This window comes from Mucilaginibacter hurinus (genome assembly GCF_003324525.1).
Lineage (GTDB): Bacteria > Bacteroidota > Bacteroidia > Sphingobacteriales > Sphingobacteriaceae > Mucilaginibacter > Mucilaginibacter hurinus.
The window spans coordinates 403700-485398 of the sequence record NZ_QGDC01000003.1; the positions used below are offsets into that span (position 1 = coordinate 403700).

51 protein-coding genes and 3 tRNA genes (1 of these 54 running past the window's edge) are annotated in these 81699 nt (G+C 42.0%); 28 read left to right on the forward strand and 26 right to left on the reverse strand.

Annotation, left to right across the window (positions count from 1 at the left end):
- Nucleotides 1-5786: the 3' portion of an MBG domain-containing protein gene (locus DJ568_RS07445; RefSeq protein WP_114004626.1), read on the forward strand. The gene continues 88 nt to the left of window position 1, outside the view; the window shows 5786 of its 5874 coding nt (coding positions 89-5874); its start codon lies off the left edge, out of view; the stop codon is at nt 5784-5786.
- Between the two features lie 364 nt (nt 5787-6150).
- Here the strand turns inward: DJ568_RS07445 and DJ568_RS07450 are convergent, their stop codons facing one another.
- From DJ568_RS07450 to DJ568_RS07460, 3 genes are read right to left on the reverse strand one after another with little or no spacing between them, the layout of a single operon-like run.
- Nucleotides 6151-7065, reverse strand: a complete 915-nt coding sequence (locus tag DJ568_RS07450; protein ID WP_114004627.1) for a hypothetical protein — start codon at nt 7063-7065, stop codon at nt 6151-6153.
- 52 nt (nt 7066-7117) lie between these two features.
- Nucleotides 7118-15733, reverse strand: a complete 8616-nt coding sequence (locus DJ568_RS07455) for a LamG-like jellyroll fold domain-containing protein (RefSeq protein ID WP_114004628.1) — start codon at nt 15731-15733, stop codon at nt 7118-7120.
- Between the two features lie 48 nt (nt 15734-15781).
- Nucleotides 15782-16678: a tail fiber protein gene (locus tag DJ568_RS07460; RefSeq protein WP_114004629.1), complete on the reverse strand. Its 897-nt coding sequence runs from the start codon at nt 16676-16678 to the stop codon at nt 15782-15784.
- A 560-nt stretch (nt 16679-17238) separates the two neighbouring features.
- Between DJ568_RS07460 and DJ568_RS17105 the strand changes: the two genes are divergently transcribed.
- A complete protein-coding gene (locus DJ568_RS17105; protein WP_147238724.1) occupies nt 17239-17940 on the forward strand; it encodes a helix-turn-helix domain-containing protein in 702 nt (233 codons plus the stop codon).
- Between the two features lie 197 nt (nt 17941-18137).
- On the opposite strand, the gene DJ568_RS07470 is transcribed toward DJ568_RS17105, so the two are convergent.
- Both DJ568_RS07470 and metG read right to left on the reverse strand, forming a co-directional pair.
- Nucleotides 18138-18209: transfer RNA gene (locus DJ568_RS07470), tRNA-Arg, on the reverse strand.
- A gap of 106 nt (nt 18210-18315) precedes the next feature.
- The gene (gene metG, locus DJ568_RS07475) at nt 18316-20385 is read right to left on the reverse strand and encodes a methionine--tRNA ligase (protein ID WP_114004631.1); all 2070 of its coding nucleotides are present in this window, start codon (nt 20383-20385) and stop codon (nt 18316-18318) included.
- A 42-nt stretch (nt 20386-20427) separates the two neighbouring features.
- Here metG and DJ568_RS07480 point away from each other — a divergent pair, with 42 nt between their 5' ends.
- Complete coding sequence (locus DJ568_RS07480) at nt 20428-21333, forward strand: S66 peptidase family protein (protein WP_114004632.1); 906 nt, start codon at nt 20428-20430, stop codon at nt 21331-21333.
- Nucleotides 21334-21371: 38 nt separating this feature from the next.
- Nucleotides 21372-21779, forward strand: a complete 408-nt coding sequence (locus tag DJ568_RS07485; RefSeq protein ID WP_114004633.1) for a DoxX family protein — start codon at nt 21372-21374, stop codon at nt 21777-21779.
- A 71-nt stretch (nt 21780-21850) separates the two neighbouring features.
- On the opposite strand, the gene DJ568_RS07490 is transcribed toward DJ568_RS07485, so the two are convergent.
- Together DJ568_RS07490 and DJ568_RS07495 are read right to left on the reverse strand one after the other, a co-directional pair.
- The gene (locus DJ568_RS07490; RefSeq protein ID WP_114004634.1) at nt 21851-23350 is read right to left on the reverse strand and encodes a SusD/RagB family nutrient-binding outer membrane lipoprotein; all 1500 of its coding nucleotides are present in this window, start codon (nt 23348-23350) and stop codon (nt 21851-21853) included.
- Nucleotides 23351-23367: 17 nt separating this feature from the next.
- On the reverse strand, nt 23368-26289 hold the full coding sequence (locus DJ568_RS07495; protein WP_114004635.1) for a TonB-dependent receptor domain-containing protein: 2922 nt from the start codon (nt 26287-26289) through the stop codon (nt 23368-23370).
- A 181-nt stretch (nt 26290-26470) separates the two neighbouring features.
- On the opposite strand from DJ568_RS07495, the gene DJ568_RS07500 reads away from it, so the two are divergent.
- The 3 genes from DJ568_RS07500 (at nt 26471) to DJ568_RS07515 (ending at nt 31334) form a co-directional block, all read left to right on the forward strand.
- Nucleotides 26471-26803: a PadR family transcriptional regulator gene (locus tag DJ568_RS07500; RefSeq protein WP_114004636.1), complete on the forward strand. Its 333-nt coding sequence runs from the start codon at nt 26471-26473 to the stop codon at nt 26801-26803.
- A 22-nt stretch (nt 26804-26825) separates the two neighbouring features.
- Nucleotides 26826-28490 (forward strand): PspC domain-containing protein, encoded by a 1665-nt coding sequence (locus DJ568_RS07505; RefSeq protein ID WP_114004637.1) that lies wholly within the window; start codon nt 26826-26828, stop codon nt 28488-28490.
- Between the two features lie 336 nt (nt 28491-28826).
- Nucleotides 28827-31334, forward strand: a complete 2508-nt coding sequence (locus tag DJ568_RS07515; protein ID WP_114004639.1) for an outer membrane beta-barrel family protein — start codon at nt 28827-28829, stop codon at nt 31332-31334.
- Nucleotides 31335-31369: 35 nt separating this feature from the next.
- On the opposite strand, the gene DJ568_RS07520 is transcribed toward DJ568_RS07515, so the two are convergent.
- Nucleotides 31370-33865 (reverse strand): M14 family metallopeptidase, encoded by a 2496-nt coding sequence (locus DJ568_RS07520; protein WP_114004640.1) that lies wholly within the window; start codon nt 33863-33865, stop codon nt 31370-31372.
- 110 nt (nt 33866-33975) lie between these two features.
- Here DJ568_RS07520 and DJ568_RS07525 point away from each other — a divergent pair, with 110 nt between their 5' ends.
- The 4 genes from DJ568_RS07525 (at nt 33976) to DJ568_RS07540 (ending at nt 39814) form a co-directional block, all read left to right on the forward strand.
- Nucleotides 33976-34779, forward strand: a complete 804-nt coding sequence (locus DJ568_RS07525; RefSeq protein ID WP_114004641.1) for a GNAT family N-acetyltransferase — start codon at nt 33976-33978, stop codon at nt 34777-34779.
- A 55-nt stretch (nt 34780-34834) separates the two neighbouring features.
- Nucleotides 34835-36988, forward strand: coding sequence for a DNA helicase RecQ (gene recQ / locus DJ568_RS07530; protein ID WP_114004642.1), 2154 nt, complete (start codon nt 34835-34837; stop codon nt 36986-36988).
- Between the two features lie 136 nt (nt 36989-37124).
- Entirely contained in the window at nt 37125-38549 is a 1425-nt protein-coding gene (locus DJ568_RS07535; RefSeq protein WP_114004643.1) for a glycogen synthase, read from the forward strand.
- Nucleotides 38549-39814 carry a glucose-1-phosphate adenylyltransferase gene (locus DJ568_RS07540; protein ID WP_114004644.1) on the forward strand — a complete coding sequence of 422 codons (1266 nt, stop codon included), beginning with the start codon at nt 38549-38551 and terminating at the stop codon, nt 39812-39814. The genes DJ568_RS07535 and DJ568_RS07540 overlap by 1 nt, the downstream gene beginning before the upstream one ends.
- A gap of 70 nt (nt 39815-39884) precedes the next feature.
- Here DJ568_RS07540 and DJ568_RS07545 read toward each other — a convergent pair whose 3' ends face one another.
- Genes DJ568_RS07545 through fumC form a run of 3 tightly spaced genes read right to left on the reverse strand, consistent with a single transcriptional unit; the run spans nt 39885 to nt 42314 of the window.
- Nucleotides 39885-40328, reverse strand: coding sequence for a low molecular weight protein-tyrosine-phosphatase (locus DJ568_RS07545; protein WP_114004645.1), 444 nt, complete (start codon nt 40326-40328; stop codon nt 39885-39887).
- A gap of 16 nt (nt 40329-40344) precedes the next feature.
- Entirely contained in the window at nt 40345-40869 is a 525-nt protein-coding gene (locus DJ568_RS07550) for a fumarate hydratase (protein ID WP_114004646.1), read from the reverse strand.
- Between the two features lie 47 nt (nt 40870-40916).
- Nucleotides 40917-42314, reverse strand: a complete 1398-nt coding sequence (gene fumC / locus DJ568_RS07555) for a class II fumarate hydratase (RefSeq protein ID WP_114004647.1) — start codon at nt 42312-42314, stop codon at nt 40917-40919.
- Between the two features lie 205 nt (nt 42315-42519).
- On the opposite strand from fumC, the gene DJ568_RS07560 reads away from it, so the two are divergent.
- Nucleotides 42520-43728: a serine hydrolase domain-containing protein gene (locus DJ568_RS07560; protein WP_114004694.1), complete on the forward strand. Its 1209-nt coding sequence runs from the start codon at nt 42520-42522 to the stop codon at nt 43726-43728.
- 95 nt (nt 43729-43823) lie between these two features.
- Entirely contained in the window at nt 43824-44129 is a 306-nt protein-coding gene (locus tag DJ568_RS07565) for a YbaB/EbfC family nucleoid-associated protein (RefSeq protein ID WP_114004648.1), read from the forward strand.
- 412 nt (nt 44130-44541) lie between these two features.
- On the opposite strand, the gene DJ568_RS07570 is transcribed toward DJ568_RS07565, so the two are convergent.
- The 5 genes from DJ568_RS07570 to DJ568_RS07590 form a co-directional block, all read right to left on the reverse strand.
- A complete protein-coding gene (locus DJ568_RS07570; protein ID WP_114004649.1) occupies nt 44542-45903 on the reverse strand; it encodes a UDP-N-acetylmuramoyl-tripeptide--D-alanyl-D-alanine ligase in 1362 nt (453 codons plus the stop codon).
- A 155-nt stretch (nt 45904-46058) separates the two neighbouring features.
- A complete protein-coding gene (gene polA / locus DJ568_RS07575) occupies nt 46059-48869 on the reverse strand; it encodes a DNA polymerase I (protein WP_114004650.1) in 2811 nt (936 codons plus the stop codon).
- Nucleotides 48870-49004: 135 nt separating this feature from the next.
- A complete protein-coding gene (locus DJ568_RS07580) occupies nt 49005-49571 on the reverse strand; it encodes a DNA-3-methyladenine glycosylase I (protein ID WP_114004651.1) in 567 nt (188 codons plus the stop codon).
- On the reverse strand, nt 49568-50698 hold the full coding sequence (locus DJ568_RS07585) for a glycosyltransferase family 2 protein (protein WP_114004652.1): 1131 nt from the start codon (nt 50696-50698) through the stop codon (nt 49568-49570). The genes DJ568_RS07580 and DJ568_RS07585 overlap by 4 nt, the downstream gene beginning before the upstream one ends.
- Nucleotides 50682-51662, reverse strand: coding sequence for a lysylphosphatidylglycerol synthase domain-containing protein (locus DJ568_RS07590; protein WP_114004653.1), 981 nt, complete (start codon nt 51660-51662; stop codon nt 50682-50684). Before DJ568_RS07590 ends, DJ568_RS07585 begins: the two co-directional genes overlap by 17 nt.
- Nucleotides 51663-51856: 194 nt before the next feature.
- Here DJ568_RS07590 and DJ568_RS07595 point away from each other — a divergent pair, with 194 nt between their 5' ends.
- Nucleotides 51857-52429 carry a DUF1579 family protein gene (locus DJ568_RS07595; protein WP_114004654.1) on the forward strand — a complete coding sequence of 191 codons (573 nt, stop codon included), beginning with the start codon at nt 51857-51859 and terminating at the stop codon, nt 52427-52429.
- A gap of 3 nt (nt 52430-52432) precedes the next feature.
- On the opposite strand, the gene DJ568_RS07600 is transcribed toward DJ568_RS07595, so the two are convergent.
- Nucleotides 52433-53296: an AraC family transcriptional regulator gene (locus DJ568_RS07600; RefSeq protein ID WP_114004655.1), complete on the reverse strand. Its 864-nt coding sequence runs from the start codon at nt 53294-53296 to the stop codon at nt 52433-52435.
- Nucleotides 53297-53580: 284 nt separating this feature from the next.
- Between DJ568_RS07600 and DJ568_RS07605 the strand changes: the two genes are divergently transcribed.
- The gene (locus DJ568_RS07605; protein WP_114004656.1) at nt 53581-53778 is read left to right on the forward strand and encodes a hypothetical protein; all 198 of its coding nucleotides are present in this window, start codon (nt 53581-53583) and stop codon (nt 53776-53778) included.
- Nucleotides 53779-53851: 73 nt separating this feature from the next.
- Here the strand turns inward: DJ568_RS07605 and DJ568_RS07610 are convergent, their stop codons facing one another.
- Nucleotides 53852-56476 carry a TonB-dependent receptor gene (locus tag DJ568_RS07610; protein WP_114004695.1) on the reverse strand — a complete coding sequence of 875 codons (2625 nt, stop codon included), beginning with the start codon at nt 56474-56476 and terminating at the stop codon, nt 53852-53854.
- Between the two features lie 412 nt (nt 56477-56888).
- Between DJ568_RS07610 and lepB the strand changes: the two genes are divergently transcribed.
- The 3 genes from lepB (at nt 56889) to DJ568_RS07625 (ending at nt 60597) form a co-directional block, all read left to right on the forward strand.
- On the forward strand, nt 56889-57995 hold the full coding sequence (gene lepB / locus DJ568_RS07615; protein WP_114004696.1) for a signal peptidase I: 1107 nt from the start codon (nt 56889-56891) through the stop codon (nt 57993-57995).
- Between the two features lie 70 nt (nt 57996-58065).
- A complete protein-coding gene (locus DJ568_RS07620; RefSeq protein ID WP_114004657.1) occupies nt 58066-59352 on the forward strand; it encodes a ligand-binding sensor domain-containing protein in 1287 nt (428 codons plus the stop codon).
- Between the two features lie 39 nt (nt 59353-59391).
- Nucleotides 59392-60597 carry an IPT/TIG domain-containing protein gene (locus tag DJ568_RS07625; protein WP_114004658.1) on the forward strand — a complete coding sequence of 402 codons (1206 nt, stop codon included), beginning with the start codon at nt 59392-59394 and terminating at the stop codon, nt 60595-60597.
- Here the strand turns inward: DJ568_RS07625 and DJ568_RS07630 are convergent, their stop codons facing one another.
- The 3 genes from DJ568_RS07630 to DJ568_RS07640 all read right to left on the reverse strand — a co-directional run bounded on the left by DJ568_RS07630 (nt 60598) and on the right by DJ568_RS07640 (nt 62520).
- Nucleotides 60598-61365, reverse strand: coding sequence for an exodeoxyribonuclease III (locus DJ568_RS07630; protein ID WP_114004659.1), 768 nt, complete (start codon nt 61363-61365; stop codon nt 60598-60600). It abuts the gene before it with no gap.
- A 71-nt stretch (nt 61366-61436) separates the two neighbouring features.
- Nucleotides 61437-62150 carry a peptidylprolyl isomerase gene (locus tag DJ568_RS07635; RefSeq protein ID WP_114004660.1) on the reverse strand — a complete coding sequence of 238 codons (714 nt, stop codon included), beginning with the start codon at nt 62148-62150 and terminating at the stop codon, nt 61437-61439.
- A gap of 16 nt (nt 62151-62166) precedes the next feature.
- Nucleotides 62167-62520 carry a hypothetical protein gene (locus DJ568_RS07640; protein WP_114004661.1) on the reverse strand — a complete coding sequence of 118 codons (354 nt, stop codon included), beginning with the start codon at nt 62518-62520 and terminating at the stop codon, nt 62167-62169.
- An 88-nt stretch (nt 62521-62608) separates the two neighbouring features.
- On the opposite strand from DJ568_RS07640, the gene DJ568_RS07645 reads away from it, so the two are divergent.
- Together DJ568_RS07645 and DJ568_RS07650 are read left to right on the forward strand one after the other, a co-directional pair.
- A complete protein-coding gene (locus tag DJ568_RS07645) occupies nt 62609-62935 on the forward strand; it encodes a hypothetical protein (RefSeq protein ID WP_147238725.1) in 327 nt (108 codons plus the stop codon).
- 47 nt (nt 62936-62982) lie between these two features.
- Entirely contained in the window at nt 62983-65295 is a 2313-nt protein-coding gene (locus DJ568_RS07650) for a TonB-dependent receptor (protein WP_114004663.1), read from the forward strand.
- A 38-nt stretch (nt 65296-65333) separates the two neighbouring features.
- On the opposite strand, the gene DJ568_RS07655 is transcribed toward DJ568_RS07650, so the two are convergent.
- Nucleotides 65334-65861 (reverse strand): O-acetyl-ADP-ribose deacetylase, encoded by a 528-nt coding sequence (locus tag DJ568_RS07655; protein ID WP_114004664.1) that lies wholly within the window; start codon nt 65859-65861, stop codon nt 65334-65336.
- Nucleotides 65862-65965: 104 nt separating this feature from the next.
- A complete protein-coding gene (dapF, locus tag DJ568_RS07660) occupies nt 65966-66751 on the reverse strand; it encodes a diaminopimelate epimerase (RefSeq protein WP_233496650.1) in 786 nt (261 codons plus the stop codon).
- Nucleotides 66752-66937: 186 nt separating this feature from the next.
- Between dapF and DJ568_RS07665 the strand changes: the two genes are divergently transcribed.
- On the forward strand, nt 66938-68488 hold the full coding sequence (locus DJ568_RS07665) for a trypsin-like peptidase domain-containing protein (RefSeq protein ID WP_114004666.1): 1551 nt from the start codon (nt 66938-66940) through the stop codon (nt 68486-68488).
- A gap of 164 nt (nt 68489-68652) precedes the next feature.
- Here the strand turns inward: DJ568_RS07665 and DJ568_RS07670 are convergent, their stop codons facing one another.
- Together DJ568_RS07670 and DJ568_RS07675 are read right to left on the reverse strand one after the other, a co-directional pair.
- A complete protein-coding gene (locus DJ568_RS07670; RefSeq protein ID WP_114004667.1) occupies nt 68653-68985 on the reverse strand; it encodes a hypothetical protein in 333 nt (110 codons plus the stop codon).
- A gap of 331 nt (nt 68986-69316) precedes the next feature.
- On the reverse strand, nt 69317-69841 hold the full coding sequence (locus DJ568_RS07675) for a DinB family protein (protein ID WP_114004668.1): 525 nt from the start codon (nt 69839-69841) through the stop codon (nt 69317-69319).
- Between the two features lie 584 nt (nt 69842-70425).
- On the opposite strand from DJ568_RS07675, the gene DJ568_RS07680 reads away from it, so the two are divergent.
- The 5 genes from DJ568_RS07680 to DJ568_RS07700 all read left to right on the forward strand — a co-directional run bounded on the left by DJ568_RS07680 (nt 70426) and on the right by DJ568_RS07700 (nt 78934).
- Nucleotides 70426-70499 (forward strand) — tRNA-Ala (locus DJ568_RS07680).
- Between the two features lie 228 nt (nt 70500-70727).
- Nucleotides 70728-71210, forward strand: a complete 483-nt coding sequence (locus tag DJ568_RS07685; protein ID WP_147238726.1) for a hypothetical protein — start codon at nt 70728-70730, stop codon at nt 71208-71210.
- Nucleotides 71195-72259, forward strand: a complete 1065-nt coding sequence (locus DJ568_RS07690; protein WP_114004670.1) for a hypothetical protein — start codon at nt 71195-71197, stop codon at nt 72257-72259. The genes DJ568_RS07685 and DJ568_RS07690 overlap by 16 nt, the downstream gene beginning before the upstream one ends.
- A 573-nt stretch (nt 72260-72832) precedes the next feature.
- Entirely contained in the window at nt 72833-77233 is a 4401-nt protein-coding gene (locus DJ568_RS07695; RefSeq protein ID WP_147238727.1) for a glycoside hydrolase family 44 protein, read from the forward strand.
- 225 nt (nt 77234-77458) lie between these two features.
- A complete protein-coding gene (locus DJ568_RS07700; protein ID WP_114004672.1) occupies nt 77459-78934 on the forward strand; it encodes a PAS domain-containing protein in 1476 nt (491 codons plus the stop codon).
- A 100-nt stretch (nt 78935-79034) separates the two neighbouring features.
- Here the strand turns inward: DJ568_RS07700 and DJ568_RS07705 are convergent.
- Nucleotides 79035-79108 (reverse strand) — tRNA-Pro (locus tag DJ568_RS07705).
- A gap of 450 nt (nt 79109-79558) precedes the next feature.
- Between DJ568_RS07705 and DJ568_RS07710 the strand changes: the two genes are divergently transcribed.
- Both DJ568_RS07710 and DJ568_RS07715 read left to right on the forward strand, forming a co-directional pair.
- Nucleotides 79559-80908 (forward strand): site-specific DNA-methyltransferase, encoded by a 1350-nt coding sequence (locus DJ568_RS07710; RefSeq protein WP_114004673.1) that lies wholly within the window; start codon nt 79559-79561, stop codon nt 80906-80908.
- 32 nt (nt 80909-80940) lie between these two features.
- Nucleotides 80941-81540, forward strand: coding sequence for a site-specific DNA-methyltransferase (locus DJ568_RS07715; protein WP_317047535.1), 600 nt, complete (start codon nt 80941-80943; stop codon nt 81538-81540).
- The last annotated feature ends 159 nt before the right edge of the window (nt 81541-81699 follow it).

The window sequence follows — 81699 nt, forward strand, 5'->3', positions numbered from 1 at the left end:
AGTTGCCCGTAGTAAAATTATCACCGGCTACGGTGAGTTATACCCTAAATGCCGATATCTCTTCGGCTTCCATCGCGGTTGACCCTTCGTTAACGGTAGTAAATAATAACATAAGCCTTGTGTCGTCAGCGATTATAAAGATCAGCAAAAATTTTACACCGGGTAAAGATATACTAGCTTACGCAGGTAACGTTGCCGCGATAAAAGGAACCTATGACACGACAACGGGCGAACTTATACTTTCTTCGTCTACCGCCGTGTTAGCCGAATGGCAGGCAGCGCTCCGGGCCGTTACCTATCAATATACTGACAATCTTAACGCACCTCAATTTAACACTCGCGACATCAGTTTTACAATAAAAACGGGCAGCCTTACCAGCTTAACAGCAGTTAAAAACCTTGCTATCAATTATATCCGCTCGGTTAACACAGATTTAAAAAGTTTAACAACCAACCAAGGGTCGCTAACACCGTCGTTTTCACCTACAGTTACCAGTTACAGCCTAAATACAAATGATCTGGCAGCCACAATTAGCATTACGGCAGTTACTACACACCCCGGCGCAGCATTGCTTGTTAATGGATTATCTGAAACAAGCGGTAAAGCAAGTAAAGATATTAGGTTAAAGCCCGGATCAAACTCCGTGCAAATAATGGTAAGGGCACAAAACCCTTCGCATGCTAAAATTTATACCATTACAATTATTACACCGGTGTTAACGTTCCCGCCAATCCCCGCCCAAATTTACGGAAATGGTGATTTTGATGGCGGTGCAACCGTAAAGGGTAACGGTACCGGCATAACTTACTCATCAAATAACATCGGCGTAGCAGCTATTGTAAACGGTAAAATTCGCGTAACCGGGGCGGGCAGCGCCCTTATCACCGCAAAAAGCGGTATTTATATAGCAAGCCAAACCTTAACTGTTCGCGCTGCTGCCTTAACCATAGCAGCTAATGCACAAACAAAATACTATGCCACAGCTACAATACCCATTACCCTATCATATACGGGTTTTGTTAATAGCGAAACAAATAAAGTTCTTACAAATCAGCCGGTAATTACCTGCGCGGTTAATGATAACAGCAATGTGGGCAACTACCTTATAACAGTAAACGGGGCGGTATCCAATAATTACGTTATCAGTTATAAAACAGCCATTTACAGCGTTACAGCTCCCCCGGTAACATTTGTAGCTATCCCAACAAAAAAATATGGCGATGCTGACTTTGAGCTTAAGGTGACCACGCCGGTAAAAACAGTTTTTGATATTCCATTCACTTTTAGCAGCAGCAATAATGTTGTATCCATAATAGGGCGTACAGCACGTATAATTAACGCAGGTACTACAATTATAACGGCAAATAATCCAAATGTAAAAACCAGTCAAAGTATTACCGTAGAGCCCGTGGCGCTTACAATTACCGCTAACAACCTGCAAAGCCCATATGGTACTAAGCCTTTAACACCTACGCTAAGCTACAAGGGATTTGTAAATGGCGATACAGAGAACGTATTAAGTTACAAACCGTCGGCATCAGTTAAAATAAATTATACTTCAAGTCCGGGAACCTACCCCATAACGTTAACCGCAGCAAGTTCCACAAAATATAAGATTACTTATGTACCCGGCGTTTATACCATCATCAAAGCCTTACTAACAGTAAAAGCCGATAACCACGTTAAGATAGTAAATAACGAAATGCCTTACTTAACGGCAACCATTACGGGCTTTGTAAATGGCCAATCCGTTAGTGTGCTTACCAAAGGCCCTTCGCTGGTTACTAAGGCAATTCAGACCTCTGCGATAGGAACCTATCCAATTACCGTAAGTGGTGCAGAGGCGGCTAATTACAGCTTTGTTTACCAGGGAGGCGCATTAACTGTAATAGCACGTCCAATGCAACCCTCCAACCCGGCCCCACCGGTTATAAATTATACCGGTCCGTCAAGCTTTATCAATAATAAACCAGCGGCGGGGGCTAAACTTATTAATAAAGGGGGGCCGATACCCCCTGCTCTATACAGCCAGGTTACTTCAGTTTACGGTACTCCCGGGAAGTCGGGGTATGTAAACGGCACTAAAAAAGATGTCGTTTTTAATTTGCCCAACCAGGTAATCAGCGATGCTAAAGGCAACCTATATGTAGCCGACCAAAATAGTTTTATACGTAAAATAACGCCTAACGGAGAGGTAGCGGCATTTGCTGCAACAAAGGGTTTAGTGATGACAGCTGATGAAGCCGGTAACATTTTTGTAGCGCATAATAGCCATATTGAAAAAATTACTCCTGAGGGGGTAATAACGAAATTAGCCGGCGACCCTGTTTATACGGGATATGTTAACGCTGCTAACAGTGCAGCCCGTTTTAAAGGTATACGAGGTATAGCTGTTGATAAAGCCGGGAATGTGTTTGTAAGTGATTTAGGCAACTTTGTAATACGTAAAATTACTCCCGCCGGAGCTGTAACTACATTTGCCGGGAAAGGGGTGAATGGTAAAGTTGACGGCACTTCAGCTACCGCTCAATTTGATAAACCTTCTTTCTTACTGTTTAACAAGACAGGCGACTTGCTGGTAATAGACAATGCAATAAGGAAGATAACACCTTTAGGGGTGGTTAGCACTAGCAAAATCACTGATGACCGGGGCCTTGAGGCTTCTATAAATTATAGTTCAATAGGGTTAGACGCGATAGGGAACATTTATGCGGCATCGAACGAATCAGTCATCTACAAAATTGACGCCCTATCTCATAAAGTTAAAGTAATTGCCGGCAAAAGCCGTGACCTAAAATTCCTTGACGGAACAGGAACTAACGCCCGTATGGGATACGTAGAATCAATAACCGTAGATGCCAAAAACATACTTTACTTTACTGACAGAACTTACCATGTAATACGAAGTGTTGACCTTAATGGATATGAAGCGTACCCTGCTTTACCTTCAGGTATGTATATTAACACCGCTAGTGGCGCCATAACGGGTACGCCTGTTACACCAACTGCATTTACTAATTACAAGTTTACTGCTTATAACAATGGTGGCAGCAGTGAAACTAACACTAGTCTTTATGTATCACCAATTGCCGTACCTTCAATTACTGTTACCAATTATACCAAACCACAATCTTACATTGCTGGCAACGCCATTACTCCTTTAAAAATAGTAAATAACGGCGGCAGTGTGCCTATAAATATGTTTGCAGAGGTAAGTAATTTGGCAACTTTGAACCCCCGTCCTACCGCAAGCATCTTGAACTGGGGTATTGCTTCTGACAAAACCGGCAATGTCTATCTTGCAGACATGGAGCGCCATGTTATACAAAAAATTACACCTTCAGGCAAAATTAGTGTGCTCGCGGGCAGTGGCAAACCCGGTAATGCTAATGGTACCGGCAAATCAGCCAGTTTTAACAAGCCATCGGGCATAGCTGTTGATGAAGCAGGTAATGTTTATGTAGCTGATAACGGCAATTACCTTATCCGGAAGATATCTCCGGCAGGTGTGGTGAGCACTTTAGCGGGTAGCGGCAAAGGCGGGTTTACAGATGGCACAGGCAATGCAGCCAGTATTATTGGAGGACCTGCTTTAACGTTGGGCAGTGCAGGCAACCTTTACTTACTTGAATTTACAGGTAATATACGTAGAATAACAAACACTGGCATAGTTAGCACTGTATACACATCCAACGGAAATTATTTGTATAATTCTATAGCTGCAGATCTTTCAGATAATATATATTTTACAAGAACAAGCACTATAATAACACCGCAATCAGAAATACTAAAAATCAGTTGTATAGACGGTAAAATAGCAACTTTGCCTTTAACCCGGCCATATTTAAGCGGTCTGGCTACCGATTATCGTGGCAATTTATATGCAACAGACTATGCCAAAGTTTATTGCATCTCTACTGATGGAACAGAACGTATTTTAGCAGGCGTTGATATACCCGGCGATAAAAATGGTGTGGGAATGCAAGCTCAATTTTCCTTCCCTTTTAATACAGCCTTCAGTCCGTCGGGTAATTTATTTGTTTTAGATGATGGTAATAAAAATATACGTAAAATAAATTTGCAGGGCTTTGATATTGCTCAACTGCCTTTAGGAATAAACTTTAACAAAACCGCTATTACTATCGATGGCAATCCGGAATCGATTATCAAGCCTATGGATTATTCAATCACAGCGCATAATATAGGGGGTAGCAGTACTGCGAAACTAAATTTGTCGGTAACCGCAGCAGCGCCCCCCAAAATAAGTTACTTAACAGTATCGGTACTAACCGTGAATAAAGCTGTAAACATAAAACCGACCAATAGTGGGGGCGTTGTTCCGCAAGTTAATTATGGCGAAGTAACTACATATGCAGGTATAGGCAAAGCCATTTGGAGTGACGGCCCCACTTTAATGGCCGGTATACCATTTCCCAACATGCTGAATTTTGATGCTGAGGGTAATTTATTAATTTCGAATAACGTTGATGTGCCATGGGGCAGCCAACCAACAAATGGCAGCCGTGTACGTAAAATTTCGCCAACCGGAGCTGTATCAAGTTATATACCAAAGTTCTATTCTTCAAGCGGTATAGCTGCAGACCGCGCAGGTAACTTGTTTGTAGGGGACGGCGCAAATAATATCATTTATAAAGTTGAAGCATCCGGACAACAGAGTACTTTTGCCAAGGATTTTAAAGGTTTTAATAACGTTGTTATTCCACAAAGGTTGGCTGCCACATCGCCCTTAATATTCACCGTAGATAATGCCAACAACCTTTACATGACTGATAATTTTTACAATACTATCAGTAAAATAACTCCTGCGGGTATAACTACGTTCATTTCTGGAATCGCACCAGGGTTTGCAAACGGTAATACGGCTAACGCTAAATTTAACAGGCCGTTGGGTATCGTTTCAGATGCAAGCGGCAACCTTTATATAGCTGATTCTGAAAACCACATGGTACGCAAAATATCTAAAAATGGTAACGTTACAACTTTAGCAGGCAGTATCAAAGCAGGCAAAGCCGATGGTAAAGGGGAAGCCGCAGGTTTTGGTAAACCTTACGGGCTGGCCATTGCTAAAGACGGTTCGCTTTATGTAGCTGATAACACCAACAATAACATTCGCAAAATTACCCCCGATGGCCTCGTGACTACACTGGCCGGGAGTGGCGCTGCCGGCTCAGCTAACGGTGTAGGCGCGGCGGCCAGTTTTAATAAACCAAAGGGCATAGCTGTGGATGCTTCGGGCCAGGTGTATGTTGCGGATGCATCAAATAATGTCGTCCGAAAAATCAACACCATGGGCTACACTATTACTCCGGCTTTGCCACAGGGATTAAAATTTGATAGCAAAACCGGTATTATTAGTGGAACGCCCACTAAAACAGTTAATGCAGCTTCCTACACAATTACCGCATACAACAGCGGCGGCAGCAGCTCTGTTACTATCCAGTTAAGCGTAGTTGCTGCCGCACGAAGCTTAAACAATGTAAATATGCCAGATACTACCAAAAAGGGCACTGATGTATTACAGCGAATCAGTTTTTATCCAAACCCTGTCGACGATATTTTGAACTTAAATTTAGGTAACATAACCGCAAAAACCCTTGAATTAAACATTTACGGCATGCAAAGTGCTAAACTGGTTTTCAGTAAAAAAATATCAAACCCTGAAAGTATTGTCAATATTAATATCGGCTTCTTACCAGCCGGAAACTATGTGATGCGAGCAAAACTGGATGATGATGAGGCGAGTTATAAAGTAGTCAAAAAATAAGGCCTGCTATTCTATAAGAACATGCTTGGCCTTTCACTAATCATAATCCTGTTCAAACAGCCATATGCACTTTCGAAAAACGTCTTTTCGCACGTAAAAAGCGTCGACCAGAATAAATTGGCCGTCGTTATAATAATTTAGGTATAATTCCTTGTAAATCAGTTTTAATTAAAGCTGCTGCCCTTTAAGTCAGAGGTATCATCAAGCCTTTTACAGTAAGATTATTCCACTAACTCAAAATCACCCTGAACAACATCTCTGCATGTACGGCCTTTCTTACATCCTGAGTAGGAAAACAGACTTAGTAGAATTACTAAAATGACCGCAATTTTTAAACTTTGAATGCTTATTATTTTTTTCATACTTATTTGACTTTTAAATGGATGTTTATGCGCTTCCATTCATTTCCGACTGTAGCGACATACGAGCCCGAATCTAAATTTAAAAATAGTGCCTCTCCATTGGAGATTTGTTTAGTAGCAACCGTCTTGCCATTACTGGTAATCCGTACTGAAGCGCCTTCTTGTTGAGAAACAATTTTTATGGCTCCGCCGGCATAACATACCGCATCCTTTTTATAGAATAGGGTTGGTGTGGCTGCTTGAGTTACACTTATTTTATAGGTGTGTAATGTCGATTCATCTTCAGACAATACATCGTAAGTAATTGATGAAGAAAAATCCTCGGTTACTTCACCGGATTTTTGAATGATCCTGTTCTTAAACAGGGTAGCTCCTTTACTTAAAGTAAATACCGGTTTTAGGCCAGTGATCGGATGCCCCGCTGCTATATTAACTTTTACCGCTCCGTTATCAATTACCGAAGACGAATTGTTTATACCAAAAAAATTGAAAGAAAGTATATCAGCCTGGTAATTAAGAGTTGGTTGTGCGATACTATAAGATTGAAACAGGTTGCCTTTATGCGCATTTACCACAAAAACAATTTGTTTGTCTACTGTGGTAATTTTACCGGTTGAACTGTCGTACAACTTAAAAGTAAGTGATTCTCCCTGTTGATTGGCAAATGCCGTAATAAATGCATAATAATTCTTTTCACTCGCAACATAGGTAACACCGCTTACTCCTCTGCAAATGTTACCAACAAACGCAGCCACCTTATCATTTGGCCTAATTAACTGTTTTCCATTTACATTAAGTTTTGCTATAAAAGTCATGGTGTACTGATACTCATGTTCTTTCACTGCCCAATCTGGGGCTTGAGCAAATATCGTCTGGGAAAAAATAAACAGTGCAAGGAAAAGTGTCGCTTTTTTCATAAAATACTGCCTTATACTTAGTACGCTTAAACTAGTATGCTACGCACTCAATTTAATTTTTTATTATTTTTCGGCTTATGACTTTTTCGGCCACATACACCTTGAGAATGTAAACTCCGGCCGACAAATCAGGGTGTACTTTTATAATATTGGCCCCAAGATTTATTTTAGCGGTATCTTCGAATATTTTTTGACCAAACAAGTTAAAAATCAAAATTTTTGCTTCTAATGCTTCTTTGCTATCAATAGCTATTTCGAAACCCTGTTGAAAAGGATTCGGGAAAACATCTATTTTCTCTGTTGATAAATTGATAACTACCGGATCAGAAATACTTCCCAGCAGCGCATCGGATGAAAAATTAATTGATTTGGATGTAGCTTGGGCATTTACCCCTGAGCCAATATAGGCAGTAAGCTTCTCTGATTTATCACCATAAATAGTTATAAACGCGAGCTCTGTACCCTGTACACTTTGAGTTTGGGCATTGCCCCTCAATTCTCCGGCGTCATTATAAAACGACAAATCTTTATACCCTTCAGGTAATTTTACTACAGCGCACATGGTATTAGCAAACTTTGCATAGCCCGCAGAAAGCGGCGCAATTTCATCGTTTGTTCTGGTATCAGCTTGTAACGCGTTTTGCTTTAATCCATTGGCAGAACCTGCTTTGGTATTCAAGCGGTTTAAATACTCTGGATAGGTGAATCGTTGAGCAACACTGTTATTTAACATATAACCTTCACCCGCGCGTAAATATGATAAGGAGCCTTTCCATCCAACTGATGTACTATAAATTGCAAATAACGATTGTGACTTGATAAGGTCGCCATCACTTGCTTTCAGGTTTGCTAATGCATCGGCAACAGGTATGTTTTTGGATACCACGAAAGGGAGCCAGTTCCAGCCCGCGGTTAAATCAAAAAACCAGGTATTTAAATCCACAGGAACACCTTTGATATTTAATTTTTGTGCTGTTGCAAGCTTGAACTTATACATTTTATTGTTTGAGATACCGCCATTACCTGAAACGGTTCCGGCCCAACCGCTTTCACCTGGATTTACCGCATTACGCTCGTATGCATCAAACAATGCCGGAGCGTTTGACATTACCAGGTCCGAAGTGTTTAAAGCAAGGCTGTGCGTAAGGGCATTTAAATCGCTAAATCTGGGATCAGTTATATTAAATGAGGTCCATGTCCAGCCTTGGTTAAATACGATTTGCTGACCGGTTACTTCTGTGTTATTAAAGATGGCAGGATTGGTATAAGTACCTATAATTTGATCTGACACATAAGGAATAGTGAATTTATCGTTCAAAACAGCTTCTTTCAATTTACCGTCAGAAGCATCCCAGATATAAAACGCGATATCTTCACCCCTAATCTCATTACTATACACAGTCAGGTATACAAAGTACTCTTTAAAACTTGCATCGTAAATCACATTTGTCACCCCCCGTACCTCACCATTTACCGTTGCTACCACCTTGTCATAAAGATCACTTGTAAAAACGTTGCCCGTTTTTACTTTCCCGATGATATTCATGGATTGGCTAAACTTGCTCGGATCGAGTTCTAATACTGGTTCCTTTTCCAACACCCTCAGGTTTAGCTGAATTTTTTCAGCATAATCATAACCCGTAGCTATAGATAACACCGTGTTATAATCTCCTATGGCCAAATCACTGTCCACTTTAGCAGTTACAGTCATTTTTGTATTTGGGGCAATGCTTCCTGAATTTACTGATAGTGTTATCCAATCAGGCACCTCAATAGTAAATGGTTGCGGCGTTCCTCCGCGGTTAATAATCGTAATGTCAAAGGAGAGAGCCTCATTGGTTCTTTTCATCAGATTTACAATATCACTGTGTCCTTCCACAAACCATTTAATCGGATTCCTATTAACGAGGGCGCTCCATGTTACCGGCGATTGTTGCCTGTTGTCGGCCATGTCATTGAGATTAGAAACTGTAATGTAAGCTACTTTTCCTTCTACAGTTGACCAGTCAGTAATTTGAGGCTCCAATACTATTTCATCTCCATTTATTACAGCGTTCACAACAATTGATTCTGTTGGGCGGAGCGGTTTGATGGCCGGCGTTTCACCAGAAAAAGCAAGCGGCTTATTATTTAATAAAGCGTAACTACTTGCTTTTTCAACAGTGTTTAGCGGATAATAATATACAGGCCCGTTAGCATTTGATATTTCCGGTTTATTGAATGAGGAATATAGTATAAGGCCAGTGCTCTTAAAATCTACCTCATTATATTGATCTGCCTTTATTTGTTCAGCGTTACGGCTAGTTTCCCAAAGGCATAATTCGTCTATCAAGCCAATATAATTCTGATCTTTATTAGAAGAACTGATTTGGCCACGGGCGCCAACAAAGATTTTGCTTGAATAAAATCCTCCTAATTCAGCGCTTGGATAAGATGCTAACTGATTGCCGTCAATATACATTCGTATGGTTCCATTTCGGGTTAAACTCATTGCAATATGATGCCAGCTATTGTTATTTACCTTTACACTGCCAAACGAGTATGTTTTACCTTCTGTACTTAGCTCAATATTACCGGCCGTATTAAGGTTTATTGCCCATTTATTTCTGTAACCATTGCTTTCAATAGGGTCAGTCAGGTCTCCTTTGCCATTTGATAACAGCGTTGCAGTGCCGGACTGCCCTGTCTTCATCCAAAACGAAAGCGTAGCATCCATTTCTTTTGAAATAACTACTGTTGCAGCTTCAGAAAAAGTTAAATAATTAGTCCCGTCAAAAGCATAGCCGGTACCTTTCGGGTTAATATCCCAGTTAGTATTTTCAATAACAAGATGCCGGTAGCGGGCCAAATCACTCGCAATTGTGCCGCTACCTTCATTAATTGGCCAGTATCCTAATAGGTCCGTTTCATTACCATTTAAAAGAATGTTCATATTAGCTACGGCAGCCTCCCGTGATACATTTCTTTTCCAAAATCGTAAATCGTGTATGTTGCCTTTAAAGGTATTGCCGCCTAGTATAACAGGGCTGTCATTAGAGAAACTCAATTTTGTACTGAGCGTAAGCGTTTGTTTTTCTATGTCATTTTCTATGATTGTCAGCTTGTTGGCAGCAGCGTCATATGCAAGCGCATAGTGGTTGAATGTATTATCTTTTGTTATTGTTGCGCGTATACTTTCGCCGCCAATAGTGTACTTTAAATCATTATCTATCAATTCTATTTTAATTCCATTACTTTGGTTTAAAAGGGTAGAGGTTCCCGCCGGACTTGAGTTTTTTAACCAAAATTCGATACTGAAGTCTCCGGTAGTAATGGCAGGTTTATGTATAGTGGCGGTATTGGATGACCCATTAAAAGCTAATGACACCTCATGCTTTACGGGGCTTTGATTTTTTTGAACTAAAAATTCAAATTTGGTTACCGTGCCATTGGTTTTAACCGGCTCATTAAATCGTAAAGTCAAATCATCACCAATGTTTAATATCCCATTTTTCGGCGTGGGTGTACCAAACAGCACCGGCGAAGTAAGATCCACTTCCCCTTCTATGATTTGCGATTCGAAGGCGGTTTGATTATTGCAACTTGTACGGGCTCGCAATTCATAATGCCCGTTGGCTAATCCCAGGCCGGCAATATCCCAGGCATAGTTTAGTTCAGTGCCTTCTATAAGTTCAATGTTATTATCGCCTCCGCTTTTGGCAATGTCATAATCCTGCTGGGTTTTAAAGTAAGTTCGTAATCCAATCCAGTTTGGTGTGCCTTTTAAACGATATTCCAGATTAATTTTTTGAAAACTGGCAAAGTTGGTATTAAAATCACCCAGTTTTATGTTTAAAGGCTTTGTATCCGCATTTGTGTAAGCCGTATTCCTGTTCAACAGCCAGTTATTTGACGGAGCCATTATGGTTACAGGAGAACAAGCCGGCACAAAGGTTGCCGATACCAGAACACTGTCTGTTACATTTCCATCGCAAAGAGATTCCAGGGATACTTTTATGTTTTTATATTCAAACTGATCTTGTTTTACTTTTTTAAGTGTCATGGTATATGGCACTGTCTTACCTGCCGGGATGTTTACGATAGTTCCGTTTGGTTCAATATTGATCGCTGCGTTATCGGGATTTGTAGCCTGATCCACCACAAGCTTAAAAGACGCATCTTTATTAGTTGTGCTGGTGTTTCGTAGATGGAGTACAAACTCAGCATTTCTGCCATCAAATATTCCTGAAACATCCGCTGTCTCTACTGTCAATTCGGGCTTTTCTAAAGCTACAGTCGCTATTGTTAACGGCACACGCTCAGATTCGGGTAAATCTACTATAGCAGCCGAAGGATTGGTGACATTAGTATGGTCCGGGTTATAAAAATAAGATAAGTTGGCACCCTCGTAAGGACAAGACGTTTGTCCACCTTTGGTGATAAAAATTGGGCCGTTACCGTCAAAAGCGTTAATAACGTCTACGCTGAAAACGTTATTTGGATCACCATCTTTTAGCGTATAGCTAATGTTTGTAGTTTCCTCGTTATCGTCTCCACTTGAGTTTTCCGAACCGGAGCCATTGCTGGCACTAGTCTCCACGCCAAACCCGGTTTCGTTAAAAGTTGCCCCGACCGATGCAACAACAGCCTCATCTAATTGCAGTGCGTACGAAAGCGAGTTGGAGCTGATACGCCCGGTTTCAAACCCTTTTGTGATTTCACCGATACCCGAATCAAAAGAAATATTCTCATAAAAAGTAGTATTTAATAAATCTTTAAGCTTTTTAGCTGATTCTGACAAAGTGTTGGTAACAGGGTCTTTTAAGCTTTCTATAATTGCGTTAAGGGATGCTTTAAGTTTGTCTTTGTCTTTCAGTGCCTGGTATTTGGACAATTCATTGTTTAAAATTATTCTTCTCCAAAGGTTAACAGACGATTGATAGGCGCTCTTTGTAAGCACGCCGTTTGTGTTTTCAACAATAGCTCCGGATTCAATTTGCCTGATAAGGTCTAAATACTGAGGAATGATTTCATTTAATATATGACGCTGGGTATACATGAATACCGTCTTTTCCGGCGATTCATTAATGTACAGCGCCTTGTTTACCTTAGGGTATAGTTTTGCATCCGTTATTTGAGCTCCTTTTACATAAGTAACATCAATAGGCACCGAATTTGGCACGGTTGAGGTTACCAATTCATCATAAGTTCCGTAAAATTGGTTAGCAGACGTTCCTATATATAAGTCGGCATCACCGCCGGTCCAGTCCGGGTCATCACTCGTAGAAATGGTTTGATTAAAGCTATAGGTGCTAGTCAAACTTTTTCCGTTGGTTGAAGATTGCTCAACACTAATCCCGGTAGATACATCATTGGTAGTTTCTGTTTCCATTACCGGACCTGCCAGGCCTCCGCCTACAGTCATTTTAAAGCCAAGGGAAACAGTGGTGTTTAAATTGCTGCCATTGCTTGAACTGGACGAGCTTTCTTTGGAGAAACTAAAACTGGATCCTTTTTCGATAGTTGCAGAACTGCCTGATCCGGGAGGGTCCCTTAATATAATATCGGGGATAGCCGGTCCGGCGGTAATAAAGGTTTGTGAGCCATCGGCTACACCCCCCAGTAATATGCCCTCTTTTTTATAATTAGTTAATGGGTAATCTACTCCATTAGATCTAAACCTTAAATCAATGGTCCTTTTAAAGCCTGTGGCTATATCAGTATTGGGCGTGCCTCCTTTAAAAGTGTAGATGAGTATACTTGGATCTTTAGGCGAAACCACTATTTTCTCGCTGTTCTCCAGAGCAAGATTATTGGTTGCAACCAGGGTACCCCCTTCAACCGGAACCGTGTTTATGATAGGATTGGTGACGCTTTTATCATAGTTATAATAAATTTCCTGACCCTGAACCTCAATCCTGTATTCTGCAAATTGACTGTAAACCGGGGTGTTTTGTTTTGGCGATATCGTATAGGTCACCCCACCTGAAGATATTGTTCCGTCAGAAGTTTGACTTAAAACTTTTTGCGTGGGTTTTGCTATATGGGTGAATTTCAAAACTTCCTGATATGGCTGTCCGGTGATGGTGTCCTTACCTTGAATAAATTGCGGATATTGCAGCCCTTTTATAGCTGTGAAGTTGATTGTTCTGTCGGCGTCTAAAAGAGGTGTGTTGTCCGGGTTTTTACCGCTTTTAAATGTCAGGTCATTTTGAGACAGTATATAATTTAAAGGCAATAGTGAAACACGAAATTCCCCTGTTTCTTCATTGGTAACAAAGCTTGTTTTGTACTCTGGTGTAACACTTGTTGCGCCAGCCGGCAGATGCCCCAGTGTTAACTGTGCTTGTCCAATATTATTTTCAGAAGTATAAATAGTTGTTCGGCTTACTCCGTCCGTGTCTTCATACGCATAAGTTTTTCTACCATCATAGCCAAATCCAATCTTTTTATCGGCTTGCACCGTTCCACCCACTACACGTCCTGCCACAATAACTTTTGTGTTGTCAATAAAAGTAATCGGCTCATCGCGGTCTTCGAAAAAATCCTGATATGTATTGATATAAGTTGTTGTACCATTAGCAACAGTGCTGTCTTTAGCCGGGTAGCGCCCATTGTAAGCAAAAGTGTGGCCATTTTTGGTTAAAGTGATAGCATGTTTACCTATCGGTACCTGTATGGTAAACCGCCCGTTAATGTCTGTTTGTATCGGTACATTGTTGTCATCAATGGCCTGTACATTATCAATGCTTACATAAGCCTCCGGAACCGGTATTTGGGCATATCTAACCAATTTTGTGATCTTCCCGTTGCCGTCTTTTTCTGCCCAATATTCTCCTTTTTGATATTTAATATTGTTTTTTAAATAGGCGTTATAGGCCTCGTCCTCCTTAATATCTCCGGTTATGGGAACGTCCGAAGTAGGCGGAAAAACACCTCTGCTGTCATAAACGGCAATTCCTTTAAAAACAAAGGATGACTTATCAATAAAATCCACCTTATTTACCACAGTAGATCCTACACCTAAAAAAGCCAGTTGCTGTTTCGGGCTAAATTCATGTTTCCCAAGCGATGGCACTATAGTAAATGAGTCGCCGTTACCGCTATACGGAACCGCTGATATTACATAATTGCCAAACTCATCTGTTACACCCAACACACCCAGCTGGCTGCTGCTTGGTATATTGTTGCCGGTATTATCAAATGTTGGTGTTTGAGCGGCTGCCAATGATGGATTGCTTAACTTCGCATTATTCCCGTGAAAAACAAAACCGGTGCGTGCCAGGTCATAAGCGTAATCGCCAATTTTTTCGTTGGCGCTGATATAAGTGTTCAGGAAGGCCTCATTCCCGCTCAAATACCGGCGATAATCGCGTTTAATTTGCGCAGGGCTCAGTGCCGTTTCCCACACTCTAAATTCATCTAAATAGGCCGTTTTGCTTCCGCCCATTTTAAAGTGGGTCCAGGTTTGCGGAAGGCCACTAGCTGACGAATTTAATTTAACAGGGTTATTTGTACTGGTAAAGGTCACGTTTGGTGCTTTGCCGTCAGAGCCATTTTGGGCCAGAATAGTATTTATTGCTGTTACATAAGCCGCTGAAATTAACCGGCCATTGATATAAATATCCGGAACTTTATTATCCCTGATTAAAGCGCTGAAGTGCGTAAATGAAGTGTTTATTTCGGTAATGGGTATTAAAACATCAATTCCCTTATTGTCAATTTCGCCACTCGGAATATAATCACTCAAAGTTATTGCATGGTTTCCTACGGCTAGTGTAAGTATATTTTTTGAGCCTGATGAAGACATTTTAACCTTGAAGTTCAACGTTTCATTAGCATCACTTTCTAACTTATATAATACTATTTCATCATTATTAAAAGCGCTCTCAGGTTTTACCCAGGCTTGTAAGGTAATTGAATCTTTCAGGCTGTTATTTAATCTGTCCACAGAAACAAAACCACCGGCTGGTACTTTCAATGAACTTCCAAACCGTAGTGTGCTCCCCGTTGGATTAGCAACTACTAACACATCTTTTACCGGGTTACCGCCTGTGAAGGTTATATTACCTGTAATTACTCCTGTTGGGTTTCTGTAGCCTATACCGGTAATGTAAGTGGAGTATGGGATTTCTATACCGTCGGCCTCCACGCCTTTAGCTGCTACCTTATAGCGATATAATTTGCCTCCTTCAATATCAACGTCTGAAAAAGTTCCGGCATCCCCCGGTAGCGTTTTCAATGCTTTTCCCCAGTTCGGATTTTTACTGTCAACATCCTCTGTTCGATATACCGAGATGCTTACTACTTTATCCCTGTTCTGTTTTATATCCCAGTTAATCTCAACCCTGTCGCTAAAATATCCCTTAGATACTGAGAAAGCATCATCAGAGAATGTATTATATCGGTAGCGTATCCCCCACGGGAAACCCAGATCTTGTTTATAGTATTGCTTGGGGTTATTGCTGTACGGCGCATCAATTACCCCCATGTAAGGTAACCCTACCTGCAAACCTACTTTTTGAATAGTAAAGGTTTTATTTACACCATTTACTTTTTGCGTTAGGGTTAGATTGAGGTTGTCTTTTTGTGAGGCGGCTGTGCCAATTACGGTAGTCACCCCTTTTTCCTGAGCCATCAACGTATTACCGCCTAATAAAAGCAGGAGCACAGAAATATGTTTCTTCATGAGGAATCTATGTAATGGTGGTTAAGGATAAAAAATCAACTGTTCCGGTTATATCTTTATGATATAATTCACCCCATAGTTTATGGGGCGGGTTTCTGATCCTCCTGTTTCAGCGGTATTCCCGGAAACGTTATGGTTATGATTACCAGCTTCGGAAGTCTGAAAGTCGCCCAAAACGGTCCTGTCAGTTGTTGCGGCAGAATTTTCGGTTCTTTTGCCATCGTTCTTATCATAAGCGCGATCGTCCGGGTTTGACCTTCTTGTAATTGCATGCGTGTGGGCGCCGGCGGAGTTGGTATTGATGTTAATCTTATGCAAATGCGAGGCAAGATCATCTTGTTGTACCGCTTTTAACGCCGGTCCAACTTTTCCTGCCGCTGCTGACCCGGTTCCGCGTAAAAACATGCCTTGTAAGTTAGGCGTAGTGGTACCACCCAGTAAGGCTTTCAGCGCGGCGTTATTGGCATTATCTTCAAAAGTACTTCCGTTACAAAGCAACCAGCCTTTGGGCGCTACGGTTCCTACAAACGGCATAATGGATCCTGTTGGCACTCCGTTTTGTGCAAAAATAGCATACGGAACAGCTTGAAGTTTTTCATTGGAGAAAACTACGCTGCCTTGAGTAACCTTCAAATAAGCAGATTGAGTGCTGATAAGATTATATTGTGATTGGTCTATATCCAACACGTATGAAAATACGCCGAAGTTATCAGTCTTAACATTTGCGGTCTTAGTCAGTATAACGTTTTCACTATTGCCGGAACCTAAATAATATATAGTAAATACCAAGCCCAATTGATCTACATTAGCTATAGCCGCGTTACTCTCGTCGCGGGCAATACCCTGAATAGACATTCCTGACGAAGTTACATTAGTTTGAGCCTTGACATTTAGGATCGAAAAAAGCCATAGAAGGAATAACGAAAAAAGGTAGAATTTTTTCATGATGCGCGTTTAAGTTTATTTGTACAAAGAGGTGCAAAAAATTGTTAAGCCGGACGCAGCCATGCGGCAATTTTATATATTCGTTACATATTTTAGATATTTGACACATGTTTTTGAACGTACTATCGTTACTTGTTGGCTTTTTATGCCTGTTTATAGTCGTTCTTATGCTTCTGAATACCCAGCCCGATCGAAGTAAAAATTACAGGACAAATGGCTATCTGGTTGTGATTTTATTGGTAGTCGGCGTACAACGTTTTTTGTACGCAATTGAAGCCTTGAATTTAACCGCTATCACCTACAGCCCTTTAAAAATAAACCCATTGCTTGCTCTTTACATTGTGCCGGTTTACTACTTGTTTTTTCGCAGGCTTATTTATGACACAGGTAACCTGAAAAAGGAAGTACTGCATTTTGTTTTTCCTACAGTGTTTATTCTGATTAACCTGGTGATAACAAATTTTACACTCAATAGGATCACATATCTAGTATGGTCGGTGCTGTATTTTATATTAATACTAAGGATGGTAAAGGATTTTATTTATAAAAAAAAGCCAACCATGTTTGATAAAATAAGCTATCGGGCTAAAAAGAACTGGGTGTTATTAATGGTTATTTTAACATTTTTATTGGTTGTATATTCTAATTGCTTTGCTTTTTTTGACTTATCGGTGCAAATGAATTTAAACGCCTTTTATAGGTATTCATCGCTGTGTTGGTTTGTTATTCTTTTTTTTATGTTTAAAAACCCTGTAATAATATTTGGCGAAAGCTATCTATTGCAAAGCATTAATTTGACCAAGCCGCAAACTTTTCAAGTATGGAGCAATAAGCCCTTAAAAGCCATTGAAGATAATGATACCACAGTGTATAAAACTGTTTATGACAAGATTGATTTTATTATTTTAGAAATCAAAGCCCTGCAAAAATCAATTGCGTTAATTTCTGCAATTACTTTAAATACTGAAACTTTAGCAAAAGAGTTAAAAATGCCCAAACGGCATTTAGATGTTATATTTAAATACCACTGTCATTATTCCATCAACGATTTTAGCAACCTGGTTAAAATTGATCATGCCTTATTATTAATAAATGAAGGCTATCTTAAAAAGTACACTGTGGATTCTTTGGGGAAGACGTGTTTATTTAATTCCAGATTTACCTTTTCAACAAATTTTAAAAAGTTTGTCGGAGTATCTGTAAGCGACTTTGTAAGCAGCGCTAATATTCCTGAAAAAGACTATCAGCATTTGCTGTCGTAAAGGATGGGTTTGCAGTCCGATAAACGGGTGCGAATGAATAACGTTAAGCAGGTTAACAAGGCGGATATCATAAAGATTGAATTAGCTAAATCTATACCAAGAGGGAAAGTTTAAATTTAAAAATGACAAAGCGATACCCATTGATTTACCCATATACGAAAAAACGCCCTTCTCGTACACGAAAAGGGCGTTAAATGTGGTCCCGACGAGAATCGAACTCATATCTAGAGTTTAGGAAACTCCTATTCTATCCGTTGAACTACAGGACCAGTATTATGATATGATTACAGCATTTACTTCACGCTATCATCAAATTATAATCTGTGCAAAGGTGCAAATTATCGGGTTAATTAAAAAATCATTTGAACATTGCTATCACCTGATTACTGAACCATTTGGCATTGTTTGTGAAGGAGAGACGAAGCTAAGTTTACCGTTTGCATCCTCCGCCATCAGTATCATGCCCTGTGATGGTATCCCTTTTATTTCCCGTGGCTCAAGATTTACTAAAATGCTCACTTGTTGACCGATAATTTTTTCCGGTTCGTAATACTCAGCAATACCTGACACTACCGTTCGCTGATCAATACCCGTATCTATTGTTAATTTTAGTAATTTTTTTGTTTTAGCAACTTTCTCGGCTGTTAAAATAGTGCCTGTACGTATGTCCAAACCTGAAAATTGTTCAAAGGTAATGTTTTCTTTAGCCGGTGTTACCGTTACTTGATTGGACGCTATAGCCAAATCTTTTTGAGCCTGCAACTTTTCCAACTGGCGGGCTATTGTTTCATCTTCTATCTTTTCGAAGAGTAACTGTGGCTGATTCAATTGGTGCCCTTTCACAAAACTTATTTCCTCATCATAAGCTATAGCAGTTGGCCAGTTAAGCATAGCAAGTATTTTTTTGGCGGTATGCGGTAAAAATGTTTGCAGGCAGGTGGCCAAATGCCCTATCAGCACCAGGCTATTGTGTAAAGCATTTTTAGCCGACAGGGGATCGCTTTTTATTGTTTTCCAAGGCTCCTGCTCGGTCAGGTAACGGTTACCTAAGCGGGCCATATCCATTACGGCCTGCAATGCCTGGCGAAATTTGAAGGCGTCAAGGCTTTTCTCCAATTCGTTATAATAGCCACCCAGCTCCGCGCTCAACTTTTCATCTGTGAGTGTCAGCGTCGGCGTGTCACTTTCAATTTTACCGGCATAATACTTATGCATCAGTATCATCACCCGGTTAACATAGTTACCTAAAATAGCCACCAATTCGTTATTTACACGGGCCTGGTAATCTTTCCAGGTAAACTCACTGTCGCTTGTTTCGGGCAATATTGATGTCAGCACGTAACGCAGTTCATCCTGTTTGCCCGGAAACTCTTGCAGGTATTCATGAAGCCATACAGCGTGGTTGCGTGAGGTTGACAATTTATCGCCCTCCAGGTTTAAAAACTCGTTAGCAGGTACATTAAACGGCAATACATACTCGCCATGGGCATGCAACACACTCGGAAAGGTGATACAATGGAAAACGATATTATCTTTACCAATAAAATGTATCAGGCAGCTGTCGTCAGCCGTATCTGGTTGCTTTTTCCAATAAACCTGCCAGTCTTTTCCTTTATCAATCGCCCATTGCTTGGTAGCAGATATGTACCCTATAGGCGCATCCAGCCACACATATAATTTTTTGCCTTGGGCTTCTTCAAGCGGTACATCAATTCCCCAGTCAAGATCCCGCGTCATCGATCGTGGCTGCAGACCTGTTTTGAGCCATGATTTACATTGCCCGAAAACATTTACTTTCCACTCGCCTTCCTTGGTATCTATCCATTGCTCAAGCCATGGCTGATATTTATCCAACGGCAGGTACCAGTGCTTTGTAGGCTTCAATACCGGCGTTTTACCGCTTAGTGTTGATACCGGGTTAATCAGATCTGTGGGGTTTAAAGAAGTACCGCATTTTTCGCATTGGTCGCCATAAGCGTTTTCATTATGGCAATTGGGGCATGTCCCTGTGATATAACGATCAGCCAAAAACTGGTGATATTCTACGTCAAAATACTGCTCAGAAAATTTTTCTTCAAACTCACCTTTTTCATACAGGTTTAAAAAAAACTCTTTAGATAAATCGTGGTGGATAGCTGAAGAGGTACGGTGATAAATATCAAACCCTATCCCGAATTCTTCAAAACTGGCTTTTATTTGTTGATGGTATTTATCTATTATAGACTGGGGGGTAGTGCCTTCTTTTTTTGCTTTTATAGTAATAGCAGCGCCATGTTCATCGGATCCGCATATGTATACAACGTCTTTCTTTTTAAGGCGCAGGTATCTTACAAAAATATCGGCCGGCAGGTAAGCTCCTGCAAGATGACCAATATGCAGAGGCCCGTTAGCATAGGGCAATGCCGACGTAATTGTATATCGTTTAAATTTATTAAGTTGTGACATTAATGTACAGCGTTATTAATAATTTGGCAAAGATAATTCAATATGACCATAAACCCTCCATATCTAAAAAAAGGGGATAGAGTTGCTATCACCTGCCCGGCAAAAAAGTTACCTAAACCTATGACGGATGCAGTTAATTTACTTCAATCATGGGGACTGGAAGTTATATTAGGTGATACGATTGAAGCATCATATCATCAATTTTCAGGCGATGATGCACTACGCGCGCAAGATATGCAACGTTTTGTTGATGACGACACCATAAAGGCCATCTTTGCGGCCCGGGGGGGGTATGGCACTATTCGGATTATAGATCATATAGATTTCACTAAGCTGGATTTAAACCCTAAGTGGATCATCGGCTTTAGTGATATAACATTGTTGCATGCTCATCTGTACAGCAATTACCGTTTGCAAACTATACACGGGCAAATGCCTATAAATATTCCCGACGCGTCGGCTAAATCCATTCGTACACTTCAAAGTGCCTTATTCGGTAATCAATTAAGTTACCAAGTTGAACCACATACGCTTAACCGTTCCGGCAAAGGAACAGGTACGCTGATAGGCGGTAATTTAAGCTTGCTGGTAGCTATTTCAGGTTCCGTATCTGACATGGATTATGACGGCGCAGTACTGTTTATTGAAGATGTAGGCGAATATTTATATTCGGTTGATCGACTGGTACGCACCTTAGACCGTGCGGGTAAATTGAAGAACCTTGCAGGACTGATTGTAGGTGGATTCACTGAAATAAAAGACAATGACATCCCATTTGGACAAACAGTACCTGAAATAATTATGGAGGTTGTTAAAAGCTACAATTTTCCGGTTTGTTTTAACTTTCCGGCCGGGCATATATCTGATAACCAAAGTATGATTTTAGGTAAAAAAATAACGCTCGCAGTTGATGACAAAACCGCTACGGCAAACTATCTATCTGATTAGCTGTTTGTTTTAAATTCCGTTCACTTAAATACTATATCATGGCACTATTAAGTAATTTGGGCAGGCACAAAGATTTCGGGCTGCTCGTAGTACGCATTGGCTTAGGCATAATGTTTATTATTCACGGCTATCCAAAACTCATGGGTGGGCCCGATGGCTGGGAAGGGTTAGGATCATCAACAAAATACATCGGCTTCACTTTCTTACCAATGGTGTTTGGATTATTAGCAGCGTTGGCCGAAACGTTGGGTGGCTTTTTAATACTCGTAGGTCTTGCCTTTAGGCCGGCATGCCTTATTTTAACAATTAATCTTATTGTTGCTGCCGCTTCGCACCTTGGCCGCGGCGAAGGACTTATGGGTGCAGCACACCCTATTGAACTGGCTGTTGTATTTTTAGGGCTTGCTTTTGTAGGACCCGGTAAGTATAGCGTTGATAAGAAGTAAAACGTAAAACTTATGATGTAAAAAAAGCGGTTATGAATCATAACCGCTTTTTTTACATCATACACTGATATTTAGTCGTGTATAGTATCCCACCAAACAGGTGTGAATAATGATACCGTACCCGGGTAATTTAAGTTTGATACGGCCTCCGAATTGGGATAGGTCATGCGTAATGGCATTCTACCTGCACCTTGCGTAGAAGCAGCCGACTGAACAAGGAAGTTAGGATAACCGGTCCTGCGCCACTCTGTCCAGGCCTCAAAACCTTGGAAACCATTCATAGCATACCACTTTTGTGTAATTATAGCCTCCATCTGTTCGTCCAAAGACGCCCCTTCAGGATATGCTACAACAGGTTGCAAAATATAGGCATCCGCTTGTCCTGTAGTTAAACCTAAAGCGGTAAAACTAGCAGCTATGCCTTCGGCATACAAAGACGGTGCACTTCCATTTCCCCAGCCCCGTGCCGCGGCTTCGGCTTGTAAAAATTTACTTTCAGCCTTGGATATAAGTTTAACGGGAGCTGTAGCAGACGCTTGGTTGTTTGCCCTGCCGCCAACCAACGGGGAAGGCGGAGAAACTTGTTTGCCCGTGTGTAAAGTATTATTGTAAGTGCCTTGAGCTATAGAGCGTATTCTGTTACCTTCTGAAGCCGTATCAGTAAGAAATATATCATACAGTTTCTCTACACGCAGATCATTGTTATCATACATAGTATCAACAGAAGTTGAACTTGCTACAATGTTTTGTACCTTATTCAAAGTAGGGCTGGCCATTTCATTATAAAGCGGATTTTCATTACCACCGGTTGTGGTATAGGTAATAGTAGCGTCAGCATTTAAAAAAGTAGGCGAGGTAGCGTATAAAGCTTCTATGCCGGCTTGCGCCTTAGCAGCATCTACATTCGCTATCCTTAAATAAGCTCTAAGCTTAAGTGTGTTAGCAAAAGCAACCCAGCTATCCATGTTACCTTTAAATATCATGTCCTGGTTACCTACAGCAACTGATGTACCAGATTGCACTAAGCCTAAACCTAAATCAATGTATTTAAATATACTATCATACACTGACTGCTGTGAATCAAATTTAGGTGAGGTGTATAAAGTTGGCTGTAAAGCTTCTTTAAGTGGCACATCACCGAAAGCATCAGTAGTTAACTGGTAGGCATAAGCCTTCATTATATAGGCAATCCCTTTAGTATGATCTATATCCGTTTGAGGGCTTTTGATGATCAAATCAGCGTTTATTAAAGCATTACGGTATAAGATAAGCCAAGGCCTATCAAATGCGGTAGCAGCCGGATTATATTGATCTATAGACCTGTATTGTGATGAGGTTGGGTTTTGAGTCCAATACTGAGCCCAAAAGCTACCATATATTTGAAATGCATTTCCTACAATCTGGCTTACTGCTGCCTGAGTTGTGGGTAAAAGCAAATTCGGATCAGCAGAATCAGGATTGTTTGGATTCTGGTTGATATCTAAAAACTTCTTACACCCCGTCAACCCCGCGGCGGCGATAATAATTACAAGCAACAGTTGCTTTGGGTTGAATATATATTTTTTACTCATGATGATTTTATTATTTATTAAAAGTTAACTTTTACATTAAACCCGTAATTACGTATAGATGGCATAGCTGTAAAGTCGAAACCTTGCTCATTTGTCGCACCAGCTGAGTTGATCTCCGGATCCACATATTTGTTTTCTTTAGCAGTCCAGATGAATAAGTTATTACCAAATACACCTACAGTTAACGCATTAAATGGAAGACCTTTAAATTGTGACTTTTTGAACTGGTAAGACAATGATGCTGTACGTACTTTTACGTAAGATCCGTCTACGATGTTCACACCAGGATTTAGGTCAGGAAAGTAGTCTTGTTTAAGATAATTCACTGCATTTGCGCCAGAGTTAACCACACTGTTGCCATCATCATCCAGGTAAACAGAGTTAGGGAAAGGCTGACCGAACCTAGGGCCGCCTGTTTCAGCTGAAGTTCCAACAAAGGCCATAATATCTTTAGTCCGTGAGTAAAACTTATTACCTTGCTTTATATCGAACATAACGTCAAAAGTAAAGCCTTTGTAATTTACTGTAGTACCTAAAGCGGCAATATATTTAGGTTGATAACTGCCTAAATATTGCGCCTCTGAAGTAGCAACAGGTAAACCGCTTCCGGAATCAACGATTGTTCTACCTTGATCATCAGTAGCATTTGTTACTGCGTAAAACTCGCCTAGCGGTTTGCCTACAGCGGCCACAATTGACATACCATTGAAGCCACCTATTACAAATTGGTCAACACCAGGCATTAATTCAACAACCTTACTTATGTTACGAGTAAAGTTACCGTAGAGGTCCCAATTAAAATCTTTGGTTTTTACTACAGTTCCTCTTAAAGCTAGTTGCAAGCCTTTGTTATCTACCCTACCTGCGTTAACAACGCTAAAGCTGTAACCGGTTGAGTTAGGTGTAGGTATAGGCAATATTTGATTTTTCGAGATGTTTTTATAAAAAGTCAGATCCAGGTTTAACCTGTTATTAAAGAAAGCCATTTCTGTACCGATCTCATATGAGGTCGTTTGCTCCGGTTTCAAGTTCGGGTTGCCAAGTGTAGTACTTGCCATTAGTGCTGCTACGCTGCCGAATGGAAAAGTAGTACTGCCAAAGTTTGCAAGAACAGTTCCACGAGAAAAGGTAGTTAATAATTGATATGGATCAGTATCCTGACCTACCTGTGCAATGCTACCGCGAATTTTACCATAGCTAAACCAATCATTAGGCTTTAACACCTCACTAAATACAAATGAGGTACTAACACTTGGATAAAAAAAGGAGTTATTGTTTATTGGCAAAGTAGATGACCAGTCATTACGTGCGGTGGCCTCTAAAAACAACATATTCTTGTAAGACAAGTTTAAGTCGGCATATAAAGCAAATAGCCTTCTCCTTGAAATAAAGTCTTGAACAATATTTATAGGACCATTACTATTTTGAAGGTTATACCAACCCGGTACAACTAAACCCGTACTAGCGTTAGTAGCTGTGCGGTTTGTATTTGTTGAACGCTGGCGAATGTTGTTACCCAACATTAATGACCCCTGGAAATCCTCGTTAAATTTGTGAGTTCCGGTAACCATTAAATCATGCACTAACTCAGTTACACCTAATTGATCAATTTGGTATGAGCCATTGCTTGTTTGTGCCAATGCATAATTTCCGGCATCGTCTGCCGGAGTATAATTGTATTTAGGTACAATCAACCTTCTGCGGTCAGAGTAAGTATCAATACCGATACGTTCAGTAATATTTAACCAACTTGCCGGCTTGTAAGTCAAATTAACGTTACCAGTTATACGCTCAACGTTGTTATTATTACTGAAATTTTTAAGTACAAAATATGGGTTTAAAGAGTACGATCCGTAATAACCATATTTGTTGGGCACGTCACCTTGAGTAAAACCATAACCATTATATTTGTTGTTCAGTTTGAAAAAGTTTCTGACATTATCAGGCTGAGCTGAGTAAGGCTTCATTTGCCTTACACCACCTATTGATTGACCCCATTCCTGCATTTCGCCGGTAAATGGCGCACCCCAGCTCCAGTTTTCTACCGGGTCATTATAATATTCAGTTATATTTCCGTCGTCATCAGTCGCGGTGTAATAACCCTGACCATATTCGTTTTGCAAATCAGGCAATTTAAGAATTGAAGAAAAAATATTTGAGGTACTGAATGATACCTGGGCTTTTCCTTTTTGACCCGATTTGGTAGTTATCTGCAATGCACCATTAGATGCCCTTGACCCATAAAGCGCAGCAGCAGCAGGGCCAATTAACGCTGTAACGTTTTCGATGTCATCAGGATCGATGTCATTACCGCGGTTACCAAAATCGATACTGGTTAAGCTTGAAGCTCCGCCGACAACGCTTGAGTTATCGATAGGAATACCATCAACAACAATCAGGGCATTGTTATTACCGTTGATTGAAGATCCGCCGCGGAATACAACACGTGTTGATGCGCCAGGAGCATTTGAAGTAGTGGTAATGTTGGCACCAGGTATACGGCCAACTAATGAGTTAAGTGCGCTCGGGTTACCGCCTTTTACCAAATCTTCACCTTGCACGGTAGTAGCAGCGTAACCCAGAGATCTTTTCTCCCTGCGGATTTGGTTGGCAGTTACTACAACTTCGGCAAGGTCACGCATGTCAGACGAAAGTGTGGCATTAACAACACCATTAGCACCAATTGGTGACGTTACCGTTCCATAGCCAATAAAAGAAAATTGTAATGAAGTTGCATTCTGAGGAACATTGATGGAAAACTTTCCGTCTCCATTGGTTTGAGAACCTATTGTAGTACCCGGCACGGTTACACTCACGCCCGGGATAGGTAATCCATCCTCTTTAGCAGTTACAGTTCCGGTGATAGTCCGGTTTTGTGCAAATGTTTGCGTAACGCATAACATTAAAATGCACAAACTTACTAGTAGAAGTTTTTTCATTTCGTTAATAATAAGATCAGTTAATAGTTAATTAAACATAAAAGTAGTGTTACATTATTGAAAAGTCAAGTTTTAAGAGAAAAAACTTGACTTTTTTTAAAAAACACACAATAAAATAAAATTATAAAAATCTTAGTACTATGTATTGCATAATACATTTTAAAACATATATCTTTGTAATATGATTGTAGAAAACACTCAAATCCAGATGCGGAAAGGCATACTCGAATACTGTATACTTTCCATTATATCAAAGGGCGAAACCTATGCTTCGGATATCATTGCCGACCTGAAGAAAGCCCAGATGCTTGTAGTAGAGGGCACTTTATACCCTCTGCTTACCCGATTAAAAAACAACGGGCTGCTTACCTATAACTGGGTCGAGTCCACTTCGGGGCCGCCGCGTAAATATTACGTACTATCTGATGAAGGCAGGCAGGTACTCGCACAGTTGGATAAAACCTGGCGGGAACTTGAATTTGCAGTACACACCGCTATCGCCGACCGGAAATAACTGACCCCTAATAATTAACATCATGAACAAAACAATTATCATCAATATTAACGGCACCGTATTCCACATTGAAGAGGATGCCTACGAAATACTTAAAGATTATATGACAGCCGTAAAACGTCATTTTATGCATTCGGCTGATAGCCTGGAAATAACTACCGACATTGAGAACCGCATTGCCGAAATGTTTAGTGAAATACTCGTGCGCGATGGTAAACAGGCACTTGTTGTACAAGACGTCGCCGCAGTTACCGAGCAAATGGGCAATGTTGAAGATTTTGAAACACACGAAGAAGGAGGCAGTGCTGCTACAGGCGCTTACCCGTATAATAATTATACCAGCCGCAAGCTGTTTCGTGATCCTGATGATCATCTTGTAGGCGGGGTTTGTGCCGGCATAGCCAATTATTTTGATTTCCAGCCTACATGGGTGCGGCTGGGATTTGTACTGACGTTTTTGTTCCTGGGCACAGGGCTGTTTCTTTACATAATATTATGGCTGGTAATACCTAAGGCAACTACCCGCGCCGACCGAATGGCTATGAAAGGTGAGAAGCTAAACTTGCAGGGATTTAAAAGAAGTTTTGAAGAAGAAATAAATACGGTACAAAACAACCTTAAAAACCTGAGCAATGAAGGTCGGCCTTTTATCTATAAAAGCCGCGATTTTATCAGCGATTTTTTTCACCACTTAGGTGTGTTTTTAACCGGAGCAGGTAAAATATTACTTAAGATGGCTGGCGTTATCATTTTATTAATATCATGCTCGTTTCTTATATTTCTAATAGTTATGGTAGTGGGTTTTGTGGTGTATGATAATACCGGTATTTACAACCTCTTCCCTTTTACCATCGTAAATTACCAAACCAATACCATTTTCCTTATATGCGGTTTCCTGATGCTGGCTATCCCCGTTTTAAGTATAGCCTTGTTAACTATATCAGCACTTTTTAAAAATCAACCATTCACCAGGTCCACAGGTTTTACATTTTTAGCTATCTGGGTATTTGCATTATGTACCGTTATATATTATACCGCTAAGGTGTCTGCTGATTTTAGAGTTTCAGCCAGCTTCCGTAAAAGTATAACTATCACGCCATCGCCCGCCGATACTTATTACCTTAAACTTAATGATGTTAAGTATCTGAGCAGCCAGGATAGTGCGCGACTCAAGGTAAAGGACCGCTTTAATGGTATGATTATTTTAGATAGCGGGGAGGAAAATGACTTTGAAGCGCCGGAGAGATCAATAATAATTGATATTGAAAAGAGCGATGTTTCATCTCCGGTTTTAATTCAATCATTCAGCGCACGCGGCGCAACGTATGAAAGTGCTTTGACTTCAGCACGTAATACTACATATCAGTTTATCCAACAAGATTCGGTTTTAAAGTTCTCACGTATACTTGAACGCCCGCTAGGTAAATTGTGGCGTAACCAGGAGTTGCGCCTGACACTAAAGGTGCCCCTAAACACCAAGTTAATTATTGATGATGAACTTGATCCATACCTAAACGGGATAAGCATATTTGATTGCAAAAACGAAAGTGAGCAGCAAGAAAAGAGCCATGCAACCTTTATAATGACCAGCGAAGGTTTGCAGTGCAAAGTCGACACACTGCTCGTAATGCCAAAAACTGTTACGGATACTGTACTTAATGATTCTTTAAACAGCAATAAACCATGAAAATGATACTAAAATATTTAAGCCTGCTGCTAACGAGCGGGCTTATCATACCTTTTTATTACTATTATACACCTTGCAAATATGTGGCTGCTTATAAACAGGGATCTAAAACTATTTACAAGCATACAAAACAGCAATACAAAAACAATCTAATAATATTAGATGACATGGTTATAATTTTATTTCCAGCGTTAAAAAAAATGAAATAACCTGTAACCTTCCTCTATCCTTTCGCATCTTAATGCAAAGTACTTGTAGCAAAGATTGATATTTATCAAGCCCACCACCAAACTTCAAGTAGTTTTTAACACTAAGTTTTACTGTTAAAAAGACATTATGCTTTTAAAGGATACTTATTGCCCGATTTTCCGAATGGGCAACCATAAATATTTACGCATAGTTATATTTACCATAGTACTTACTATGCTATTTATATGCGCTGCTAGTCAATTGCACGCACAACAGACAACAGCTAAGGGAACAATAACAGGTTCTGCCATCGAGGAAAATGGTAAACCTGCTGAATATGCTACTATAAGTTTGTTAAAGGCCGCAGATTCTGCCGTAGTAAAAGGTGCTATTACCAACGAAGCAGGGAAATACCTTTTTGAACGGGTGCCGGAAGGTGGTTATATCATAGCTGTTGTCGCCATGGGTTTTAATAAAGCAGCCAGTGCGCCGTTTACTATAGCTAACGGTACAACAATTACTATCCCCACTCTACGCTTGGTGCCAGAAAGCAGGGCATTAAACACAGTTAATATTACAGCAGCAAAACCGCTTATAGAACGTAAGCCAGACCGCATGGTGATGAACGTGGCCAATACGGTGCTGGCCGCTGGCAACAACGCGCTCGAAATTTTAGAAAAGGCACCCGAGGTAACCATTGACCGCGACGACCAAATAAGCTTGCAAGGCAAAACCGGTGTTACGGTTATGATAAATGACAAATTAACATATCTTTCTGAAACGCAACTGGCAGCCTTATTACGCGCAACAGACGGCACTACTATACAGTCCATAGAAGTGATAACAAATCCATCATCAAAATATGATGCGGCTGGAAACTCCGGGATAATCAATATAAAGCTTAAAAAGAATAGCCAAAGCGGCACTAACGGTAGTATAACTGCAGGAGCAGGATATGGGTGGAACTTTAGGGACAACTCAAGTATTAACCTGAATCATAAGCAAGGTGACTGGAATATCTTCGGTTCGTTTAGTCACGGCGATATTAAACGAGAACAGGAAATGGAATTAAAACGCGTTGTCACCACCAGCAAAGACCAAACCTTTTTTGACCAGGATGTTTTGTTCGGAACTAAAGTACATTATAACAATTACCGGTTTGGCGTTGACTATAACACATCAAAAAAAAACGTGATAGGCTTTATTATCAATGGTAACCATACTAATGGTTATGATGATAATGACAACATTACATATATAGGCTCGTCTTTTGAGAAAGCAGACACAATACAAAAAACGCCTTCAAAGCTTAATCAAACCTATCGTAATATAGCCCTTAACCTTAATGATAAATTCCAGATTGATACCCTCGGTCAGGAGATAAGTATCGACTTGGACTACTCTAAGTTCAGGAACAATTCGCGTGCAGTTTATGATACCCGTTTCTTTTTAGCTGACGGCACAGAGTATAAAACCCCCCTTAAAGTTTTCAATGAAACGCCATCGGTGATAACCATCAACACACAAAAAGCTGATTATGTAAAACCTTTTAACAAAACCTTAAAGTTTGAAGCAGGGATTAAGTTCAGCGCGGTAAAAACTGACAATGATTTACAGGCGAAGATTGATGAAACCGGAGGCGGTTTGATTGTGGATACCACCCGAACCAACCGCTTTATATATGATGAGAAAATCAAAGCCGCGTATGTAAACCTGAGTAAAGAGTTTAAAACCACATCTGTACAGTTAGGCCTCAGGGCTGAGCATACCTCTTCGGTGGGCAACCTTGTAACAAAAAACAATATAGTAAAACGTGATTACCTGAATTTATTTCCAACATTATTCATCAATCACAAGCTGGGCAAGAAACATGAGGTTGGATTTAGTTACAGCCGGCGCATAGACCGGCCCAGCTATGAGGATCTTAATCCGTTTATCTACTACCTCGACCAGTACACTTTTTCAGAAGGCAATCCCTTCCTGAAGCCGCAGTATACTAACTCGTTCGAATTGAACTACACCTATAATAAAAATATACATGTGAGCTTTAATTACAGCAAAACTTCAGACGTTTTTACTGAAATTATCTTAACAGACACTATTAAAAAAGCTACCTATCAAACCTACCTGAACTTTAAAGAGCAGAACAACTATTCGTTAAATCTGAACGCGCCGTATACTGTAGCCAAGTGGTGGACGGGCAGTGTTAATTTCACCGGATTTTATAACGAATTTAGAACGAATGATTTACTCGGTTCGGATTTAAATAAGGGAAAAGCCGCCTTCGTGCTCAAAACGACCCAATCATTTCTTCTTCCTAAAGAGATCAAAGGCGAAATAATGACATTTTACCAATCGGCAATGACCTACGGTATTTATAATATCAAGCCGCAATATTCAATTGATTTGGGTGTAAGCCGCTCTTTTGTCAACAAAAAGCTAAATATTAAAGTGGCCGTAAGCGACGTGTTTTTTATGCGCCGCAACGATATAACGGCGCAGTATCAAACCGTTGATCTTGACATCCGCCAGCGAAGAGAAACCCGCATAGCCCGCATAAACCTTACGTATAACTTTGGCAATAACAAAATAAAAAGCCGGGAACGGCGTACCGGAGCGGATGCTGAAAGTGACAGGGTAAAATCTAAAAATTAACAGGCTCATGCTGTGCAATGCCTATTGGCTTTATGTTACTGCCCCATAAACACCGCATTGCTAAAGAGTAGCTTGCCGTTTTCCCAAAAACTCCGAAATAGGGGATCGTCAACAAGGTATACTATCGAACCCTGACCCTCAGCTTGTACGCCAATCAGCATGCCATCGGCTATTTTTTCTTTACTCTTTTGACCCACGAACCCTGAAACATAGGCATTCTTTTTTATAGTTCCCACGTTCCAGCCTTTGGTTTCTTCCAGGAATTCATAGATGTGATCGTCAAGCTTAAGCGTGTAATAGTTAGCTGGTAAACCGAAACCTAACGGGTGCGAACTGTCAAGATTAATATGGTAAATAGCCCCGGGTACATTTGATTTCAAAGCTTCCCGGTCGCGGTTGGCATACAGTTTTACGCCGTTTTTTAACGTACTATCTTTATCATCCTTTTTCTTTTTAATAGCGAAACTCTTCTTATCAGCCAGTTGCGAAACAGCGTTTTGCATAGCGATAAGCCGGCCGCCATTTTGCACCCAGTTTTTTAACCGGTCCGAAGGAAAGTCTTCATATGTGCCGTCGGGAAATATTAATACGTCAATATCCGCCCAACGGATATGCCCCAAATCACTGTTGTTTACAAGTGTAACCGGGTATTTTATTTCCTGCTCAAAAAAGTGCCATATTTCTCCAAGTGCTTCTGATGCTACGCCCGGCCCCGACACCACCGCTACTTTTGGCGCACGTATATATTTGATGTAATCAGACCCTATGTCGGCGCCTTTGTCTACAAAGCCGGACTTAAGCGGCACAAGTTGCTGTCCGTACTGAGTGCCAAGCTTTTTAACCAGCATATCAAAATCAGGACCCTCATTACCCGCCCGGGTAATAAGCAATGATCCGGCAGTAAATTTTTTCCCTTCCGCCTCAAACGGCTTCTCTGCATACCGTACCTTAATATTGTGCTTTAATAGCACTGCCAAAAACATTACGTCATTAACTGATCGCCATGGCGCAACGTAAGCATACGCCGGTGTATTGCTATAGACGGGGTTACTTGTTACCGGCATTACAGGAGTTTGTGCGGTTACCTGGTCTTTAACCGCCCACGCCTTTAAGCCATAAGCGTAAGGCAGTGCCCAGCCGGTAATATCATAGGTATTTGAGTCAGCAATAAAAGTTTTTGGCTCAAACAGCACATTAACCAATACTGATTTCGGCTGATGTGCACTAATAATCAAGTCGTTTTCGGCAGGTTTGTACTGTTCAGTTTTACCGGTAAAATAATTATAGCCGGTAACAGCCTTATTTAATCCAAATCCATAAACAATGCCGTTTTTGTCAAGCAACTGGCTAAGTCTTTGTATCTTGTGGTCATTATCGTTTTTTATAACGAACGACTTATATTCTCCCGGGGGATTTGTACGCCCCCGCTCAAAATAGTGTTTAAATTCAGTTAAAGCCTTTTGAGCGTGTGCCGAAGCTGCCTCAATAGTACTTAAGCTGTTTGAATGATGGTGCGCTATCCTGTCGGCCAGGGTAAGGGTGTCTCCTGTAGCAGTACGAACAGCCAGCCCGGCGCCAATGCCACCCTGCTCATAGGTCATACCGATAGATCCGTTATAAATAGGATAAGTATCGCCATATGAAGGATAGAGTAGATCGAATATTTCGCGGGTGAAATAGGCCCAGCCCTTTTGATCAAAATATTTCGCATTATTTTTTCCTATAATGGTTTGAAACTCTCGCTGCCATGTTGTAATGTCCTTGTGAAAAGGCTCAGCTGCGGGAGCAAAGTAATAAGGCGAATTATATCCCTGTTCGTGAAAATCAACGTGTACCTGCGGCAGCCATTTATTGTATAGCGCTACGCGTCCCTGTGTTTCTTTTTGGACTTGCCAGGCCCAATCGCGGTTCAGGTCGAAAAAATAATGATTTGTTCTGCCCGTTGGCCATGGTTCGGCATGTTCTCGCGCTGCAGGATTAGCATCCGGGGTCTCGCCCTTAACCGAATTATAAAAATTTACATAACGCTCTCGTCCGTCAGGATTCAGACATGGGTCAATAGCTATCACGGTGTTTTTTAGCCATGCTTTCGTGCGTGCGTTAGATGGGTCGACCAGATCAAACAAGGTTTGCAATGCCGTTTCGCTGGAGCTGGGCTCGTTGCCATGTACATTAAAACTCAACCATACAATTATAGGTGTGCTTGTACTTACAGCGGCCGCAGGACTTTCGATACCGGCTAAACGCAGATTAAACTTTCGCACATCTTCCAAACGGGCGATATTGTCTGCCGAGCCAACAAAGGCAACCATAAGGGGGCGGTCTTCATTAGTGGTGCCATAATCAATAAGCTTTACCTGGCTGGAAGCTGCTTCGGCGATGTATTTTACATATTCTGTGATGCGCTGATGAGAGGTGAATTTCGATCCCAGTTTATATCCCAAAAACTCCGCAGGCGACTGTATCTTTTGTGCCGATGCCGACAACCCAAAAAACAGTGTAACCAACAAAATAAATATCTTTTTTATCATAGGTAGATGCTAAGATAAAGATATTTGAATAAAATTGCTGATTACTGATACAGCCGGGAGTACGCTGTTGATTAAGAGGTTAATTATTTTATAGACTAGGCACGGATGTAATGATATATATCAACGCTCTTCAACAAACCGATTTAGATGTGGTGTCAACTTTTCAGCCATCCGGCTGGCCGGATATTATGCCCAGCATCCGTTTTTATTTGGAAACACCATTCTGTTTTCCGCTTAAAGTCACGTATAATAATTTAATAGCTGGAATAGGAACCGGCATTGAACACAATGGCTCAGGTTGGCTTGCACATATTATAGTACATCCCGACTATCGCAACAAAGGTATCGGAACTATCATCACTAAAACTTTGATGGATAATTTTAAAGCAAAAGGCATTTCCAGCTTGTATTTATTAGCGAGTGACCTGGGCGAACGTGTTTATGAGAAACTCGGTTTTGTAACCCAATCTCAATATCTGCTTTTTAAGGATATAACGCCGTTTAGTAACGCCTCACCTCCACCTAACATTATCCCTGCCAGCGCCAACCACATTGCACAAATCGCTGAATTAGATAAGCAGGCCTCAGGAGAGGACCGCATGCTTCACCTGCAATTATTTTTAAAAGGAGGATATGTGTATCTATCTGACAATATTGTTAACGGATTTTATTTACCCGGCTGGGGCGAAGGCTTAATAATAGCAAATAACTCTTCGGCAGGTATAGCATTGATGCAGCTGCGGTTAGCTACAAAAAACTACGCCGCTTTCCCTTCTGAAAATAAAGATGCAATTGCCTTTATGCATCAAATTGGCAGCAGCCCGTTCCAATCAGTTAAGCGGATGTGTTTTGGGCCTTCAATGCCATGGCAGCCACAATATTTATATAACAGGATACGGGGAAATCTGGGTTAGATGTTTGGGATATTGTATCTTAGGCTGCAACATGATTTATAGTACATCTCTAACCATGACCCCATTACAGGCCCTGCAAAAATATTTTGGATACAGTGAGTTCAGGCACGAGCAGGAAGACATTGTTAAACAGGTGTTGGCCGGTCATGATGTGATGGCGCTTATGCCTACAGGCGGTGGCAAATCTTTATGCTATCAGCTACCAGCCTTATTAATGGATGGGCTTACTATTGTGATATCACCGCTTATTGCATTGATGAAAGACCAGGTAGACAGCCTGAATGTAAACGGAATACCCGCAGCCTTCTTAAATTCGGCACAAAACCCCGATGAACAGCGTGATATCATTAACCGGCTTAACAGGCGCGAAATTAAGTTGCTATACTTAGCTCCTGAGCGGCTGTTTGGTTCAGAGAGTAAGCTGATTAATTTTCTTAAATCATTGCCGGTATCACAAATAGCTATTGATGAAGCGCACTGCATTTCGCATTGGGGGCATGATTTTCGTCCCGAATACCTGATGCTCTCCGGATTAAAAAATGAATTTCCAAAGGTACCGGTTATAGCGCTCACAGCTACTGCCGACAAACTAACACAAAAAGATATTGTAGATAAACTTGCGCTGCATAATCCGGCAATTTTTGTAGCATCGTTTAACCGGGCAAATATCACCTACCGGGTAATTCTAAAAAATAAAAGCTTTTACCAGTTACTTGATTTTTTGAAAAACAGAACCGAAGACGCGGGTATTATTTATTGCCTTTCCCGCAAATCAACCGAAACGCTGGCTGCCAACCTCAAAGACGAAGGATTTTCTGCCGAAGCTTATCATGCGGGGTTAGACAATGCGACCAAGGCACGCAACCAGGAAGCTTTTCTTCGGGACGAGGTAAAAATAATAGTGGCAACAATCGCCTTCGGCATGGGTATCAATAAATCGAACGTACGTTACGTGGTACACATGGATATGCCTAAAAACATTGAAGGCTACTACCAGGAAACGGGCAGGGCAGGGCGAGACGGTTTGCCTTCAGATGCAGTGCTTTATTATTCGCCGGGCGATGTAATGAAATTGAAAGGCTTTGTAACACTTGAAGATAATGAAGAGCAAAGCCGCGTTATGCTTCGTAAGCTTGATGATATGGCAACATATAGCGAACTGCATACATGCCGCCGTAAATTCCTGCTTAACTACTTTGACGAAGAGGCGCCGGATAACTGCGGCTCGTGTGATATATGCCTGAGCGAGTACAAAAAATTCGACGGCACGCTCATCGCGCAAAAGGCGCTTTCGGCCGTGGCCCGGCTTAACCAGCGTTTTGGCAGTGGTTATGTGGTCGATTTCCTGCGGGGCTCAAAAAGCGATAAGATATGGAACGATCATAAACAGCTAAAAACGTATGGCATTGGCGCGGATATAAGCAAAGCGCAATGGCAGCGTTACCTGCGTGAAATGCAAGCTTATGGTTATTTAAAGACCAGCGACGATGGTTTCCCGGTATTAAAGTTAACACCTAAAAGCGATGCGGTATTGAAAGGTACAGAAAAGGTAGAGCTAACGGAAAGCCAGATAATTGAAGAAAAAACCACTGAAATACCGCCATTTGAAAGCGAGTTGCTCCTTATGCTTAAAAAAGTAAGGTTTGACTTGGCCGAACGTGAGAATGTCCCACCCTACGTCATCCTTTCAGACGCTACCCTACAGGAAATAGCCACATATTTGCCTCATAGCCTTGACGAACTGCGAAAGATATCCGGCTTCGGCGATATCAAACTGGCACGATATGGGCGGGAGTTTTTGGAATCGGTTAAAAATTATAGCGCCGAAAGGGGCCTATCCTCAAAAATAAGTCTCAGATCTGCTAAACGCGAGCGCAAAATACGCGAAGGAAAACAACGAGGAGAAAAGGTTAATGATACACGTGCAGAAAGTTTCAACCTGTTTAAGGCCGGCCAAACAATAGCCGAAATTGCTGCCGGGCGCGGTCTGTCACCCATTACTGTTGAAGGCCACCTGACTTATTATATTCAGACAGGCGAACTTGATGTAAATGATTTTGTGGCTGAAGATAAAATACCCGCTATAAAAGACGCTATTGAAAGTTACGGAGCAGAAAGGCTTGCGCCTTTAAAGGAAGTTTTAGGCAGTGATTACAGCTATACCGAAATTAAAGCTGTTGTAAGTTGGTTAAACAGAGAAGCTCCCTGAAATAGCGGTGCGCGGGATATCGTCATAGGCGCCGGACACACAATCTATATTTCATTATAACCAACACATTTTTATACGTTTTGGGTTTTTTGTTTACGAGTAATGTTTATTACCTTATGCCATTATAAAACCTGTGATGAGAGTTTTTCATTTAAGTGCCGAGTGTTATCCTGTAGCTAAAGTTGGCGGCCTGGCAGATGTGGTAGGTGCATTACCCAAGTACCAGGTTGGGGCCGGGTTGCGCGCTGCCGTGGCCATGCCTTATTACGACCGCAAATTTACCAGGGAACATGAGTTTGATATCGTATTTCAAGGCCTCACGTTATTAGGCGCCCGTAGGTTATATTTTGAAATATTAAAGGAGCGGAACAACACGTTGGGCTTCGAGCTTTTTTTAGTAAAAATACCCGGCTTAATTGACCGTACCGAGGTTTATTGCTATCCTGATGAAACAGAACAATTCATTGCATACCAGATAGCGTTTTTAGATTGGATAAACTGGAGTGGTCAAACGCCGGACATTATCCATTGTCATGATCATCATTCAGGGCTGGTGCCTTTTTTGCTTCAACATTCCAACGCCTACAAGCGGCTTGGTAAGGTGCCTGTTGTATTTACTATCCACAATGGCCAGTACCATGGGGCCTTTAGCTGGGAAAAGCTTCACTATCTGCCCGAGATTGACCTGACAAAAACCGGTTTGCTTGATTGGGCCGGAGGCTTAAATCCACTGGCAGCGGCTGTAAAATGCTGCGCACAATACACAACGGTGTCGCCCAGTTACCTGCATGAATTAACCATTAACTCAAACGGACTGGAGTATTTATTTTATATAGAGAGGCATAAAGGCACAGGCATTCTTAATGGGATAGATACAGATGTTTGGAACCCGGCTGCCGACTCCATGATAGCCTCGAAATATACTGCAGCCAGGCTTGCACAGGGCAAACAAAAAAATAAGGAGGCCTTATGCAGTAAATTCCAATTATCGTCCACGCTGCCATTAGTTGCATTTATAGGCCGGCTAGTGCACGAAAAGGGAGCAGACATGCTGGGTGATGCTTTTGAACAGAGCCTTAAAATGCATAACGGCAGGCTGAACATATTGGTGTTAGGCGCAGGCGATAAAGATTCAGAAGAAGCTTTAACTCAATTAAAAGTTAAATATCCCGAACATTACGCCGTATTTATTGGTTATGATGAGGCACTGGCCCATTTAATATATGCCGGGGCCGACTTTTTGCTGATGCCCTCGCGGGTTGAACCTTGCGGACTCAACCAGTTATACTCATTACGATATGGCACAATGCCGGTTGTACGTAGTACCGGCGGGTTAAAAGATACTGTTAAAGATTTTGGAGAAGAGGGTGGTTATGGCATCCGTTTTGAAAAGGTAGCGGTTGAAGATATCTGCTATTCAATTGACCGGGCTATGGTTGTATATGAAAATATGCCACAGCTACAAAAGTTACGCAAAATAATGATGGCGCTCGATTTCTCATGGGACCGTTCGGCCAAAGAGTATATAAACTTGTATGAACGTATAATATCTGTATCATAATGACATCAAAAGTTATCGCTATCGTACTTGGCGGAGGCCAGGGCAGCCGTTTATCACCGCTAACTGCAACACGCTCAAAGCCGGCCGTACCTATTGCGGGCAAATACCGCCTTGTTGACATTCCCATTTCAAACTGCTTGCATTCAGGTATCGAGCGTATGTACGTGCTTACGCAGTTTAATTCGGCATCCTTAAATAAGCATATTAAAAACACCTATCACTTTAGCAGTTTCAGCGAAGCCTTTGTGGACATATTGGCTGCTGAGCAAACACCCACCAGCGGCGCATGGTTTCAGGGCACAGCCGATGCGGTGAGGCAAAGTCTCCATCATCTGGCTGTGCATGAATTTGACTATGTGCTCATTCTCTCCGGCGACCAGCTTTACCAGATGGATTTTATGGATATGGTGAATCAGCACATTGAAAAGGATGCCGAAATATCAATTGCCACTATACCGGTGCATGCAAATGATGTACCCGGGTTCGGCATTTTAAAAACAGATGCCGACAGCATGATAACCGCGTTTATTGAAAAACCTAAAAAGGATTTTGAGAGCTGGGCGTCCGATGTAAGCGAGGAAATGGCTGGCCAGGGACGCGTGTATCTTGCTTCTATGGGCATCTATATCTTCAACCGCAAGCTGCTTTTTGAAATGCTGCAATCAAATGATCATCCTGATTTCGGAAAAGAGATCATCCCGCAGGCGATTCATGACCACCGTGTGGCCAGTTACCAGTACGAAGGCTATTGGACCGACATCGGTACTATACCATCTTTCTTTGATGCCAATCTTGGCTTAACCGATGATATTCCCCAGTTTAACCTGTTTGATAAGCACCACATTTTTACCCGCGCACGCATGCTGCCGCCGTCAAAGCTATCGGGTACACTTATGGAAAAAACCATAGTGGCGGATGGCTGCATAATTAATGCGAAACATATCAAACGTTCTATTATAGGCATACGCTCTCGCATAGGATTTGAAACTACTATCGAAAACTGCTATGTAATGGGTAGTGATAATTATCAAACGCTGGAGCAAATCAACGAATCAAAAGCCAAAGGCACACCATTGATGGGAATAGGCGATCGTTGTTGCATCAAAAACGCCATTATCGACAAAAACACCTATATAGGAGACGACGTTACCATTAACTGCAACAAGGATAAAGCCGACGGTGATTACGGAGATTATACGGTTCAGGACGGCATTGTGGTGATTAAAAAAATGGCGGTGATACCTAACGGAACAGTGATTGAGTAACTTGAAATATACCTGTAAGCAAAAGGCCGATTACACAATTAATCGGCCTTTTGCTTTAGTTGAATTTCTTTTAAGATAGAGTGCTTTTAGAAGATATGATTTTTATACATGCCTGCTCTATAAGTTCATACACATGTTCAAATAGCGTGTCATCGTAATACGGATCGGGAACTTCGGCATCGTCCAAAAGCAATCTAACTTTATCTTTATCCTGCTGATTTCGTGCTTTTGCGAGTACATCGCGCAAATTGCTCCGGTCCATCACCAGTATCTGATCAAATTTGTCGAAATCATCGGCTGTGAACTGACGAGAGGCTTGCTGACTGATATCAACACCGCGGCTGTTTGCTGTGTTTGTCGACCGGCTGTCAGGGCGCTTACCTACATGCCAGCCAGCTGTACCGGCAGAATCAACGGTCCAGTCAAGTTTATGTTGAGTTGCCAGTTGACGCATCACACCCTCCGCCAGCGGCGAACGGCAAATATTACCGAGGCAAACCATAAGTATTTTCATTGCGTATTAATAAAATTTATAAGGGCTTAGGCACACACACCGCTTGGTTTACTAACCGCATATTCATAGGAATAGTAGCTGGGTTAACCGAAAGCTGTATCAATGAATCGGATAGAACTTGGACTTTAAAAAAATCTTCGTAAACACCTGCCCTGAAACAATCGTTAACAGTTTTAAATGTTCCATTAGCATTATAAAAAAAGCCCTTTAAATGCAAGGTGTCTTTTTTTTGTGAATACTTGCCACGTATATATTCTGTCCAGCGGCCATGCTTCATACAGCTGTCGGCACCGTAATTAATATTGCTTACCGTGTTCACAGTGATGTAAAAAGAGTCGCAACTGAACTTGATGTTTGACAGCGAATAAGAAACCAGTTGTTTGCCTGTATACAAACTGTCCTGTTGCCACTCACCTTGCAGGTAACCTTCACCCCTGCTCTGTACCGCCGGATTGAAACTGCATGCGTAACAGAAAAATATAAACAGTAAAAACAACCCAAAGCAGAGAGATGAAAGCTGAAAGGTTTTCGGTCTAAGCATAATAATAAATCCCTCTCCTTTTAGAGATGGATGGAGGCCGGGAGAGCTTATTTTAAACTCCCTATCATGTCTTCTGGGCGCACCCACTGATCAAACTGTTCGCTGGTAAGTAAACCAAGTCCTACAGCTGCTTCACGCAATGATTTATTTTCTTTCAAGGCAGTTTTAGCAATTTTGGCCGCGTTCTCATATCCTATGTGCGGATTTAAAGCGGTCACCAGCATTAGCGAATTCTCAAGGTGCTTTTTAATACCATCATAGTTCGGCTCAATGCCTACGGCGCAATGGTCATTAAATGAAACGCAGGCGTCGCCTATCAAACGTGCCGATTGCAGGAAAGCCGCCGCCATCACCGGCTTAAACACGTTCAACTCATAATGTCCGTTCGAACCGCCGATAGATACGGTAACATCGTTACCCATCACTTGCGCGGCAACCATAGTAACCGCTTCATTTTGCGTAGGGTTAACTTTACCAGGCATAATTGATGAACCCGGTTCATTATCCGGAATATGTATTTCGCCAATACCCGAGCGCGGACCGGAGGCCAGCATACGAATGTCGTTCGCTATCTTCATTAATGACACGGCTATCTGTTTAAGGGCGCCGTGGCTTTCAACAATAGCATCGTGCGCCGCCAGGGCTTCAAATTTATTTTCGGCGGTAACAAATGGCAGGTTGGTGAATTTGGCTATGTATTCTGCAACTTTCACATCATAACCTTTTGGGGTGTTAATACCTGTACCAACAGCGGTGCCGCCCAGGGCCAGTTCGCTTAGGTGGTCAAAAGTGTTACGCAAGGCTTTCAGTCCATGGTCAAGCTGCGATACGTAGCCCGAAAACTCCTGTCCCAGGGTAAGTGGTGTAGCATCCATCAGGTGCGTACGGCCAATTTTTACCACACTTTTAAAAGCTTCTGATTTGGCTTTTAATGTATCGCGCAGCTTTTCAATGCCCGGGATAGTTATATCTATCAATATTTTGTACGCCGCGATATGCATTGCGGTAGGATAAGTATCGTTAGACGACTGCGACTTGTTTACATCATCATTGGGATGGATAAAAGTTTTCCCTTCGCCTAATTTATTTCCTTGTAAAACGTGAGCGCGATTGGCCACCACCTCATTTACGTTCATATTTGATTGCGTGCCCGAGCCGGTTTGCCAAATTACCAATGGAAATTCACTGTCTAACTTACCTTCTAATATTTCATCACATACCTGCGCTATCAAATCACGCTTTACTGCTGGTAGTACACCTAAATCGGTATTGGTGTAAGCCGCCGCTTTTTTTAAAAAGGCAAAAGCTTCAATAATCTCTTTTGGCATTGAGGCCTCGGGGCCTATTTTAAAATTATTACGCGAACGTTCTGTCTGCGCTCCCCAGTACTTGTCGGCAGGTACCTGTACCTCGCCCATGGTATCATGTTCAATTCTGAAACTCATAAGGTTGTAATTTTTGCAGGGGCAAAGTTAACCTTAAAGTAAGTGGCAGGGAAATATATTTCAGAAATTATTGATATAAACTACAATAGCTCTTGTTTTATCAACATCACTCCAATGTTAATAACATTTAAAAACATTATGAATTAACCTGCTGTATAATTTCTATTTTTCGGCTTCGTTTTATCGATATCATTTTAACTTGTATATACCTGTGTTTAAGAATATTTTCACCCTTACTGCCGCCATTATATTTCTGGCCTCCTGCTCATCAGATAAAGACAAAAAAGCTACCAGTGCTGACGGTAAAAGAATAGAATTTGACACTACCGCCCTCTTAAAATATGATCCCAAAAAAGAAGACAAACGTATAGATGAATTTATGCAACATCTGCATAAAGTACGTCGTTTTAACGGTAATGTGCTGGTGGCCAAAAAAGGAAAGATCATCTATCAAAAGTCCTTCGGCTGGGCTAACTATTTAACCCGCGACAGTTTAACGCTGAACTCACAGTTTGAACTGGCGTCGGTAACCAAAACCATGACGGGCACTGCTATATTAATGCTGATGGAGCAAGGTAAGCTGAAGCTTGAACAAGATGTACGCGAATTTTTTCCAGACTTCCCTTACCAGGGTGTCACCGTAAAGCTACTGCTTACTCACCGTTCGGGAATGATGAACTATGTTTATTTTATTGACGATTTGTACCGTAAAGAAAAACGCGACCAACGCAAAGGCCTTTCCAATGCCGATGCCATGGCGCTTATAGCACAATATAAGCCAAACCCGTTTAACAAACCTGATAAGCGCTTTTTGTACAATAACTCCAACTACATGGTGCTTGCTGCCATTATTGAAAAGGTTACCGGCAAAACATACGCCGAGTTTATGAAAACCAACATTTTTATCCCTGCCGGCATGCGCCATACCGCCGTATATTCAAAAGCGGTGTATGATAAAATACCGGTGGATGTGGTAGGTCATGACCGTGGTCAATGGCGCTACTCGGTACCACAGAATTTTTTGGACGGACCTGTAGGCGATAAAGGTATTTACGGTACTGTGGGTGATTTGTTTTTGTTTGACCGCGCCTTGCGGGCCGGAATGTTTTTAAAACAGCAAACGCTTGATTCGGCTTATAAAGCACACAACCCGCTACTGCGCGGACACTTCAGCTACGGCTACGGTTGGCGTATATTTGATGCGCCGGGCCGAAAAGTAGTTTACCACACGGGTTGGTGGCACGGTTTCCGCCATATTTATTTACGCGACTTGAAGAACGATGTAACTATTGTATTGTTAGGTAATTTAGTTAATGGCAGCCTGCTGCAACTGGACGACCTGTTTAAAATTACCGGGATGCCTATTGTACGAAAAAATGCTTACACAGGTACAGGAGATACGGCAGAGGATTGAGCCAATCCCTGAAGCGTGGGTTTAAACCCGAACAAGGTTGGTATATTTGTAACAAGATTTAAGAAAGTCCCTCATTAAGAGGGCGAGGGGGTTATATGTTCGACAAAATAATGGAAGCCCAGCAAAAGGCGGGCGAAGTAAAAAAAAGATTAGACGCTATTACCGTAACCGGAACTGCCGAAGGCGGCAAGATAACCGTGACTGCTAATGGCAACAAAGTTCTTCAATCGGTTACTATCAATGAGGAGTTTTACAAAGAAGCCGACAGGGAAGAAATTGAGGAACTATTGGTAGTAGCCATCAATAAAGCCATGGAACAAGCCGACAATGTAAGCCAAAGTGAAATGGCCGCCATGACGAAGGACATGTTTGGCGGATTAGGCGGTTTGTTTGGCAAGTAGTACCTAAATACACCTTTTTAAAATTCGTCATTGCGAGGTACGAAGCAATCGCTTACTATTTAAGCGGATGCAGACTGATAGCTATACAGATTGTTACGCTATCGCTCGCAATTACGCGTGGTACTTATAATGGAAGATATACAAACCGTCTCATGGATATTCCTGGCAACTGCGGTATCTTCTTAGGCTAAGCCCGCCAATTTAATGCGATGAGCCAAGTTGCCGACGGCATTAATCATGCCGTTTCCCAATGTTAAAGAACTGCAAAACTCTTTGAATGGCTTAGTGAGAGAGCTCTCATAACTAAAAAGCAACAGTTACTGTCTTTACGCAACAAGGCATTAAACTATTCCAGGAAGCGGCGAGTAAATCCAATATTTTAATGAAGATTTGGGGAGAGTTAGAGGTATCGCTAAAACAATTCTACTAACCGCTCCAAAGCCATACCCCTTGAACCCTTTATCAAAATTGTGGAGTTTTTAATCGGGTTAGCCCGTAAAGCAATAATGGCTTCTTCGGCAGTTGCATAAAAAACCCCGCCGGCAGCGGATTGGTTGGCTGCCATAAAATCTTTTCCAATAAAAATACGCTCTTCAACCTCCGCTTCAAAAGCCTTTTGAATCACGGCCAGATGCTCCGCCGGCGATTCATCGCCCAATTCAAACATATCGCCTAAAATAAGCACTTTACGGTCGGCCGTTATTTTGTCAATATTATCAATGGCCACCATCATACTGCTCGGATTGGCATTGTAGTAGTCGCACACCAGGGTATTGGTGCCGGTTTGTACTATTTGGGAACGGTTATTTTTAGGCTGATAGCCTTCAACGCCATTGTTTACCTGTACAGGCGTTAACCCCAGGTGAATGCCAATAGCTATTGCGGCTAAAATATTATCCAGGTTGTAAACGCCTGTAAGCTGCGAACGCACTGTGTGCGTATCGTCATAACCCTTCTGCCGCCACTCCAACGCCAAATGTGGTGAGTTTTCTATCAATTTACCGGTAATCAAATTATCATTATCCTTTGTACCATAGTAAATCACATTGCGCATAGTACGTTGAGCGGCCATTTGGAGCAGGGTATTGTCATCATTATTTATAAATACAATTCCTCCATCTTCGCCATGATGTTCATGCCGTATGCCAGGCGCTATTTTTTCAGGTGACTGGAGGGCTAAATAATCATATAGTTCTCCTTTTGCCTTTTTCACTCCTTCTACACCGCCAAAACCCTCTAAATGCGCTTTGCCAACATTAGTGATAAGCCCATGGGTGGGCCAGGCAATACTGCATAAAAAATCTATTTCTTTTTGATGATTGGCGCCCATCTCAATTACCGCCGCCTCGTGGCTGTCGTCAACAGTTAAAATAGTTAGCGGTACACCTATATGGTTATTCAGGTTACCTTGCGTAGACTGTGTTTTATAATGTTGCGACAGTACCGCATTAATCAACTCCTTGGTGGTAGTTTTACCATTGGTGCCGGTTAACCCGATAACCGGGATATTCAACTGTTTGCGATGGTACCGTGCCAGATCCTGTAAAGCGTTAAGTACATCATTCACTAAAATATACTGTTCGCCCAGGCGATATTTGGCATTGTCAATAACTACATAGGCCGCACCTGCTTGTATTGCCTGCTCAGCAAAAGTGTTGGCATCAAACTTTTCCCCCTTCAAGGCGAAAAAAATACAGCCCGGCGCTATTCTGCGCGTATCAGTACTTATAACCGGGTGTTGTAAATAAATGTTGTAAAGCTTATCGGTTGTCATATTAGCTCAAAAGAATAGGATCTTTTATCTTCTAATTACTTTAGCCATTTGCGGCGCCACAGTTACTAATCTTTCAAGTATCGTCTTGTGCCTTACAATGGCACTTTAATTCATCTGTCACATTTTGCAATATCGCGCTTCGCGATTTAAACGGGTTAATGCGCCTCTAACCAATTTAACCCGCTGCCTATTTCAACTATTATCGGCACCTCAGTTTTAATGGCATTTTTCATGTTATCAACTATAATGGGTTTAATTAATTCCACTTCGTCTTGCGGTGCATCAAAAACCAATTCGTCATGCACCTGCATAGTCATTTTAGCCTGTACATTTTTGGCCTTAAATTCATTATGGATATTAATCATAGCTATCTTGATCATGTCGGCGGCCGAACCCTGTATAGGAGCATTAATTGCATTTCGCTCGGCGAAGCCCCGCACGGTTTGATTTGCCGAATTAATATCCCGCAAGTATCGCCTGCGACCCATCAGCGTATTTACATAACCATTTTCGCGCGCGAAGTTCATGGTATCGCTCATATACCTTTTAATGCCCGGGAACTGAATAAAATATTGCTCGATAATTTCGGCTGCTTCTTTACGCGGGATGCCTAAATTTTGCGATAATCCAAATGCCGACTGCCCGTAAATAATACCAAAATTTACCGCCTTGGCATTACGGCGCTGGGTGCTGTCAACTTCATTTACAGGCACACCATATACGTTAGCTGCAGTAGCGGTATGAATATCTATGCCGTCAATAAAGGCTTGCATCATGTTTTCGTCGCGGCTTATCTCGGCAATTATACGCAACTCTATTTGCGAATAATCTGCAGATACGATAATGTGCCCGCTATCACGCGGAATAAAAGCCTTACGCACCTCACGGCCACGCTCGGTACGTATAGGAATGTTTTGCAGGTTAGGATTTTGCGAACTTAACCGGCCCGTAGCGGCTACCGCCTGGTTGTATGAGGTATGAACCCGGCCTGTTTTAGGGTTCACCATCTGCGGTAATGCGTCAACGTAAGTTGACTTTAATTTCAGTAACTGGCGGAAATCAAGAATATCACGTACTATATCGCTCTTTGTTGATAAAGCCGTTAACACATCTTCACCTGTCTGATATTGGCCGGTCTTGGTCTTTTTAGCTTTAGGGTCTAGCTGCAGTTTTTCAAATAATACCTCGCCCAATTGCTTCGGGGACGAAATATTAAAACGCACCCCTGCCTTTTCATAGACAACTTTTTCCAGCTTACCCAAATCCGATTCCAGCTCTTTCGAAAACTCCTTTAGCGTGTCTATATCAATCTTTACCCCTTCGCACTCCATGTCAGCCAACACATATATCAGCGGATGCTCTATCTCATTTATTAATTTTTCGGCTTCGGCCTGTTTAAGTTTTGGCTCAAATACCTGCTTAAGCTGTAATGTGATATCAGCATCCTCGGCAGCATAATCTTTTATCTTTTCTATCTCCACATCGCGCATGTTGCCCTGGTTTTTACCTTTCGGGCCTATAAGGGTGGTTATTGACACTGGGGTGTAGTTAAGATAGTTTTCGGCCAGGATATCCATGTTATGGCGTGTGTCAGGGTCCAGCACGTAGTGTGCCAGCATCGTATCAAAGAGTTTGCCTTTTATATTCAGACCATACCACTTCAGCGTCATTAAATCAAACTTAATGTTTTGGCCAATTTTACCTATAGCCGGATCCTCCAAAACAGGTTTAAATTCTGCCACAAGTGCTTTAGCGTCGGTTTCGTTATGGGGTACCGGCACATACCACGCTTCGCCCGGTTTTATGGCAAATGACAGTCCTACCAGTTCGCAATGGTTAGCATCTGTACCGGTAGTTTCAGTATCAAAGCAAATGTCCTTTTGCTGCTTTAGCAACCTTATCAGTTCCGCCCGCTTCTCAGGCGTATCGGCCAAATGGTACTCATGCTCAGTAGTAGCAATACTCTTTGCTGCAACCGGCACTTCGGGTTCGGTAATATCCTGCACATCAACCGTTAAACTGGTGTAGCCGGCATTAACGGGATTACCGAAAAGATCGGTTTGTACTGGGGCCGCTTTCATTTCAGTAACACTGAACTCTTCACCAAACACTCGCTTACCAATGGTGCGGAACTCCAGCTCGGCAAATAATGGCTCCAGTAAATCCCGGCTGGGCGCACATATCTCCAGCCCGGCTTCATCTAATTCAACCGGCGAATCCAGATTTATAGTGGCTAATCTTTTTGACAGGAGACCCTGCTCGGCATATTGTATTACATTCTCTTGCAGCTTACCTTTCAACTCGTGGCTATTGGCAATTATATTCTCTACTGAACCATATTGTTTAATAAGCGCTTTAGCCGTTTTCTCTCCAATACCAGGTATGCCGGGTATATTGTCCACCGCGTCGCCCCAAAGACCTAAAATGTCTATCACTTGTTCCACCCGCTCTACTTCCCACTTAGCCAGTACCTCCTTTACGCCCAGTATCTCCATATCGTTACCCATACGGGCGGGTTTATATATCCTTATGTTTTCTGATACCAGCTGCGCAAAATCCTTATCCGGCGTCATGCAATACACCTGGTAACCTTTTGCCTCTGCTTTTTTTGCAAGGGTGCCAATTATATCGTCAGCCTCAAAACCATCAGCAGTAATAACAGGGATATTAAAACCCAATATAACTTTTATCACATAGGGTAAAGCTGCCGAAAGATCTTCAGGCATGGCCTGCCGCTGGGCTTTATAAGCTTCAAACTCGGTATGGCGTTCGGTAGGTGCATCTGTGTCAAACACCACGGCCATGTGCGTAGGCTTTTCTTTACGAATTACATCAAGAAGCGTGTTGGTAAAACCCATTACTGCTGACGTATTCATACCTGCAGACGTAAATCGCGGGTTTTTGCTTAGCGCGAAGTGAGCCCGGTAGATAAGGGCCATGCCGTCCAAAAGAAAGAGTTTTTTCATTTTATTTTGATTTCACAGATGCCGTAGTGTTTTCACCGATAGCTTTTTTATTATCTCAGTGAATTCAAAAGTACAATTTATGTGAAGCTTATCACAGAAAAGAATAAGTGAAATCAACAAATAATCGGTGTAATCCTATTTAAAATTACAGCCATATATATGATCATTCACCATACCGGTAGCCTGCATGTACGCGTAACAAATAGTGCTTCCGAAAAACTTGAAACCCCGCTTTTTCATATCCTTGCTTATGGCATCGCTCTCGGGCGTGCTGGCCGGCAAGTCGCTCATTCCCTCGGGGTGGTTAATAATTGGTTTACCGCCCGGCATAAAGCTGTACATATAGTTATTAAACGAGCCGAACTCCTTTTGTATGCCGATGAATAATTTGGCGTTGCTAATGGCTGCCAGTATTTTTAAGCGGTTACGGACAATGCCGGCATCCTGCATAAGCCGTTCCACATCGTTATCGGTAAAAGCCGCAACCTTATTTACCTCAAACTCTGCAAATGCTTTACGGTACCCTTCGCGGCGCCGTAAAATAGTTATCCAACTCAGCCCGGCCTGTGCTGATTCCAGTATCAGAAACTCGAACAACACTTTATCATCATTCACCTCTTTACCCCACTCTTCATCGTGGTATTTAACGTAAAGTTCGTCCGTGCCGGGCCATGCGCACCGGGTTAAGTGATTAGTTGTCATTTTACTGTTCTCCCTTTCCAGGAATATTTACTGGTGTTGCCCAGCATACCCACGTAAACAAAGTATAACACATGAATGGGCGATAGCAAGATGAGCAGCGCCATAAGTTTTGTACGTTTCAAAAACAGCGTTATAGGTAAAAGAAACATGGCTTCAAATACATATTTAAGCACAAACTGCACCATAAAAAGTTTAAAGAACCAAATATCATAAAAACTCAGCAGCGCATTTACTAACAATGATAAATTGAACAACCAGATTAATACCGCAAGTGCAACCACCCTTTTATCTTTGTACTTGGTTGATTTTGATGCCCAGCGCCGGCGTTGCTGTAGAAACTCCTGCAAGGTATGTTTAGCATGGGTGTATACTATAGCATCACGGTGTTTGAGGAACACGATGCGGCCGGGATATTTTACCGCTACTTTTTGCAACAATAATTCATCATCGCCCGATGCCAGTTCATCAATGCCTTTAAAGCCGCCCACTTCGTAAAATACATCCTTGCGGTAGGCAAAATTTGCACCATTACAGGTAGATGCCCTTTTGTTACCAATAAAGGAGGCGCCTATACCTACCAAATAGGCAAACTCAAGCGTTTGCAAACGTTCAAACAGCGTTTTTTCTTCGAAATAAGTTACCGGTGACGATATCATCACAGGGTTAGCCGTTTCATAATGTGAAACAACGGTTGACAGCCATTTGGGCCCCATACGGCAATCGGCATCAGTAGCTACCATCAATTCGCCTGTGGACAAACTAATTGCTTCCGCAATCGCTTTTTTCTTGTAAGAATTGAGTGCTTCACCCGCACGCATCTGATGCAGCCGCACGCCCTGTGAACTATAATTTCTTATAATCTCGGCAGTGCGGTCGGTTGAGTGGTCATCAACAATAATAATTTCGGTAAGGTGTTTGGGGTAGTCTTGTGCCAGTATGTCTTCAATTGTGAGGTGTATGCCTGCCTCTTCATTTCGCGCGGCAATCAACACCGTTATCTTGGTAGTAAGTTGCAGAGGCTGTGTATCAGGCCGCCGCAAATTGGCCCATCCCCTTATAAGATACAGTAACACTACCAGGTAGTAACCCGTAAGCAGCAGCGATATTATACTATGCGTCGCGATCAAAGAATTTAAGTTTAAAAACAAATAAGCAGCCTATTACGGCCGGTATAACTAAGTTGATGAGCCAGATAAGCGACACACACACTACTACGGCAATCTGTTGATCAGTAATGCCGGCAAAGAGGGTCGCTGCTGTAAAGCTACGCACACCAATGTCAAAAATGTCAAGTGACGGCAAAGCTGACTGTATAATGAGAAAGGTAAATACCATCATCGCTATGGTTAACATCGGTATTTCGGGCAGCAGTAAGTGAATAAGCAAGTAATATTGCAAAGTAAACACCAAAAAGCGGGCGAGCGAGTATAAAAGTATAACAAATAACTCGGTGGTATGGTAACGATCCATGATACCGAAGAACTTATTGTACTTTTTAATAAATCTTACCCTGTTTAACAGCTTTACCATTAACCCTATGTTAAAGTAGAACAGGGATAGCAAGAACAAAAATGCGGCTACAAATACTACGATACAGGCAAAATATAAGCCATTTAAGTACTGCATTTTAAAATTGTAAATAAACCATAGCGCGCCTATCAGCCCCAAAATGTTGGTTACCAGGTTTTGGCCAAGCCCACCAACAATCATGGCAAACAGCCCGTGTATGCGTTTGCGGTTTGGCAGAAACATAATCCGCCCCCCATATTCGCCCACCCGGTTAGGGGTAATTATGGCCCACGTTAAACCACAGAAAACCGACTCAATAGCTTTCCAACGTGTAATGTCTACCAATTTACGGGTTACATACTGCCATTTAAGCGCCTCTAAAAACCAATTGATAAGCATTAAAACCGATACAGAAACAAGCGTTACAGTTACCTGTGTACTGTCGAGATTAATGATAAGCGACTTAAATTGCTGCAGATCACTATTTTTTGTTAAAAATTTATGATAAATAAACCAGGCAGCAAGCGCCAGTATGGCGGCCTTTAAAACCCATGATAATATTTTTTTTGTGGAGGTGGTCAAAAACTAAATTTTGCCAATATTACAAAAAAAGACAGGGCAAGTAGCACACACCGTTTTAAGTTACCTTATATCAAGCGTATTATTTTTAACATAAAGTGTTTAACCCATTATGGTTTTCAGCAAAAAACACCTAAAATGTTACTTTTACCCGGGCGCTATTATTCCAGATTTACACGTTAGTCAATAATACCATTATGAAACAGTTAATGATCTTTTTTTTATTGATTGCCGGTCAACAAACAATCAATGCTCAAAATAGCAGAAACGATTACCACTCCGCCCGGGAAACTTATTTAAAACCCAATGACATACATGAATTTTTGGCCCAATACAGCGGCGAATGGACAGGCGAAATGAGTACATGGCTTTATCCGCAAAGCTCGGCCCAAAGGTTACCGCTAGCCGTTGTTGATAAAATGATTTTAGGCAACCGTTTTATGCAGATGACCATAAATGGTACAATAACAGGCACGCCGTTTGAGTGTTTGATTACGCTTGGTTATAGCACAACTAATCAACGGTTTACAACAACTAATTTGGATAACCTGGGCACAGGTACCGTAACCCTTACGGGCTATTGGGTGTCGCCACGTAAAACTATTGAACTTTTTGGTGATATGCCTACGCCTGAAAATACCGATGTAGTACATTTAAGGCAATTGATAAATTTCGTTGACAACGATACGTATGTTATTGAATATTTTGACAAACGTGCCGGACAACAAGAATTTAAAAACCGAGAATTTCGTTTCAAGCGTAAAAAGTAGTTATTAATTAACTGCTGCCTTTAAATAACCGCCTCTAAACTTTTGTGGGGTGCATCCCTTAAACTTTTTAAACTGCCGGTAAAAAAACGGAAAACTCTCATACCCGCAGGCATAGCATATTTGAGAAACCGGCTCGTTAGTACTTATCAGCATTTTACAGGCCATGTTTATCCGGTACTCATTCAAAAAATAAAAAAACGGTTTCCGCATCACTTTGCTAAAGAACCTAGAAAAAGATTCTTCACTCATAAATACTTTTTGCGACAGCAACGCAAGGCTTAGCTTTTTTGAGTAATTATTTTCAATATAACTGAAAATGGTTTTTAACCGGTCATTTTCCGTAGTATTTAAGTTGTACTCAAAACCCTGGCTACACAAAATTTCATATTGCTTGCTTTGTGCGAGCCTGTTAAGCAACTGCAGTAACGCCATAAGCCTTTCAAACGCCGGAAGTTCAATAATCTTCATTAATTCGTCACGCAATGAAATGGCTAATGACTTTTTAAACTTTAACCCATTTACTGAGAGTTGAAGCAGGTTTTTCAGCGGTTCAAACTCAGGGCGTTCAAGCCAACCCGTACCTATAAAGTCCTCACGCCATTGTATAACCACCGCCCTTGCAAGGTCCTGCTGGTCATTACTGTTTTTCCAGCGGTGAGGCAGGCCCGGGCCGAGTAATACCAGGTCATCATTTTCAAAATCTTCAAAGCTGTTGCCCACATACCTCACCCCACTACTCGATATGATATAAGTGAGTTCATACTCCGGATGGTAGTGCCAGGGGTTGTCAAATTCCTCCATTTCCTGGTAGTGGGCTTTAAACGAATTTGAAGCCGCTGGCACGATAGCCTCATACTTAGGTTTCATAATTGCTTATTTGAACACAATCTAAATTATAAATATATGAATTGCAACAAAAAAAGTTAATATTTGCTGCGTCTGGTATAAGATTATAACCACTAAGCCGACTATTTAGCTATCTGAAAATTTTGTAAAATAGTAAAGAGGGTGTTACAAGAGCTTTATTGAAATAATTTAGACTATTTTTGCAAAAAATAGAATATTTTATCCATATAATTGCATATCCTATTCAAATTTAAGGCGTTCTACCGCGCCATATATTCAGGATCGCCAAGCCTTATTTGTGTAACATGAAAAACGTAACTATGAGAGAGGTAGCTCTTTTTTTATTGCTTTGTATTATATCATTTGCTTTTTTATTATCGGTAGAGTCATGTGAAGAGCCGGCTGTAAAAGAGGCCGTTCAGGAGATCAAAGCCATATCTCACACCAGGCGAGGCAATCATGCAACGTCCAGGCCTGTAGCAATGGTGCAGGAATCAAATTAAGAATTTATATCTATGAACAAATATGAAAAGGGCGGCCTTCGCAGGTCGCCCTTCAATTGTTTATTAATATAATTTATAATGTATACCGCAAAGTTATACCAAAAGTGCGTTGGTCTCCCAGTACGCCGGCGTAATGGCCTGCATTGCCGCCAGCGGGTAATAATTGCTCGAAGTAATTTTTATCGAGTAAATTACGGCTCCATATAAAAGCTGAAATACCATAAGGCGCTTTAAAGCCGGCCCGTGCATTTAATAAAACGTAGCCATCAATATTCAAATAAGCTGATGGTGACGGGCTTGATGAGAATGAAGAACGTGCGGTGCCATCAAGCGCGATAAAGAACTTGGTTACTTTATTAATGTATTTTGCGTCGGTAGCATACTCGCCACCTAATGACCCTGCCCATTTTGATATGCCCGGCAGGCGGCCGCCTGAAATATCTTTAAATGCTACCTGCTGCTTGGCATCATTTGTTGCGCCAGTTTCTTCAAGCGGAAGTGGTGCATTTGTAAACTTAACATATTTGGCATCGGTATACGCCGCAGCGCCGTACAATGAAAAGTTTTGATTTGCGCGGTAATTTACGTCTATTTCAGCCCCCTTAACATTTACCTTATCGGCGTTGGCTATATAACCGCGGTTTACACCCAGTTCAGGCGACTGTACGTTGGTTTGATAATTTTTAATGTCGGAATTATGTAGGGTAAGGTTCAGTATTAAATTATCTAATGGTGTAGTTTTAATACCGGCTTCAAAATGCCTGGTATTTTCAGGCTTTATTACCGCCAGGCTTAAATCTGCTACTGATGCGCCGTTAACTGTTGTAGTTGGCAAACCTGCCACGTTAACACCCACCGGCTTAAAACTGGTTGAATAGGTAGCAAAAGCGTTTACGCGATTGTTGGGCCTGTACGAAGCAGTTATAGAGTATGTGAAGTTTTTTTCGTCTGCTGAGGCTACATATTGCTGATTACTGTAAATGCCGCTTTTTATTTTCCGTAACTCCACTGCCCTGCGGCTTGTATCGGAAGCCGGAATGGCAAGGCCTCCTTTAGCAACGCGATCATAGTTTACGTCTTTATTATCATAATTGAACCGGATACCGGGGAGCAAGTGGAAACCTTCAAGGATTTCCCAATCAACACTTGCAAATGCCGCCGCGCTTTGCGATTTGATAGATGCGTTAGTGTATATGCCGTAACCTTCTAACAAGCCAGGAGTTGCCCAAAGCTCATCATAAGTTAAATCGGTACCCGCAATAGGGCCGGTTGTGCTTTTGGAGAATCGCGCCTGCGCTGCACCCGACTCCTCAGTACCCGTAATTTTCACTTCCTGGTTTATATAATATAAACCCACTACACCACTTAGCTTCTCAGAAAACTGGCCTGCATAACGTATTTCCTGCGACCAATTTTTATGCTTAGCCGGGTTTTGTGATTTTTGCAGTACAGGTAAGCCCGTAAAGTCGCGGTCATTTGACGGATCCCAGTTCCAGTAGCGGTATGCGGTAGTTGACGTTAGTGTACCCGGGCCTAATTTTATGTCGGCATTTAAAGATACGCCGCCAAGCTGGTTGCCTGAACGCCATGGGGTATCGTGGTCAATTATGCGCTCGAACGGATTAAGGCTCGGAAGTTTGTAACCCAAATCAGCAGTTATAGCGTCGAACTGGCGGTAAGGAGCCCGTTTGGTTTTTACCACACCGGCCACCACCTGTGCATAGCCGTCAGGTTTTTGGTCGCTCGCGTCACCAGATAATAATAACGAAACTTTATCTGAAGGCTTAAAGAGCAACTGGCTACGGAAACCAATATTATTTAAGGTATTGGTTGCTCTTCCGGTAGCAATGTTTTCAACAAGACCGTTACGCTGCGTACCTGAAAATGAGATGCGTGCAGCAAATTGCTTGCTTAACGGGCCCGATAAAGAAGCCTTGGCCTGAACGTACCCGAAGTTTCCGAAACTTGTTTCGAAAGTGGCCTGTGGCGTGAAGCTGGGTTTACGTGTAGTAATGCTGATAGCGCCTGAACTGGTGTTTTTGCCGAATAAGGTGCCCTGCGGACCGCGTAACACTTCAATCCGGTCCACATCGATAAAATCAAAAGTAGCTACAGCTGGACGAGCAATGTACACACCATCCACATATACCCCAACACCTGGGTCAAGTCCGTCGTTTGTTAAACCAAACGGTGAGCCTATACCACGTATATTGATGCCTGTATTGCGGGGGTTAGACGTATATAGCTGAAGTGTCGGGATCATTTCTTTAACACGGTTTATATTAAACGCTCCTGACTGTTCAATTTGCGTCCCCCCAACTACGGTGATCGGAATGGGCACACTCTGAGCTGTTTCTATACGGCGTCTAGAGGTAACCACCACTTCTGAAAGTGAATTATCGTCCGTTAGCTTCACAGCTAAAGGCGGAACCGGCAACTGGTTAACTATAAACTCTTGCGTACGGTAGCCAACAAAACTAACGCGTACTGTGAAGGGTAGCGTTTGCGGGGCGTTAATGGAAAAATTGCCGTCAGCATCAGATACCGTACCGCCTTTGGTATCTTTAATAAGTACGGTTGCCCCGGGTACCGGGCTTCCCTCAGTGTTTTTTATACTACCTGTAATAGTTGTGGTTTGCCCTAACACAGCGCTTGCCCACAACAGCGCCGGTAAAATTAAGAGTAATGATTTTTTCATATATATTGTGTTTGGTGCAAGGTTATACAGGATGTTGCGCAGTGCAGACGCTAACGATATAGATACCGTTTCTGAAACGGCATGGTTATGCTGTTGATAAAAGTTCATTAAGAATGGTGGTTATACTTGTTATTAAATGTTGTTAGTTGATGAAGGCGGCATTCAACAACAGCAACACATGTAACCGGCTGGCTGATCGTTTAAAAGGATGTAATGAATTATAGAGCCTGGTAACTGTTTCATTTTATTTAACGTTCCGATTATTATGATGCAAATATATACAAATATGTATAAAGTCTATAGATTTAGTAGTTTTTTTGAAAATATTTATTCTCTTTATATACCGGTGGCTTTAATTACTTGTGTAACAAAATGATTATTTGCTGGTCAAATGGTTATTAACTTTTTAATTATGAAGTGGAATATCCTGTCGCGAAACAAAAAAAAACAGACAGATACAGCAAAGAAAAGTAAAACACGGGAGTGGCTTGATGCCATCGTGTTCGCTGTTATCGTTTCAACATTGGTACGCGGACTCTTATTTTCTGCCTACGCTATACCATCCAGTTCTATGGAAGGCACACAAATGACGGGCGACTATCTATTTGTAAGCAAATTAAATTATGGTGCCCGCATGCCCATTACACCTATATCAATTCCTTTTTTAGAATCGCACATTAACTGGGGTAGTGATATAAAAACTTATTGGGACGGCATTAAACTGCCTTATTTTCGGCTTCCGGGCCTAGGCACTGTAAAAAACGGAGATATCGTTGTATTTAATTACCCAGGTGGTGTTTTAAAAGATCCGGTTGATATGCGTGTACATTACATAAAACGCTGCCTCGGTGTACCTGGCGATGTCCTCGAAATACGGGACACCCGTGTTATTGTGAATGGTAAAGAGATGAAGAATGCGCCCAAAGCGCAAACATCATATTACGTTACCACCAATGGTATAGCTTTTAATCCGAAACTGTTGGATGATTTAGATATTGAAGTTCGTGGACAATACAGTAATGAAGGTTTTGTAATGATCATTCCCGCTTCAAGTTATGCTGAACTTAAAAATCAGTCTAATATAACTTCCATAAAGCCGGTGATCGAGCCACGCGGTTTGCAAGATCAGTCAGTATACCCCCAAAGTGACCTGTTTAATTGGAACCAGGATAATTATGGGCCGATTACCGTTCCACGGAAGGGTTGGACCATTGCACTTAATGATTCAACAATAGCCCTTTATGGCAAAGTTATACAGCAATTTGAAAATAATAAACTGGAACATGCAGACGGTCGGTATTACATAAATAATAAAATAGCGTCTACCTATACGTTTAAAATGAACTATTACTGGATGATGGGTGATAACCGGCATAACTCAGAAGATTCACGCTACTGGGGCTTTGTACCGGAAGACCATGTTGTAGGCAAGCCCATGTTTACTTTTATGAGTATCGACAGCACTAAAACCATATTTAATAAAGTGCGGTGGAACCGGGTTCTGCGTGGTATACAATAACTTTAATTTATATAATTATTTGGTACAGAGCATCATAACAGTTAAGTTTATTTGATTAAACACATCCGTTATGCGCCTTATCAAAGCAACAGTACTGTTAGCAATAACATTGGCTGTAACATCATGTAAAAAAGACCCGTTTGCAACAAAAGGTAGTGGTGAAGTAAAAAGGAACAACTTAACTGTACATGTTTCAGATACATGCACCAGCCCGGTAATATTATGGGAAAAGGCTACTATAAATACGAGTGCAGCTAATGTAGCCTCGGCGAGCTCAGCAACCATTGATAGAAATAACAATCTATATGTTGCCGGCATATTCAGAGGTACAGTAGATATTGACCCCGGTCCGGGCATTTTTAACTTAACCGGCAAAGGTGCATATGTACAAAAACTTGATGTAAATGGTAAGTTTATCGGCGCGAGGCAAGTTCCGCTTGACTATGAAGATTATAATATACCGCTGCTATACTATGAAAAAGGATTTACCGACGTAGATGTGGACGCAGGCGGCAATGTAATACTTACTACATTCGCCAAAGGGCTGGTGAATATTTACAAGGCCGGCAGCAGTGGCAACCAAATATTTCAATTAACCCTACGCAGTGCAGGCGAATCACCTGTTCAAACGGCTGTTGATTCAAAGGGGGACCTGATTATCATAGGCAGCTATGGTGGTCCTGATAAAGAGCGATTCGATATTGATCCGGGTACCGGCGTGTATAACACTCCGGCAAGCGGAAGCGGGATTTATGTCCTTAAATTAAATTCCGGGGGCAAATTCCAATACGCACGGTTTTATACAGACCTTACCAGGATATGGGACTTAAAAATAGATAAAGCAGATAACTTATATGCTGTGGGGTTAGCGTATGAAAATAACAAGGGCATTTATCATAGCTTTATTAAAGCCGACAGAAAAGGCAACATATTGCTTAACAAGTTCAGCCCCTCTGATAATTTATATACACCGGTATCTGTTGATAACAGCGGCAACATATTTATGGGTATTGAAAGCGTACCCAAAAAGTATAACGCCCAGGGCAACCTACTGTGGGCCACAAATTTTACGTATGACGATGTAGCATTGTGGATACATGCCTTTAGTGGTGATAACAAAGGGAATATGTATGTGGCTACTGGTACTTACTGGGATAATGACGAAAGTGTTTTTATCAAATATAACGACAAGGGGCAGGAATTATGGAGGGGAGCAATACCTGGTGTTACCGACGCGCTAAGAGACCCCATGTTTATTGTGCCCGATTCGCAAGACAATATTATACTGGTGATTAGCGGAAGCCCACCAGGGGGCGGTGGTGCCACACGCATTATAAAATACCAGGCTTGCCGGTAAATTTGTATCGTACATAACAAGTTATACGTATAGCTTGTTATGAACATACTTATTCGCACAATCGGCATTTATATTATTTTAACCATCCTTGTCGGCTGCAAAAAGGATACCGGCATTAGTAAGGTTGCAGAGGCAGGTATGACCTATAATAACGCGTTGCCAAAGCCTGTCATCACGGCTATCTCACCATCTAAGGGGACTATATATGGTGCTGTAAAAATTACGGGTAGCGGGTTCAGCACCGTTGTAAATGGAAATATTGTACGTTTTAATGGCATCCCGGCAACGGTAAATTCATTTACGTCAACAGAAATTGTGGCCACAGTGCCGGCTAATGCAAGCACAGGAAATATCACCGTACTTAGCAACGATTTTACCGCTACATCGCCCGCTCCCTTCAAAATTTTAAAGTATGTGCCCAACGGAAAACTAGCTATAAACCTGGATGGCCTTACTGAAGTCGCGATCAGCAAAACCGGAGTTATTTATGGTGTTATAAAACGTGCAGATAAGTTTGCCCAGATAATCAAGTACACTAACGGCGCATCAACTGTTATTTTTAACAATGCACCTGAATTTAAAGATCAGTTAAATTATTTTGAGCATGAATATAAGGGCCTGTTAGTTAGCCAGGCCGGCGAAGTATATTTTGCTTCCAATTATATAAATAACCGTTCGGTTAACGGGACCATTACCCGCACGGTGCTGCAATCACATATCGTAAAAATAAACACTGCCGGACAAGCGAGCCTGGTAGCCGGCGCGGATGCTGGAGCCGTTGATGGTAACGGCGCTAATGCCCGTTTCAGGAATATTGAAGCCATGGCAATGGATGCCGCCGGAAATATCTATGTATCTGACTTCGGCAATTCAAGGCTGCGGAAAGTCACGCCGTCTGCAGATGTTACCACGCTTCCTGCCGCTGTGAAGATAAAACGCCTGGCTATATCTGCCGGCGGCGATCTGTATTTTCATGACAACAATAAGGTTTATAGCGTAAATGCTGCAACACGCCGCGTATCAGTTATAGCCGGGCCATATGCCAATGGCTTGGGCAACATGCTTTTTGATGCCGAAGGAAATTTATTGGTAAATCAGCGTACAAGTATCCTGGTTATAAATAAAGCGAATTTTGGGAGTGAGGTTAAGCTACCAGCCATCACATTTGCTATCGCTGTTGATGCGGACAGAAAGCTGCTTACTTTTACTTCAAAAGGCGTAACCAGATATGCTTTAACAGAATAACTAAAACTGTAAATCCAGCAGTACCGGACAATGGTCTGAGTGGCGGGCTTCGGGTAAGATTGCCGCCCGGCATATGTTTTTCTCAAGCGCCGACGTTGCCATATTATAATCGATGCGCCAGCCCAGGTTTTTGGCGCGCGCGTTTGCTCTGAAACTCCACCACGTATAATTATGTGGTTCAGGGTTTACATGCCTGAAGGTGTCAATAAAACCACTGTTAACAAAGTTTTCCATCCATTCTCGTTCAGCCGGTAAAAACCCGGATGAGTTAGCATTTGATTTTGGGTTATGAATATCAATGGCCTTATGGCAGATATTGTAGTCGCCGGATACCACCAGCTTAGGGCAAGTTTGTTTTACCTGGTTTAAATAAGCGCCAAATTCCTCTAAAAACCTGAACTTAAAACCCTGCCGCTCATCGCCGCTTGAACCTGACGGAAAATACACACTCATTACTGAAACGTCATCAAAGTCTACACGTATGTTCCGGCCTTCACGGTCATAGTCGGTTATGCCGCAGCCGTATTCTACATGCTTTGGTGTTTGTTTTGTAAAAATGGCGGTGCCACTGTACCCCTTTTTTTCTGCCGGATACCAATAATGCTGGTAGCCCATTTCTTCAACAAGAAGCAAGTCAGTAAGTAGATCGGGCGTGGCCTTAATTTCCTGCAGGCAAACTACATCAGCATTGGTGGCTTGCAGCCATTCCAGCCAGTTCTTGCTCATTGCCGACCGTATACCATTTACATTATAAGTGATAATTTTCATAAAAATTAGCGCTAAAAAACCGATGCTGTATGCTGTAATATAGGATGATTAAATAACGGGGTAACACATTATTAAAGCTGCCCTAAAAAGTGTGGGGGATAAATTTTATCCAGTTGTTCACATTCCTTCTTAGTGAGCAACTCCACGGTCATCGGTACATCCTTCTCAGGCCGGTCATTAGCCCCTGTTTTTACGGCGGCTATGCGCTCTACCATATCTATGCCTATCACTATTTCGCCAAACACCGTATAATTTAAATCCAGATGCGGCACCCCGCCCACTGATTTGTAGTAATCACGTTGCGACACCGGTATTTTCCGTCCCTTAAGGCGTGTTTGCTCAAGCCGGTCAAGTTCTTCATCGGTAAACCGTTTTCCTTGAACAAGGTAAAATTGCGACCCGCTTGATGATTTTGCAGGTTTGTCATCCCGTGCGGCAGCTATTACTCCGCGTTTATGAAAAAGGCTGTCTTTAAACTCTGCCGGAACATCGTTACCAATCGAATTTTCGCCAAGTGCCTGTCCGGGTTTAGCGCTTTTGGAATCAGGATCGCCGCCCTGTATCATAAAGTCATGTATTACACGATGAAATAGCGTGCCATTTAGTGATCCCTCCCTGGCCAGCTTTACAAAATTATCCCGGTGTAACGGGGTTTCGTTATATAACCGTACAATACAGATACCATAAGCGGTTTTAATGCGGACGTATTGATTTTTGGGGCCTTTGGCAAACGCCGACGTGCTTACCACTAACGCCAGGCAAATTGCAGGTATCAGTTTAAACATAATATTTAATGATAAATTACGAATCAGGCGACAATGTTTCATCAAAATAATCAACTATTAATGATTTTATAAGCATTTCCTGCTCCAGCAATGTGTAGCTGGGGATAGGCTTTACCAACCGCCAGTGCGGCCAGCCATCCTGGTCAAGTCCTTCCAGCTCATAAAACCCCATTTTGCTAAACAGCTTGCAATTAGCAATATGCATAAGTTCTTCTTTCTGTCGCTTGCTAAACTTTTTGGGGCCATGTCCAAGTTCCTGTACGCCTATTAAAAACAGTAATACTTTAACGTCAGGTACATCACTGTCAAATTCGTGAGCTATACGCTGCTGCAATTCACTCCATCGCTTGTTTACTTCAGAAGGCTTCATGTCCTGCAAATATACATTTCACAATATTGTTACCGTTAACACACATTTTGTTTATTTTTACAAATTACTTTTGCGGTATAAGGGTATCATGAACACGTCGCGTTACAAATTGCTGGCCGCCTGGCTTTTACTGTTCTGCTTTATAGCAGGGCAGGCAATGGTTTACGCCCATAAACATCATATTTTAAAATATGCCGATGCGCATCACCCCGATAGCGAAGCGCGTGACTTTACCGAAAAATGCAAGCTTTGCGACGTGATGCATCACAGTGATATAGCAATCACCCAAAATGAAGGTTTGGCGGCAAACCTGCCTGTAGTTTTATTCGCGCACCCGCAAGTTGCTTTCAATTTTACTTCTTTAGGTCTTATCCTTTCCGATGGACTTTCGCCTCCCTGTTTCATAAACTCATAAAAACCTGATCCTGCGCAATTCGCAGCTTATTTACTTTTTTGATTTTAATGAAACACAGCATTTTTTTATGCCTGCTATTGTTATTGGTACAAGGCAGGTTATCAGCACATCATACCACACTAAAAGGACGGGTTGTGGATAATGAAGGCAATCCTTTGCCGGGCGCTACACTTACAATTCCTGATCTAAAAATTGCCACGAACACAGGTATAAATGGTGAATTTGCATTCCCGGCGATGCCGGCACGCGGTAAGTTTATTATACAGGTGCAGTTTATGGGCTATGCTACGCTAACCCGCCTGATAGATCTTGCAGAAAGCACGGCCATAACATTTGTATTACAACCCACCGTTATTGAAACCCGCGAAGTGGTGATAACGGGCACGCCTATAAGTGGTAATAATAAGCAGAACAGCACATCGGCAACCACCGTTAATCGCGACGAGCTATTACGTCCGGCCGGAAACATCATTGACGCACTAGCCAAATTAGTACCCGGGGTATCGCAAATAACTACAGGCCCTTCTATATCCAAGCCTGTTATCCGCGGTCTGGGATATAATCGGGTGGTTACTTTAAATAATGGCATCAAGCAGCAGGGCCAGCAATGGGGCGATGAACATGGCATTGAGATTGATCAATATGGCGCCGACAGGGTAGAGGTTTTACGTGGCGCGGCCTCATTGCTTTATGGCTCGGACGCGTTGGGCGGCGTAATAAATTTATTAGAACCTTTAACCCCCCCTAACGGAGAAGTTAGAGGAGAGCTTTTAACCAACTATGCTACCAATAATGGCCTTACCGGTATCTCTGTAATGCTAACAGGTAACCATAGCGGTTTTGTATGGCGTGGCCGCGGATCATATAAAAATGCCCATGCTTTTAAAACGCCGGCCGGTTATTTTCCTAACTCCGGCTTTAACGAAAGCAATATAAGCGGCATGCTGGGTGTTAACAAACGCTGGGGGTACTCGCATATTAATTTCTCATATTTTAAAAATAACATTGGCTTGTTTGAAGCAGAGCCGCAAATGGGTTACAATTTTGTAAAAGATGATGGCGAGCCTTTTACTGATGAAGACTTTAAAAGCCGTAAACTGGTGTTTCCGCGCCAGGATATACGGCATTATAAACTCAACTGGGACAATAATTTAATTATCGGTAGCGGTTATTTAAAGGTAAACCTGGGCTACCAAAAAAATCAACGTCGCGAGCTGGAAGAAAGCATAGTGTCCTCTTTATTTTTTGACCTGAATACTTACAGCGGCGATGCCAAATACTATTTGCCGGAGCGCGATGGCTGGCAGCCCGTAATTGGCGCGAGTACCGAAATAACACGCAGCATAAACAAGGGAGAAGAATACCTGGTGCCAGATTATAATACCTATAACATTGGCACATTTGCTTTTATTAAAAAAACATGGAATAAAAACACATTTAATGCAGGCGTAAGATATGATTACCGGAAAAATACGGGGAAAGGCCTAATGGAAGACGAATTAATAAGATTTACGGCTTTTACCAACCAGTTTTCAAATATAAGCGGTGCATTAGGATTTACACACCAGTTTAACAGCCACGTAAATTTTAAAGCCAACGCGGGTTCAGCATTCCGGGCGCCCAACCCGGCCGAACTCGCGTCCAATGGGGTACATGAAGGCACTTTCCGTTATGAAATAGGCAATCCCAACCTGGCGCCCGAGCGGAGCTACCAGGCCGATGCTACATTGGAGTTTGAGAATAAAGTGATAAGTGCCAGTATAGGCATTTATGAAAATTATATCCACAACTTTATTTATGCTACTAACACGCCCGGCGATGTAAGAAGTGACCTCGACGAAGAAGGCAACACTACTACCTACGATGTATACAGGTACAGCCAGGTGAATGCAAATCTTTGGGGCTTCGAGGGAAGTGTGACCCTGCACCCTGTAAGTTTTTTGCATTTCGAAAACACTTTTGGATATACACATGCGCAAAACCGAACACTTAACAGGCCCCTGGCGTTTATTCCTGCCGGAACATTAAAGAATACGCTTCGTTTCGAGCCTGATGTAAAAGGGTTAAAGCAATCTTACATTTTTATAGGCATCGAAAATTTCTTTAAACAATCGCGTTTTGATAAAACGTTTGAAACAGGCACCGAAGGGTATACTTTGCTGAGTGCGGGCATAGGCACTACGCTCACTTTTGGCAAGCAGCCTGTAAAACTTTACGTAGCGGGCAGCAACCTGCTTAATAAAAAGTATTATGATGCACTTAGCCGCTATAAACCAGGGCGTTTAAGCACAGCTAATCCTGATTTTGGCATTTATAATCCGGGCAGGAATATTATGATGGGTATATATTTGCCGTTTTAAGCAGTTTATAACCGACTTCTATATTGGATGGTGTTACATTAGGACGCACCCTCATCTTGAAGCGTCTTTTGATATAGTTTATAGTTTGCGTCATCAAAACAAACAAATATCACCAGCTTAATACTAGCATCTTTGGTCATGAAATCTTTTACTTCCCTTATCGCAATTTTGGCTGCTTCTTCTTTAGGAAAACGATAAGCCCCTGTACTTATATTGGGGAATGCTACGGCTTGCACCCTATTAGCTACGGCTACACGAAGACTGTTCCGGTAGGCGCTTGCTAACAATTCACCAGCCTTTGCAGCGTTGCTTTTGCTCCATACCGGGCCCACTGTATGTATCACATGCCTGGCCGGAAGGTTGCCTCCGGTGGTAATTACGGCCTCTCCTGTTTCACAATGGCCTATAGTACGGCATTCTTCTAAAATAGCTTTCCCGCCAGCGCGATGAATGGCCCCGTCGACGCCGCCTCCGCCAAGTAAAGATGTATTTGCAGCGTTAACTATGGCATCAACATGCTGTTTGGTAATATCACCTTGTATAACCTCAATTTTTACGTTTTGCATACGTAAATAACAGCTGGGCCATGGGTATGTTTAATAATATAAGGAATAGCCAATACTAAAATGAACATGACATTACCCAGTAATGGCTTGGCAGGAAATGAAAATTAACACTCTATCTCCCCTTTAAAAACCTGCAGTGCCGGACCCTCTAAAAACACGTCGGTAAATTTGTTACCGTCATAGTTAAAGCGAATGTTTAACTCGCCTCCTAATACCTGTATAGGTGTGGTTAAGTTGCCGGTTTGATTATTGTGCTTCGCCATAGCAAGCGCCACCGCGGTAACGCCTGTGCCGCATGCATAGGTTTCATCCTCAACACCCCTTTCAAACGTCCGTACAAAATATCCACGGCCTTTGGCTTCAACAAAATTTACATTGATACCCTCTGCCCGGTAAGTATCGTTGTTTCGGATGGCGTAACCTTCAGTGTAAACATCCTTTCCTTTTACATCGTTAGCCAATATTACATAGTGCGGCGAACCGGTATTTAATACATAGGCGTCAGCGTCTTTACTTACTTGCTCTACATCAATCATCTGTAAACTTACCCAGTCGCCGGCTGCTGAAATTTTGGCATAATGCGGGCCATCTACTGCCATAAATTCTGTTTCGGTTTCAATAACTCCCAAAAATTTGGCAAAGGCCACTATACACCTGCCTCCGTTGCCGCACATGCTACTTGGCTTGCCGTCGGCATTGTAGTAAACCATTTCAAAATCATATTCAGCATGATTTTGCAGAAACATAATACCATCGGCGCCAATACCAAAACGGCGATTGCACAAGTAAGACAGCAGTTTCTCATCGCGGTGATTTACAGCGCTTTCGCGGTTGTCAACTAAAATGAAATCGTTTCCGGCCCCCTGGTATTTATAAAAATGCAGCATTATAATACTTATTGTTTATCAGGCGTTAATATTAAACATTCCCTTTTTCAAAACTGTCATATAGCTGTTAATAAAGTTTAACATTTTTTAACAAAAAACGCAATAACATATCATTGTTCTTACCGTCTATATGGTATTATATTTGACAGGTAATTATAAACCTTGATAAAAGAATATAATTTATTAAATATGAAAAAAGTTGGTTTAACCTTGTTAACCGCATTTGTTGGCGGTGCTATGGCATTAGGCACATATAAGATCTTCGAGAAGAAGTATGCTGATAATATGACCTTTGAAGAACGCCAGAAAGTTTATTTTACAAATAATCCGTCAACGGTATCATCGGCCGGTACGGTTGATTTTACACAATCGGCAGCAGCAGTTACGCCGGCGGTGGTGTATATACGTACAAGCTATACACCTTCACAGGGCAATAGCGGTGGCCGCAACCCGCTTGATGAAATGTTTGGCGATATGTTTGGCCAGCGTATGCGTCCGCAGGGACCGCAGCAAGGTTCGGGTTCGGGTGTTATCATCTCACCCGATGGATACATTGTAACCAATAACCACGTGGTTGAAAAGGCCGACAAAATCACTGTTAACCTTAATGATCACCGTACTTTCCAGGCAAAAGTTATTGGTACCGACCCGAATACCGATTTGGCGCTTTTAAAAATCACTGGTGACAACCTGCCTATCGTAAAGCTTGGTAATTCAGATGACGTACGTGTGGGCGAATGGGTACTGGCGGTTGGCAACCCTTTTAACTTAACATCTACAGTTACGGCAGGCATAGTAAGTGCCAAAGGGCGTAATATTGGTATTATTGGCAGCCGTGGAGATAGCGAAGAGGAGGAGGGTTATGGTAATCCATTCGGAGGCCGCATGCAGCAGCAGCAACAAAGGCCAAGGCTTAATAAAGCTATCGAATCATTTATACAAACGGATGCGGCCATCAACCCTGGTAACAGCGGTGGCGCATTGGTGAATACAAAGGGCGAACTGATAGGCATTAACGCTGCTATTGCGTCGCACACTGGTTCATACGAAGGTTATGGCTTTGCTATCCCTATCAACCTCGCCAAAAAAGTATTGAATGACATTCAAAAATATGGCTCCGTGAAACGCGGATTCATAGGTGTAAGCTTCCAGGAGTTAAATCCTGATGCCGCAGAGCGCTTAGGTGTAAGCCGTACTACCGGGTTATATGTTAATGAATTGGTTGAAGGCGGTGGCGCACAGGCAGCCGGCGTTAAAAAAGGCGATATCATTACCAAAGTTGAAGGTGTAAACATCTACGAATCATCAGACCTGCAGGAACGTGTAGGCCGTTTACAACCCGGCGACAAAATTAATATTACCGTTGTGCGTGATGGAGCCGAGAAAAACTTTGCGATAACTCTTAAACCTGAAGCTACATCGCCAAAAACAGCAGCAGTATCTAAATCAGCGGAAGAGCTGTTCAATAAACTGGGTGCGAGCTTCCAGCCTTTAAGCAAGGAGCAAAAGGCCAAGTTCAAAGTTAATAACGGTGTGGTGGTTACCCAGGTACGTCCGGGCCGCTTATTTTATGATACCGAGATACCGGTTGGGTCAATTATAACCAACATTAATAAACAGCCTATAAACAGTGTTGCCGATATTGACAAGGCCATCACCAATTTGCGTAACGGAAACCTGATCATATCAGGCTACTATCCGGATGGCACCATGTTTAACAACATGTTCCAAATACAATAAGTTAATAATTGATTAGTAGTTTAGTGATTAACCCCGGCCTGAGTGAGGCCGGGGTTTTTTGTTAGAGATGCATAAAAAATAAAAAGTTCTTCATGCTGGCATATGGATGAACAAACCATAGAAAAACGCCATTAAGCAAGGCGCTTCTTTTTAATTTAAAGGTATTACAATTCCTTAATTGAAGCTTTAAGCTTAACATCTGGCCCTGTACCTACCTTCTTAACGTTCACTTCTGGTATACTTACACTGATTTTCCCGTTAGTTACCTTTACAGTCACGTCAACCGGGTCACCGAAGTATACGTAAACGTATGAATCGCCGGTTGGGGTGCCCGCCTCAGCAATAGAACCATAGCCCGCAGACAAGGTAAATTGTTTCCCGGCTGCGCCTTCCGCCATGCTAACCAGCTGATAAGTTCCGCTGGCAGCCGGAGCTTCGGCAAAAGTAAAATTAAGGGTATGAAACTTTTGATCATTGTTAGCAGGTTTAGCATCCAAAACAGGTATAGTTGATCGCCGGTTGATGTTTCAGGTGCCAAGCTATATTTGGTGGTGTAGGTAGTACCATCCAATGTCCAGCTGCTTTCCACGGTCGTTTCGTCTATTTTGTTCGAATCTTTTTTGCAGGAGGTGGCAAACAGCGCCAGTACCGCAGTAGCAATTGTAAATAATTTTTTCATGTGTGTTGTTTTAGTTTATATCATGTATTTGACTTTACAAACCAATTGCTTCACACAACTACTAACATTACCGCATATGCGGTATAATTGATGTCACACCATATAAATAAGGCATTGGCAACTTTAAAATTGCCAATGCCACTTATTATCTATGCTTCTGCCGCTACACTACCCTCATACATATGCATTTCATCTGCACTTGGGCCGTAGCTACCGGGGATAGGTATATTAAGCAGGCGCAAAAATACGCCGAGTTGGGCGCGATGGTGTACTATCTGGCAAAAAGTCATCCGTACAACCTCGCTTTTGGGCGATACATCATAAATAGCGTCGCCATTACGTAAAGTCCATTCGGGCAGTAGGTCATCTTCCGAGGCGTTTTCAAGGCTGGCCTTGCCGGTAGCCAGTGATCGCTCAAAGTACTCAAGCAACTCGGTGTTGCTATCGAGCTTTTCCTGGGTATATGGATTGGCTGCAAAGTCTAATTCTGTAGTATTTAATACCATAGTTATCCATAAGGGCAACTCGGCAATGTGTGTAGCCAGTTCTCGCACAGTCATACTTTTTGGATGTGGCCTCCAGTCAAATTTATCAGTAGGTACCGATGCAAGCATTTTACGCGTGGTAATGGATTCCTGATCCATTTCTTTCAGAAACATGGGGATAATTTTCATAACGGTTAGTGTTTTGATTTATAATTCAAAGTAACCACCCCGTGATGACAGCCCTATGTCAGCAGTAATTCAAGAAGATTAAAAAAATTGATGGCTACTTTATAAGTTCCATGATTAATAAACCACTTCGTTTTATTTAGCTTTTATAGACAAGAATTTGGCAAAAAACCTGAAAAAAAGTGATTTTGTTAATTATTGTTAAATTTTATAGCATTTGAACCTGAAAAAATACCTTTGCAATGTGCCGTTTAACAAAAAATAAAAAATATATATCCTAATCGATAGTTTATTTAAAAAATTACTCCTATTTGGTATTTTTTTGCCATATTGACAATATTTTATACTTAACGTTATCATATAAATAAGCAACCATAATTTTTCTTAAAATATTTTTAAAAAAAATTTGCACGAAATAAAACTTAGTGTTATCTTTACACCGTTGGAAACGACGAACAAAAAAGTCTTCTCATAATTTAGGTTTATAATTGGTTAGTAAAGGCCCCTGCCCATCAGGGGCTTTACTTTTTTATAAGGTTTTTTTATTTGGCATTGCATCAATTTTTTTTACTTTTGCCATCCGCAGCGGGGGATTAGCTCAGCTGGCTAGAGCGCTTGCATGGCATGCAAGAGGTCATCGGTTCGACTCCGATATTCTCCACGAAAACCCGGCTAATAGCCGGGTTTTTTTTTATGAATATATAACCAGAATGTAACAGCCGGTTAGCGGTGTGGTGATTTTAAGTCAACGTCAGTATTACCCTCGCCAAATAACTTTGCAATTTATAGCTAACCTTAGCTTATAATATTGCTTATCCCCGGCAGGAATACTACATTTGGGAGGCTTTTACTATCACGATTATAAAACCTGGTTATAACAGTACGGAATATGAAAAAACATGAAAAGGTATTTGCAGCTTTTGTCATGTTAGCTTTTTTGGTACCTAATATATATATCATATGTAAAGGCAAGGAGTCGTATCCGTTTACACCAGCCCCAATGTTTGGCCACTATGTTGGCGACAGCACCCTTTTTTATTCGATTGAATTTACAGCAAACGGTAAAAACTTCGGCACAGACCATCTGAACAATCACATGGTTAAGCGGATGTTTTTTGACCAGGTATATTGGTCGGTTGATCCTGAATCACCTTTAGGAAACTTCGATAATGACAGCAAACAGGCATTCGAAAACAGGTTAACTAATTTCTTTTCAGCCTACTATAAACATCTCACAAGCGACACCGCCATACATCGTATTGACTTAAGTGTAACGCAGTATAACCGCAAATACCAACCTTTAGCTAAGCATAACGTTGGCTATTACGATCACACAACCGGAAAATTTATACACACATGGAAAGGACGGTAAATAACGCGGGGCTATTGCCCGCCTTAAATCGCTATTTCTTTTCAGAAACTACGTCGCTAAACCTTGCGGTTATCAGGATAGTTATTTGCACTGTTGTATTGTTCTATAACTTAAATGTCAATATGTTTATAGTACATGATCCTGCTATTGCTGCTATACAAAAACCCAGCACGTTTGTACAGCTGTTTAGCGGTCTGTTCTCATTAATCCAATACCGTTCGCGCCTGTTTCAGTACCTGTATTTTTTAGCGGCGGCGTGCAGCATTTTCGGCTTGTTCACACGCCCGGCATTACTTGTATTTGGCATAACAGCTGCATATACAACCGGGTTATGTGCAGCACAAGGTGTTTACAACCACGGGCTAAGCCTTCTTTCGCAAATAGTGATGATATTGGCGTTTGTTCCGGGTTCAACACGCTTATCTGTTGACAGTTTTTTACTATGGCTATCAGGGCGTAAAAACCGGCAATGGTCACTTTGGGAAGCACTCACGCTTAAAAGCACGCCTTATCCTTTATGGGGCTTCAAGCTTATTATCATACTGGTTGCCTGTACCTACTTTACCTCAGGATTATCAAAAGTACGGTACGGCGGTTTGAAATGGCTGGATGGAAAAACCCTTAGCCATTACCTTGATGGAAGTGCAAGCCCGTTTACCCCAGGGATAAAGCCCATGCATATATCGCCCCCGGATGTACCCGAAAGGGAAAAATGGAAGGATGGCTTCGGCATATACAGCTATTCGTACGGAAACAGGCTGAAGCAGCCGTCGATGATTAAACTGGGTCAATCCCTCGCTGCAAATAAGGTGGTAATCAGCGGGCTTTCGGTGCTTACTGTTGTATTTGAAATGTCCGGATTTTTTCTGCTTGCAGCCGGTTGGCCCCGCACAATATATTTGTTTGGCGCTATCATGCTGCACACCTGTATCGGCTTTTTAATGAACTTGCCATTTACAGAGTACCGCATACTTTGTTTGTTATTGGTTGACTGGAAATGGCTATTTATGCAGATAAAGGGCTGGCGATTTCGGCGCCGGGCAATATAGCACCTTATGCAAAACTTATAACGGCGGCCATACATCATATCTACCCTTTCATCTACCATATAAGGATAACTTTTCGCCTCAACTTTTTTTTTGGACGACGCGGCCGCGATCGGTTTAACACGTTATGCCTGAATGCACTACTTCAACTTAGGTAGCTGCTTGCCTTAATAGCCTCAAATGCAGCGTTAGACACTAAAACACCCAAAAAAATATCGGCGGCTGTAGCGTAATGTTAATTTATGCCGTATGGTTTAACAGCTATCACATATATAAGTATAAACTTCATGAAGATTTTAACGAGCGAAAGTAAATTGCCGGCCACGCAATATATTAGCAGATTACTGCATGACACCGCTGAGATGACCTACATCTTAATGATAACCTGCAGTAGGGCAGCAGCCATGGGTTTGGTTAAGAAGGTCTCCACACAGCCGTGCTTTATCTTAACATATCCTTTTTCCTTAACAGTAGTAAGCTACAAACAGCCATTTATTCAACTTTATAAATAACCTCACGGATTTATTGATAAAGCGTAAAACCACTTCCATCAGCAATCACCTTCTAAATAATAATATGTATTCAAAAATTTTACCTTTACTTTTTATGCTTTTCGGTTTGCCTGCGTATTCGCAGGTAAAGGTTACGTTTAACATAAATACCAATGCCGATAGAAAAATTATTAGTCCGCTTATTTATGGCACTAATGATAATTATAAGCACGCAGCCGCTAAACGCTTTGGCGGCAACCGCATTACCAATTACAACTGGGAAAACAATGCCTCCAACGCGGGACGCGACTGGTTTCATGAAAGCGACAATTATGTACCATGGGAACAGGGTGTTGATGAGGCCGACTACAACGTACCGGGCGCTGCGGTTAAGTCATTCCACACCCGGTCACTTCAGCAAAAGGCTTACTCACTTATTACGCTGCCGATGGCTAAATACGTGGCTGCCGATAAAAACGGGGGCGTTAGCGAGGCTCAGTCAGCGCCATCTGGCAGATGGGTAAATGTTAAATATACTAAACCGGGCGCATTAAGCCTTTTTCCTAACCTGGCTGATAACACGGTATATAACGATGAGGAGATCAATTTTCTTATTCACCACTTTGGTCGAAGCAATACGTCAACTGGTGTTAAGGGTTACGCCCTTGATAACGAGCCCGGGCTATGGTTTGACTCACACTCGCGTATGTGGGGCCCGGGGCATGTGCCGGTATCGTACCTGCTTGATAATTCGGTAGAATTAGCTACGCGGATTAAGCAAATGGACCCAACGTCTGAAGTTTTCGGTCCGGCATCGTGGGGAGTATCAGAATTTGAAACACTGCAGGACGCTCCCGACTGGGCAGACGTACGGGGCAATTACGTAACTTTTATTGACTACTACCTGGCAAAAATGAAAGAGCGGGGCGGCGCTAACCGCCTGCTTGATGTATTGGATGTGCACTGGTACCCACAGGGCCGAAACGATGGCCTCAGCCCCTTTAATAACAGTTCAGACTATGCTACCAGCGCCGCCAGGATGGAGATGACGCGCTCCCTTTGGGATAGCACTTACCGCGAGAACACATGGATAGGTACTGATGGCTGGAAAGTTGAGCAGTTCCTTCCGTTTATCCCTAAAATGAACAAACATATTAACACCTATTACCCGGGGACTAAGCTGGCCATTACCGAATACAGCTACATGGGTACCGGCCACCCGTCAGGCGGTATAGCACAGGCTGACGCGCTGGGTATTTTTGGCAAACTCGGGTTGTATCTTGCTACCTACTGGGGCGGTGTGATAGATTATGTTAAAGCGGGTTTTGATATATACCGCAATTATGATGGTAAAGGCGGGCAGTTTGGTGATATATCTGTAAACTCAGTAACCAGCGACATTACAAACTCATCTGTTCATGCTTCCATCGAATCGGCTAACCAGGGCCGTACACACATTATTGCGATGAACAAGAACCAGGACGGCCCTATTGTAGCCACTATTAATATCAATAGTGACAGGGCTTACAAAAGCGCGCGTGTGTGGGCCTTTGACCGCAGCAGTTCGGCTATGCGACAGATACGTAATGTGCGCGTTATAAACGATAATAAGTTTGACTATACCATTCCGGCACTTACTGCCTGCCACATAGTACTTACCGAAGAAGACCTTTCAGTTTATCCTGATTTTGACGGCGTTAAAATAACACCTGAGGCGGGTTGGTCTGACGGAACGGCAACCTTTGATATCGTTGCTACAATTTATGATGGAGATAAAGACATCCAAAAGGTAACTGCTGACCTTACGCCGGTTGGCGGCCCTGCAGCCGCCGCATTAAAATTAACGAGCGCGGCGAAAGGTGAATATAAGCTCACCTATAAATTGCCCGCAACGGCCGTTTCAGGTTTAAAAATGATTAAACTAACCGCCACCGACGCGCAAAACCATAGCGGCGAAAGTACGGTGCAATACCGCGTAATTAAAAAAACGCAATCGTCCATGATATGGGATGCCGACTCGGTGACCCGTGGCGTGGGCGAGCATTTTTTTGATCCGGCAGACAGCCTGGCAAGTAAGCAGGCTAAAATACAGCGCATTACAACAGGCGGCAATAACAAGCCCGGCAGCCTTTTCATGCATTTTATACACGGGCCAAACAAATATAACATGATGACGTGGCGTATATCAAACTATAGTAACCCTGCAGACGGACGAGACATCAGTGACTTCGGATTCGTAGAATTTTACATCCGATCAAATGCGCCTGCAGGATCCGATATTGAGTTTAGCATGCGCGATGCGTCCGCCGAGCTTGGCACCTCGGCCACCGTGGCCCTGAAACGGGATGGTTACCTGTCAGCCTTTAGTCCTACGTCATACAGCCGTGTGCGGATACCGATTGCTGCCCTTACCGCAGGCTCAGAAGTACATCTGGACCAGATATGGCAGTTTAATTTCTCAGCAAACACCGCCTCAAAAGGATTTGATGTTTGGGTTGACGACATAAGGGTGTTACCGTATTCTCATCCGTATAAAGCGCCTGCTATATCGGGTGTATCACAAATACGCGAGTCAGGTTATTCAGACGGCCTGATAGCTGATGCCATAGCGGCCGACGTCACCGACCCGGATAATGATCTTAAATCTGTAACCGTTGACTTATCAGAGGTAAACGGGCCTAACAACCTGGTAATGCCGCGTAAAACCGGCAATAGGTATAAGGCGGCATTCACTATTCCAAAAGGCGTAAGCCCGGGCGTTAAAAAGCTTAAAATAACGGCTCGCGATGCAGCAGGTAATGAAACAGTATACCACGCCGCTTACAAAATAGAACAGGTAGCCAGCGACCTATTGATATGGGATGGCGACACAAAAAACACCGGGACGCAGATACGCGTTAACGATTCAACCACAGCTAAGGTTAACCCTATCGGTGGAAACCGCCAGCCTGTAAGTATGGACATACACCTGGATAAACAAACAGGCGATTTTGCTGCCGTGGCCTGGGATTGGAACGAAGACACATATAACACAGAGTTGCTTGATCTAAGCGATAAACGTTACCTTAATTTCTATATCAAGATAACGCCACCGTCAGCAGATTTTGATATGGACGTTTTTGTTAAAGACCGTTTTGGTAATGATCCGCCGGGGGTTAAACTTAAAGCGGGCGGCTACGTGTCATCCTTCACCGGCCAATATCAACTGGTAAGCATTCCGCTGGCCCGGTTATTTGGCAACACGGATATCGATAAAACACAGATGACGCGGGTGGGCTGGTTAAGTAACCAAATGAGCACCCGGAAACTTGATTTTAAAATTGATGACATCTATGCCTCAGGCAGTATGGTACATGATGTTAAAATGAAAGTAACACACCCGCGGTGTAATGTTAAGGGTGCAATTGCTATTGATACTATATTGGATGCAACCGGGCCATTCAATTATTATATAAACGGATCAGCTAATCCACAGGGATTAACTAATAAAAACTTCAGCAATCTTAAAGCAGGCAAATACCTTATTCGCATTACCGGGCCCGACAGGTTTGTGTACATGGAGGAAGTGATTTTGAAGGATGAGCCATTGATCTTAACCCCGGTCGTAACTCCCGGTAATGCCGAAATTACCGTTAGCGGCGGTAGCGGCAACTACACGTATGCCTGGAGCAACGGGGCTAAAGAACCAAGGTTGATAAAAGTAGCCGAAGGCAACTATACGTTGACGGTAACGGATATAACCACCGCTTGTAAAGCCAGTGTGACAGTGTATATACCGCCAGTTCCGGTTACTATGGCCAGCACCAGGGCTACCTGTGCAGCCAACGGAACCATTATAGTTACCAGTAAACCGGGTGGCATAACAAAGGTAAAATACTTCATTAACGGCAGGGCAAATCCGGCAGGCTCCTCAAATCGCGAGTTCACCGGATTAAAACCGGGATCGTACACCATTACCATGACTGCCCCCGGCGGTTTTAACCATGAGCAACAAGTAGTGGTAGGCGGCTCACCATCTGTGCCTGTAGTACGTGCGTCAGTCTCCGGGGGCGACATAACGTTGAGTATAACCGGTGGCAGCGGCAAATTTACTTACGCATGGAATACCGGCGCGACCACACGCGATTTACGCAACATGCCGTCCGGCACTTATACCGTTACCGTGCTTGATACCGCCGGCGGCTGCCAGACAACGCATACCGTTAACCTCGCTAACCCCAGCAGGCTATTAAGTAATAATGCATTGTCCGTTTACCCAAACCCGGTTAAAGGCAACGGCACTATTAACATCCGCTATGAATTTGCAGACAAGGCGCAAAGACTGATCACCCTGCGTGACCTGTATGGAAAATTACTCAGCAGCGTTACTGTAACTGAGGCGACAGGCGACTTTATTATTAGCTTGCCCGGTCTACGCGCCGGGGTTTATGTACTAAAAAATGAAGGTAAGGATCCGGCATCATTAAAGGTGTTGGTGCAAGAGTAACAGGCTCTGTATCGATTTTTCATAAAAAGCCCTCTTTTTCCAGCAGAGGGCTTTTTTTATTTGCATTTTTATCTGGTGGTAAGGCTGATAGTTTATATTTTTTGTTTGTGATTTTTACCTACCTTAGTTTATAGCTTATAACCTGAAAACGCTGTACGCATTACACAAACCTTATGGCTGCTTATGGCGGCTATTAAAGAGACTTATATAAGTCAGTCATAAAAAATGAGAAACGACCGGACAGAAATGCATAGTCTGCTGCAATCAATTGAAGGGATTGTATGGGAGATGGACGCAGAAACCGGCCGGTTTACTTTCATCAACAACCAGATAGGGCAAATTTTAGGCGTTACGCCAGAGAAATTGTTAGGACACCGCGGGTTTTGGTCGGCCTGCGTGCATCCCGCAGATAATCACATCCTGGAAGAATACCAGGGCCTGCTTAGCGGAAGATGGAATAAGCGCTCGTTTCAATACCGGATGATTAACGCTGAAGGCGAAATTGTTTGGGTTAAAGACAACGTTTCTGTTATTTACAACGGCGTTAAGCCCAGTATGATACAAGGTATCATGATAGATATTACGCTTACCGAAAGGTTGCTTGAGATGGAACGGCTTGATGGCCACATCCTGCGTTTAAGCTCAGATATTAATGTACCGTTAAGTGATGTGCTGCTCACTTATTTAAAGGGGCTCGAATCCATTTTCCCCCAGGCACTTTCGTGCATACACCATGTTAAAAACGGGCATCTTGTTAATAGTTTATCTCCTTCGCTGCCGTCAGCCTACCTTGATACGATGAATGGGAGACCCATCGGCGAAAATGAGGGCTCATGCGGTACAGCCGCGGCATTAAGGCGGCAGGTTATAGTAGGGGATATATTAACCGACAAAAAATGGACAAAATATCGCGATAGCGCTCTTCAACATAATTTACACGCCTGCTGGTCAAATCCGGTTATAGATTCGAACGGCAATGTAATCGCAACCGTATCCATGTATTACCGTGCGCCCAGATTACCGGGTGAGGAAGAGTTAAAGGTAATGGAACGGGCTACCGCGTTGCTACAGATTATCCTGGAGAACCGTCAAAAAAACGATATTATAAACGAGGCCAATTTATTGATGTTACAAAGCCAGGAATTGGCGCATTTTGGTAACTGGCGCTGGGATATACAACTTGACATAGTTAGCTGGTCACCCGCATTATATACCATTTACGGACTTAATTCCAAAGAATTTAAAGCCACTTTTGCAGGCTACCAGGAGAGGCTGCATCCCGATGACCGCGCACGTGTATATCACTTTATTTCCAATGTACTTAACACCGGGCAAGACGCTGAATTTGAGGAACGAATAATAAGGCCGGATGGCGAGGTAAGATATCTGCGATCGTGGGCCAAGCTCAAGTCTGACGCATCAGGACAACCCTTGGAGATGATAGGTGCCTGCCTTGACGTTACCGAAAAGGTGGGCCACATTAGAGCGATAGAACAGCAAAGCCAACGATTAGCAGAAATTGCATGGGTACAGTCGCATGTTATCCGATCGCCGCTGGCCAACATATTGGGATTAATCGATATTATTAAAGACCCGGCTGTTGAAGATTCGGAAAAAAATCAGATGCTGGACTATTTATTGGCTTCGGCGCGACAGCTTGACGCCCATATACGGCGTATTTGCAAAGAGGTTGAGTCGTGATCAGATATTAATTCTGTTAATAGTAAAATACTGATGCAGCTTGGTTATAATCATAGGGATAACTAAAAAAAAAGCCGTCCTCGCGGACAGCTTTCCTTCGTCGGGATGGCAGGATTTGAACCTACGACCTCCAGCACCCCATGCTGGCGCGATACCGGGCTACGCTACATCCCGTAGCAATTATCTAGGCTATATCACAAGATACAACCGATTGTTTATGTAATGTTTACACTTATCTAGCACCGGATTACACAAATGGTGAATTATTCCTTGTTATCCGTCTAAAACTCCGGTAGTAAACAGAGTAGTAAACAAAATGAGGCTCAAAGATAAATTAAGTATTTATAACTTACAATTCCAAGTAGTAAATCAAGCATGTTGAACCTGAAGCATAATATTATTTAGTGATTAATTATAAAGCCAACACTCAGGTTCTCGGCAATCAAGAACGAAAGGAAACGGAATAAATGAAGGGGTACTGCAAGGGTAGGGTTTATGCCGTAGTTCCTTGCGATGTATCCAAACACAGGCCTAACTTTGCGGAATTATTAATAATGAAGATAATGGGCCCTGCTTTTTTAACTATTTACGTTATATTAGTCTGATATTCCCGTATATTTTAGTATGCAAAACTTACAAATAGAATTAGCTGAAATCCTTCAAAACGAGGAAAACTTGGTAATTGATGGTCAGTTAAATAAAAATAAAATAATCGAACTTGCCCTTCATATTGATGCCAAATTGATCTCAATCCTCTTAAATAACGCTTCCTTCAAAAAGCATTTTTTTACTGAGGTTAACGGAGTATTTGTTTTCGATAAAATAGAATTTCAACGTTTTGTCAATAATAAATCTTTCTTACCTGATAGTTACACCGCTTTTAAAAATAAAATTGGGTTAGTAACCGACGATGGCTCTACTGAAAATTTTATTAAAACAAGTGAAGACGTTGTACTAGTGTGGCCTCATAAAGATTGTATACTAGAGGGAGGACAAACAAAGGAAGATCAACGTAGAAGTGAAATCTTTTGGAACGAAACTTTGGCCCCGGAACAGATTGATCGTTTACTAGACCCCAAAGTATTTACGGAATGGAAACATTTAGATAAAGATGGCGAGCAAGAGGTGAATTCGTTTTCCGGTAAAGAAAATTTAATTATAAAAGGAAATAATCTCTTAGGCTTGTCCTCAATATGCGAAAGGTTTAAAGGACAAGTCAAATTAATTTATATCGATCCTCCTTATAATACCGGTTCTGACAGTTTTCAATACAACGATAATTTTAATCATTCCACCTGGCTAACTTTTATGAAGAATCGTTTGGAATATGCTAGAAAGCTTTTGAGAGAAGATGGAAGCATTTTTGTTCATATCGATCATCATCAAGTAGGCTATATAAATGTTTTAATGGATGAAATTTTTGGGATCGAAAACAAAGTTCAAATTATCTCTGTAAAGACAGCATCTCCAGCGGGATTTAAAACTGTAAATCCAGGCCCGATTGATGTGACCGAGTATATCCTATTTTACACTAAAAACAAACCTGCTTTCCAATTTAGAAAATCGTATGTGCCAGTTCCTTATAATAAAAACTACAATCTCTATCTTGATAAAGGGGGCCTGTTTAGCGATTGGAAATTCACTCCGATAAAAGATAAAGCCATCGAATCGTTAGGATTTGTTAGCGAAGCAGAAGCGAAGAATAAGTTTGGAAGTTCTTGGAATAGTGTTTTAAAAGCTACCATCGAGGACTTCGCTTGCAAGCATGCAGATAATGTTGTTAGTATACGCGATCCTCATAAGCCGACTGACACTCTTAAAGAACTCATGGTTAAGTCTAAATTAGAAGATAGAATTATTGAATACAAACGTGAAGATAACAGCATTATGTATTTATATAAAGGAGGTGCATTAGCCTTTTATTCGAATAAAATGAAAAAAATAGATGGCAAACTATCTGTAACAGAGCTTTAACGGATTTTTGGAGTCATATATCTTGGGCTGGAATTGCGAAAGAGGGTGGTGTTAAGTTGAAAAATGGTAAGAAGCCAGAAAAGTTGATTAAACAGATATTGGAAGTCGCTACAGAAGAAGGTGATTTGGTTGTGGATTATCATTTGGGCAGTGGAACCACGTGTGCTGTCGCTCATAAAATGAAAAGACAATATATCGGGATAGAGCAACTTAATTACGGAGAAAATGATAGTACTAAAAGGTTGATAAATGTAATCTCCGGTGATCAATCAGGTATATCAAAAGCTATAAACTGGCAAGGTGGAGGATCGTTTATTTATTGTGAACTTAAAAAGGATAATCAAATTTATATTGACCGTATTCAAGACGCTGTTTCTAAGGATGACTTAATATCTATTTGGAAAGACATGGACAACAACGCTTCTTTAAGTTATCAATTTGATAAAAAAACTTTAAACGAACGATTGACAGCATTTAAAACCGCGCCGATTGACAACATGAAAAAATATCTGTTAGAGTTATTGGACAAAAATCAATTATATGTTAATTATTCAGAAATAGACGATTCTCAACACAAAATTTCAGAGTCAGATAAAAAACTGAATAAACAATTCTACAGCACAAAACGATAGTCCTAATGCCCTTAGATAGATTAGACAAAACCTGTATAATACGGAGAAGTTGACCAGGTGATTCCGTGGCAAATTGACCACCCAAAGTGCTGGCGAACGAGCGCAGCAAACGCTGTAGAAGCGTTGTCAAAAGTAGTTATTTAAAGATGATTTTCCAGA

Coding starts and splice junctions, on each gene's coding strand:
- DJ568_RS07450 (WP_114004627.1), bottom strand. CDS start 7,065: ATGAAAAAAGCGACACTTTTCCTTGCACTGTTTATTTTTTCCCAGACG.
- DJ568_RS07455 (WP_114004628.1), bottom strand. CDS start 15,733: ATGAAGAAACATATTTCTGTGCTCCTGCTTTTATTAGGCGGTAATACG.
- DJ568_RS07460 (WP_114004629.1), bottom strand. CDS start 16,678: ATGAAAAAATTCTACCTTTTTTCGTTATTCCTTCTATGGCTTTTTTCG.
- DJ568_RS17105 (WP_147238724.1), top strand. CDS start 17,239: ATGTTTGATAAAATAAGCTATCGGGCTAAAAAGAACTGGGTGTTATTA.
- metG (WP_114004631.1), bottom strand. CDS start 20,385: ATGTCACAACTTAATAAATTTAAACGATATACAATTACGTCGGCATTG.
- DJ568_RS07480 (WP_114004632.1), top strand. CDS start 20,428: ATGACCATAAACCCTCCATATCTAAAAAAAGGGGATAGAGTTGCTATC.
- DJ568_RS07485 (WP_114004633.1), top strand. CDS start 21,372: ATGGCACTATTAAGTAATTTGGGCAGGCACAAAGATTTCGGGCTGCTC.
- DJ568_RS07490 (WP_114004634.1), bottom strand. CDS start 23,350: ATGAGTAAAAAATATATATTCAACCCAAAGCAACTGTTGCTTGTAATT.
- DJ568_RS07495 (WP_114004635.1), bottom strand. CDS start 26,289: ATGAAAAAACTTCTACTAGTAAGTTTGTGCATTTTAATGTTATGCGTT.
- DJ568_RS07500 (WP_114004636.1), top strand. CDS start 26,471: ATGATTGTAGAAAACACTCAAATCCAGATGCGGAAAGGCATACTCGAA.
- DJ568_RS07505 (WP_114004637.1), top strand. CDS start 26,826: ATGAACAAAACAATTATCATCAATATTAACGGCACCGTATTCCACATT.
- DJ568_RS07515 (WP_114004639.1), top strand. CDS start 28,827: ATGCTTTTAAAGGATACTTATTGCCCGATTTTCCGAATGGGCAACCAT.
- DJ568_RS07520 (WP_114004640.1), bottom strand. CDS start 33,865: ATGATAAAAAAGATATTTATTTTGTTGGTTACACTGTTTTTTGGGTTG.
- DJ568_RS07525 (WP_114004641.1), top strand. CDS start 33,976: ATGATATATATCAACGCTCTTCAACAAACCGATTTAGATGTGGTGTCA.
- recQ (WP_114004642.1), top strand. CDS start 34,835: ATGACCCCATTACAGGCCCTGCAAAAATATTTTGGATACAGTGAGTTC.
- DJ568_RS07535 (WP_114004643.1), top strand. CDS start 37,125: ATGAGAGTTTTTCATTTAAGTGCCGAGTGTTATCCTGTAGCTAAAGTT.
- DJ568_RS07540 (WP_114004644.1), top strand. CDS start 38,549: ATGACATCAAAAGTTATCGCTATCGTACTTGGCGGAGGCCAGGGCAGC.
- DJ568_RS07545 (WP_114004645.1), bottom strand. CDS start 40,328: ATGAAAATACTTATGGTTTGCCTCGGTAATATTTGCCGTTCGCCGCTG.
- DJ568_RS07550 (WP_114004646.1), bottom strand. CDS start 40,869: ATGCTTAGACCGAAAACCTTTCAGCTTTCATCTCTCTGCTTTGGGTTG.
- fumC (WP_114004647.1), bottom strand. CDS start 42,314: ATGAGTTTCAGAATTGAACATGATACCATGGGCGAGGTACAGGTACCT.
- DJ568_RS07565 (WP_114004648.1), top strand. CDS start 43,824: ATGTTCGACAAAATAATGGAAGCCCAGCAAAAGGCGGGCGAAGTAAAA.
- DJ568_RS07570 (WP_114004649.1), bottom strand. CDS start 45,903: ATGACAACCGATAAGCTTTACAACATTTATTTACAACACCCGGTTATA.
- polA (WP_114004650.1), bottom strand. CDS start 48,869: ATGAAAAAACTCTTTCTTTTGGACGGCATGGCCCTTATCTACCGGGCT.
- DJ568_RS07580 (WP_114004651.1), bottom strand. CDS start 49,571: ATGACAACTAATCACTTAACCCGGTGCGCATGGCCCGGCACGGACGAA.
- DJ568_RS07595 (WP_114004654.1), top strand. CDS start 51,857: ATGAAACAGTTAATGATCTTTTTTTTATTGATTGCCGGTCAACAAACA.
- DJ568_RS07600 (WP_114004655.1), bottom strand. CDS start 53,296: ATGAAACCTAAGTATGAGGCTATCGTGCCAGCGGCTTCAAATTCGTTT.
- DJ568_RS07605 (WP_114004656.1), top strand. CDS start 53,581: ATGAAAAACGTAACTATGAGAGAGGTAGCTCTTTTTTTATTGCTTTGT.
- DJ568_RS07610 (WP_114004695.1), bottom strand. CDS start 56,476: ATGAAAAAATCATTACTCTTAATTTTACCGGCGCTGTTGTGGGCAAGC.
- lepB (WP_114004696.1), top strand. CDS start 56,889: ATGAAGTGGAATATCCTGTCGCGAAACAAAAAAAAACAGACAGATACA.
- DJ568_RS07620 (WP_114004657.1), top strand. CDS start 58,066: ATGCGCCTTATCAAAGCAACAGTACTGTTAGCAATAACATTGGCTGTA.
- DJ568_RS07625 (WP_114004658.1), top strand. CDS start 59,392: ATGAACATACTTATTCGCACAATCGGCATTTATATTATTTTAACCATC.
- DJ568_RS07630 (WP_114004659.1), bottom strand. CDS start 61,365: ATGAAAATTATCACTTATAATGTAAATGGTATACGGTCGGCAATGAGC.
- DJ568_RS07635 (WP_114004660.1), bottom strand. CDS start 62,150: ATGTTTAAACTGATACCTGCAATTTGCCTGGCGTTAGTGGTAAGCACG.
- DJ568_RS07640 (WP_114004661.1), bottom strand. CDS start 62,520: ATGAAGCCTTCTGAAGTAAACAAGCGATGGAGTGAATTGCAGCAGCGT.
- DJ568_RS07645 (WP_147238725.1), top strand. CDS start 62,609: ATGAACACGTCGCGTTACAAATTGCTGGCCGCCTGGCTTTTACTGTTC.
- DJ568_RS07650 (WP_114004663.1), top strand. CDS start 62,983: ATGAAACACAGCATTTTTTTATGCCTGCTATTGTTATTGGTACAAGGC.
- DJ568_RS07655 (WP_114004664.1), bottom strand. CDS start 65,861: ATGCAAAACGTAAAAATTGAGGTTATACAAGGTGATATTACCAAACAG.
- DJ568_RS07665 (WP_114004666.1), top strand. CDS start 66,938: ATGAAAAAAGTTGGTTTAACCTTGTTAACCGCATTTGTTGGCGGTGCT.
- DJ568_RS07675 (WP_114004668.1), bottom strand. CDS start 69,841: ATGAAAATTATCCCCATGTTTCTGAAAGAAATGGATCAGGAATCCATT.
- DJ568_RS07685 (WP_147238726.1), top strand. CDS start 70,728: ATGAAAAAACATGAAAAGGTATTTGCAGCTTTTGTCATGTTAGCTTTT.
- DJ568_RS07690 (WP_114004670.1), top strand. CDS start 71,195: ATGGAAAGGACGGTAAATAACGCGGGGCTATTGCCCGCCTTAAATCGC.
- DJ568_RS07695 (WP_147238727.1), top strand. CDS start 72,833: ATGTATTCAAAAATTTTACCTTTACTTTTTATGCTTTTCGGTTTGCCT.
- DJ568_RS07700 (WP_114004672.1), top strand. CDS start 77,459: ATGAGAAACGACCGGACAGAAATGCATAGTCTGCTGCAATCAATTGAA.
- DJ568_RS07710 (WP_114004673.1), top strand. CDS start 79,559: ATGCAAAACTTACAAATAGAATTAGCTGAAATCCTTCAAAACGAGGAA.